Source organism: Pectobacterium odoriferum, from assembly GCF_009931295.1.
Taxonomy (GTDB): Bacteria; Pseudomonadota; Gammaproteobacteria; order Enterobacterales; family Enterobacteriaceae; genus Pectobacterium; species Pectobacterium odoriferum.
Genome location: NZ_CP034938.1, coordinates 2,710,062 through 2,825,404, shown reverse-complemented (window position 1 = coordinate 2,825,404; position 115,343 = coordinate 2,710,062). Strand labels below are relative to the sequence as shown.

Below are 115,343 nucleotides of genomic sequence, written 5' to 3'. Positions count from 1 at the left end.
TGCAAAACAAACTCGATCGCATTGTGAGCTGGGGGCAGCAGACGATAGATTTGTGGATTGGTTACGACCGTCACGTGCATAAGTTTATCCGTACCGCGATTGATATGGATAAAAACCGCGTCTTTGCCCAGCGGTTGCGTCAGTCGGTGCAGAGCTATTTCGATAGTCCTTGGGCGCTGACGTTCGCCAACGCCGATCGTCTGCTGGATATGCGTGACGAAGAACTGACGCTGCGTAGTGAAGAAGTCACCGGTGAACTGCCGCCGGAGCTCGAATATGAAGAGTTTAGTGAAATGCGCGAGCAACTGATCGCGCTGGTCGAGCAGGCGCTGCATAAATATAAAGCGCAACAGATTCCGCTGGATTTGAGTGAAGTCATGCGTGAATACCTCGCGCAGCATCCTCGCTCGCGGCATTTTGATGTTGCCCGAATCGTGGTCGACCAGGCAGTACGTCTGGGCGTAGCCGAAACAGATTTCACCGGATTGCCTGCATTGTGGCAGGCGATCAATGATTACGGAGCCAAGGTGCAGGCCCATGTCATCGACAAATATTGAACAATTTATGCCAGTGAAGCTGGCAACCGCGCTGTCGAATAATCTCTTTCCTGCGCTGGACAGCCAACTGCGCGCCGGGCGCCACGTTGGCATTGAAGAACTGGAAAACCATGTGTTTTTGATGGATTTCCAGGAGGTGCTGGAAGAGTTCTACAGCCGTTACAACGTGGAGCTGATCCGCGCGCCGGAAGGCTTTTTCTATCTGCGTCCGCGCTCCACGACGCTGATCCCTCGCTCGGTACTGTCTGAGCTGGATATGATGGTAGGGAAAATTCTCTGCTATCTCTATCTGAGCCCGGAGCGTTTAGCGCACGAAGGCATTTTCAGCCAGCAGGAGCTGTATGAAGAGCTGCTGAGTCTGGCGGATGAAAGCAAACTGCTGAAGTTGGTTAACCAGCGTTCGACCGGTTCCGATTTGGATCGCCAAAAGTTGCAGGAAAAAGTCAGAACCTCACTTAACCGCTTACGTCGGTTAGGTATGATCTACTTTATGGGCAATGACAGCAGTAAATTCAGAATTACTGAATCGGTGTTCCGCTTCGGGGCTGATGTGCGCAGCGGTGATGATGCCCGCGAAGCACAGCTACGCATGATTCGCGATGGTGAAGCGATGCCTGTTGAAGGTACGTTGTCGCTGAAAGATGACAGCGACGACAATGATCGCACCGATGATACCGCGCCAGAAACGGGCGAGGATGAATAAGTGTTGAGGATGAACAGGAATGATTGAACGCGGTAAATTTCGCTCACTAACGCTGGTCAACTGGAACGGCTTTTTCGCCCGCACCTTCGATCTGGATGAACTGGTTACCACACTATCCGGTGGTAATGGTGCCGGGAAATCCACCACGATGGCCGCCTTTATTACGGCACTAATCCCTGACCTGACGCTGTTGCACTTCAGGAACACCACTGAAGCGGGGGCCACCAGCGGCTCACGCGATAAAGGCCTGCACGGTAAATTGCGCGCGGGTGTCTGCTACTCCACGCTGGATGTCGTTAACTCGCGTCATCAGCGCGTGCTGGTTGGGGTTCGCCTCCAGCAGGTTGCAGGGCGCGACCGTAAAGTTGATATCAAGCCTTTCACCATTCAGGGGTTACCGACGGCAATACAGCCTACGCAAATTCTGACGCAGGTGGTCGGCGATCGTCAGGCGCGCGTGCTCTCATTGCAGGAGTTGAAAGATCGCGTCGAGGAGATGGAAGGCGTTCAGTTCAAGCAGTTTAACTCCATCACTGACTATCACTCGCTAATGTTTGATTTGGGCGTGGTGCCGCGTCGCCTGCGTTCTGCATCCGATCGCAGCAAGTTCTATCGTCTGATCGAAGCGTCGCTGTACGGCGGTATCTCCAGTGCGATTACTCGCTCGCTGCGTGACTACCTGCTGCCGGAAAACAGCGGCGTGCGTAAAGCGTTTCAGGATATGGAAGCCGCACTGCGTGAAAACCGCATGACGCTGGAAGCGATCCGTGTCACCCAGTCCGATCGCGATCTGTTCAAACACCTGATCTCTGAAGCGACCTCTTATGTTGCTGCTGACTACATGCGACACGCCAATGAACGCCGTATTCATCTGGATGGGGCGTTGGAACTGCGTCGTGACCTGTTCTCCAGCCGTAAGCAGCTGTCGACGGAACAATATCGTCACGTAGAAATGGCGCGGGAGCTGGCGGAGCAGAGCGGTGCCGAAGGCGATCTGGAAACAGATTATCAGGCGGCCAGCGATCACCTGAATCTGGTGCAGACCGCCATGCGCCAGCAGGAAAAAATCGAGCGCTATAATGCCGATTTAGAAGAATTGAGCTATCGCCTCGAAGAACAGAATGAGGTGGTGGAAGAAGCACGGGAGCAGCAGGCGGAAAACGAAGAACGTGCCGATGCTGCCGAGTTGGAAGTGGATGAACTGAAAAGCCAGCTTGCCGATTATCAGCAGGCGTTGGACGTGCAGCAAACGCGCGCCATTCAGTACCAGCAGGCGCAACAAGCGCTGGAACGCGCTCGCACGCTGTGCCAATTGCCGGATTTAACGGCAGACAACGCGGATGAGTGGCTGGACAGCTATCAGGCGAAAGAGCAGGAAGCGACAGAAATTCTGCTGATGTTGGAGCAGAAACTGAGCGTGGCCGATGCGGCGCACGGCCAGTTTGAACAAGCTTATCAGCTGGTGAGCAAAATTGCGGGTGCGGTGAATCGCAATGAGGCCTGGCAGGTTGCGCGCGATTTGCTGCGCGACAGCTCTTCACAACGCTATCAGGCGGAGCGAGTACAGCCGCTGCGGATGCGTTTGTCTGAGCTGGAACAGCGCCTGCGTGAGCAGCAAGATGCCGAGCGATTATTGCAGGATTTCAGCAAACGCAACGGTCAGGATTATCAACCGGAAGAGCTGGAATCACTCCAGCAAGAACTTGATGCCCGCATCGAAACGCTGTCATCGCTGGTGGCGGAAGCGGGCGAGCGGCGCATGGCGCTGCGTCAGGAACTGGAGCAAACTCAGCAGCGCATTCAGAAGCTGACGGCGCGTGCGCCAGTCTGGCTGGCCGCACAGGAAATGCTGACGCAGTTAAGTGAGCAGAGCGGCGAAACGTTCGAAGATAGCCGTCAGGTGACGGAATTCATGCAGCAGTTGCTGGAGCGCGAGCGTGAAACCACCGTTGAACGTGATGACATCTCCGCCCGCAAGCGGCAGATCGAAGCGCAGATTGAGCGGCTGAGTCAGCCCGGTGGTTCGGAAGACCCACGCCTTAACGCGCTGGCGGAACGTTTTGGCGGCGTGCTGTTGTCTGAAATTTATGATGACGTGACACTGGATGATGCGCCGTATTTCTCGGCGCTTTATGGCCCCTCCCGCCATGCAATCGTGGTGTCCGATCTCTCGCTGGTGCGCGATCAGCTTGCCGGTCTGGAAGACTGCCCGGAAGATCTGTATCTGATCGAGGGTGACCCGCAGTCGTTTGATGATAGCGTGTTCGCCGTTGAAGAACTGGAACGCGCTGTGGTGGTGAAAGTTGCGGAACGCCAGTGGCGTTATTCTCGCTTCCCGGAAGTGCCGCTGTTTGGCCGCGCCGCGCGGGAAATGCGTCTGGAAAGTCTGCGTGATGAGCGCGAAGCGCTGGCCGAACAGTACGCGACGCTGTCGTTTGACGTGCAGAAAACGCAGCGCCTGCACCAGTCTTTTAGCCGCTTTATCGGTACGCATCTGGCCGTTGTTTTTGATAACGATCCCGAAGCGGAAATTCGTACGCTTAGTTCCCGTCGTGGCGAGCTTGATCGTGCGATGGCCAGCTTTGATGGTGAAAACCAGCAGCAGCGCCAGCAGTATGAGCAGGCGAAAGAAGCCAGCGTACAACTGAATAAACTGATTCCGCGTGTTAGCCTGCTTTGCGATGAGACATTGCAGGATCGTGTGGAAGAGATTCGTGCGGAACTGGACGAAACCGAAGAGTCTGCCCGCTTCATTCAACAGCACGGAGCAACGCTGGCTAAACTGGAACCGTTAGTTTCTGTCCTGCAAAGCGACCCGCAGCAGCATGAGCAGTTGCAGGAGGATTATACTCAGGCGCAGAACGCACAGAGGCAGGCAAAACAGCAGGCGTTTGCACTGACTGAGGTTGTGCAACGTCGTGCGCACTTCAGCTACGCCGATTCTGCTGGCATGCTGGGTGAAAATGCCGGTCTGAATGACAAACTACGCCATCGTTTGGAACAGGCTGAGGCAGAACGGACAAAAGCGCGTGAGCAACTACGCCAGCATCAGGCACAGTTGACGCAGTACAGTCAGGTTCAGGCCTCGCTGAAAAGCTCTTACGATGCTAAACAGGACATGCTGAAGGAACTGACGCAAGAGCTTCAGGATATCGGCGTACGTGCGGACGCGGATGCTGAAGCGCGTGCCCGTCAGCGTCGTGACGAGCTACATGCTGCATTAAGCACCAACCGCTCTCGGCGCAATCAGTTGGAAAAACAGATTACGTTCTGTGAAGCGGAAATGGACAGTTTGCAGAAGAAACTGCGCAAGCTGGAACGTGATTATCACCAGATGCGTGAGCAGGTTGTTACGGCGAAAGCGGGCTGGTGTGCGGTCATGCGTTTGGTGAAAGACAACGGCGTCGAGCGTCGCCTGCACCGTCGTGAACTGGCGTATATGGAAGGCGATGAACTGCGTTCCATGTCGGATAAGGCTCTGGGTGCGCTGCGTCTGGCGGTTGCGGATAACGAACACCTGCGCGATGTACTGCGGCTTTCCGAAGATCCTAAGCGACCCGAGCGCAAAATCCAGTTCTATATCGCCGTTTACCAGCATCTGCGTGAACGTATCCGTCAGGATATTATCCGCACCGATGATCCGGTTGAAGCCATTGAGCAGATGGAGATCGAGCTTAACCGCCTGACTGAAGAGCTGACGGCGCGCGAGCAGATGCTGGCCATCAGTTCTCGCAGCGTGGCAAACATCATTCGTAAAACGATCCAGCGTGAGCAGAACCGTATTCGGATGCTGAATCAGGGGCTGCAAGCGGTCGCGTTTGGTCAGGTGAAAAGTGTTCGCCTCAATGTCAACGTGCGCGAAACGCATACCACGCTGCTCAATGTGTTGTCTGAGCAGCAGGAAATGCATCAGGATCTGTTTAACAGCAACCGTTTGACCTTCTCGGAAGCGTTGGCGAAACTGTATCAGCGCCTGAATCCTGAAATTGATATGGGACAGCGCACGCCGCAAACGATCGGTGAAGAGCTACTGGATTACCGAAACTATCTTGAAATGGAAGTTGAGGTGAATCGTGGCGCGGATGGCTGGTTACGAGCGGAAAGTGGGGCGCTGTCGACTGGGGAAGCCATTGGTACCGGGATGTCGATTCTGGTCATGGTGGTGCAGAGTTGGGAAGAAGAGTCTAAGCGTCTGCGCGGCAAAGATATTATTCCGTGCCGTCTGCTCTTCCTCGATGAGGCGGCGCGTCTGGATGCCAAATCGATCGCGACGCTGTTCGAGCTTTGCGACCGTCTGGAAATGCAGTTGGTCATTGCAGCACCGGAAAATATCAGCCCTGAGAAGGGAACTACCTATAAGCTGGTGCGTAAAGTCTACCAGAACAACGAGCATGTCCATGTGGTCGGGCTGCGTGGTTTTGGAACGGAAGCGGCAGAGACGCAAGAGCAAGTCTCATAATGAAGAGCGGTAAATTTTACCGTTGCAAACCTTGGCGCTATTTTCCTCTATAATGATAAAGCCGCTTTTTTAAGCGGCTTTGTTTTTTCGTAAAGCGTTGCGTAAAGAGAATGCTGACAGCGAATAGCGTCATCAAACGCGTAAGATAATAACCAGAAGAAGAAGCAAAAATATTTTTCTCTTTATATACTGACGATAAAACGATTGCAGGTCGTAGAAGGATTTACGGTTTTATGTTGCAAGGTGGTGTACCGTAATAACGGACGCTATATAAAATGATCATATTTCATTCTTTCTCGTTTTCTACACAAAAAAACCTAAAGAATGTGCTTACGCCAGTGTGACCATATACGAGCGAATTCGGTTTGTTATTTCCATGTTTACCGTGGATTGTCGTGAATGCATAGTGATTAATGAGTACAGAGGATAAACGGATGTTGTTACATAAACGAAAAATGGTCAGGCTGCTGTTGCGCGTGGGTTGTATTTGGGTCGGAAGCCTGTCTCCTTCGTTTTCGGTGCTGGCAGCATCTCCGATGGTGATATCCGGCTTATCGCAAAGCTCGGGCGTGGTGTCTGTAGAAAATAGCCGTGCAGGGCTTTTGGCTGCACTGCCGCACGGTATAACGTTACATTATCTCTCTGATTTATCATCGCTTTATGCTCAACACCAAATGCAACCTATGTGGGCAGATAATCGCGCGGTTCAGCAGTTTCAACAACAGCTGGCCGAATTGGCAATAGCGGGCGTACAGCCGCAGTTCACCACGTGGGTGACCTGGCTAACCGACCCGCAATTGACCGGATTTGCACGTGATGCCGTGCTATCGGATGCGATGCTGGGTTATTTGCAGTTCGTCTCTGGTGTCGAAAGTCGCGGTAACGACTGGCTGTACAGCAGCGTGCCTTACCGTCTGCAATCGCCGGCGCTCAATATCGTTTCGCAATGGCAACATGCCGTGAAATCCGGCACCAGTGCGGCCTATGTCGTTTCGCTGTCACCGCAGCATTCGCAATATACCAAAATGCATGACGCATTGAAGACAATGCTGACGGACAATCGTCCGTGGCCGAGCCTGAATCTGGCGGAATCTCTGCGCCCGGAACAGCAGAGTCGGGAACTGGCGGTACTGCGTGAAATTCTGCAACGTACTGGCATGTTGTCACCAACGGAAAGCATTACGCTGTTTAACGAAAATACCGCTGCGACGACAGTATCGACAGGACAGTCTCCGTTGGTCGATGGCAGCGGGACTATCGACGATCGTTATACTGGCGAACTGGTTGACGCGGTTAAACGCTTCCAGCATTGGCAAGGGTTGGAGGATGATGGCGTTATTGGTAAGCGTACGCGCGATTGGCTCAATGTGTCCCCGCAAATGCGCGCAACACTGCTGGCGTTGAATATCCAACGTCTGCGCCTGTTACCGGACAATGTTCACACTGGTATCATGGTGAACATCCCCAATTATTCACTGATCTATTATCAGGATGGCGCGGAGCGTTTATCGTCGCGCGTCATTGTTGGGCAGCCCAAGCGTAAGACACCGTTGATGAGCAGCTCGCTGTATAACGTCGTGGTCAATCCGCCGTGGAATGTCCCGACGACGCTGACTCGGCAGGACATCATTCCTAAAGTGGTGCGTGACCCCGGTTATCTACAACGTCATGGCTACACGGTGTTGTCCGGTTGGAGTCAGGATGCTGAAGCGATCGATCCTTCGATGATCGATTGGCAGGGCGTGTCAGCAGAGCGTTTCCCATACCGCCTGCGCCAGGCTCCTGGTGCGAACAACTCGTTGGGACGCTATAAGTTCAATATGCCGAATTCGGAAGCGATTTATCTGCACGACACGCCTAATCACAATCTGTTCCAGCGTGATATCCGGGCGCTGAGCTCTGGCTGCGTGCGGGTTAATAAGGCATCGGAGCTGGCTAGCATGCTATTGCAGGATGCGGGATGGAATAATAGTCGTATTTCTTCCACGCTGGATCAGGGGAATACCACCTTTGTGTCAATGAAACATCGGATTCCGGTCAGCCTCTATTATCTGACCGCGTGGGTGGCTGAGGATGGTAGACCACAGTTCCGAACAGATATTTACAATTATGATGACACCGCGCGTGCTGGGACGAAAGTGCTCTCCAGAGCAGGGCTGTTGCTTCAGTAAGTATTGAAAATACGGGCATTAGCGGCATTGGTATTTTATCGTTTTGCGGAGGATCGATGCGATCTTCCGCAAACCCCTTAGCAAAGCGGGTTGACTCACTTTTCTCTGGAAGTTAAGGTTCAAGGCGGTGCGTTTTGCGCCTCCTTTTATACCGTCTTCTAGCCAGGGTACTTGTTCTATGGATCACATTGACAATCATCGCCGTAAGTGGCTTGCACTGGGTGGTGCCGCGTTGGGCATCGCACTGCTTCCCGGTCAGGCATTTGCGACGTTATCGACACCCCGTCCACGAATTTTGACGCTGAATAACCTGAATACCGGAGAGCGGCTGAAAACGGAATTCTTTGATGGCAAACGGTATAACAAATCAGAACTTTCCCGCCTGAATCACTTTTTCCGCGACTATCGCGCCAATAAAGTCAAAACGATTGATCCCCAACTTTTCGATCAGCTCTATCGCTTACAGGTAATGTTGGGCACCAACAAGCCCGTACAGCTGATTTCTGGTTATCGCGCGATAGATACAAATAATGAATTACGTGCGCATAGCAGAGGTGTGGCAAAGCAGAGCTACCACACGAAAGGGCAGGCGATGGATTTCCATATCGAAGGCGTTCAACTCGCTAATATTCGTAAAGCGGCGATGAAAATGCGTGCTGGCGGCGTTGGCTACTACCCACGCAGTGATTTCGTTCACATCGATACCGGCCCCGTCCGCACCTGGTAATTCGCTACCGCAGCGTTAAATTTTTTCTGATACGGTTCGCTAATGCAGAGCGAGCCGCTCAGTTTATTCAACATGGAGTGATATGAAATATCAAATAGTCCCGGTGACGGCATTTAGCCAGAACTGCACGTTGTTATGGTGCGAAAAAACGAATGAAGCGGCGATTGTCGATCCCGGTGGCGATGCAGAAAAAATCAAACGTGCCGTTGCGGATGCAGGGATTGCGGTTAAACAGATTCTGTTAACGCACGGCCATTTGGATCATGTGGGGGCGGCTGCAGGGTTGGCCGAGCACTATCAGGTAGCAATTATTGGCCCGCAGATTGAAGATGCTTTCTGGCTGGAAGGGTTACCGGCACAGAGCCGCATGTTTGGTCTGGAAGAATGCGCGCCGCTGATGCCATCGCGTTGGCTACAGGAAGGTGATGAGGTTAGCGTGGGCGAGACGACGCTGGCGGTTTTCCATTGCCCAGGTCATACACCGGGCCACATTGTTTTCTTTGATGCAGAATCGCGCTTGGCACAGGTCGGCGATGTTATTTTCAACGGCGGTGTAGGGCGTACCGATTTCCCACAGGGCGATCATCAGGCGTTGATCGCGTCTATCAAAAATAAGCTGTTGCCGTTGGGCGATGATGTGACCTTTATTCCAGGACACGGCCCGATGTCAAACTTAGGACATGAACGTAAAACCAATCCTTTCCTGCGTGAAGATGCGGCGATTTGGTAGTTTCTGTGCTTTTTATCAGTAAAGGGCAGAAATTTATCAGTAAAGGACAGAAATGAAAAAGCCGACACAGGGTGTCGGCTTTTTTGATCGTAGAACGATCAGAGTACGGCAACAATCGCTTCGCAAAGTGGCGCCATGTTTTCTGGCGTCATTCCTGCAACGTTGATACGGCCAGAATTCACCGCGTAAACGCCGAATTCATCACGCAGACGCAGAACCTGCTCTTTGGTCAAGCCGCTGAATGAGAACATCCCATTCTGGTCGATGATGAAGGAGAAATCCTGCTGCGCGCCTTTTTCCTGCAAGGTATTCACGAACAGCTGACGCATGCGTTGAATACGCTCGCGCATCGCCGTCAATTCCTGCTCCCAAATGGCCTTCAGTGCATCGTTGCCCAGAATGGTCGCAACAACGGTCGCGCCGTGTGACGGTGGGTTAGAGTAGTTTGCGCGAATAGCGGCTTTCACCTGACTGAATGCTTTGTCTGCCGTGGCGGCATCGGCGGCAACCAGCGTACAGGCACCGACGCGCTCATTGTACAAACCGAAGTTTTTAGAGTACGAGCTGCATACGATCAGTTCATCGTGTTTTGCAGCGAAGAGACGCAGGCCTTCCGCATCTTCTTCTAGCCCACGGGCAAAGCCCTGATAGGCGAAGTCAAACAGCGGCAGCCAGCCTTTTGCTACTGACAGTTCGGCCAGCGTAGCCCACTGCTCAGCGGTAGGATCGATACCAGTTGGGTTGTGGCAACAACCGTGGAACAGCACCACGTCGCCTGCTTGTGCGGCGTTCAGGCTATTCAGCAGGCCATCAAAATCCAGCGCATGGTTCGCTGCATCGTAGTAATCATACTGGCACACTTCCAAACCGACAGCAGAGAAGACGTTATTGTGATTTGGCCAGGTTGGGTTGCTGATCCAAATGCGCTTCGCAGACGTTTGATTTGCAATGAAATCAGCGGCTACGCGCAACGCACCAGTTCCGCCTGGGGTTTGCGCCGTACGGGCGCGTTTGTCGGCAATGATGGCATTCTGCTGGCCAAACAACAGCTCCTGCGTGCACTGACCGAATGCTGGCAGACCGTCAATGCCCAGATAGTTTTTGGTGGTTTCATTTTCCAGCAGATAGTGTTCTGCTTTTTTCACGCTGGTCAGAACCGGGGTTTTACCGGTTTCATCTTTATAGACACCAATACCCAGATTGATTTTATTCGCGCGGTCATCGGCGCGGAAAAGATCGGTCAGCCCGAGAATAGGATCGGCCGGTGCGGCAGAGATATTTTCAAACATTGCCAGAATGTTCCATAACTGAGATGAAATAAGAATTCTCAGAGTACCGTCAGTAAAAGGCTTTGCCAACCGTTGATGTCAAAAAGAAAGGGAAATAACAGGGAGAAGGAGAGAGACGAAATAAAAGACTGGTTAGACGAGAATAATTGGCGCAGCGTGGCGTAAAGCAGAAACCAAAAAACGCGGGGGCGTTTTTCAACGTCGCTGGCGACGGCGCGTAAAGGTGGAATGCTATCCAACTCACAATAAAAAAGACAGAGCCAAGGCTCTGTCTTTTCATGCAATACGAACGATTAACTCGTTACGTTATGCTGCGACAACTTAGAACTGGTAGATTACACCGACGTTCACGATATCGTTGTTTTCAATACCGTAATCGTTGTTTTTGTCCAACAGGCTGATGTCGTATTCAGCGTAAGTAGAGAAGTTTTTGTTGAATGCATAGGTTGCACCAATACTTGCATACTTAACGCCATAGTCGTTTACAACATTGCTGATTTTGTCTTTACGAGAAACGTAAGCAATTGTTGGAGTCAGACCGAAATCAAAGTTGTACTGTGCAACCACTTCGAAGATCTTGCTCTCATCAGCAATAATGCCATCGATTGGTGCATAGAAATTACGAGCTTCGCCGTAAGTGGCTGCAACGTAGATGTTATTTGCATCGTATTTCAGGCCAGTTGACCATACGTCTGCGCGCTCACCACCAGCACTTGATGTGCGTTGAGCAGCGGTACGCTCATAAGAGCCGTAAGAAGCAACCGCACCTACGCCGAAATCAGTATCATAAGACAGAGACGTCGCCCACGCATCGCCGTGATTGCGTTCAATGTTCTTGCCAGTAGTTGCGCTAACGGTAGAAGAAGTATCGTCTTTAGCAACGTATTGCAGACCGAAACCTAAGCCGTCAACCAGACCAAAGAAGTTAGAGGTGTTATAAGTTGCGGCGTTACCGATACGGCCAGTCAGAGTATCAGTAACGCTGCTGTCGCCGCCGTTTTCTGGCAGCACGTCGGTATAAGCCATACCGTTATAAGCTACACCTACGTTACGACCGTAGTCGAAAGAACCGAAATCTCCAAATTTCAGACCAGCAAACGCTTTACGGGTTTTTCCTGCGCTGCCATTGCTATCTTCTGCTTTCTTGGCATCGAATTGGTATTCAAAAGTACCGTAACCAGTCAGATCGCTGGTGATCTGAGTTTGGCCTTTAAAGCCCAGACGTGCATAGGTGTTGTCTTCGTTGTCTGTGTCTTGGTTATTGAAAGTATAACCCGCGTGTACACGACCAGTCAGATCCAGCTTGTTAGCGTCTTTATTATAGATTTCTGCTGCGTTTGCTGCGCCAGCGACTAACAGAGCCGGGATTACTACTGCAAGAATGTTGCGTTTCATCATTATTACCCTCATTGGTGTTATTTGGACACCTGCCACTGCCATAAATAATTCTTTGCGGAACTATTCCTGAAAGTTTGGTGTCTTCCTGTGTCTGAACGCAGTTTTCCATTCACGCGCCCGTTTATCCACCCTAAAGATGCTACAAAGTTCGCAATCAGGTAACAAATGGAAATAATGTGTGTCTAAATGTAAAATTTAGGGAACTTTGTGAGGCATAACAAGAATAAAAAAAAAAGAGCCGGAAAACCCGACTCTTCTTTTCTACATATTTGTTTTACTTATATTAAATTTTTATTTAGAAACTGGCGTTCCGTGGGGTACGCGGGAAAGGAATGACATCGCGCACATTTTGTACACCGGTAACATAGGCAATTAATCGCTCAAAACCTAAACCAAAACCGGAATGTGGAATAGTGCCGTAACGGCGCAAATCACGATACCACCAGTAGTCTTCTTTATTCAGTCCCATCTCTTCCAGACGGCTATCCAGTTGAGCCAGACGCTCTTCACGCTGAGAACCACCGATGATTTCACCGATTCCTGGTGCCAGAACATCCATCGCAGCAACGGTCTTACCGTCTTCATTCATACGCATGTAGAAGGCTTTGATGTCTTTCGGGTAGTTTTTAACGACGACCGGTGCTTTGAAGTGCTGCTCCGCCAGATAACGCTCATGTTCGGAGGAGAGGTCAACGCCCCAGTAAACCGGGTTCTCGAACTGCTTCCCGCAGTTCAGCAGGATCTCGACAGCATCGGTGTAGTCCACCTGTGCGAAATCAGAGCTGACGAATTTTTCCAGTCGAGTGATGGCTTCTTTGTCGACACGTTCGGCAAAGAACGCCATATCATCGGCACGCTCATTCAATACGGCCTGGAAAACATATTTCAGCAGGTTTTCAGCCAGACCGGCAACGTCATCCAACGTAGCGAAAGCGACTTCCGGTTCGATCATCCAAAACTCGGCCAGATGGCGGCTGGTGTTAGAGTTTTCTGCGCGGAAGGTTGGGCCAAAGGTATACACATTGGACAGCGCACAGGCGTAGGTTTCGCCATTCAACTGGCCGGATACGGTCAGGAATGCTTCTTTACCGAAGAAATCTTCGCTGAAATCCACTTTACCTTGTTCGGTACGCGGCAGGTTTTCCAGATCGAGAGTAGAAACGCGGAACATTTCGCCCGCGCCTTCGGTATCGGATGCGGTAATCAGCGGGGTAGAGACCCAGAAGTAGCCATTCTCATGGAAGAAGCGGTGAATCGCCTGTGCCAGCGTATGGCGAACACGCGCCACGGCACCGATCAGATTGGTACGCGGACGCAAATGCGCGACTTCACGCAGGTATTCGATGCTGTGACGCTTCGCCGCCATCGGGTAGGTATCGGGATCGTCAACCCAGCCGACGACGTTAACGTTGGTGGCTTGCAACTCGAAACTCTGGCCTTCACCCGGAGACGCAACGACATTACCAGTGATTTCTACGGAACACCCGGTAGTCAGGCGCAGCACGTCATCCTGATAATTGGAGAGATTATTATTAACGACAGCCTGTAATGGATTAAAGCAGGAGCCGTCATAAACGGCGATAAAGGAGATACCGGCTTTAGAATCTCTCCGGGTACGTACCCAGCCGCGCACGGTGACTTCGCTGTCAACGGCGACACGGCCTTGCAGTACATCGACTACAGGCACTACGCTCATAAAATTCTCTCTTTAATTAATCGTGTTTAAGAAAAATATCGTGGTTAAAACGTAAAATGGCCCAATCCGAGCCATTTGCTATGTTACTTGCGATGCAACAGGACACAAGCAGAAATCACCGGAATGGCGCGAAGTTTTCGCTCATGCTGGTGAATCTGCTGCAAAGTTGGTCAATATCCGTCATAATTCAAGTTGCATATTAGGGGAGGGGGAGACGTTTCAACTGGCCTTTTTCACGCGGGGTAAGTCAAACGCTTTGCGTAACTCACACACGAAGTTCTGATCCTGACAGATGGTTTTACCCGGACTATCGGAGAGCTTTGCCACCGGCTTGCCGTTGCATTCCACCAGCTTGATCACGATATTCAACGGCTTCACGCCGGGGATGTCACACGTCAGGCGGGTGCCCATGCCAAATACCAGATTCACGCGTTGCCAGAAGTGACGATATAGCGCCAGCGCTTTATCCAGATTTAAACTGTCAGAGAAGACCAGCGTTTTGCTCATCGGGTCGATGTTTAAGCGCTGATAATGCGCAATGGCTTTTTCGCCCCAATCGACTGGATCGCCAGAATCGTGACGCAGCCCCTGATAGGATTCGGCGAACGACAAATCGAAATCGCGCAGGAAGGCATCCATAGTGATGCAATCGGTCAACGCAATGCCCAAATGAGTGGGATATTCGCGTAGCCACATTTGCAGTGCGGCACGCTGGCTGTTTGCCAGCGTCGGACTAATCTGCTGATGGGCCTGAAACCACTCGTGCGCCTGCGTACCGACAGGCGTGATATCCAAACGGCGCGCCAGATCGTAATTGCTGGTGCCGATGAGGAAAGGGAAATCGGCTCGCAGCGTCGTAACAATAGTCTGCTGGATATCACGCGAGAAACGCCGGCGCGTGCCGAAATCCATTAGCTTGAATTGGCTGAGATCCACATCCGCGCTGTTCTGGCGGAAGCTCTCCAGTGAGGCAGACAGTTGGGCGAGCGCCTGCTCCGTCGTGACGTCGGGCGAACGATCCCGATGCACAACTTCACTGATCACGGCCAGCAAGGGAACTTCCCACAAAATCACCTCACGCCACGGCCCGGTGATGCGGATATCCAGTTTGCCAGCATGATTCTTGATCGACACCTGCTGCGGATTGAAACGAAAGTCCCGCAGCCAGTGGAGATAGTCCTGTTTAAAGAACGGCAGAGAAGAAAGATAGGTGAACTCGTCGTCACTCAATGACAAGAAACGCATCAGATCGACCTGATGGGCTATCTCATCAGCGTAAACGCCTAATAACTCATCACCGCGACAGCGAAATTCAGCCGCAACGTCGACATCATAATAGTGATGATACACCGCCTGTTGCATGTGCAGCTTGTAGGCGTCGGTATCCAGCAATGAGTGCAGAATCGGGGAAGTGTGCAAAGTCATAATGCGTTACAGCATCCTTGTAAGATGCCTATCCACCATCGGGACAATTAGCAATGTCCGGTCAGTATACCTTGATTATCCGTTTATTACATTACGACAACATAGCGAGACGTGCGGGAATGAACCGCGGTACGACGATTATCCTCATTACTTTGTCGTGGTAACATTAAGATAACAGGCTTAGACTTGATCTTTGATGCTTATGACGAGGTGGAAACTTTATATGAATCAACAGCCGCAAATAAAATATCGCCATGACTACCGTGCACCGGATTACACCATTACCGACATTGCACTGGATTTCGATCTCCATGCTGAAAAAACTCACGTAAAAGCCGTTAGTCAGGTGGTGTTACAGGGGGACGCTGGCGCGCCGTTGAAGCTGAATGGAGAAGGGCTGAAGCTGGTTAGCCTGAGCGTTGATGGCCAGCCGTGGACACATTACCAGCAGCAGGACGATGGCCTGACTCTGACGCAATTACCCGCGCGTTTCACGCTCAGCATCGAAACGGAAATCAATCCTGCCGCCAATAGCGCACTGGAAGGGCTATACCTCTCTGGCGACGCGCTCTGTACACAGTGTGAGGCCGAAGGATTCCGCCACATTACCTATTATCTCGACCGACCGGATGTGCTGGCGAAATTCACGACGCGCATCACAGCGGATAAAGCTCGCTATCCTTATTTACTCTCGAACGGTAATCGTATCGCACAAGGAGAGCTGGAAGGCGGCCGCCACTGGATTGAATGGCAGGATCCGTTCCCGAAACCGGCTTATCTGTTTGCGCTTGTTGCCGGCGATTTTGATGTGCTTCAGGATCGCTTCACGACACGTTCTGGTCGCGATGTGGCGTTGGAGCTGTACGTTGACCGTGGCAACCTCGATCGTGCTGGCTGGGCGATGACCTCGCTGAAGAATTCGATGAAGTGGGACGAAGAGCGTTTCGGTCTGGAATACGACCTCGACATCTATATGATCGTCGCCGTTGATTTCTTCAACATGGGGGCGATGGAAAACAAAGGGCTGAACGTATTCAACTCTAAATACGTGCTGGCCAAGGCAGAAACCGCGACGGATAAAGACTATCTGAATATTGAAGCGGTGATCGGCCATGAATATTTCCACAACTGGACGGGCAACCGCGTCACCTGTCGCGACTGGTTCCAGCTTAGCCTGAAAGAAGGGCTGACGGTGTTCCGCGATCAGGAGTTCAGCTCCGATCTGGGTTCGCGTCCGGTGAATCGTATTGATAACGTGCGTGTGATGCGCGGTGCGCAGTTTGCTGAAGATGCCAGCCCGATGTCGCATCCGATTCGTCCCGATCAGGTGATCGAGATGAATAACTTCTACACGTTGACGGTCTATGAAAAGGGATCGGAAGTGATCCGCATGATGCACACCTTATTAGGTGAGGAAAAATTCCAAGCCGGTATTCGTCTGTATTTTGAGCGTCACGACGGCAGCGCGGCGACCTGTGATGATTTCGTGCTGGCGATGGAAAATGCCTCCGGTGTCGATCTCACACAGTTCCGCCGCTGGTATAGCCAGTCAGGCACGCCGGTGCTGACCGTACGTGATGATTACGATCCGCAGACGCAACAATATCTGCTAAGCGTGAGCCAAAAGACGCCGATCGGTGCCGACAAACAGCCAAAGTTGCCGCTGCATATTCCGTTGGATATCGAACTGTACGACCCACAAGGGCAGGTCATTCCGCTACAGAAAGACGGTCAACTGCTGGCGTCGGTGCTTAATGTGACCGAATCTGAACAGACGTTCATTTTCGATCAGGTGCCTTGCCGCCCGATTCCTTCTTTATTACGTGAGTTCTCTGCGCCGGTAAAACTGAACTATGCATGGAGCGATGAACAGCTGACGTTCCTGATGCGCCACGCGAGCAATGCCTTCTCACGCTGGGATGCGGCACAGAGCCTGCTGGCTAACTATATCCGTCTGAACGTTTCTCGTTATCAGCAGAAACAACCGCTTTCTGTACCGATGCATGTTATCGATGCTTTCCGTGGCGTGTTGCTGGATGAAAAACTGGATCCGATGCTGGCTTCTCAGATTCTGACATTGCCGAGCGAAAATGAGATTGCTGAGCTATTTGATATCATCGATCCTACGGCTATTGCTGCTGTACGTGAAAGCATGACGCGTACGATGGCAAAAGAGATGGCGGATGAGTGGCTGGCGGTATACCACGCGAATCACGCGCCGCAATATCGTATCGAACATGCGGATATGGGCAAACGCGCGCTGCGCAACGTCTGCCTGCATTATTTGGCATTCAGCGATGCGGATCAGGCGGATAAACTGGTGCAGGCGCAGTTCCGTCAGGCGGATAACATGACGGATTCTCTGGCGGCGCTGTCGGCGGCGGTCGAGGCTCAACTGCCCGTGCGTGATGAGCTGCTGACGCAGTTTGATAACCGCTGGCATCAGGATGGTTTGGTCATGGATAAATGGTTTGTGCTGCAAGCCACCAGCCCGGCTGCCGATGTGCTGACCCGCGTACGTGAGCTGCTGCAACACCGATCATTCAGCCTGAACAACCCTAATCGCCTGCGTTCGCTGGTGGGGGCATTTGCCGCGTCAAATCCGTCGGCGTTCCATGCTGAAGACGGGAGCGGCTATCGCTTCCTGACGGAGATTCTGACCGATCTGAATACCCGCAATCCGCAGGTCGCGGCACGAGTGATCGAACCGTTGATCCGCTTGAAACGCTATGATGCTAAACGCCAGTCGCAAATGCGTCAGGCGCTGGAGCAGCTGAAGACATTGGAAAATCTGTCTGGCGATCTGTTCGAGAAGATCAGCAAGGCACTGCAAGACTAATCCTGCCACAGTCATTCTTCTGTCACACGCGGTAGCTTGCCGCGTGTGACATCCTCCCTCGCGCTAATTTCTTACATTCCGCAAACGTTTTACTTTCCGCAGAGATGGCACTACCATCACCGACCGTGAGTTAAACCGTAATCCACTATTGCTTACTTCCAGCGTAGGCAAGATACCTTTGCGATAGGGATCTCAGGAGACAATATGTTCTATCCCGTTATCAAAAAAGCCCTGTTTCAGCTCGATCCAGAGCGTGCACATGAGCTGACCTTCCAACAATTACGCCGTATTACCAACACGCCTTTTGAATTTCTCGTCCGCCAATCTGTTCCTACTAAACCGGTTACCTGCATGGGGTTATCTTTTAAAAACCCACTTGGTCTAGCGGCGGGATTAGATAAAGACGGCGAATGTATCGATGCGTTAGGCGCAATGGGATTTGGTTTTATTGAAGTGGGGACGGTGACGCCGCGTCCACAATCCGGTAATGACAAACCGAGATTATTTCGCGTAGTGGAAGCGGAAGGATTGATCAACCGAATGGGTTTCAATAATAAAGGCGTGGATTATCTGGTCGAGAATGTAAAGAAAACACGCTTTGGCGGTGTATTAGGGATCAACATCGGCAAGAATAAAGATACGCCGGTTGAGCAAGGTAAAGACGACTATTTGATCTGCATGGATAAGGTTTATCCTCATGCAGGCTATATCGCGATCAACATTTCGTCACCCAATACGCCGGGATTACGCAGTCTGCAATATGGTGAAGCGCTGGACGATCTTTTACTGGCGATAAAAAACAAGCAGACGGAATTAAAAGACAAGCATCAGAAATATGTTCCCGTGGCGGTGAAGATCGCGCCGGATCTTTCTGAAGAAGAATTGATCCAAATTGCCGATAGTCTGGTTCGCCATAACATCGACGGTGTGATTGCCACCAATACAACGCTCGACAGAAAACTGATTCAGGGATTAAACCACTGCGGGCAAACCGGAGGATTAAGTGGACGTCCGTTGCAGACAAGCAGCACGGAAATTATCCGCCGTTTGTCACAGGAATTAGCGGGACGTTTGCCAATTATTGGCGTTGGCGGAATTGATTCTTTGGTTGCCGCCCGCGAAAAAATGGCGGCTGGCGCGTCGCTGGTACAGATATATTCAGGCTTTATTTTCCACGGCCCTCGCCTGATTAAAGATATCGTTACACATATTTAATCCGAAATGCCTTTCATTTTTAGCTGGGGGTTTATTTATCCCCCCAGCTAGTCTATATTTTATCCGTTTGCGTAAATAATCTATCAACCGATGTCTGATCGTCTTACCGCAACGTTTATGACGATGAACGATTATTGCAATGTGAGAAAACACAATCAGCCATTTCTGATATTTCTACTGTGAAGGCGAAGGGTAAATAATATGAAGTTAAAACCTGACGATAACTGGCGCTGGTATTTTGATACCGAACACGATCGCCTGATGTTGGATTTGGCTAACGGCATGTTATTCCGTTCTCGTTTTCCATCTAAAATGCTAACGCCGGATGCATTTAATGAATGCGCATTCTGTGTTGACGATGCTGCGCTATTTTTTACCTATAACGACAAATGTCAGAAAGCGGCACTGCACCGTGACCTTCAAGGCGAATTGGTTTTGAATGCGCTGGTCGCAAGCCGATTCTTAAAACCGCTTATGCCAAAAAGCTGGCACTTCATCCAACAGCCGGATGCCGTAACGTATTCGCCGCAGGCGGGTGATGTTGTACAGGTACAGCTCACTGAAACCCATGAAACGGCCTGTTTCCTGGTGGCGGAAGCAGGGGACAAAGCCTGTCTCTGTCTGCTGGCGCAAGAACAGCTATCATTAAGTGGAAAGACTATGGGGCTGGGCGACGCCATAAAAATCATGCACGACAGGCTAATGCCTGCCGTCGTTCAGAATAGAGCTGAGTGGGAAACCGCGTTGGGTGAAGGCACGTCGGCATTTGAGTATGCCAAGGTCGTCTAAACCACTTTGTCATACTTCAAACTGCATGTACGCTATTTTTTCTTTGGCTATTGCAAATGAACGTCACTCTGCGGAATACAGCTACAGCTAAGAATTTCGCCGTTTTCCCTTATGGCACTTTGCTTCAGTGCGGAAACTTCTCCGCTGACCAGCGTCAATTTACAGCAACCGCACAGTCCTGCCCGACAAGAATAGGGGATTCGAATACCCTGTTGCTCCAACTGTGCCAGTAAAATCTGCTGATTGTTTCCTTGTAACGATTGTCCCTGATAGTGGATGGTGACGGCCTGTTCGCTTTTTTCGGGAACGACAAGGCTTTCGACTACCTGGCCGGAGCCATAAGGACGCGGGGGTTTGGTCGCTAAGACTTCCAATGTGTCGCCCACGCGAATGATGCCCGTATTTCTGGCGACCAGATTTTGCCCAAAATCAACGTCGCCGTTCTCGGCAGTACGGAACGATTGCAGCGTTGCCAGCGGTTCTCCTGACGGGTGCTTACGGCCACGTTCGATGCTGACGGTGGTGAAAATGCAGCGGCTACAGGGTTTGACGACGTCAAAAATAACCTCGCCAATCCGAATGGTCTTCCAACTGTCTTCGGCAAAGGCTTCCGCGCCCGTCACGACCAAATTGGGACGGAATTGTTCGATTTTAATGCCGGCGGAACAGCGCTGGCGTAGCGCCTGAAATGAGGCATCATTAATTAACAGAAACGGATAGCCATCGGCAAATGCTAGAGGAACGTCTGGATAATGCTTCACTCGACGCGATGGCTCATTGCCCACCCAACGAAGCTGGACGGTGCGCTGAAAATAGTGGCTTAACCAGACATTGATAGCATCGGGGGCGACGAGTGCAGTGAAGTGCGTCCCCCAGACTTCTGTTGGCTGAGGTGACTCGGTGAAGTCGGCAAAACGAATTGTGGCCGTTTGACCATCCGGCGCGGCAATAAACAGTCCATCGGGTAACAAGGCGGGGGTAAATAACACCATCTGCGGATACTGGCGGGCAGTAATAAATGTGCCATCAGGCTCGGTAATCATGAAGGCACGATCGTTCGCCAAACCGCTGACAGACGCCATTGCGTGGGACAGTTGCAGCCCCCGCATCGATTTTACCGGATGAATATAAAGCCGCGTTACGCCAATCACTGACCTGTTCCTTGCCAAAGTAAAACGGCAACTTTATGACAAGCGTCTCGGATTAGCTATAATGCGCCTCAATTTCTTTTATGAATCTATTTTTTGGTGATAGTGACGACATGAATGCTTTGTTTGCCAGTACGGCGCGGGGATTGGAAGAGTTATTAAAAAGCGAACTCGAATCATTGGGTGCGCAGTCCTGTGCGGTTGTGCAGGGCGGTGTCCATTTTGAGGGTGACAATCGCCTGCTGTACCAGAGCCTGCTGTGGAGCCGTCTGGCATCGCGCATTCTGCTGCCGCTGAATGAATTCAAGGTACACAGCGATCTGGATTTGTATCTGGGCGTGCAGGCAATTGACTGGTCAACGATCTTCAGCATCGATAAAACCTTTGCCGTGCATTTTACCGGTACCAATGAAGATATCCGCAACAGCCAGTACGGTGCGTTAAAAGTCAAAGATGCGATTGTGGATAGCTTCACGCGCAAAACCGGACAGCGTCCAGACGTAGCGAAACAGCAGCCGGATATTCGCGTTAACGTCTTTTTACAGCGTGATATGGCCAGCGTTTCGCTGGATTTAAGCGGTGATGGCTTACATCAGCGTGGTTACCGCGATCTGGCCGGACTGGCGCCGCTAAAAGAGAACTTGGCGGTGGCGATTGTGCTGCGCTCCGGCTGGCAGAGCGGCACGCCGCTGGTCGATCCGATGTGTGGTTCCGGTACCTTGCTGATCGAAGCGGCCATGATTGCATCCGATCGCGCGCCCGGTTTGCATCGTACGCACTGGGGATTTAACGCCTGGTTAAAGCATGATGCCGAACTGTGGCGCGAGGTGACCGCAGAAGCTCAGGTGCGTGCTCGTCAGGGTTTGCAGGCGACAACGTCGCGCTTCTTCGGATCGGATAACGATCGTCGAGTGATCGAGATCGCCAAAGCTAATGCGCGTCGCGCAGGCGTTGCCGAACTGATTTCTTTTGACGTGAGGGATGCCGCACAGCTAAAAAATCCACTGCCGGAAGGCCCGAAAGGTACGGTTGTCAGCAACCCGCCTTACGGTGAGCGTCTGGAAAGTGAACCCGCGTTGATCGCCCTGCATAATATGCTGGGTCGTAAGATGAAAAGCGACTTTGGTGGCTGGCAGCTCTCGCTGTTCAGCGCATCGCCGGAGCTGCTGAGCTGTCTGCAACTGCGTGCCGAGCGCCAATTCAAGGCGAAAAACGGCCCGCTGGACTGCGTACAGAAAAATTATCAACTGGCGGAAACGCAGGGTGAATCTGCGGGTCAAATCGCAGAAGACTTTGCCAACCGTCTGCGCAAGAACCTGCGCAAGCTGGAAAAATGGGCGAAGCAGCAGGGGATTGAGTGCTATCGCATCTATGATGCCGATCTGCCTGAATATAATGTGGCGGTTGACCGCTACGGCAGTTGGGTTGTCGTACAAGAGTATGCGCCGCCAAAAACCATTGATGCGCAAAAGGCGCGTCAGCGCCTGTTTGATGTGATCAACGCGACGTTGAGCGTACTGGAATTACCGTCGAACCGTCTGGTGCTGAAAACGCGCGAACGTCAGAAAGGTAAAAACCAGTATGAGAAACTGGCGCAGAAGGGTGACTTCCTCCTGATGGAAGAGTTTGGCGCCAAGCTGTGGGTCAACCTGACCGACTACCTCGATACTGGTCTATTCCTCGACCACCGCATCGCCCGTAAAATGCTGGGTGAGATGAGCCGCGGCAAAGATTTTCTCAACCTGTTTGCCTACACCGGCACAGCGAGTGTGCACGCTGGATTAGGCGGCGCACGTTCAACGACCACCGTCGATATGTCACGCACCTATCTGGAATGGGCAGAGAAAAACCTGCGGGTGAATGGTCTGACCGGGCGTCAGCACCGTCTGATCCAAGCAGATTGCCTGTCATGGTTACATAACGGGAACGAGCAATTTGATGTGATCTTCATTGACCCGCCGACTTTCTCTAACTCAAAACGGATGGAAGAGTCGTTTGATGTCCAGCGCGATCATTTGGCGCTGATGAAAGATCTCAAACGCCTGTTACGCCGTGGCGGCACCATCATGTTCTCGAATAATAAACGCGGCTTCCAGATGGATATTGCTGGCCTGACCGCGCTGGGGCTGAACGCCAAAGAAATTACCGCGCAGACCCAATCGCAGGATTTTGCCCGTAATCGTCAAATTCATAACTGCTGGCTGCTGACGCATGCCGGTGAGGAAAAGTAACCGATGTCTTTAATCAGTGTTTCAGGTGCGTGGCTGTCGTTCAGCGACGCGCCGCTGTTGGATAACACCGAACTTCATATCGAAGAAAATGAACGCGTGTGTCTGGTTGGCCGCAACGGTGCGGGCAAATCGACCCTGCTGAAAATTCTGGCCAAAGAAATCCCGCTGGATGATGGTCGTATCACTTATGAACAGGATCTGATTGTCGCGCGCCTGCAACAGGATCCCCCGCGTGATGTTGCCGGTAGCGTCTTTGATTTTGTTGCTGAAGGGGTCGCCGCGCAGGCGGATCACCTGAAAAACTATCACGCCATGCTGCGTCTGGTAGAAAGCGACCCGAGCGAAAGGAACCTGAATCAACTGGCTAAGTTGCAGGACGTTCTGGAACATCAGGGGCTGTGGCAACTGGAAAGCCGCATTCACGAAGTGCTGGAACAGCTTGGGCTTGCAGCCGATGCACCGCTGGCTTCACTTTCCGGTGGCTGGCTGCGTAAAGCCGCACTCGGCAGAGCGCTGGTGAGTTCACCGCGTGTGCTGTTGTTGGATGAACCAACCAACCATCTGGATATTGAAACGATTGACTGGCTGGAAACCTTCCTGAAAACGTTCCAGGGCAGCATCATCTTTATCTCCCATGATCGTTCTTTTATTCGTAACATGGCAACCCGCATTGTCGATCTTGACCGCGGCAAGCTGGTTTCCTGGCCGGGTAACTACGATAAGTATCTGGAAGGGAAAGAAGAAGCGCTGCGGGTGGAAGATCTGCAAAATGCGGAATTCGATCGCAAACTGGCACAGGAAGAAGTATGGATCCGTCAGGGCATCAAGGCTCGTCGTACCCGTAACGAAGGCCGCGTGCGGGCGCTGAAGGCCATGCGTCAGGAACGTGCGGAGCGCCGTGAAGTGATGGGCTCGGCGAAAATGCAGGTTGAAGAAGCCGCCCGCTCCGGCAAGATTGTGTTTGAGCTGGAAGACGTGAACTATCATGTTGATCAGGGGTCTCTGGGTGAAAAGAAAGTGCTAACGTGCAATTTCTCCGCTCAGGTACAGCGTGGTGATAAGATTGCGTTAGTAGGGCCGAATGGCTGCGGTAAAACCACGCTGCTAAAATTAATGCTCGGTGGGTTAGAACCGGTCAGCGGACGCGTGCACTGTGGCACGAAGCTGGAAGTTGCCTATTTCGATCAGCACCGTGCTGAACTCGATCCAGAACGTACGGTGATGGACAACCTGGCAGAAGGCAAGCAGGAAGTGATGGTAAACGGCCGTTCACGTCATGTGCTGGGCTATTTGCAGGACTTCCTGTTCCATCCGAAACGCGCCATGACGCCAGTAAAAGCGCTGTCGGGTGGGGAGCGTAACCGCCTACTGCTGGCGCGTTTGTTCCTCAAGCCCAGTAACCTGTTGATTCTCGATGAACCGACCAACGATCTCGACGTGGAAACGCTGGAGTTGCTGGAAGAGTTAATTGAAAGCTATCAGGGAACCGTTCTGCTAGTCAGCCACGATCGTCAGTTCGTTGATAATTCAGTGACCGAATGCTGGATCTTTGAAGGTGAGGGCAAGATTTCTCGCTTCGTCGGCGGGTATTACGATGCGCAACAGCAGCGTGCCACGGCAACGCCACTGCGAACGACAGCCGCTCCGGCAGTCACCACGACAACGGCTGCAACGAGCACCGCCCCGTCCGCTAAACGAAGCGCGGGGAAATTGAGTTATAACCAGCAGCGCGAATTAGAGCAGTTGCCACAGCGCCTTGAGCAACTGGAGCAGGAAATTGCGTCGCTGCAGGTACAAATGAATGATGCTGGTTTCTTTAGCCGCCCACGTGAAGAAACGCAGCAGGTCTTAAGTGCTCTGGCGGAAGCGGAAAGCGCGCTGGAAACCTGCTTTGCCCGCTGGGAAGAGCTGGAAGCACAGAAAAACGGCTAATTCACGTGGTTGTATGACGCCATCAATATGGGGGTAATATCCCGTATTGATGGGGTTTTCAGTCAGAAGCTGACGAATTTTGAAGGAGAGGACGTGTGTGTTCCCATCACGATCGGCATGACTGTAATCTTAAACATGAGCATCGCCATGATGACTATATGCTTTGCCCGCAGTGCGACCTGCTGGTGGAGTTACCTGAGCTGTTACACGGCCAGAAAGCGACCTGCCCACGTTGTAAAACCGCACTAACCAGCCGCCAAACGGAACCACGTAAACGGCCTGTTGGCTACGCGGTGAGTGCACTGTTCATGCTATTGCTGGCAAATCTCTTCCCCTTCGTTTCTATGCGCGTGGCGGGTATCACCAGCGAAATTACCCTGATACAAATACCTAAAGTGATGGTGGCGGAAAACTACGTCAGCGTCGCGACGTTGTTTATGCTTTTTGTCCAACTGGTCCCAGCTTTCAGTATGGCGACCCTCATTCTGCTTTGTCTGCACGCCTCGTTGCCGCTGGCGTTGAAAAAAAGCCTGGGCAAGATGCTGTTTCATCTAAAAAGTTGGGGCATGGCGGAGATTTTTCTGGCTGGCGTGCTGGTCAGCTTTGTCAAACTGATGGCCTATGGTGACATCGGCATCGGCACCAGTTTTATGCCTTTTGTCCTGTTCTGTCTGTTGCAACTGCTGGCTTTCCAAAGTCTCGACCGCCGCTGGCTGTGGAATGACATCGTGCCGCCACCCGCGCTGCTTGCGCCACCGGTTCTGGGGCAAAGCGGGCTATCGCAGGGGCTGCGCTCATGCCCATGCTGTACCGCCATTCTGCCAGCCAACCAGTTAATCTGTCCGCGCTGCCACTCACGCGGACATGCCCGCAAGAAGCACAGTCTGCAATGGACGTTAGCCCTGCTGATTACTTCCATAATGCTCTATATCCCCTCGAATCTGATGCCGATCATGGTGACCGAAGCCTTCGGCGATCGCATGGGGTCGACGATCATGTCGGGTGTCGTCCTGCTGTGGGGGATGGGATCTTACCCCGTTGCGATGGTGATTTTTGTCGCCAGCGTCATGGTACCATCGTTAAAAATGCTGGCGCTAGGCTGGCTTTGCTGGCAAGCCAATGGCAAAACCAAAAAAACGGAAGATAGTGAGCGGATGCATGTCATCTATGAGATGGTTGAGTTTGTTGGACGCTGGTCGATGATTGATGTGTTCGTTATTGCCGTCTTGTCTGCGATGGTGCGCATCGGTCGCCTGATGAGTATTTATCCCGCCATTGGGGCGGTGTTGTTCGCGGCCGTGGTGATTCTGACCATGTTTGCCGCGATGATGTTTGATCCCCGCTTGTTGTGGGATCGTCGCGATGATGTTCTTCATAAGGAGCCTGCCGTTGGCGAAAAATAACCATGCCATTGCGGATGTAGAAACGATTAAACGCTGGTCACCGGTCTGGATTGTGCCGATTGTCACGGTACTGATCGGTGCCTGGATACTGTTTTACCATTTCAGCCATCAGGGGCCGCAAATTACGCTGATTACCAGCAACGCCGAAGGCATTGAAGCGGGAAAAACCACTATCAAAAGCCGTAGCGTGGACGTTGGGATCGTAGAAAGTGTCGTGCTGAGTGACGATCTCCATCGGGTGGAGATTAAAGCGCGTCTACATGACGGTATGGATAAGCTGCTAAAGCAGGATTCCGCTTTCTGGGTGGTGAAGCCGCAAATTGGTCGGGAAGGGGTTTCCGGTCTGGGGACGCTCTTATCCGGTGCTTACATTGAGCTGCAGCCCGGAGCCAGTAAAAATGATAAAAGCGAGTTTACTCTGCTGGATGCGCCGCCGCTGGCCTCGCCGGATGCGGAAGGCATCAGGGTGATACTCGACAGTGAGCAATCTGGGCAGTTGAACGCGGGCGATCCCGTTCTGTTCCGCGGCTATCGAGTGGGGTCGGTGGAGACCAGTGAGTTTGATCCGAAAGCACGCAAGATGCGCTATCAGCTGTTTATCTCCGCGCCGTATGACGGTCTGGTCACGACCAATGTCCGTTTCTGGAAAGACAGCGGCGTTGCGTTCGATATGTCGGCACAGGGCATGCGTGTCGAAATGGGCTCGCTGACCACGCTGTTCAGCGGTGGCGTCAGCTTTGATGTTCCCGCTGGGTGGGAGCTGGGCGATGCAGCCAAGACAATGGCGCAGTATCGACTCTTTGATAGCCAGCGCAGCATTCAGGACTCGCTATACACCGAATATAAAGAGTACCTGCTGTTCTTCAGCGAATCGATCCGTGGTTTACAGGCGGGGGCACCGGTTGAGTTCCGCGGCATTCGATTAGGAACGGTTGCTGAAGCACCGTTTTTCCCGCGCAATATGGAACAGGAACTGGGTGATGACTATCGCATTCCGGTGCTGATCCGTATTGAACCCGATCGGTTCGAGAAGAAGATTGGTGGCTCGTTCGACTTTGAACAGCATCTGAAGCAAGCCCAGCCGATGGGGCTGCGTGCGTCGATGAAGTCGGCTAACCTCCTGACGGGAGCGCTCTATATCGATCTCGATTTTTATCCAAAAGAGAAAGTGGATAAACAACTGTTCGTTCTGGATGGTTACCCGGTTCTGCCTACGATTGACGGTGGCCTGTCACAAATTCAGCAGAAGCTGATGGCGGTGTTGGATAAGGTGAATAACCTGCCGCTGAATCCGATGGTCAATGAAGCAACGAAGACGCTGACGGAAAGTCAGGCAACGCTGCGCGAAATGCAAAAAACGCTGGCGACGCTGAACAAGTTGACATCCAGCAAAGCGATGCAGGATCTGCCGGAAGATATGCAAAAAACCTTGCTTGAGTTGAATCGCAGCATGAAAGGCTTCCAGCCTGGCTCGCCGGCGTACAACAAGATGGTGGCGGATATGCAGCGCTTGGATCAGGTGCTGCGGGAGCTACAGCCTGTGCTGCGCACCCTGAACGAGAAAAGTAATGCGTTGGTGTTTGAGGCGTCGGGTAGTCAGGATCCTCAGCCGAAGAGGGCAAAATAATGATGAAAGCATGGACACTGGTTCTGGCGCTGGTATTGAGCGCGTGCAGCAGCAATATCCAGAAAACGTACTATCAACTACCGACAATCGCGGATACCAATACGACGCAGGCTGCGGCGACACAGGGGCATCCGCTATGGGTTGAACATGTCAGCGTGGCGGATTACCTCGTCAATGCTGGCTTGGTTTATCAGACTAACGATGTGCAGTATGTCATTGCCAGTAATAACCTGTGGGCCAGTCCGTTGGATCAGCAATTACAGCAGGCGCTGGTGGCTAATCTGGGGAATAAACTGCCCAGTTGGGTCGTGACCACGCAGCCACAGGGAAGCGAACAGGCTGTGCTGAACGTGGCTGTCACGGGTTTTCACGGCCGCTATGATGGCAATGTTATCGTCCGTGGTGAATGGATGCTGACCTATCAGGGAAAAGTGACTAAACGCCCCTTTAGCGTGGTACTGCCACAAACGGAAGATGGTTATGACGCGCTGGTAAGAACGCTGGCGCAAGGCTGGCAGCAGGTTTCCCAGTCGATTGCTCAGCAGGCTGGTACGCTGAAATAACGGCTACAGGTGCTCAATCTTATTCGATCGCTGTTTGACACAATCAATGTTCTAAAAAAGCAGGCCTCTAAAGATGTAATGCTATGATTGCATTGCGTTTTTAGAGGTTTTCATTTTTTTTCAATGAGTTAGGTTTCCCCGCTTTTTTAGCGGGGAAAATTCCTATTTTGGATCACAAATATGACACTGGCGTGAATTTTGCGCCTTGACCTTTGGCGATAGAATCGGTATTGATAGTCTGTGGTTGCTTATAAAGTAATCATTGTTTTCTTTCCACCAGATAAATGATGAGGGAAATAAGGCATGAAGAGACAGAAACGCGATCGCCTGGAACGGGCTCATTCACGTGGTTATCAAGCAGGTATTGTCGGTAGACCAAAGGAATTTTGTCCTTATCAATCAATTAATGCTCGGTCTTACTGGTTGGGAGGCTGGCGAAAAGCCATGGAGGACAGGGCTGTTACCGCTTAGCGCGCCTTGTCATTAGAGGGAACGCCTCCGCTTTTGCGGAGGCTTTTGTTTTTTAGGGGCTAAATACCTTGATTCTGCATCTCTCTCTGTTCAATCGACACAGAGATCAACTGACGGAAGCGAACGACAAATACATGAGCCTCGCATGACAAACTGGGGCTTTATTGCTTCTGTAACGTCATTTACGCATTTATTTCGATTTCGATCATTTTTCGCCAATTTCTTAGTCGTTATTGCTCGATTGTGGTTTTAAACTGAGCGAATAAGGTGTTTTTTCATTATTTATTGTTAAAAAATCTATCATTACTACCTGAATGGTATGGCTCAAGGCGCCAATGTAGTGTAATTTTTTTCCTCGGAATTTTCTGAAAAGCAGTTAGAGATTAGAGAGAAGAATATAGTGAAATTACGAACCAGAATTGCACTGCTATGCGGTACGACCTTGTTAGGAATGCTAATTTTATCTGCGGTGGCGCTGAACACACTCTATAACACGATGATGAGTGAACGCACCGGCCAGCTCTCTACGCTGGTTGAACTGGCTCATTCTGCGGCACAGAAAGCGTATGAACTGGAGAAAAGCGGCCAACTGTCGCGTGATGAAGCAGAGAAAGAAGCCAAACGGACGATCGGTAGTTTCCATCAGGGCGATCGCTATTTCTTCGTGCGTGGCTACACCAATGACGTGAACTATGTGCACCCGAATCCTAAGCGTATTGGCATCGTCGATGCGAATGGCGGTAAAGAAGCCGGAGAACGCTACCGTGCTTCGCTTCAAGGTAATACGATTGGTACGGTGATCGCGGAAGGGACGCGTCCAGGGCAGCAGAATAAAGTTGAGAAGCTTTATGCCGTCATTAAATTCGAACCTTGGGACTGGACGATTGGCTACGGTGATTACATTGACGATATTCAGCAGACGTTCTGGCACAATGCACTGATCCTGCTGTCTTTAGGTTTGATTCTGCTGTTAATCATTTCCGCATTTGCATGGAATATGTTGCGTACGCTGATGCGCCAACTTGGCGGGGAGCCGCAATATGCGGTGGATGTCGTGCGTGAAATCGCAGAAGGCAATCTACGCATTGACGTTGAAACGAAGCCGGGCGATCAAACCAGTATTCTCTACGCTATCCGCGCGATGCGCGACAACCTATCGCATCTGGTTAATCAGGTTCGCAGCAGCACAAACTCCATTGCCACGGCTTCGACGCAGATCGCATCGGGTAACGGTGATTTGTCTGCTCGTACCGATTCGCAGGCCAGCGCATTAGAGCAGACGGCAGCGGCAATGGAACAACTGACGGCAACGGTGAAACAGAATGCGGATAATGCGCGCTATGCGAATGAACTCGCGGTGTCGGCATCGGATGTAGCGGTGCGCGGTGGGGATGTTGTCAGCCGGGTCGTGGTGACGATGGACTCCATCAGTACATCATCGCGTAAGATTGTGGATATCATCGGCGTTATTGACAGCATCGCTTTTCAGACGAATATTCTGGCGCTGAATGCCGCGGTAGAAGCGGCACGTGCTGGTGAGCAGGGGCGTGGTTTCGCCGTGGTCGCGAGTGAAGTGCGCACGTTGGCGCAGCGCTCGGCATCCGCAGCCAGAGAAATTAAAAGTTTGATTGATGATTCCGTTGCCAAGGTGGGCGAGGGCACGGATTTCGTGAAGCAGGCTGGTGATACCATGAGTGAAGTGGTTGAAAGCGTACACCGCGTAACGTCGATGATGGGCGAAATCAGCGTCGCGAGTGCAGAACAGCGTTCCGGTATTGAGCAGGTCAATCTCGCGATCTCGCAGATGGATCAGAGTACTGAACAGAATGCGGCGTTGGTTGAAGAAGCGCTGGCTGCTGCAAGATCGCTGAGCGAACAGGCACAAGATCTATCACGCACCGTTGAACAGTTCCGCGTCGATGAATCTGCGGGCAACTATCTGGCGCTGGGTGCAAGGTAAGAGGAACAAAACGGCGGGGTTCAGGCATTAATCGAACGCTGCCGATGCTTCTCGTCCGCTCCAGCACCATAAAAGAAAACGCCCCTGACTTGCGTCAAGGGCGTTTTCTTTTATATGGCGGTGAGGAAGGGATTCGAACCCTTGATACGTTTTCACGTATACACACTTTCCAGGCGTGCTCCTTCAGCCTCTCGGACACCTCACCGTGGTCTCGCTGTATCGCATAGTAGCGGACGGCGCTAATGTAGGGAAATTGCCGAACAGCGTCAACAAACTTCTGCATTCAAGGCGCGCAATTAGCTAAAGTTAACGCAATTTGTTGCTTTGCTCACCGTTTTTCGTTCTTGCCCTGGCGCATTCCCCTGCCATGCGCAAACGTTTATGTTTCATTTGTGTTAATCATACGTTGTGGTTTCGTTTGCAGGCTGCGGAATATCCTTGAAAATGGTATGCTGATTCGCAAACGTTGACCCTGGAGAACCTATGTATCCCGTCGATTTACATATGCACACCGTTGCCAGCACACATGCTTACAGTACCCTGCATGATTACATCGTCGAAGCACAGCAGAAGAATATCCGACTGTTTGCCATTACCGATCATGGCCCGGATATGGCGGATGCGCCGCATTATTGGCACTTCATGAACATGCGCGTTTGGCCGCGTCTGGTTGATGGCGTCGGTATCCTGCGCGGTATCGAAGCGAATATTAAAAACATTGAAGGTGATATCGACTGCACCGGGCCCATGTTGGATCAGGTGGATGTGATTATCGCGGGCTTCCATGAGCCGGTTTTTCCACCGCAGGATAAAGACACGCATACTACGGCAATGATAGCGACCATGGCACGTGGCGACGCGCATATCATTAGCCACCCTGGCAACCCGAAATTTCCCGTCGATATCCGCGCGATTGCGGAAGCCGCGGCGAAATACAACGTGGCATTGGAGCTGAATAACTCTTCTTTTATGCATTCACGCCAAGGCAGTGAACCAAACTGTCGGGCGATTGCGGAAGCCGTGCGTGACGCGGGTGGGTTACTTTCTTTAGGTTCCGATTCCCATATTGCCTTTTCTCTGGGAGACTTTACCCACTGCGAACGCATTTTGCAGGAAGTGAATTTCCCGCAGGATCGGATATTAAACGTAAGCCCTCGGCGCGTGTTGGATTTCCTCGAACAGCGTGGAATGCCGGCTATCGCTGAACTTGCTGATTTGTGACGTTGTCACTTAAAGCAATGTCACTTAAAAATAAACAGGATTATGAATGAACGAGTTTTCTATTGTGTGCCGCCTATTGGGCACACTGTTTTATCGCCAGCCGCAGGATCCTTTGCTGACGCCGCTATTCACGCTGATTAAGGAAGGGAAACTGGCGCAACACTGGCCGTTAGAGCAGGATGCGTTGTTGGAGCGTTTGCAAAAGGGTCTAGATTTGCCCGCAATGGCGGCAGATTATCAGGCGCTGTTCGATAGTGACAATGGCTCAGTGTCACCGCTGCGTTCGTCCTATGAAAGTGATGCTGATGACGCGGAAATTCGTACCTTTTTGCAACAGCGCGGCATGCCGTTAAATGACGGTGGTGTGGTTGGGCATTTTGGTAGCTTGTTGCTTGCCGCATCATGGCTGGAAGATCAGGCACAAGAAGACGAAACGGCGGCACAGATTACCCTGTTTGATGAATATCTCTTACCGTGGAGCGATCGTTTCCTCGGGAAGGTGGAAAGCCACGCCACCACTGCATTTTATCGCACACTGGCGATAGTGTGCCGCGAAGCGCTGGAAGCCATGCGGGATGAGCTGGGCGAAAGCGAAGAAGACGACGACGAGTCTGAAGCAGAAGCGTAATACGGTAGACCGACGATGCCGATAGCAAACATTGAGTATGCTATCGGCGAGTCAGCGTTAGTCAGTAAACAGGATGACGATCTGGCCAGGTTTGATTTCGATGCCTTTTGCCATCTTCTTCGCCATCGACTCCGTTGTGCTCTTATCCGCATTCAGCACGTAAGCTGGCTTTTGGTCAAAATAGCTTTTTAGCGATTGGTTAAGATACGGGCTTAGCGTTTTCATTACCGTCTGCATTTTTTCTGGCTGTACGGTGTAATCAACCAGTTCCATGTCTTTCAGGTAAATCGCGCCCTGCGTTTTATCAAATACCGGCTGTGCTTTCAGCGTAAGCTTCATGTCGGCAGCCTGATTGCCCAACAGGGACGAAATATCGACCTTCGCATTGCCCGTCAGGGTAACTTTCCCCGGTTCTGCCCGACCGATCTGGCTGGATAGCTCAGTCAACACGATATGGGCATCCACCACGCCGGGCACGCCCAACTGTTTCTGATAATCGTTGTGTTTTTGCAGGTACTCATTCACTTCCTGCTCACTGAGCGTGTATTGCGTGAGTTTATTACAGCCGCTGAGTGTAAAAGCAAGCAGCACTGCGGCCGCTGCCATCCATCCTGATTTTTTCATTATTCTGACCTCTTGATGCTATTTACGCGCACAATTCATTCCTACGGTAGTCTATTCACATGAACGATCTCTGTATGTGAACCATCAACACGATTCTGCACGGGCAGCGTGCGCCTGATGCGCAGGGTAAACAATAGGATAGCACTGAAATGGCCGATGATGCCGCTTCAGAATGAAGCGGCGGAGTGAAACTAAACGGTTAGATTGCCAGACTGCTGAGTAGCGTGACCTGAGTCTGTTTCGCCATGTTATCCCGATAGTCCGCAACGCGGGAAGGAGGGGTAACCCCCGCAACGATGGACAGCGAACGTAGCAGCGGGAAGAGGTTGATATCGTCCGTTGATAGCACGCCGTTGCAGGCGTTTGGCTGAACAATCAGCGGATCCAGATCCTGTAAGTCGTTGTTCAATTTCTTAATCAGCCCCTGTGAATGACTCAGATGGTCAGCGAAATTGCCTAGCTGGGCTTCCTTCTTATTGACGAAATAGTGTCGGGCTGAAGCGGATGCAAATTCTTCAAAGGCTGCCTGAGCAAAGCGGGGGATAATTAGACGCGGCGTATACTCGGTGACTTTACGCAACCAGGCGGCGATGGCCGGATTAGTTGAACCAGTCAGCAGCGGTTTGCGGTCGTAATTATCGATGTAATGAACGATGTCCATGCTTTCTGGCATGTAGCTGCCATCGTCTTTTTGCAGAATGGGCACCATTTTCTGGCCGATCAATCTCTCTGGCGTCGCAGCGTCATCATTCGCCAGTATTTGCAGTTCGATAGGGAGATTTTTCAGACCGAAGATCATGCGTGCTTTAACGCAGTAGGGACAGTGATCGTAAATGTAGAGCTTCATACGTCGTCTCCTAATATAACAAGGTATAGACAAAGGCCGTTGTGCGACCCAGCGTGTAACCCATTATCAAACAAGATAAGTCGAGTATGCGAGAAGGCCCACGACGATAACAATTGTTTGAATGTATTAGGAAAGTATAGAAGGGCTTTACCGACGAGATCAAACTCGCCGGTAAAATTCAGATTAATGACCACCCAGCATGGCGGGCTCAATGCGGCGTTGATTGAATTGCCAATAGAGTGCGGCTAACGTCAGGAACCCGATGGTGCCTAGCATGAACCACGGTAGTTCCGGTTGATTCAGCGCGTGTCCGGTATCGAATAACCAGCCGCCGCCGCTGTAACCAATCGCGCCACCGAGCGCTAACCCAAGTCGACTGAAACCCATATAGCTGCCTCTGGCTCTGGAGTCTGCCAGCGAAGCGCTCAAGGTTTCACGCGCAGGTTCGGCAATAATCGAACCTACGTAAAACAGGCTGATCAGCAGCAGCAGGGTTTGCAGTTCTGTTGTCATCCCGATCGGGAACATACTGACGGACATAATGAAAAGCCCCGCCATCAGGCGTTGTTCCAGCTGGAAGCGCTTCTCGCTCCAGCGGGCGATAGGGTACAACAGCGTTAGCGACAGCCCCGCTTCAATGGCATACATCCATTTCACCGCAGATGGCGTTCCGGAGATTTCGTTGACCATAATGGGCAACATCAACAGAACCTGCACGGCTAACATGTAGTAGCCCGTCAGCGTTAACACATACATCAGGAAACGGCGGTCGCGAATAACACGTGTCAGACCTTCCAGTATTGGCGTCTTGACCGTCGAGATGCGATAGGCTGGCAGTAGCCAGGCATTGAGTGCAGCGGCAAGCACAAAGATGACCGCGCCCGCCCAGCAGACGATCTCGAAATCATACTGGAGCAACCAGCTACCGATGAGGGCACCGATAACGGCGCCAGCGCTGTCCTGCATCATCAACAGAGAGTAAAAACGCCCACGCTCCTGCGGACGAACCAGTTTGATGACCAGTGCGGTACGCGGCGGATCGAATAGTGTGCCGCCAAGACCGGATAGCGCACAAGACAACCAGAGCAGCCAAGGTTCATCGGCAATTGCCATGAACACAAAACCGGAGGCGCGTAGCAGCATCCCGGTAATAATCATCGGTTTGGCACCAAAACGGTCAGCAATGGCCCCGCCGAAAATACCGAGCCCTTGCTGAATAAACTGGCGCAATCCCAATGCGATACCGACTAATAATGCGGCCCAGCCGAGATCGTCGACAAAACGAATGGAAATAAGGGGAAAGACAACGAAGAATCCCAAAACCACCAGCATATTATCGAGTAATAAAAAATATTTACCCAAGCTCCGAGCTTGCGACATCAGAGGCATGTTTCACCACAACGAAGAAAAGAGGAAAATAACAGACGTGACTATTTTGTACTCTAATTCGACTTTGGTATAGCCTATTGTTGGATAATATTTTTTTATCGATTTAACGTTATGTGAGTAGCATTTCGGCGAGAAAAAATGGCTTTACTGAATCAACTGCGCAATAACTCGGCGACGGGGATTTTACGTCTCTGAATTTATGTGGTTATAGTAAGGATTATCGGAAATACCGATATATTCTGCTTGTACAGAGTAGTTACTTTTTCAGCGGCGATGAATTTTACTTATCGATAACATGGAGAGGCAGGGGGAAAAATGTTTGGCTACCGTTCAACGCCAGCAAGAGTGCAATTGACAACTGACAGGCTGGTGGTGCGTCTGGCCCATGAACGCGATGCATGGCGTCTGGCCGAATACTATTCTGAAAACCGTGATTTTCTTAAGCCGTGGGAACCCGTAAGAGACGCGAGCCATTGCTATCCATCAGGCTGGCAGGCGCGGCTGAGCGTGATTAACGATATGCATAAACAGGGCAGCGCTTATTACTTCCTCCTGTTGGATCAGAATGAAAACGAAGTGTACGGCGTGGCGAATTTCAGCAACGTACTGCGGGGATCGTTTCACGCGTGCTATCTGGGCTATTCACTCGGCCAAAAATGGCAGGGGCAGGGGCTGATGTATGAAGCGCTGCAACCGGCTGTACGTTATATGCAGCGTCAGCAGCATATGCATCGCATCATGGCTAATTATATGCCGCATAACCAGCGTAGTGGGAATTTACTGGCGCGTTTGGGGTTTGAACGTGAAGGCTATGCGAAGAATTATCTGCTCATTGATGGCAAATGGCAGGATCATGTATTAACCGCGCTGACCAACGCCGAGTGGAAGTCTCCGCGTTAAGGAAAAATGATGAAATACCAATTGGATGCTCGTGAAGCCCGCGTGATTGGTTGCATGCTGGAAAAGCAGATCACTACGCCGGATCAATACCCGATGTCGTTAAACGGCATCACCACGGCCTGTAATCAAAAAACCAACCGAGAGCCCGTGATGGAACTGAGCGACAGCGAGGTTCAGCAAACGCTGGATTTACTCGTGAAGAAGCATTTCCTGCGCACGCTCAGCGGGTTTGGTAATCGAGTGGTGAAGTATGAACATCGTTTTTGCAATTCTGAATTTGGTGACCTGAAACTCTCACCTGCGGAAGTGGCACTGGTGACGACGCTTCTGCTGCGCGGCCCACAGACGCCGGGCGAGTTGCGTACGCGTGCGGCCCGATTGTATGAATTTTCAGATGTTGGTGAAGCCGAGTCTACCCTTGAACAGTTGCAACAGCGTGAGGATGGGCCATTTGTCGTCCGGTTGGCGCGTGAAGCAGGGAAACGAGAAAGCCGCTATCAGCATCTTTTCAGCGGCGAGGTCAGTGAGATTATTGCTCCCGAAGCGGACAGCGCAAGTGACAATTCACCGCTAGCCGAGCGTGTTGAGGCGTTAGAAAAAGAGGTTGCTGAACTCAAACGTCAGCTTGCCGTGCTGTTAGCGCAATGAATCTGTATCAGGGAGAAAATGCGTCATGACCCCCCAGTTTACGTCTGCGGAACGTGTTGCAGAACATAGCATTTCAGAAAATAGTATTTCAGAACCGAGTGTCTCCGCCCGACGTCCCCGTATCGGCGTCGTTGGGCTGGGATCTATCGCGCAGAAAGCCTATTTGCCTATTCTCAGTCAGGCTGAGGGCTGGGAACTGGTCGGCGCGTTTTCTCCCGATCGGCAAAAGACGCAGCGAATTTGTCAGCACTATCGGATGACGAGTTTCTCGGCGCTGGATGAACTGGCAGCACAGTGCGATGCGGTCTTCGTTCATAGCAGTACTGCCAGCCATTTTTCCGTTGTGAGCCAGTTGCTTAACGCGGGTGTCAATGTCTATGTGGATAAACCGCTGGCAGAGACGCTGGAGCAGGCGGAAGCGCTGGTCGAATTGGCGGCGCAACAACAAAAAATTCTGATGGTTGGCTTTAATCGCCGTTTCGCACCGTGCTATCAGCAGCTAAAACAGCGGCTGGATCAGCCGGCCTCTTTGCGTATGGATAAACACCGTATTAATGGCGTGGGGCCGCAGGATGTCCGTTTTACTCTGCTCGACGATTATCTGCACGTGGTGGATACCGCACTCTGGCTGGCGGGCGGCGATGCTCAACTGATTGATGGTGTGTTGCATACGAATGCGGACGGCCAATTGCTGTATGCCGAGCACCATTTCCAGAGCGGCGGCTGTCAGGTGACGACGAGCATGCACCGTCATGCGGGAAGCCAGCGGGAATGGGTTCAGGCCGTCACGCATGGTGGGCTATATCAGGTCGATGAGATGCGTGAATGGCGTGAAGATCGCGAAGGAATAACGGTCCGCCCGGCCGTACCATCCTGGCAAACCACGCTAGAACAACGCGGATTTGTCGGTGCGGTACAGCATTTCATCACAGCCATTGAGCAACGGAAACCAGCGGAAACATCAGGTAACCAGGCATTGCTGTCCCAGCGCATGATTGAACAATTGCTGAGAAAAAGCTGAAAAGTTCGACGGTTATGACAATGTTCGGTAGCTATTACACGCGCAATGCGTAGACTAGTCGCACCTCGCAATCAGGATGCCCTCAACGGGTTAATAATCGGTCCTGAACCGTTCAGAAAATAATCGGATGAATTTACTTAAATCACTGGCTGCCGTCAGTTCTATGACCATGCTATCGCGCGTTTTAGGGTTTGTGCGCGATGCGATCGTCGCTCGTATTTTTGGTGCAGGTATGGCGACGGACGCCTTCTTTGTGGCGTTTAAACTGCCTAACCTGCTCCGACGAATTTTCGCGGAAGGCGCATTTTCACAGGCTTTTGTGCCGATTCTGGCCGAATACAAAAGTCAGCAGGGCGACGAAGCTACGCGAACCTTCCTCGCCTATGTTTCCGGTATGTTGACGCTGATTCTGGCGTTAGTCACCGTGGCGGGGATGGTCGCTGCACCGTGGGTCATCATGGTGACCGCTCCCGGTTTTGCCGCGACGCCAGAGCGCTTTGAACTCACTTCGGATCTATTAAGAGTCACGTTTCCCTACATCCTGCTGATCTCGCTGACCTCTATGGTCGGTTCGGTGCTAAATACCTGGAACCGTTTCTCGGTGCCTGCGTTTGCACCGACATTGCTTAACGTCAGCATGATTGGTTTCTCGCTGTTTGCCGCCCCGTATTTTAATCCACCGGTGATGGCGCTGGCCTGGGCGGTATTGGTTGGCGGTTTACTGCAACTCGGCTATCAGCTACCGCATCTGAAAAAGATTGGCATGCTGGTATTGCCGCGTTTGAAGTGGCGTGACCCGAGCGTCTGGCGCGTCATGAAGCTGATGGGGCCTGCGGTTCTGGGCGTCTCGGTGAGCCAAATTTCGCTCATCATCAACACCATTTTTGCTTCCTTCCTCAGCGAAGGGGCGGTGTCATGGATGTATTACGCCGACCGCCTGATGGAGTTTCCTTCCGGCGTATTGGGCGTGGCGTTAGGGACGATCCTGCTCCCGTCGCTGGCGAAGAGTTTTGCCAGTGGCAATCATGACGAATACTCCCGTCTGATGGATTGGGGGCTCCGCCTGTGTTTCTTGTTGGCGCTGCCGAGCGCCGTGGCATTAGGCATTTTGGCTAAGCCCTTAACCGTATCGCTGTTCCAGTACGGCAAATTTAGCGCCTTTGATGCGCTGATGACCCAGCGTGCGCTGATTGCCTACTCGGTCGGACTGATGGGACTGATTGTTGTCAAAGTACTCGTGCCCGGTTTTTATTCTCGGCAGGATATCAAGACGCCGGTCAAAATAGCGATAGTCACGCTGATCCTGACGCAAGTGATGAACCTGATCTTTATCGGACCGCTGCAACATGCTGGTCTGGCGTTGTCTATCGGTCTAGCCTCCTGCCTGAATGCCGGACTGCTGTATTGGCAACTGCGTAAGCAGGATATTTTCCAGCCGCTGCCGGGGTGGCGGAGTTTTCTGGTTCGCCTGCTTGCTGCCGTTATTGTGATGTCGCTGGTTTTACTGGGCATGCTGTGGTGGATGCCCGCGTGGGATGACGGCAATATGACAATGCGTATTCTGCGCTTGTTGCTGGTCGTGGTCGCAGGGGCGGGTTCCTATTTTGCCACGTTGGCGCTGTTGGGATTCCGTCCTCGGGATTTCGCCCGCCGTAGCGTGTGACAACGCGACGCCATTGCGGAATAAAAAAACGTAGGGAACGTTTTTCAACGTTGCACAGCAACGGCCCTCAGGGTGACGGACAAGGATGTTCGTCATAAAAAAACGCCATTGGTTTGTCACCAATGGCGTTTTTGCTTTCAATCGATAGATAAATAAGTTTTCAGTCGATGGAGAATTACATCTTCTCGACGGTTTCGATGCCCAGTGTATCCAGACCTTGCTTCAACGTTTTCGCAGTCAGCAGTGCCAATCTCAGACGGCTTTGACGAACGTCATCACTTTCGGCATTGAGAATCGGACAGTGCTCGTAGAAACCGGAGAACAGGCCCGCCAGATCGTACAGGTAGCTACACATCACATGCGGTGTGCCTTCGCGGGCGACGGAAGTGATGGTTTCTTCAAATTGCAGCAGACGCGTAGCAAGTGCAAATTCACGCTCATCACTCAGCGTAATCGGCTGCGTTAAGCTGTCTTCTTGTATAGCTGCACGCTTGAAAATAGACGCGACGCGCGTATAGGCGTATTGCATGTAAGGCGCGGTGTTGCCTTCAAACGCCAGCATGTTGTCCCAGTCAAAAACGTAGTCCGTCGTGCGGCTCTTCGACAGGTCGGCGTATTTGATCGCGCCGATAGAAACCACTTTCGCCAGCGCGGTTAACTCATCGCTTTCCATCTGTGGATTTTTCTCTGCGATGAGCTTCAGGGCGCGATCGTAGGCTTCATCCAATAGTTCGGACAGCTTGATCGTTCCGCCTGCGCGCGTTTTGAATGGCTTACCGTCTTTGCCCAGCATCATGCCGAACATGTGGTGTTCGAGGCTGACAGAATCAGGCACATAGCCAGCTTTACGCACGATAGTCCAAGCCTGCATCAAATGCTGATGCTGACGAGAATCGATGTAGTAAAGCACGCGATCGGCGTTCAGGGTTTCATAACGGTATTTGGCGCAGGCGATATCTGTTGTGGTGTAGAGGTAGCCGCCATCCTTTTTCTGGATGATGACGCCCATCGGTTCGCCTTCCTTGTTTTTGTATTCATCAAGGAAAACAACCGTTGCGCCTTCGCTCTCAACCGCCAGACCTTTTGCTTTCAGGTCGGCAACGATGCCCGGCAGCATGCTGTTATACAGGCTTTCACCCATAACATCCTGTTTGGTCAGTGTGACGTTGAGGCGTTCGTAGTTGATCTGGTTCTGCGTCATGGTGATATCGACGAGCTTGCGCCACATCTGACGGCAATACTCATCACCACCCTGCAATTTCACCACGTAAGCGCGCGCGCGTTCGGCGAAATCGGCATCTTCATCGTAGTGTTTCTTCGCTTCACGATAGAACGCTTCAAGATCGGAGAGATCCATCTCGCTGGCGCTTTCGTTTTGCATTTTTTCAAGGTAGGCGATCAGCATGCCGAACTGCGTACCCCAGTCGCCAACGTGGTTCGCACGAATCACGTTGTGGCCTAAAAACTCCAGCGTACGGGCCGATGCATCACCAATGATGGTTGAGCGCAGGTGACCGACGTGCATTTCCTTCGCGACGTTAGGGGCAGAGTAGTCAATTACGATCGTTTGAGGCTCAACTGGGGTTAAACCCAGTTTTGGTGCATTCAGGGCGTTTTCAACCTGGCTCGCAACCCACTGCTTATCGAGAAAAATATTAATAAATCCCGGGCCTGCGATTTCTGTTTTTTCCGCAATGCCCTCCAGCGCCAAAAGTTGGACGACTTTTTCGGCCAATTGTCGCGGCGGCATGCCCAGTTTTTTTGCCACGGCCATGACGCCATTGGCCTGATAATCACCAAACTGTGCTTTTGCCGACTGACGAATCTGAGCTTCGCTGTCTGCTGGCGCGCCCGCGGCGGTTAACGCCTGGCTGACTTTTTCGGAGAGAAGAGCCTGAATATTCACCGGTTTACCTTAAATAAAAAATTAAGCCTTGCTTATACCATATTTGCCTTTCCTCGTCAGCAGACGGGGCGAGGCAACGGGATGTTCAGGTGAAAAAACACCCAGACAGCGGGAGATTAAAGAAGAGGGAACGAGATAAAAAAAAGATAAGGAGAACACGACAAAAAAGAAAAAGTAGTTTTAGGTAGAATAAAAATAAATCAAATCGCGATCTTAACGTTTTTTTGACCGACTATTTGCACCAATTTTATGCGAGTCTCTGGTTTTAAAATGACGAAAAATAGCATATGCCGCAATAGCGATAAGTGCGATGGATATAATGAGTAAAACCATGGTGATATCTCTGCGTTATTATTTGTTTTCTTAATTTATACGTTTTCTTTTCGGCGTTCAATGGGGGCCGCTTTATTTAAGATTCCTCCCAGAATAGATTGCGAGAAGTATCGCAACTTACACTTGGTAAAAAACATTTCCGTTTATTAATCAAACAGCATCGTTACCTTTTCTTTGCATTTAATGCGTTTCACGTAATGAAGGTGTAAATAAATGTACATGGAGAAAAATAGAATTTAATTAGGATGCGTCACGGGTGTGATATTCTCACTATGTAAATGGTTATTGATAATGTGAGATGCCGCGAGGAGTGTTACCCGATATGTTACCCGATGATTTGATAACGGATTTAGCGCGTTTTGAGCAGGAGTTACAGGAATTGGCTGATGTGCTACGGCTGGATTTAGGCGCATTTCATGCGGACCATATTTCGCTGCGCTGTCATCAGAATACGACGGCTGAATCATGGAAAGCGGCGCTGCTAAAGTCTGGCAGTCTGCTGTCTGAAAATCCGATCAATGGCCGCACAATCTGCTTGTTTATTCTGAACAATGCCATTGCGGTCGGCCCCTGGCAGATTACCTGTATCGAGCTACCATGGCCGGGGAAAAAGCATTATCCGCATGAAGGATGGGAGCATGTGGAACTGGTGCTGCCTGGTGAGGCAGAAACGCTGCATCAACGTGCGCTGGCCTGTTTGTCTGATGATGCGCTGCGCACGCCGGGCATCAAGCTTAAATTCAGTTCTCCGCAAGGCGAAAAAGAGCGAATTCCTAATCCGACGCTGGCGGTAACCAACGGGAAAGTGACAATAAAGTTTCATCCATGTGATATACGCGATGTGGTCGCAAGCGAAATGTCGACGCTATAAAAATAACGTATGGCTCGTATGTAGCGTAATCAGAAAGATAACATTGGCGGAACGATAAAATGGTGTGCCACGTTATTGATGCCATTTTCTTTTACTGTATACCCTAAATAATTCGAGTTTCAGGCAGGCGGCAAGCGAGGGCATCCCGATGAGCTTACACAAGTAAGTGATTCGGGTGAGTGAACGTAGCCAACGCACCTGCAATTTGAAGTATGACGGGTATAGAACAGATTAATAAAACTGTGGTTTATGTCATGTTTATTTCGGCACTGTATCGCGTTCATTGTGACTCCTGTCTCCTCACGATATGAATGCGAATGCCATAGTTATTACTTTAATCGGCGTGATGATTCGTCGATTTTTCGATAATTAAGAAAAGTAGTCTGGGAGTTTACATGGAGGAGCAGCGATGACGAAACTGGAAGTATGCTGTTATAGCGTTGATTGCGCGATGACAGCAGCGCAGTCTGGGGCTGACAGGATTGAACTCTGTGCAGGACAGCGAGAAGGCGGGTTAACGCCATCCTATGGTGCGCTGCGTGGCGCGCGTGAAAAGGTCACGATTCCTGTTCACCCGATTGTTCGCCCGCGAGGGGGCGATTTTTGCTACAGCGCGACGGAATTTGCTGCCATCAAATACGACATTGAACAGATTCGTGAGATGGGGTTTCCCGGCGTTGTTGTCGGTGCGCTCAACGAGGAAGGGCACATTGATTTGCCCAAAATGCGCGAAATCATGGCGGCGGCTCAAGGCATGGCGGTGACCTTTCATCGCGCGTTCGATATGTGTCTGAACCCATACATTGCACTGGAACAGCTCACTGAGCTTGGTGTGTCGCGCATATTGACCTCCGGGCAGCAGCAGACGGCGGAAAATGGGTTGCGATTATTACGTGAACTAACACAGGCCAGTCGCGGTCCAATTATTATGGCGGGTTCCGGCGTGCGCTTGACTAACGTGCACAAATTTCAGCAGGCCGGTATCCGGGAACTACACAGTTCCGCAGGCCAGTGGACACCCTCTCCGATGCGCTATCGCAAAATTGGCGTGTCAATGTGCTCTGATACGGAATTAGATGAGTTTAGCCAGTATTGCGTGGATGGTGATGTGGTAGAAGCAATGAAGCGGGTCGTCAGCCCGGACCGTGAAATGCAGTACGTGTCATGACGTAAAGAATTTTACGGTGCGGAGGTAGAGCGACAGCGTTGTTCTCAACACCACATCGTCATTCTTCAATTTTGCCGCGCCGCATACCATCAGGTGTGCATGGCAAGTACCAAGCCCCAGCGTGTTGCTGGGGCTTTTTTTGTCTAGCGCAGTAATTTAGGGCTGGTAGATGCCCGGTTTACGGGCAACCAGTACGGCACGTACTGGTGCGGGGTAACCTTCCACCGTTTTCGTTGGATCCTCAGGATCGAGGAATTCAGCCAGCGACTCCGTGATCATCCAGTCAGTCCGACGCTGTTCCTGCGTTGTCGTGGTGCAGATATCGACGACGCGGACATCAACGAACCCGCATTTCTCAAGCCATGTTGTCAAAGCTGCGGCAGAAGGGATGAAATACACATTGCGCATTTGTGCGTAGCGTTCTCCTGGTACCAGCACCTGATTTTCATCGCCTTCAATGACCAACGTTTCCAGCACCAGTTCGCCACCTTCCACCAACTGATTCTTCAATTGCCACAGGTGATCGAGCGGGGAGCGACGGTGGTACAGCACGCCCATAGAAAACACGGTGTCAAACGCAGCAAGTTCGGGGAGTTGCTCAATGCCGAGCGGCAGAACGTGCGCTCGCTGATCGTTGCCGAGCAGCTTACGCACGGCTTCGAACTGGCATAAGAACAACTGCATGGGATCGATACCGACTGCCATCGTGGCACCTTCACCAACCATCCGCCACAGGTGATAGCCGCTGCCGCAGCCTACATCCAGAATCAGGCGATTTTTCAGCGGGCTGATATGCGGGAGAACGCGCTGCCATTTCCAGTCAGAACGCCATTCTGTGTTGATATCCACGCCGTAAAGCGAAAAAGGGCCTTTACGCCAGGGCATCAGGTTACGCAGCAGCTTTTCAATGCCTTCACGCTGGCCGACGGAAATATCGGGCTCCATGCGTGCCGTGACGCTGTCGTTCAAATCCAGGGACGTTGGCGTTAACGACGGGAGATGTTCCAGCGAGTTAAACCAGAGTTTGAACTTACCGTGCAAAGATTCCTGCTGCCAACTGCTGAGCTGTGAAGGCAGCGTGTTAAGCCAGTGGCTGAGTGGGCCTTTTGCGATTTGCTGGTAAAAATTGCCGAAATCGATCACGCCTTTTCCTCTGCTTTCACGGCTAATAACGAGCCAAAATTAAAACACTGAAACCAAATCTCGCTGTGCTCAAAACCGGCATCTGCCAGTCGAGCCTTATGGGTTTCTACTGAATCGGTCAGCATGACGTTTTCCAGCATGCTGCGCTTCTGGCTGATTTCTAACTCGCTGTAGCCATTTGCCCGTTTGAAATCGAGATGCATGTTGAACAGCAATTCACCGACGTCTTTGTCTGCAAAATTGAATTTCTCTGAGAGCACCAGCACGCCGCCGGGATTGAGTCCCTGATAAATACGCTTGATGAGCACCTGACGCTGGGAAGGTTCCAGAAACTGAAGGGTAAAGTTCAGCACCACCATAGACGCATTTTCGATATCAATGTTCAGGATATCGGCTTCTATAATCTCGACGGGTGTATCGGAACGGAAAGCGTCAATGTGGCTGCGGCAGCGTTTCACCATTGCCGGAGAATTGTCTACCGCGATAATTTTGCAATCTGGGACATGAATATTGCGTCGCATAGACAACGTGGCGGCGCCCAGCGAGCATCCTAGATCGTAAACGTGGCTATCCGGGCGGACGAAGCGTTCTGCCAACATGCCAATCATCGAAATGATGTTGGAATAGCCGGGTACAGAACGTTGGATCATATCGGGGAATACGTCGGCAACGCGTTCGTCGAATGTCCAATCGCCTAAATTGGCAATTGGCACAGAAAAAAGCATATCGCGGTTTGGCATGGCAGAAAGTGCACTGAGAGTAATAAAGAGGCGCGTATTCTAGCAGAATACGCTATACCCGTCATACTTCAAGTTGCATGTGCGTTGGCTTCATTCGGTCACCCGAATCACTTACTTGAGTAAGCTCATCGGGATTTCCTCACTTGCCGCCTTCCTGAAACTCGAATTATTTAGGGTATATGACCTTCATCGTCCACAGGGTGTGGACGCGGTTTTTGATTCCCGGACGCATAAATTCCGCGCGTCCGGGAGAAACTGGTCCCGTCTTGTTTCACGCCATCAATACAGCGTGAAAACCAGATCCCAGGGGAGATAATAGAGGTTTGCTGCAATCATCAGGATGAGCGAGGCATAGGTTGCCGCCATACCTGAACGCCGCCAGCGGAATTCGCGATGCCGAAGGCCGTAGTAGTGAACTAAACGTCCGGTGATCAATAAAATGCCGCAGAAGTGGATCATGATGATAAGGGCACCGTTCATTTCCATCAGCACCAGCAGAATTGCCGCAATCGGAATGTATTCCACCGCATTGCCATGTACCCGGATCGCCGTTTGCAATTCATAAAATCCGCCGTCGCCATAGGCCACGCGATACTGCATTCTGAGTTTAACAACATCAATAGACAGCTTTATCAACAAGATTGCGCCAAGCACGATATAGAGCGCACTTACCATGTTTTACTCCGTAACCTAACCGAAAACGGCTTGCAGAATAATAGCTTTACCTAACGCAACTGTCGCCTGTAAAGGCCGATTTTTTTAGCGGAAATGCGTTGCATCGTAAAATTGTTTATAACCAAACGGGCTAACACATGTCAGTAACGGGTGGATCAAAAGAGTGTCGCCTGCTGTGGCCAATCCGGCAGGGGCGGAAAGGTTGGGTCGATCTCGGCGAGTAAGGGCCAAAGCTGCTGCGCCAGCGGTGGGGCATCACCGATATCCGGTGTGTGGATAAAGAAGAAGGGAGTCGCCTCGCGCCACTGCGGCAGCTTGTTACGCCATGATTCGAACCAGCGAAGATTTTCTTCCAGCGTTTCACTGCCGATAAAGCGAATCAGCGGCTGCGTGGCCGTCAGCACGGCGTGTACCGGTACGCGAGGCTTCTTCCGCTGGGCTTCGCGCATGGCGGCGCTTTCTGGAGCGGCGTGGTGAACCGGACGGCTGTCGAGAATCACGCGATTAATACCGCGCTGCTGTAGCCCCTGATTCAACGCGCGTTCTTCATCGCCTTTAGCAAAAAACAGCGGGTGGCGTACTTCTACACCGTAGCTAAATCCCTGCGGCAAGGCATCAAGAAAGCGCCACAAAACGGGCAACTGCACGGGGCCGAAGGTGGCAGGGAGTTGCAGCCATAATTGTCCGATACGGTGTGCAATCGGTTCAAGGCATTGATAAAAAAGCCCGACATCGCTATCACAGTTCTGCAAGGCGGCTTTATGACTGATCGTTGAAGGAAACTTGAAGCAAAAGCGGAAGCTATCATGTGTCATATTACGCCAGCGTTCGACAACCTCACGTGAAGGTAATGCATAAAAGGTCGTATTACCTTCAACACAGGTAAAATAGCGGCTGTAGTCGGCAAGATCGTTTAACCCCAACCGACTCCAGGCGGGATGCTGCCATTGTGGTAATCCGATATACATCATGTCGTCGCCATCAATAGAATGCCGACGATTATCGCGTAATTGTCCGGGCAGCGCGAGTGAACCGAGAGAAATCGTTCATAAAATCTCATCCGCCCACTGTGTTGCTTCCATGATCATGCTAAAGAAGTTTTCCTCATCAATACCCAACTGGGTTAACAGTTGCTCAAGCTCCTCCCACTCTTGCTGTTCGTATTTAGATATTAACGTCAAATAAACCGCGAGCTCGCCGGTATGATCCAATAAGCTCTGGTTAATTTTTTCCGATAGGGCGATTTGCGAAAGTAGCAGCGGCATCGGGGAATCCAATACGGCATCAAGCAGCGATAATAACCCGCAGAGAAATGCTTCGGTGGTATCGTCCTTTATGTTGAAGGACGCATGCAATAACTCGAAAAACCTGGCGCGAATTAAGCTGGTGCGATAAAGCTCGCTGGGTTTATTCTCATTACTGTTGGTAATGCTAATTAATGAAACAAAACGTTTAAGTTCTCGTTGTCCAAGCAGCATCGCCATGGCGCGGAAAGACATGGTGGTTGCCGTAATACCAAAGCGAGTGTTGTATTTGATATTGGTGATGTGGCGCATCAATTTATAATAAAGCGATAGATCGGCGCAGACCAATTCTTCGATCGTAGCATAGTTGATCTCAGGTTTATTGACTTCTCGCAGCAGCCTGATGGTGTTGCTGGAGTTATTGACCAATTTTTTTGATTTGATCATTTCAGGTCGACTGAAAAAATATCCCTGAAACAGTGAGATGCCCAGTTTCTTACTTTGCAGGTACTGCTCATGTGTCTCTACCTTCTCGGCCAGATAGATTAACTTGCGCTGCATGGTTCTTTTGATGAAATTTTCAATATCATCAAAGGTCGACAGAGTTAAATCGAATTTGATGATATCAACGTAAGGCAAAAACCGATCCCATTCTGAATCCATCGAAAAATCATCAAGTGCAATTTTGAAGCCCTTTCTTTTTAGCTTTTTTACGGCAGAAAAGAGATCATTGTTGGGGATTGAATTTTCAAGGATCTCAATAACGACCTTTTCCTGCGGCAGCACTTCAGCCTGGCCATTGATCAACATCTGATGGGGGAAATTAATGTAGTAAGGCTGTTCAACCACAGATTTTGTCAACGGATTGGTTAAGAACTGATCGGAAATAAGCTGTGCGGTTGCAAATTCAGGGCTGACGTCAGGAAATCTATTGGTGATATCTATGCGAAAAAGTAGCTCGTAAGCAACGGTTTGGAGGTGTTGATTTAAAATAGGTTGACGGGCAACAAATGAATACATAGTTGTTCTCCATGTAAACCATACGCATTTGCCAGCAATGAGAAAGCGCTTTTTATTAAAATTTTTATAAAAATAAGCAGTTACTCAGTAATTTTAGCAGGTTTTATTAAAAGAGAAGGTTAGCTTCCGCAAATCCTCACGCGATGTGTGACGGTGAGTTCTGCCTCTTTGGGCTGATGATTGGGGTTTCCTCAGGCGTTCAGTTTTGCAACAACTCTATGCGGATTAGTGAACATTCCGTTAACCGGAACGGAAATTTCGTAAAAAGAGTAGGCGACAGCGTCGCAGAGCGTTACCTTCATGCTTATCGTTCGGGCGAATATCCTTTATAATAGCCGCCTTTTTTCATCAGACAGTAACCCAGAAAAACCATGCCGTGCAGCGAAAATGCCACTGTTTTTGCACTGTGATCTACCGTGAAAACGTGTGAGCTGGCGGATGAGTAAAAGGACATCGTGATGCGTACTAATTATTGCGGGCAGTTGAATTCGTCCCATGTGGGCCAGGAAGTGACATTGTGCGGTTGGGTTAACCGCCGCCGCGATCTGGGGGGTTGATTTTTATTGATATGCGTGACCGCGAAGGGCTGGTTCAGGTGTTTTTTGACCCAGATCGTCAGGACGCATTTAAACTGGCATCCGAGTTGCGTAACGAGTTCTGCATCCAACTTACCGGTGTCGTACGCGCCCGTCCAGAAAGCCAAATCAACAAAGATATGGCGACGGGTGAAGTCGAGATTTTCGCCAACGCACTGACGATTGTTAACCGTTCTGAAGCGCTGCCGTTGGACTCCAACCAAACCAATACTGAAGAAGCGCGTCTCAAATTCCGCTATCTGGATTTGCGCCGTCCTGAAATGGCGCAGCGTCTGAAAACGCGTGCCCGTATCACCAGTTTTGTGCGTCGTTTTATGGATGAGCACGGCTTCCTGGACATCGAAACCCCGATGTTGACGAAAGCGACGCCGGAAGGCGCGCGTGACTATCTGGTACCGAGCCGCGTACATAAAGGCAAGTTTTATGCGCTGCCGCAGTCTCCACAGCTGTTCAAACAGCTGCTGATGATGTCCGGTTTTGACCGCTACTATCAGATCGTCAAATGCTTCCGTGACGAAGACCTGCGTGCTGACAGACAGCCAGAATTTACCCAGATCGATGTGGAAACTTCTTTCATGACTGCGCCACAGGTGCGTGAGGTGATGGAGAAACTGGTGCGTGAACTGTGGCAGGACGTGAAAGGTGTCGATCTGGGCGATTTCCCGATCATGACGTTTGCAGAAGCCATGCGCCGTTTCGGTTCCGACAAGCCAGATTTGCGTAACCCGCTGGAACTGGTCGATGTTGCCGATCTGGTTAAAGACATTGAATTCAAAGTCTTCTCCGGCCCGGCAAACGATGCCAAAGGCCGCGTTGCCGCTATCCGCGTACCGGGCGGCGCACAGCTGAGCCGTAAGCAGATTGATGAATACGGCAAGTTTATTGAAATCTACGGCGCTAAAGGTCTGGCTTACATCAAAGTCAATGAGCGTGCCAAGGGGCTGGAAGGCGTGCAAAGCCCGGTAGCAAAATTCCTGAGCGAAGACGTTCTGTCTGCCGTGTTGGATCGTACTACTGCACAAGATGGCGACATCCTGTTCTTTGGCGCGGACAGCGCGAAAGTGGTGACCGATGCGCTGGGCGCGCTGCGTCTCAAGCTGGGTCGCGATCTGAGCCTGACGAAAGACAACAGTTGGGAACCGCTGTGGGTTGTCGATTTCCCGATGTTTGAAGAAGATGGCGAAGGTGGTCTTGCCGCGATGCACCATCCGTTTACTGCGCCGCGCGACATGCTGCCTTCTGAATTGGCGGCTAATCCGGTTTCAGCGATCGCCAACGCGTATGACATGGTCATTAACGGTTATGAAGTGGGCGGCGGTTCCGTGCGTATTCACAGTGGTGAAATGCAGCAAACCGTGTTCAGCATTCTGGGTATTACCGAACAAGAACAGCGTGAAAAATTTGGCTTCCTGCTGGACGCACTGAAATATGGTACGCCGCCGCACGCGGGTCTGGCGTTTGGCCTTGACCGCCTGGTGATGTTGCTGACGGGCACCGATAACATTCGTGACGTTATCGCCTTCCCGAAAACGACGGCAGCAGCGTGTCTGATGACGGAAGCGCCAAGTTTTGCCAACCCGGCTTCGCTGGAAGAGCTTGCTATTGCGGTTGTTGTGAAAGGGAAAGCGGCTCAGGATGGAAAATCCGAGAACGAATAAGATGGTATACAAGCGACCCGTTTCGGTTCTGGTGGTGATCTATGCCCGTGACTCCGGGCGGGTGCTGATGTTGCAGCGGCGTGACGATCCTGAATTCTGGCAGTCGGTAACTGGCAGCATAGAAGAAGGGGAAAGCGCGCCGTATGCCGCACAGCGTGAAGTCAAAGAAGAAGTTAACATTGATATATCCGCGGAAGCGTTATCACTCTTTGACTGTCAGCGCTGTATTGAGTTTGAGCTATTTGCTCATTTGAGACGTCGCTATGCGCCGGGGGTCACGCACAATACCGAACACTGGTTTTGTCTGGCGTTACCTGCTGAGCGCGAGGTGCAATTATCCGAGCATCTTGCTTACCAGTGGCTGGATGTGCCCCACGCGGCGCAGTTGACCAAGTCCTGGAGCAACCGGCAGGCGATTGAGGAATTTGTTATTTATCCGGCCTGAACAGGCTTTTTTCGGAGATTTTTATGGCAGGTCATAGCAAGTGGGCTAACACAAAACATCGTAAAGCAGCACAGGACGCCAAACGCGGTAAAATCTTTACCAAGATTATCCGCGAGTTGGTCACCGCAGCCCGTTTGGGCGGTGGCGATCCGGGTTCTAACCCACGTCTGCGCGCCGCGATCGATAAAGCACTGTCCAACAACATGACGCGCGATACGTTGAACCGCGCGATTGCTCGTGGCGTCGGCGGTGATGATGATGCCAACATGGAAACCATCATTTATGAAGGCTACGGCCCGGGCGGCACGGCGGTTATGGTGGAATGCCTGAGTGACAACCGTAACCGTACCGTTTCCGAAGTGCGCCATGCGTTTACGAAAACCGGCGGCAACTTGGGTACCGATGGTTCCGTGTCGTACCTCTTCACCAAGAAAGGCGTCATTTCTTATGCGCCGGGTCTGGATGAAGATGCGGTGATGGATGCCGCGTTGGAAGCCGGCGCCGATGACGTTGTGACGTATGACGACGGTGCGATTGACGTCTTCACGCCGTGGGAAACGTTCGGTGATGTGAAAGATGCGTTGGATGCGGCTGGCCTGAAAGCAGAATCTGCGGAAGTGTCGATGATTCCGTCTACCAAGGCGGATATGGATGCAGAAACAGCACCGAAACTGATGCGTCTGATCGACATGCTGGAAGACTGTGACGATGTGCAGGAGGTTTACCACAACGGTGAGATCTCCGATGAGGTGGCTGAACTGCTGTAATGGCAGGTCGGTAATGCAACGTAGCAACAGCAATCCACACGGGCGAATCGGCGGAGCGGCACGATGACAGTCGTAGCACCATGGCAATCCTAGCACTATGACAATAATAGTAGGCATCGACCCCGGTTCGCGCGTGACGGGCTACGGCATTATCCGTCAGCAGGGGCGTCATCTGACGTACCTCGGCAGTGGCTGTATCCGTACCGTGGTGGATGATATGCCCACGCGGCTTAAGCTGATTTATGCTGGCGTTAGTGAAATCATTACGCAATTTCGCCCAGACTGTATGGCAATTGAGCAGGTTTTCATGGCGAAAAACCCAGATTCAGCCTTGAAGCTGGGGCAGGCGCGCGGCGTGGCTATCGTTGCCGGTGTGAATCAGGATCTGCCCGTGTTTGAATACGCGGCACGGCTGGTGAAACAAACGGTGGTAGGAACGGGCGCGGCGGATAAAAAGCAGGTGCAGCATATGGTTCGCTCACTGCTGAAACTGTCGGCCAGCCCGCAGGCGGATGCCGCCGACGCGCTGGCGATTGCCATTACTCATTGCCACTTTAGCCAAAGCCTGCTGCGAACAGCGGCGGCGAAAGTGAATCCGCTGGCAGGAAGACTGCGCTGAAACAGGAGGCTGGATATTTATCCAGCCTTTTTTATGTTATATACTCGTCATACTTCAAGCCATTCATTCCCTATGTAAAAGGAAGCGCAACGTGATAGGTCGTCTCAGAGGCATTATTCTGGAAAAACAGCCGCCGCAGGTGCTGATAGAAGCTAACGGCGTGGGTTACGAAGTCCATATGCCGATGACGTGCTTTTACGAACTCCCTGAACTCAATCAGGAAGCGGTCATCTTTACCCATTTTGTTGTCCGCGAAGATGCACAGTTGCTGTTCGGCTTTAATGATAAGCAGGAGAGAGCGCTGTTCCGTGAGCTGATCAAAGTGAATGGCGTCGGGCCGAAGCTGGCGCTGGCAATTCTCTCCGGGATGTCCGCGACACAGTTTGTCAGCGCTGTTGAGCGTGAAGAAATTGGTGCGTTGATTAAACTTCCGGGCGTCGGTAAGAAAACGGCGGAAAGACTGGTCGTTGAAATGAAGGATCGCTTCAAGGGCTTGAGCGGCGATCTGTTTAATCCAGTCAGCGATATTCCGCTGGCATCGCCCGCTACCGCAGAAAGTCGCGTTGGCGAACCTGAAGCGGAAGCTGCAGCAGCATTGGTTGCGCTAGGTTACAAACCACAGGAAGCTAGCCGCATGATTTCCAAGATTGCGCGCCCCGATGCTGACTGTGAAACCCTAATCAGGGATGCACTGCGCGCGGCGCTGTGAGGTATTCATGATAGAAGCCGATCGTTTGATCTCCGCTGATGCCGTTCCCGAAGAAGAATTTATCGACCGTGCGATCCGCCCTAAATTGCTCACCGAGTATGTGGGGCAGCCGCAGGTGCGTGAGCAGATGGAAATTTTCATTCAGGCCGCTCGCAAACGTGGGGATGCACTGGATCATCTGCTCATTTTTGGTCCTCCCGGTCTGGGTAAAACGACGCTGGCGAATATTGTTGCTAACGAGATGGGCGTGAATATGCGCACGACGTCAGGTCCGGTACTGGAAAAAGCCGGCGACCTCGCCGCGTTGCTGACTAATCTTGAACCACATGACGTGCTGTTCATCGATGAAATCCACCGTCTGTCGCCCGTTGTGGAAGAAGTGCTGTATCCGGCGATGGAAGATTATCAGTTGGATATCATGATCGGTGAAGGGCCTGCCGCTCGTTCGATCAAACTCGATTTACCGCCTTTCACGCTGATTGGCGCAACGACGCGTGCAGGTTCGTTAACCTCGCCGTTGCGCGATCGTTTCGGCATTGTGCAGCGTCTGGAGTTTTATAAAGTCGCGGACTTGCAGTATATCGTCAGCCGTAGCGCACAGTGTTTAGGGCTGGATCTGACATCTGAGGGTGCGCTTGAAGTGGCGCGGCGCGCGCGGGGTACGCCGCGTATTGCTAACCGATTATTGCGACGGGTGCGTGATTTCTCCGAAGTTAAGTCAGAAGGGGCGATTACCGGTGATGTGGCGACACAGGCACTGGATATGCTGGCGGTGGATACCGAAGGCTTTGACTACATGGACCGTAAGCTGCTATTGGCGATCATCGATAAATTCATGGGCGGCCCCGTCGGGCTGGACAATTTAGCGGCAGCAATTGGTGAAGAACGCGAAACGATTGAAGATGTGCTTGAGCCGTTTCTGATTCAGCAAGGGTTCATTCAGCGTACGCCGCGCGGTCGCATGGCGACGCAGCACGCCTATCGGCATTTTGGCTTAACGCGTGAGGATTTAGGTTAACGTGTGGAAGAACGTATCGCCTAAGAAATGCTTTCCCTATTCAGGGAGACCACGCGGTCTCCCTACGTTTGTGTGATTAGAACCAGGCTTCCCACATTGCCCCAACGTTGAACGAATCGAGCTGCGTGTTGACGCCGGTCGTTGTCCGCGCGGTGTGTTTGTTATCGACTTCCCCGCCGGTGACGTAGAAGCGCAGCATCGGTCTGAACTCCGGTCCCATGGCGATCGAGACATTCTGGGAAAGCGTCAGCTTCCACCCTTTGTTATCACCACCCTGACCGTAGTCTACATGTTGATAGCCCGCTTCAAGCCAAGTGGAATGCACATCATTCCAGAAATACATCGGGCGAACGATGGCATTGTAGTTACGACGATCGTCCTGACTGGCTGAGTCATTCGAGTAGTCATGGTAGGCCAGCAGATATTCAACCTGCGTTTGCGGCGTGAATTTGTATTTACCCTCAAAGCTGGCATAGAAGGTTTTCAGGTTGTCCGTTTTGTTGTAAACGCTGTTATCCGCATTGTCCGAGTAGCGAGTGATAAACTGATTGAGGCTATTTTTTCCTGTGTGGCTCAGGACCGCGCCGCCTTGCCAGGCTTTCAGTCGTGCATCGTTATCCACCGCTTTCGAGTCAAAACCGTAGTTCGCGTACAGCGCAAGATCCAACGGCCCCAGCTTGATGCCATGCACTTTGGACGTTAGTGCATAATTGCCTTTATCTCCCGTGCCGGAACTACCAGTACAGCTGATGCGTGAGGGGTTCGCATTATTCGTGATCACTTCGGGGTTACAGGATTCCACGGCAGCGACGGCCGCCACATCGAATTGAATACCACCGAGATCAAAATTCTTTATCCCCGCGCCCTGGCCGTCGTGGTTCATCCAAAAGTAGTCGTTAATACCTTGTTGTGGGCGCTGGTGGAAATCACGTCCGGCCCAGAGATAGGCATTTGGCTGGGAAGCAAAAAGGTTGGTGACGCCAGCATAGGCTTTTTTCAGGTTAACTTCGTCGCCCCAGTGGTCGATCATCACGACGACATCCCAGATTGCGCCGTTGTTACTTTTGAAAGCCTTGGAAAGCTGGAATTCACCGCCATTGCCTTCGTTGCCCAGACGGCCCAGCGCGGAGGCACCGTTATAGGAGCCGTCAACCGCAACATATTTCTGGTCACCGCTCTGGAATTGCGCACCGTAACGCGCATAGCCAGTAAAGTTGATGCCATAAGGTATCGCCATGTCAGGTGTTTTGGGGGCGTCGGGCGTCGTCAGCGGATCGACCTGTTTACTGGCAATCGCGTCTAATTTGGCCTGACGTTCCGCCAGCGCTTTTTCTACGGCCTGAGCAACGATACGATCTAATTGCTCTTGAGTAATCGTTTCTTGTGCGAATGCGGAACCGGAGCAAAGGGCAGCCAGCACCGCCAGCGTAACGGGCAGTTTTTTGGAATTTTTCATCATCATCTCAATTCGGTAAGTCATTTTCAGACAATAACCATCCCGCTCTGATTGGCGTGAATAATGGCACGGCGCTCAGAACAAGGTGATTGTTATTTTTTAAACGGGTATGGCGTAATTAAATAACTGACGTAATCGACCCTCCCTATAAGGGGATTAAAATGAACTATTGCCGCTGATAGAGATGAATAATCTCTTCTGATAATTCGCGGGCGAGCAGTGATGTCATTAAATGGTCTTGAGCATGAACCATAATTAATGTCATCGGCTGTCTGGCTTCTCCCGCATCTTGTTCGATCAGTTGGGTCTGCATATGGTGGGCTTTGCGCGCGTAACCGTCGGCTTCCTTCAACAGATTTTTGGCTTCATCAATGTTACCTTTACGCGCAGCGTGTAGCGCTTCAAAACACAGACTGCGTGACTGTCCCGCATTGACGATAATTTCCATTACTGCATCTTCTAATGTAATCATCATATGACCTATTTTTATGTGAACGAATATTCGCAGCACATATTTTCTATGCCGCGTTCTTGAATGTCGTCCGGGTCGATGAAGGCGAATAATAAAAATATTCCGACCCTAAACGTTTTATTTTCTTTCTTCTATTTAATATCTATCGCTGTTTTGTATTAATCCCATTAATTACTGCTCACTGTTTTTGTCAGAGAAGTATCGCCCTGTATTTTTTGCTCCTCGGTTTTCATTAATGTGCGTTCATAAGCTCGCAGGAACGGCAAATACATCAGCGCGGAAAACACCATGCACAGCAGGCACATGATTAGCGGGCTGAAACTCCAGTTTGCGGCCCACGATGCACCAATGGGGGCCGGTGTGGTCCACGGTGTTAACGACACTACCTGCGCCAGCCATCCCATCTTGGTTGCGGTGTAAGCCAGCACGGCGTTAACCATCGGTACGAAGACAAAAGGGAGAAATAGCATCGGGTTCATAATGATGGGGGCACCGAACATGATCGGTTCGTTGATGTTAAAGAAGCTGGGTACGACGCCCATTTTGCCGATGGTCCGCAAATGCGTGACCTTGCTGCGTAACAGCAGAAATGCCAACGGTAGCGTTGAGCCGACGCCGCCAATCAACAGATAGTGATCCCAAAAACCCTGTAAATAGATATGTGGCAAGACTTCACCGGCTGCCAGCGCAGCCTGATTTACGGCTAGATTGGTCATCCAGAATGGGTTCATTATGCCCGTGACAATCAGCGAACCGTGGATCCCCGAGAACCAGAAAAGCTGGCACAGCAGCACAGACAGAAGAATGGCAGTCAGCGAGTCTGAGGCGGAAACCAGCGGTGCCAGCAGGTGCATAATCGCTTCGGGAATGATCATGCCTGTTTGCGCTTCAATGAAGAGATTGAGCGGATGCAGTGTTGCGACAATCACCAACACGGGAATGAGGATTTCAAACGAGCGAGCGACCCCCGTCGGGACTTCTTTCGGTAAGCGAATAGTAATGTTGTGTTGTTTCAGCGCCGCATAAACTTGGGTGGCGTAGATGGAGGTCAGTAAAGCGGTGAAGATCCCTTGTCCTGACAGATATTCGGTGGAAATTTTGTCATCGGCGTAAGGCGCGGCGACAAGCAGGAAAGCCATAAACGCCAGCAGGCCGGACATCACGGAATCGAGATTAAGCTGTCTTCCCAGGCTGGCACCCACGCCTACGGAGATGAAAAATGTCATCAAGCCCATGCTGAGCTCGAAAGGCAGCATCAACTGTTCGCGATAGGTAATAGAAAAATCCAGCCAGGTACGGGCAAATCCGACGGTCGTATCGGCGGAAAACGGAGGGAAAATAAACACCAGCATAAACGAGCCGATGATCATAAAAGGTAGCGCGGCGGTAAAACCATCACGGATAGCGATCACATACTTTTGCTGCCCCAAACGCCCTGCAAGCGGGGTAATCGATTGTTCGATAGCGGCAATCATTGATTGATATAAGGAACTCATGTGAACACCTTTTCATGTGTCGCCGTAGCAGCGACAGCTCGTCACCCAGTATGTTATCGCCACGTTGTACGCTGTAACTCGTTGTATCGAAAAATCTTACGGGAATGTCGCGTGTGGCAGCCTTTTATAAATGTGAGCCTATACCTGTTATCTTTCTTCCGCTGCGGACCGCATTTTCCGCCAAGCACAATGTAAAAAGTTATTGCTAAGATGATTGGATATCATATGGAAACCGTTTTCCATCCAAAGAAAAGAGAAGTGTGATGACCGTCAAGATGTGATGATTTCTGGCGGTATTAATTAGATTTGCATCACATCTTATTGGCAGAAATACGCATTGGATGTTAAACGGATAATCGGTTTCCATGCTGAATGGAAACGGTTATACTGCGAAGCAACGCAATGCGCGGTTGGTGTTTAGGGTTTTGAGTCGGATTTAGCGTTTTTCAAGGGCAAAATGATGTCTACAATCAACGATGTATCGCGTTTAGCTGGGGTGTCCAAAGCCACAGTCTCCCGGGTGTTGAGTGGTTCACGCGGCGTAAAGGAAGCTAGCCGTCTTGCGGTGTTAAAAGCAGTTGATGAGCTTAAATACCGACCGAACGTCATCGCCCAGTCTCTGCTGAGTCAGTCAACTGGCTGTATTGGCGTCATTTGCGCTCAGGACAACATCAACCAGACGACCGGCTACCTTTATGCGCTGGAAAAACACTTTAGCCGACATCAAAAGCATCTCTTGTTGCGGTTCGCCAGCAGCAGGGCTGAAGTGATGAATGTGCTTGATGAGCTGACCAGTGGCCTGTGTGATGACATTTTAATCATCGGCGCGCGCTTTCCGCTGAATCTGGCCGATAAGAACATCATTCTGATCGATTGTATGGAAACGGATACCACGAACAGCCTGCAATTCGATCACGCTTTCGCCACGGAAACCGCGTGTAATTATCTGATTCGGCAAGGAAGACGGCAAATTGCGCTGATCAATCCCGCCGCGAGCAGTTCAGCAGAACAGGTGCTGTTAGGGTATAAGCGGGCGCTGGAAAATAACTTCTTACCGTTTAACCGCAACCTGATTTTTATGGATGCGTCTTCATCGTCATCGGTGGCGCTGCAAGTGCTGCTCAATAACAGCACGACGCTGAATTTCAATGCGCTTCTGGTGGCGGATGAGCTGGAAGCCAAACGTGTGATTACGCAGCTTCAGGCGTTTAATAAATCTGTGCCAAAAGACATCATGGTATTCAGTCTGGCAGGGTCTCTCGATATTCCGGGCATCCCAGCGATACCAGCAATTGAATATTCGATGGATGCGGTGGCGGCCAGAATCGTGTCGTGGCTCAATGAGAAAACACAGGACGTGCTGGGTTCGTATGTCTTACGGGGTGATTTAATCATTCCAGATATGGCTAACCGTAAATAAACGCGGCTCGTGCCGTCTTCAAAAGCCCTTCTGAATCACGAATTCGTAAGGGCTTTTTGCTATTGATTTTTTGTACTATTGAGCGATTGATAGGCTAGGCGGGTTGTCGCTTAATCAGGCTGACAATAAACAGCAGCGATGCGCACAGTACCACCGACGGCCCAGCGGGCGTATTGTAGCCAGCTGAGAACGCTAAACCGCCTGTTACGGCAATCATTCCCACAATAATCGCGATGCTTGCCATTTGTTCCGGCGTCCGTGCAAAGCGTCTGGCACTGGCAGCAGGAATAATCAACAGTGACGTAATGATCAGCGCACCCACAAATTTCATGGCGATACCAATCGTTAATGCGGTGGTCAGCATCAGGAGCAGCTTGGTGCGCTGTAGTTTTATGCCATCGACGTGCGCCAGCTCTGGGCTGATCGTCATAGAAAGTAGTGCGCGCCATTGCCAGCACATAATGGCAACAACAACGATGACACCAGCGGCGATAACCCACAGATCCTCTGTTGTGACAGAGAGCAAATCGCCAAACAGATAAGCCATCAAGTCCACGCGCACGTTATTCATCAGGCTGACGACCACCAATCCAAGCGACAGGGCGCTGTGTGCCATGATGCCGAGTAACGTATCGATAGCCAGATAGGGGCGTCGCTCCAGCCAGACAAGCCCCAACGCCAGAATGAGCGTCACGGCAATAACGGCAGCAAACAGGTTGATGTTCAGCAGCAGGCCGAAGGCGACACCGAGTAAAGACGCGTGCGCCAGCGTGTCACCGAAGTAAGACATCCGTCGCCAGACGACGAACGAACCGAGCGGGCCTGCCGCAATTGCCAGCAACATCCCCGCTAGCCAACCGGGAAACAGCAGTTCTATCATGCGTCGTTTCCACCTTGTCTTTTCAGAATGATACGTCCCTGTAGATCGTGACGATGATTATGATGATGTCGGTAAACCGCCAATTGCTCCGCACCGCGGTGGCCGAACATCGCTAAAAATTCGGGATGAAGCGAAACGACCTCAGGCGTGCCGGAGCAGCAAACATGTTGATTAAGGCAGAGAACTTCATCGGTTTTCGCCATCACCAAATGCAGATCGTGCGACACCATCAGCACGCCGCAGTGGAATTCTTGCCGCAATTGGTTAATGAGATCGTACAGCGCCAGTTGCCCATTGACGTCGACACCCTGCGTTGGCTCATCCAGTACCAGCAGTTGGGGCTGGTTGAGCAGCGCGCGTGCCAGCAGGACGCGCTGGGTTTCGCCACCGGAAAGTTTCTGCATCGGCTGTTCCAGCAGATGTGCAGCCTGAACCCGCTTAAGCGCCGGTAAAATATCCTGCTTTTTCACGCCGGGGCGCAGTTGCATAAAGCGGCTGACGGTCAAGGGCAGGGTGGTATCCAGATGCAGCTTCTGCGGAACGTAGCCGATACGCAGCGCAGGATCCCGTACCAGCGAACCGGAGGTAGGGGCAAGGAGCCCCAATACCACGCGCACCAGCGTCGATTTCCCTGCGCCATTCGGCCCGAGCAGCGTCAGAATTCGACCTGCCTGCAAGGTAAGAGAGATATCTGACAGAACCTTGCGGCTGCCAAATGTAACTGAAATATTATTAAGTGATACCAATGTGGACATATAATTTGGTTTGCATAACCCATGTAACGTTATAATATAACAAACAACACAGCAAAAATCGATGGGATCGACTTTCATGCAGCAATCTATTCAACAAAAAAAATCTATTCAGCAAAAAAAATGGTTAAAAAATGTGTTTGTTGCCAGCGCACTACTCGCAAGCGGGATGTCAATCAGCGCGGCATCCGCTGCGGTCATTACGTCAATTCGTCCTTTAGGATTCATTGCATCGGCTATTGCCGATGGCGTGACGCCCACTGAAGTTTTGTTACCTGATGGCGCGTCGCCCCACGATTATGCCCTGCGCCCGTCTGATGTCCAGCGTTTACAGTCCGCAGAACTGGTGATTTGGGTTGGGCCGGAAATGGAAGCCTTTCTCGGGAAGTCGTTAGCGAAAGTCTCACCTGAAAAGCAGATTGCGCTTTCCGTGCTGCCAGAGATTAAATCTGAGCTGGAAAAAGAGGCCGGACACGATCATGAGGATGGTCATGAACAGGCGCATGATGACCATGAAAAAGGCCACGATCATAGCCATGCCGCCCATGATGACGGCGATGATGGTCACCATCATGGTGAGTACAATATGCACATTTGGCTGTCGCCGGAGATGACAAAACAGGCGGCAATAGCCATTCATGCAAAATTATTGGAACTTATGCCTCAGAATAAGGACAAACTAGACGCGAATCTGCTTTATTTCACGGATAAAATCGGGCAAGCAGATGAAAAAATTGTTAAGATGCTAGCGCCTGTGCAGGGTAAAGGGTATTTCGTGTTCCATGATGCCTATGGTTATTTTGAGAAACACTACGGGTTAAGCCCCTTGGGTTACTTCACGGTTAACCCCGAAATCCAACCCGGAGCACAGCGTTTACATCAAATACGAACACAGTTGGTTGAGCACAAAGCCGTATGCGTTTTTGCTGAACCACAATTCAGGCCAGCCGTTATTAATGCTGTTGCCAAGGGAACCGACGTGCGCTCGGGTGTGCTCGATCCATTGGGAAGCAATATTGCACTGGGTAGAGATAGCTATGCCGATTTCTTGTTGCAGCTATCGAACCAGTATGTGAGCTGTCTGGAGGAAAAATCATGAGGATACGAATAAGTGCAGCAGATAGTCCGAACTATCGCTCTGGCGTATAACAGCTTACCTCGGCCCCATCGCGTCATGCTGGGGTCGCTTACCGTTGTAACATTGGCCGTTGCTGTTTGGCGGCCTTTTGTTTATCCCCACGTCGATGATGCCCCCGTCATCGTGAAAGATATCGACCTGGAAACCAGCCAACTGCGAACGTTGACGCCTGAAGCCAGTGAACCGATAGACCAACCTTCGCCAGATGACGAGATTCCACAAGATGAGCTGGATGATAAGGTGGCCGATGAAGGCGGCGTACATGAGTACGTGGTCTCTACGGGCGATACCTTAAGCAGCATTTTGACGCAGTACGGCATTGATATTGCGGATGTCACTCAGCTTGCGGAGCAGAATAAAGATTTGCGGAACCTGAAAATTGGCCAGCAAATTTCATGGGCTCTGGCAGAAAACGGCGACCTGCAAAGTTTGACCTGGCAGGTGTCTCGCCGTGAAACACGTATTTATGAGCGCGTGGGGCCTGATTTCAAAGAGCGTATTGAAACGTTGAAAGGCGAGTGGCGCAACAGCGTCCTGAATGGCCGGGTCAGCGGCAGTTTTGTCAGCAGCGCAAAAAACGCCGGTTTGACCAGCACAGAAGTGCGTGAAGTCATTAAAGCGCTGCAATGGCAGTTGGATTTCCGCAAACTACGCAAAGACGATACCTTCTCTGTTCTGATGTCCCGCGAAATGCTCGATGGTAAAAGTGAGCAGAGTGAGCTGGTCGGTGTTCGTCTGAATACGGGTGGCAAAGACTATTACGCGATTCGTGCAGAAGACGGTAAATTTTACGATCGTGAAGGTTCTGGGTTGACGCGCGGCTTTATGCGTTTCCCAACCATGAAACAATTCCGCATTTCCTCCAACTTTAATCCACGTCGTCTGAATCCTGTGACAGGGCGCGTCGCACCACATAAAGGTGTCGATTTTGCCATGCCGGTCGGTTCACCGGTTCTGGCCGTCGGTGATGGCGAAGTCGTGATCGCGAAACGCAGCGGTGCAGCGGGGAACTATGTTGCTATCCGCCATGGTCGTCAGTACACCACGCGCTACATGCATATGCATCGCATCCTGGTTAAACCGGGACAGAAAGTGAAACGTGGCGATCGTATCGGGTTGTCCGGTAACACAGGCCGCTCCACTGGCCCACATCTGCACTATGAATTCTGGATCAACCAGCAGGCGGTAAACCCGTTAACGGCTAAACTGCCGCGTTCTGAAGGGCTGGCGGGTAAAGAGCGTCGTGATTATCTGGCGCAGGTTAAGGAAGTGGTACCGCAGCTTAAGTTTGATTAATGATATCCGTCATACTTCAAGCTGCTTGTGCGTTGGCCGCCCTTACTCACCCCAGTCACTTACTTGTGTAAGCTCCTGGGGATTCATGCGGTTGCCGCCTTCATGCAACTTGAATTATTTAGGATAGATATTGATTGCATGTTATGCCGGTGGGGCTTGCTGCCGGCATTTTCATTTATAGAACATTTGATAGAACACAGGTTCCTGATTTTTTATTATCGAGCAGACGTGTTTTTGCGTAACTGTCGTCGGTGTTGCTAAACGCCGAGCGGCAATTATGATTATGTTTATTGATTGATCTGAAGAGTTTAGGCATGGAAAAAGAAAAAAAATCGAACGCTGAATTTGTTCCCCAGTTTCAACGCGCCTTTTTTCATCCGCGCTATTGGGGCGTTTGGTTAGGCGTTGGTGTGATGGCGCTCGCTGCCTATGTTCCCGCGCGATTAAGAAATCCGGTGCTGGGTGGACTAGGGCGTTTTGTTGGGAGAATATCAAAAGGCGCCCGCCGCCGTGCTCGCATTAATCTGCTGTATTGCATGCCGGAATTAACGGAAGCACAGCGCGAAGCTATCATCGATGACATGTTTGCGACGGCTCCTCAGTCGATGATCATGATGGTAGAAGTGGGAATTCGTAACCCGAAGAAAATCGAGAAATATGTTCGCTGGCATGGCGAAGACATTCTGGATCGCATTAAGGAACAAGAGAAGAATGTGATTTTTCTGGTTCCGCACGGTTGGGGGGTTGATATCCCTGCGATGCTGCTGACCTCACGCGGCCAGCGTATGGCGGCCATGTTCCACAACCAGAAGAATGCGCTGGTGGACTACTGGTGGAATCGGTTACGCCGTCGTTTTGGTGGCCGCATCCATGCTCGTAACGATGGTATTAAACCGTTTATCAGCTCTGTGCGCTCCGGCTGCTGGGGTTATTACCTGCCCGATCAGGATCACGGCGCTGAGCACAGCGAATTCGTTGACTTTTTTGCGACCTATAAGGCAACGCTGCCTGCCGTCGGACGGCTGATGAAAGTGTGTCGTGCTGATATTGTGCCGCTGTTCCCGGTGTATAACGCTAAAGACGGCTGTCTGGATGTGTTTATTCGCCCGCCGATGGACGATTTAGCGGATGCAGATGACGTATATATTGCGCGGCGCATGAATGAAGAAGTGGAAATTCTGGTCAAACCGAACCCTGAGCAGTACACCTGGATTCTGAAGCTGCTGAAAACCCGCAAACCGGGTGAGATTGAACCGTACTGTCGGGATGATCTATACCGCGACTAGTTTATACCGTAGCTAATTGTGGGCTGACTGGCCGCATAGATAAAAAAGCCGGACGAGAAATCGTCCGGCTTTTTGCTGGTATGAACCGTCCACCACCTCAGCAGCAGAGCGGTTATGGTACCGATTATTCCACGCGCAGGATGCGGATCGTGTTAGTGGTGCCCACGGTACCCATGATGTCACCTTGTGTGACGATGACCAGATCCCCAGACATCAGGAATCCTTTGTCGCGCAGCAGGATCACTGCATCATTGGCGGCAGCAACGCCGTCCGTATAGCTGTCGAAATGCACGGGAGTAACACCACGATACAGCGCGGTCAGGTTCAGCGTGTGCTCATGACGAGACATCGCGAAAATCGGCAGACCGGAACTGATACGGGACATCATCAGGGCAGTACGGCCAGATTCCGTCATGGCGATCAGCGCCGTAACCCCTTTCAGATGGTTGGCGGCGTACATGGAAGACATTGCGATGGATTCTTCCGTGTTATCAAACTGCACGTCAAGGCGGTGCTTGGAGACGTTGATGCTTGGGATTTTCTCCGCGCCTAAACACACTTTCGCCATGGCAGCGACGGTTTCAGCCGGATATTGGCCCGCGGCGGTTTCCGCTGACAGCATCACGGCATCGGTGCCATCCAGCACGGCGTTGGCAACATCCATCACCTCTGCGCGCGTTGGCATCGGGTTGGTGATCATCGATTCCATCATCTGCGTAGCGGTAATGACCGCACGGTTCAACTGGCGAGCACGACGGATCAACTTCTTCTGAATCCCTACCAACTCTGGGTCGCCGATTTCAACGCCCAGATCGCCCCTCGCTACCATCACGACGTCGGAAGCTAGAATAATGTCATCCATGGCGGCATCAGAGCAGACGGCTTCAGCACGTTCAACTTTTGATACGATCTTGGCGTGACAGCCCGCGTCACGCGCGAGTCGGCGTGCGTAGTTGAGGTCTTCACCGGTACGAGGGAAAGAGACCGCCAGATAGTCGACGCCAATTTTTGCGGCGGTAATAATGTCGGCTTTATCTTTTTCCGTCAGCGCTTCGGCAGACAGACCGCCGCCGAGTTTGTTGATGCCTTTGTTGTTAGACAGCGGGCCGCCAACGGTGACTTCGGTATAAACTTTCAGTCCTTCAACCTGAAGGACTTTCAACTGCACTCGGCCGTCATCCAGTAACAGGATATCGCCAGGTACTACGTCACTCGGCAAACCCTTGTAATCGATCCCGACTTTTTCTTTATCGCCTTCGCCTTTCGATAAGTTGGCATCCAGCAAGAACTTGTCGCCGATATTCAGGAAAATTTTACCCTCTTTGAAGGTAGAAACACGAATTTTTGGACCCTGTAGATCGCCAAGAATGGCAACGTGGCGGCCTAATTTAGCCGCAATTTCACGAACTTTGTTGGCACGTAATAGATGATCTTCTGCTGTGCCGTGAGAGAAATTCATTCGTACTACGTTCGCACCCGCACTGATAATCTTTTCGAGATTATTATCACGGTCGGTAGCGGGCCCCAGGGTGGTGACAATCTTGGTTCTTCTGAGCCGTCTGGACATGTATAACTCCGTTCACTTGTGAAGCTGTAGTGTTGCGATTAAGCGTCGAATAACGGTGCAAAATGTCACTTTACAACAAAACCATTTCACCTGCGTTATCCGAACATCGTGTTGAGTCTGATTATCATACTGTACAGGTAATCCCCACCATCTTTCCATGCCTGTCGTCTGTGGCCATATCAAGATGAAACAGGTTGATGATACCGCTCATTTTCCATTACCCGTCATACTTCAAGTTTCATGTGCGTTGACTGCGCTTACTCACCCGAATCACTTACTTGAGTAAGCTCATCGGGACTCCCTCGCTTGCCGCCTGCCTGAAACTCGAATTATTTAGGGTACAAAATATAGCTAAAAAACAAAGCATAACGTAAAACTTATCTATCACCTGAAGGGGTTAATCAATCGCTCGTCTTTATCAAAGCGTGACTCACGCAGGGCCTCTTTGACCCGTTTCAGGTTATCACGAAATTTTTCCCCGCGGCGCAGCGTGAAGCCTGTCGCCAGAACATCGATCAACGTCAACTGAGCGATGCGGGACACCATCGGCATATAAACATCCGTATCTTCAGGCACATCGAGCCGCAAGGCCAGCGACGCCTCACGCGCCAGCGGCGTTCCGTCCGAGGTAATGGCGATAACGGTCGCGTCGTTCTCGCGCGCCAGCTGCGCCATTTCGACCAGACTTTTGGTTCTGCCTGTGTGGGAGATTAATACCACGACGTCGCCGTCGCTGGAATTCATACAGCTCATGCGCTGCATAACGATGTCATCGAAATAGACAACGGGGATATTGAAGCGGAAAAATTTGTTCATTGCATCGTGTGCGACAGCAGCGGAAGCACCCAGACCAAAGAACGAGATTTTCTTCGCCTGCGTCAGCAAATCCACGGCGCGGTTGACGGCGGTGACATCCAGACTGGATTTCACCTGCTCCAGGCCAGCCATGGCGGATTCAAAAATTTTACTGGTATAGGCGTCAACGCTGTCATCTTCTTCAACATTACGGTTCACATACGGTGTACCGTTTGCCAGACTTTGCGCCAGATGTAGTTTAAAATCGGGAAAACCTTTAGTTTCAAGGCGGCGACAGAAACGATTAACCGTTGGCTCGCTGACATCGGCCATTTTGGCTAAGGTCGCGATGCTGGAGTGAATGGCTGTCTGTGGCGTGCTCAGGATCACTTCAGCAACTTTTCTTTCTGATTTGCTCAAGAGTTCCAGGTGACTCTGGATTTTTTCCAGCATATTCATACGACAAGGGCCATGTAAGTTTTTTCCAATTTCAACTAAAGGTACAGCTGGCATGTATTACGTGAAAAAATGTTACGTGAAAAAATGCACGTCGTGAAAATATACTACGACCCTGTAGTGGTTGGCAGAGGGCAACAGGCTAAGTTAGGGCCTTTTTTTGCCAGAACATGACATGTGTCTAACTTTCAGAAAAGTAATCGACTGTCAGAAACGACGAAAAATTTCGTTTTAGGGCGAATGCATAAGTGACTTCAGCCACTCTACAGACCGATTTATGCATGGTTTTCAGTCAATACCGACCATTATTTGGCATTTTTATGATGGGTTTACTGGCTGTAGTCAAAAAGAGTACATTATCGCTGTAATAAAATTACAGCATCCTGCAACGAGGAGATGAACATGGCGGTAACTTCAACAGCCCAAGCGTGCGATCTGGTTATTTTCGGTGCTAAGGGCGATCTGGCACGCCGTAAATTGCTGCCTTCCCTTTACCAGTTGGAAAAAGCAGGTCACATCCATGCGGACACCAGAATTATCGGGGTGGGCCGTGCGGATTGGGATAAAGCGGAGTATACCCGCGTCGTGCGCGAAGCGCTTGACACCTTTATGAAAGAAGCCATCGACGATAAGTTGTGGGAAACGCTAAGCAGTCGGCTGGATTTCTGCAATCTTGATGTGGAAGACACCAAAGCCTTCAACAAACTGGGCAAGATGCTTGACCAGAAAAACCGTACCACCATCAACTATTTTGCGATGCCGCCCAGTACATTCGGTGCGATCTGCAAAGGATTGGGAACCGCAGGGCTGAATAAAGAGCCCGCGCGCGTGGTAATGGAAAAACCGCTGGGGACCGATCTGGCGTCTTCTCGCGTCATTAACGATCAGGTCGCGGAATTCTTTAACGAGTGTCAGGTTTACCGCATCGACCACTATCTGGGTAAAGAGACCGTTCTGAACCTGTTGGCGCTGCGTTTTGCCAACTCGCTGTTCTCCTCAAACTGGGACAACCGGACGATCGATCATGTACAGATCACGGTAGCCGAGGAAGTTGGGATTGAAGGGCGCTGGGGCTATTTTGATAAAGCTGGCCAGATGCGCGATATGATCCAGAACCACCTGTTACAGATTCTGACGATGATTGCGATGTCGCCGCCGTCTGATTTGACGACTGACCGCATCCGTGATGAAAAAGTGAAAGTGCTGCGTTCACTGCGTCGTATCGATCGCTCCAATGTGCATGAAACGACCGTACGCGGCCAATACACGGGTGGTTTTGTTCAGGGGCATAAAGTGCCGGGCTATCTGGAAGAAGAGGGCGCGAACAAAAGCAGTAGCACGGAAACCTTCGTCTCGATTCGCGTTGATATCGATGACTGGCGCTGGTCTGGCGTGCCGTTCTACCTGCGTACCGGTAAACGTCTGCCGACCAAATGTTCAGAAGTCGTCGTGTACTTTAAGAACCCTGCGCTGAACCTGTTCCATGATTCTTACCAGCAGTTGCCGCAGAACAAGCTGATCATTCGCTTGCAACCGGATGAAGGTGTGGAAATCCAGATTCTGAATAAAATTCCGGGATTAGAGCACAAGCACCGCCTGCAAACGGTGAAACTGGATCTGAGCTTCTCGGAAACCTTTAATCAGCAGCATTTAGCGGATGCTTATGAGCGTCTGCTGTTGGAAACCATGCGTGGGATTCAGGCGCTGTTTGTCCGTCGTGATGAAGTTGAAGAAGCCTGGAAATGGGTGGATTCCATCATGGATGCGTGGGCGATGGACAACGATGCACCGAAACCGTATCAGGCTGGAAGTTGGGGGCCGGTGGCATCCGTGGCGATGATTACCCGCGATGGCCGTTCTTGGAATGAGTTTGAATAATTTTTTAATAATACGTCAGTAATGGGGAGGCTGATCGAGGACGGTCGGCATCCCACAGTTTTTAATGTATGGCTCACGGTGCGGTCGGACATCTGCGGCGACGCAGATCCCTGTGGCAGGGGCGCGCTATATAATTAATGGTGCCTTCGGGCATGACTGGAGATAACTTTTGATGAAAAACTGGAAAACGAGCGCGGAACAGATCTTGACAACGGGTCCCGTTGTTCCTGTGATTGTGGTTAACAAACTGGAACACGCGGTGCCGATGGCAAAAGCGTTAGTCGCGGGCGGCGTTCGCGTTCTGGAACTGACATTGCGTACCGACTGCGCCATCGACGCGATTCGCGCGATTGCGAAAGAAGTACCGGAAGCCATCGTGGGTGCGGGTACGGTAACAAACCCTGAGCAACTGGCTGCGGTCGTTGAAGCTGGTGCGCAGTTTGCCATCAGCCCAGGCCTGACTGAGCCGCTGCTGAAAGCGGCGACGGAAGGCAACATCCCGTTGATTCCTGGTATCAGCACCGTGTCTGAACTGATGTTGGGTATGGATTACGGCCTACGTGAGTTCAAATTCTTCCCAGCGGAAGCTAACGGCGGCGTAAAAGCGCTTCAGGCGATCGGGGGTCCGTTTGCTCATATCCGTTTCTGCCCAACCGGTGGCATTACGCCGAATAACTACCGCGACTATCTGGCGCTGAAAAGCGTGCTGTGCGTAGGTGGTTCCTGGCTGGTGCCGAACGACGCGCTGGAAAGCGGTGATTACGCGCGTATTACTGAACTGGCGCGTGAAGCGGTTGCAGGCGCGAAAGCGTAAGTTTGTTCGTTACTGAATGATGAAGGCCACTCACTGCGAGTGGCCTTTTTTATGGTGGGCGTTTTATCTGCCGTCAGTGACGTCTGATGTCACCCGTCAGCAATAGAACGTATCAGCCGCTGATTTTTACCGCTGAGGCAACGCGTTTGGCGATTGCCACTGCATCATCCGTGGTTTCCGCACTGGCTAATGCGACACCCATACGGCGCTTACCGCTGATATCTGGTTTACCAAACAGACGAATTTGCGTATGAGGGAGTAGTGCGCTTTCCAGCCCCTGATAACGCGCGTTGTTGCTATCCAGTTCCGGTAAAATCACGGCGGAAGCTGATGCGCCATACTGACGAACTGCGCCAATGGGTAGCCCCAGAAAAGCACGAACGTGCAGTGCAAACTCTGACAAGTCTTGAGAAATCATCGTCACCATGCCGGTATCGTGCGGGCGAGGGGAGACTTCGCTGAAAATGACCTCATCGCCGCAGACGAACAGCTCAACGCCGAACAGGCCATAACCGCCGAGCGCTTTCACGACATCGCTGGCCATCTTCTGTGCGCGTTCCTGTGCCAGCGCACTCATCTGCTGTGGCTGCCAGGATTCACGATAGTCGCCGTCTTCCTGTCGATGGCCGATTGGCGCACAGAAATGAATGCCGTCAACCGCATGGATGGTTAGCAGAGTGATTTCGAAATCAAAATTAACCAGCCCTTCCACGATGACGCGGCCGCCGCCTGCTCGTCCACCCTGCTGGGCGTAGTGCCACGCTTGATCTAACTGCTCAGCAGAGCGAATTAGGCTTTGCCCTTTGCCAGAAGAACTCATGACTGGTTTAACAATACAGGGATAGCCAATCGCGTCTACAGCCTGACGAAAACTCTCTTCACTGTCGGCAAAACGGTAGGTGGAAGTGGGAATGCCGAGTGTTTCGGCAGCCAGACGACGGATACCTTCACGGTTCATCGTCAGGCGTGTGGCTTCGGCACAAGGAACAACATGGTGACCCTGTTTTTCCAGCGTCACCAGCATGTCGGTAGCGATGGCTTCAATTTCTGGCACGATGTAATCAGGACGCTCGGCTTCAACCAACGCTTTTAATGCATCGCCATCCAACATATTGATGACGTGGCTGCGGTGCGCAACCTGCATGGCGGGAGCATCGGCATAGCGATCGACCGCAATCACTTCGATTCCCAGGCGCTGACACTCAATCGCCACTTCTTTGCCTAATTCACCGGAGCCAAGCAGCATCACTCGTGTGGCATCCGCACGCAGGGCGGTTCCAATCGTTAACATAACCTTATACCTGATCGGGTTGTGAAAAATGGCCGCAGTATAAACGAAAACGTTTGCGTGCGCATTAAAGAGGGCGTGCAGTGGAATGCGGTGCGCAAAAGCGCACCAAGAGACAAGGACGTGGCTTGGCATTGCTGGGCAATCGTGCCACTCTTCTTGCAACGCGAAAATTTTATGTCAAGACAACGAGATCCGACGCCATGAAGACACCGCAAGCTGAAAAAAGACCCCACGCACTAAGTACGCATGGCGATACGCGTATCGACAATTATTACTGGCTGCGCGATGACCAGCGTACCGATCCACTGGTGTTGGACTATCTGACGCAGGAAAATACCTATAGCGAAGCCATCATGGCACCTCATGAAGCACGTAAACGGTCGCTGTATGACGAAATGGTCAAACGAATTCCGTCGACGGATATGTCTGTGCCGTATGTCAGAAAAGGCTATCGCTACCAAAGTCGCTATGAGCAGGGTAAAGAGTACGCCATCTATTTGCGTCAGCCTGAGCAGGCAACAGACGCATGGGAAACGCTGCTGGATGGGAATCAACGTGCGGAAGGGCATGAGTTTTATAGTCTCGGCACGCTTGAGGTTAGCCCTGACAACACGCTGCTGGCGCTCTCGGAGGACTTTTTATCCCGTCGACAGTACACGCTTCGTTTTCGCGATCTGAACAACGGCGAATGGCTACCGGATGTGATAGAAAATGTGACCGCAGGGGCGGAGTGGTCGGCGGATTCGACGGTTCTGTATTACGTGCGCAAACATGAGAAAACGCTGTTGCCGTATCAGGTCTATCGCCACCGTCTGGGGAGCGATCCGGCGTTGGATGAGCTGGTCTATGAAGAGAAAGACGATACCTATTACGTTAGCCTGAGCAAAACGACATCAGAGCACTACATCACCATTTATCTCAGTAGTACTACGACGAGTGAGGTGTTGTTGCTCGACGCTACGTGCCCGGACGCGGTGCCGCAGGTATGCATTCCTCGTCGAAAAGATCATGAATATGGCATCGATCACTATCAGGACTCGTTTTATCTGCGTTCCAATCGCGAAGGTAAAAATTTTGGCCTTTACCGTTCGGATAGGCCCGATGAGCAAGCGCTGGAAACGTTGATTGCGCCACATGAACACCGCGTACTGGAAGGTTTTGAGCTGTTCCGTGACTGGCTGGTGGTTGAAGAACGGGAACGCGGTTTGACCAGCTTGCGCCAGATTCACTGGCATACGCGGGAAGAGAAAGCGATCACCTTTAATGATGCGAGCTATGTGACGTGGCTGTCGTACAACCCTACGCCAGAAACGACACTGATGCGGTATGGTTATTCATCAATGACGACCCCCAGCACGCAGTATGAATTGAATCTGGATACGGGCGAACAGCAGTTGCTTAAACAGGCTGAAGTGAAAGATTTCTCCCCAGACAATTATCGGAGCGAACGCTTGTGGATCAAGGTTCGGGATGGCGTCGACGTTCCCGTTTCCCTCGTTTACCATCGCGATCATTTCAGCACAGGTAAGAACCCGATACTGGTCTACGGCTATGGCGCGTATAGCCATAGCATGGACCCGGATTTTAGCGTTAGCCGTCTGAGCTTGCTGGACAGAGGGTTCGTTTTTGCCTTAACGCACATTCGCGGTGGCGGCGAGCTGGGTCAACAGTGGTACGACGATGGTCGCCTGCTCAATAAAATGCATTCCTTCACTGACTTCATCGATGTGTCTCAGGCATTGATAGAAAAAGGTTATGGCGATAGGAACAATATGTTCGCCATGGGGGGCAGTGCAGGCGGACTATTGATGGGGGCGGTAGTGAACATGGCTCCCGATCTATTTAAGGGCGTTGTTGCTCAGGTTCCATTCGTTGATGTGCTGACGACAATGCTGGATGAGTCTATCCCGTTGACGACCGGAGAGTATGACGAGTGGGGCGATCCGAATGAACAAATCTATTATGACTACATAAAACAATACAGCCCCTATGATGGCATTACCGCGCAACGCTATCCGCATTTACTGGTAACTACTGGGTTACACGACTCTCAGGTTCAGTATTGGGAACCTGCGAAGTGGGTGGCGAAGTTGCGAGAAGTCAAAACGGACGATCGTTTGGTGCTGCTATACACCGATATGGATGCGGGGCACGGCGGAAAATCCGGCCGTTTCAAACGGTACGATGATATTGCGTTGGAATATGCTTTTCTGCTGATGGTACTTGAAATGGCTGGGGACGGTCACGAATAAGGGCTAGCAACTGCGGTTATGAGGGTAAACCCGTTTTCGGGTTTACCCTATCAGCATGGCATATTACTTAGGTAATATCAGTACTCAGGTAATATCAGCCTGTGGTTTCTTCGCCTTTTTATCGGCACGTTTTTCGGCTGCCGTTTTTAGTGGCTTCTTCTTACTGTTTTTTTTGCTATCCAAACCTTTACTCATATCTTGCCTCGCGTGATAAAAGGGTAGGTTGCCGCTTCATTAACCTCTTGTGCGGGCCGATATGCAAGCAGAAAATCGTTTTTGCTGTGTAAGAATGTAAATCGTGGAAGAGATGTTTTCCACGGCAAGGTCGTCGTAGGTTGGAATGAAGGATAAGCCTACTTAGACTTAGGTTCGTAGGGTAAACGAGAGAACTGTAGCGACCGCTGGCGGTAAAACATCACGCGTTCGCGAAAATAGTCACGCAAGTACTCGGGTTGCTCTCTCTCAACGACCTCGGGAATGACCGGCATATTGTAACGTTCTTTGAAGGCAACGCCTGACGCCGCCAAGTCTACGTTAACTTTATCCATCTCTTCTTTGGACAATTCTGCCAGATTGTATCCCATACCGTTTTCTCCTGCCTATTGGCCACAGACTGATGCGTGTCACGGTAAAGTAGTGACAGGAAAATGGCAAGCGTTCACCTTATCATGTGGATGTTTATTATTCTCATTACGAAATGGGAATCATTTTTAATACCAATGCCTCATAAATGATATATCTCGTGGTTGTTATTTTTGATAATAAAAATGATTCGCAATAATATATTTCCTTTAAGGGTTAAGTGATAATAAATATCAATAACATGATTTGTAATTTATTGATTTAATTGTATTTTCTGTTAATTAATTATCAATGTTAATAAAGTGTTTTTTATTTTATTTTTTCAGGCATAATGCCCTAAATAATTTCACCTGCCTGGAAAATAGGGAGTTAGCATGTTAAAAAAAGAAATGATTCAGAAGCTGAATGAGCAACTTAATCTGGAGTTTTATTCCGCGAATTTGTATCTGCAAATGAGCGCATGGTGCGGTGACAAAGGTTTTGAAGGCGCGTCCAGTTTCCTGAAGACGCATTCTCAGGAAGAAATGCAACACATGCAGCGCCTGTTTGACTATCTGGACGACACCGGAAGCTTACCGATATTAGGCGCGATTGCTGCACCGCCGATTGATTTCGATTCACTGGCTGATGTCTTCAAGCTGACTTATGAACACGAACAGCTGATCACTGCAAAAATTAATGAGCTGGCACATGAGGCAATGGCGCTGCAGGATTACTCTACATTTAACTTCCTGCAATGGTACGTTGCTGAGCAGCACGAAGAAGAGAAACTGTTCCGTTCTATCCTGGACAAATTGGCGTTAGTCAAAGCCAGCGAAGGCGGCCTGTTCTTCATCGATCAGGATCTGAAAAAAATGTCTGCGGCGGCACCGTCAGCCTAACGACAAGCGACGCTTTTGTCGGCCAATGATTAGTTGAATGACGCGGGATAATGTTTTTCTTATCCCGCCTTTTTCCCTCCCGAACGCTTCTTCTGCCGTTACTGGCTGCCAATATTATTCCTGAACTCCACACTCGACTTCACCTTCCTCTGTCGCTATGATCGCATCAGTCGTGATATACAACGTTCTGTTTTATAAGGTTTGAGGCTGTCTTTCTCTGATTCGGATAAGGCTGCAAAACTCACACACATCATTGTCTGAATACGCCATGTCGGGAATACCATGATGAAGAAATTTTTGCTATCTATCGTGCTTACCTCACTTTCCGTGAATGCTTTTGCTGCCGCTAAACTGGCAAATATCAGCAGGTTTGAATACGGCGATCGCTGGGCTTTCACGCGTGAAGAAGTTCAACTGATTTGCCGTCCTGGCAATGCGCTGTACGCCTTACATACTGGGACGTTGATGCAATATCCGCTAAACGATGTTGCTATTGTGCAAATGAAGTCTGGACAGGTGAGTGCGCAGCCGATAGACGTCATCTGGCTTGATGACCCTAAGCATCCCGGACAGAAGAAAAGCCTGCAACCATTTATCGAACGTGCAGAGCAACTGTGCCAGCCAGACGCTAAGCCATGAAGTGATTGTTTTACTTATTAATGTTAATCAGTTACTTCTTTACGGTTAAAACAAAGTGTGAAATCTGTTCCATTTGTGATGATTGCGAACAGGTTGATGCTGGAAAACGTGAGGGAGTTGGCTAAGCTTAAGTCTACAGGGCTAGTACAGCTTGTATAAATGCCAACTTTTAGCGCACGGCTCTCCCAAGAGCCATTTCCCTAGACCGAATACAGGAATCGTATTCGGTCTTTTTTTAAGTTATTGTTTTTAAGGGGTTTATTTTCTAGATCCCGAAAAATCCCGAAATTTCCCCGAAAATTGATATACGGTCTTTTATAAATAGACGTAATCTTTCCCTCGCATATCCAGATATTTCTCTGTCATTTTTGCTGATTTGTGACCTAGTAACTTTTGAGCAAATTCCTTTCCGCGCTCCTTTTCATACAACCTGCCCGCGAGACTTCTTATCTCATGAAATGTCGGTGGCCTCTCATTCAGCTCAATCCCTGACGCATTTCTCGCTTTAACAAATCCCTTTGTCAGCCCGTTGACCTCAATTGCTCCATTCGGGCTGTTTTTTCTAATCCCAGAGCTAATCATATAGTCGGTTTTACTGGCTTTGCGACATTGTTCAACAACATCGCACAGACGCAACTCTATGGCATCAATTGCTAGGTTTAGCGGCAGTGCCAATTTACTCCCTGTCTTCCCTTGCTCTATCAGCAGTCGATCACTAACAATATCGCTGAATTTAATTGCGACAATGTCCTCTCTGCGCTGTCCAGTAACGAGCGCTAAATCCATGGACAATTGAAACCACACAGGCTGCTTTTCAGCAGCAACGCGGATGGCTTTATATTGTTCAAGTTCTAACCTCTCGCGTTTTACGTTCGGCTGCGGTGTTCGTGTTGGTAATACCGGATTATTATCGATGTGGCCTTCAACAATAGCCTCGCGAAAAATATCAGATAGAACGGATCGAAAACCTGCGGCCATAGATAATTTCTCTTGCTGCAAATAAACCTCTAAGAACTCAGCAATGTCTTTTGTTGTCACCTCTTTTAGATTTTTATTTCCCAGTGACTGTCGAATTGTCGCGAGTTGACCAGACCGTATTTTGTATGTGTTTTCGGCTAAATCTCGGCGCTTAATAATTACACTGTAACGCTCTAACCACACATCAACAGTAATAAGAGCGTCCGTCTTCGTATTCTTTAGTTTTTCCAGTAAAACTACAGGGGAATAATTCTGTTCAATGTAGTGGTTTGCTTCTATGGTTTGCCCAATCGCATCCTTGCGTGATATTCGTCCTAGCGAGATCTCTTGATTGGTAATTGGGTTACGCCAATAGAACGATTTTTCGCGACGCCTGTACGTTAAATTCTTTGGCAGATTGGTATCATACCTCGCTGGCCTTTTTGCCATCGATAATTTTCCTTACAAGTTCCGAATTAAAACCGTTGCTTTCCGCGATTATCCGACGCGAAAGCTTGTAATCTTTTGGATTGATAAATACGGCATCTTCGCTGACTCGATATTCACGCCCCTGTATTTCTGGAGTCGGATAGATCTTCCCAGCTCTAGCCCAACGCTGAACAGTTTGTATTGTTGGTAAGCTGTCTTTTGAGTAACGGCGCTCGCGCCATTCGTTTAGCGTGATGAGCTTTCCCATATTCACCTCATAACGTTATACATTTAGATTTATCAGAATCAGTTTTAGCGGGGAGGGCGAACCTCCCCAGACTATTTAGCTATTGATATACTCGGGCTTCATATCGCACAGCGTTACAGCGAACTGATCATGCAGCTCGTCGCCGAGCTTCCGTTTTGCCGCTGCCAGTGACTTTTCCAGTGCAGCGAATTTTTCAATTGCGCCAGGTTCGTCAGGCTGCGGGAGGGAATTGATCTCTGCCTCAATTTGATTTCTGGCGTCAACCATGTGAAACCGCCTCACAGCATTGTTTTTCAGCTCAGTAAATAACGCGGTACCGAGAACTGATTTTTTAGATTCAATTTCAGCGCGAATGGCCGTGGCTCTATCAGTGTCATTAGCATTTTCGATCTGATCTCGTAAATCATTAGCCAGCGCATCGATGCTGCTGGTGGACTCCTGCGAAGTGGCTGCGCTTTCCGGCGCATCAGGATCCTGCGCAGCGGTGAAATCTTTCAGGCTAGCGCGTGGCGGAGTGATATCCTTCTCTCTCTGCCAGACCATTTCGGTTCCCTGCTCCAGCATTTCCATGATTTCAGAATTGTTAGGCAGGCGGCGGCATAGTCGATGCGCTGCTGATTTCCTTGCCATAGATTCATACCAGTCAACCCACGGCCCTTTGTCGCTGTTTTTACTGGCGGCACGAACTTTTTCAATGTCGTCAAGGTTGAGCCATTCGAACTGAAATTCTCCTGTCTTCATCCGAGCATATGCGACAGACCCGATCATCTCACCCCGAGATCCCAGCGTTGGTTCGTAGTGGATATGTTCACCGCTGTCATCGAGCCAGACGCGAAATTTATCTTTTTCGTAGACCGCTCGAGCAGCGATGATTGATATCTCTCCCGACTGGCGTGCGCGTTTGAGGACGCCATCTATCATAGGCATGTACTGGGCGATCAACTTCCAGTCGCCGTTTGCCTGTTTTTTCTTATAGACCACCATCGCGGCTTCGCGGTTATCCGGAATGAGTCCGTCTTTTGCGCAGGCTGTTAGAGCATTAATAACGGATTGGTGGTCGGCATTATAAAGATCATTGTTAGAGGCCAGAGCCACAGCTGCGGCGTTGGCAAAACGCTCATATGGGACGTGCGCAGGTAGAATGGAACGCACTGGCACTAACTCGACGTCCAGATTTGCTTTTATATTGATCAGTTCATTGGCAGCCATATTTCCCCCTTATGCCTGTGCGCGCAGCGCTTCAAGGCGGCGCACGTCAAAGTCGTTGAGTTCGTCGGCGTAATCATCAGTGATTGGTGCTGGCCACTCACCTGTATCAAATCCTGTAGCGATGGCGCGCATGGATTTTCTGTATTCGAGCATGCCCAATTCCAGCAGTTCTTCCGAGGCCTCGACTATTGCGATCCAGTGGTAGTTCTCGTCTTTGTTTACGAAAATCCAGAAAAACTGATCGAGCGCCGCTGTTTCGCTATACATTGCCGCACTCAGGTGATAATCGCGGTCTATGATTTCACGGTGAAGCTTTGCCCGCAGGCCATCCTGCTTGACGTTCCACATGCTGATTGTTTTCAGATCACAGCCGATGCGCACACCGTCAAGATCGATTTCAAGGTCAGGCCGCACACGGACTTCGAGCCCTGTTTCGTCGTCAAATCCGAAATAACTCACTTCAACGGCGCGGCTCGGGTGAGTCAGCAACTTCCCAGCGGTCGGGTGATTCAGCAGCGATTTCTGAATAGCTTGGGCTGTTGCCAGCTGCGCGCGGGTGACCAGTATTTTTTCTTCTGGATTCTCGCGCCATGCGTCGAGCAGTTCGTCAGCGAATACCGCATCTGGATTAACCGATTTAACGGACTGAATCAGATCGTACTTGGTACCGGAAACTTTAAGCTGCGCGGGCTTCTGTGCTTCCTGCGCGACCAGGTCGGGATTAGTAAGCGCCAGTTGCTCCAGCAGCGCGTCGCGGCTCCCGCTGGTTTTAACCTGCGGTGTCAGGGTGGCGTTGTACTCTTTGATACAGGCTTTCATTGCGCTAGCAGTCTGCTTCTGGCCGTCTTCAATGCGCTGGAATTCAGCAGGAAGCGCCATGTAGCTTTGTCCGGTTTCCTCCAGCGATGCGCCGAGCGCTACCTGCGGCGTCAGGGTGGCGTTGTACTCGTCCAGTAAGGCTTTGATATCATCAGCAGAAAGCGGCGCTGGCAGAGTGCCGTTGTATTTGTCGATAAACGCTCGTATCGTCGCCGTTGTTGTGAACGCGCCAACTGGAATCTCCGGCTCAACGCTGAATTCAGCCATAAGATTTTCTGGTTGCAGCGCCAGCGCATGCACCAAGTTACCCATATCGAGCACTTTTGAGTTCTCACGCGCGATAGTTTTAGCCACATGACGCGCGTTGAAATACATCAGACTAACCCGCGCGTCTTTCACCTGCGTTGAGCTGACGCCGTTCGCCGCGTGGTAATCGTTATTAGGCACGCCCTCATAACGACCAGGTTCAAAGTATGGCGGTTCGTCCGTGACTGTTGGCTCTGCTGGTTCCGCAGCGGCGGCACCTTCGCCAATCCATTTATTTACAGCTGATTCGAGAGCTGCCTGCGCTTCTTCAATAGAGCCATCATCATTCGCTGGCGTCGGTACCGCCGCACCAGCTTCGATCGATTTGTTGCCAGCCGCTTCCATCTGCACATTACTGGTATCTCCTGCTGAAAATTCATCAGTAACTTCAGGGTTTTTTCTTGCGAAATCTGTTTGTAATTGGAGGAATTCCTCGTGAGAGATTTCCACACAACCTTCGTTAATCAACTGGTTAAATTTTCGCAGTGTAAATAGCTCGCTAAAGCGCCCTGTAGCTGGCTGCTTGATATAGAACGGGCCTTTTCGTTCTTCTTGTGTTGCTGCGCAATCACTCACCAACCCTTCAATAGAGAACTTACCGTCACCAAGGTTTTCAACCTGAGGCTGAGTGACTAATTCTTTGTCTGTTTCGGTGTTCTCTTGCTTAGCGGGATTGGCTGGGGTGTGACGTGCCAGCGCCAATAGTTCCTGCGTTGGAGTCGTGTAATATTCAGCCGTTAGCGTTGAGTTAATGTACCGCTGGAGACTGTCTGGGAAGTGGGTGACATCCTGATTCGCTTTGCGAATTAGAGCGCCTATCCCTGCTTTGAATACGCTCAAAATGCCCGGCATTGCTCGCAAAGTTTGACTCCATGTTTTAAATGGCTGTTCTTTGTTTGCGACGATCTCTTTGGCTCGACGAAATACAGGGCCGGGAACATTGTAGATATCGAAGTCGAATGGCGTTGTGAACAACGCGATTTCAATATCAAGAGTGTCCAGAGTGTGCGTGTATCCGCGATCAGTATTGCTACCATCACCAGCAATAGCGCCAGACTCAGTGCGCTGCACACCGGACTTTTTCGCCCACTTCGTTGTAACTTCTGAACGATACGGACCCGAACGCTCAAGGCCGGAATCTTCGTTACGCGCGTTTAACCACTCTTTAGCGAATGAGACGATATCGCCAACGGTAGGCGCTTTGCCGTCCTGCGGCCACACTGATTTGATGGAACCGATCAGGCCGAAAAGCGTCTCAGGGAAGCAGTGTTGCGCCTGCAACAGTTCTTTAGCGTTATTCAGCGCCAGCAGCAGGTTTTGGAAGTAGGTTGCTTCCATATCGTGCTGCAATGCGCTGATCTCACGTTGCTGAGTAACAGATAGCTCTGTGAATGACTCATACAACCAGCTGCCGCCGATACGTTGAATGAACGAGGCCTGATCGATAGTGATTGTGCCGTCAGTTGCGTGATCATCCTGAATGCTGGTTGACGCTGGTTCTGCTGGCGGATAGCCGGTCTCCCATTCTGCGGTTAACGCATTACGGGCATCTGGTTCGGCGGCGATCCAACTGGTCATGAACTCGGCCAGCAGCACGGGGTCGGGCTCATCAGTCAGCGGGAACACTTCTTTAACTGCCTGCACCAGCTTCCACTCGACGTGCAGCGACAGGTCGGCAAATTCAGCAACGTCACTGGTAGCCAGCAGCAAATTCTGCATATAGGTGTTATCAGTTTCGAGAGCGGATTCACCGGAGGCCAGTTCGCTGGCGGCCAGTTGCTGTTCCTTCGTCACGTGGGTCAGGTATTTGTCGTTCTGCAGGTGGATCGCCATGCGAACGCTCTGAGAGCGTTTTTCTACCGGTACAGTTGCTGCTGCAGGTAGCGTAGCAGTGTTCTCGGCGACAACTTCCGTGTATTGAGGTTCGATAATGCAGATTTTTTTGCATGTAACCCCATCTTCAGCCAGTTCGTAGCGATCGAACCAGGTGTAATCAAGACATCCCTCTTCGGGCAAGTCGTTAAAGACAGGGAAATCAATGCGGATTGGCAGGTTGTAATCACCACCGCGGCCAGTTTGGATTTCGGCATCTTCCAAAACGTTCATGATTTCACGATCTGCGCGTGAGTCTGATTTAGCAGAGAGCCAGCAGAAGAGGCTTTTCTTTTCTGATTTGGCTTTTGCTTTGATTAGAAACGCATACGTATTCATTGCGTTGGGACTCCTTGAGGTTGTAGAATCCCCTGAGCCAGTGATTGCGCCCTTTGGGGAGTGGTTATTGGTCAAAACTCGATTCCGGTAAGCTTTGGTCGGCGAACCGGGTAACGAAGCCCACTCAGGTGGGCTTTTTTACAAGTGTCTAGCGAAGGTGCCGTGATATTTATCTCTTGCCTCACTAGCCACTAATTCAGCGAACTCTATTTCTTTAAACATTCCTAAAACTATTCTCCTGCCACTTACACCTATGGAAACCCTCCATTTATTTTCTCTGTTGTGCCAAGTGACCCCCTTTATGTTGCTTATGTTGTCTGCTCTTATTTTTGTGTTTTGGCAGTTTTCTGAATGAGAGCACATGCGTAGATTTATTAGCCTGTTGTCATGCCGGATCCCGTTTACATGATCAATTTGTAATAATGGCCACTCGCCGTAACTCACTAACCACGCGAGCCTGTGTGCTCGATATGGCCTCCCATTCAAAACAATTCGCACATATCCATTTCTGCTTACAGTTCCTGCCACGCAGCCTGAACTCATTCTTCCTCGGCTTACTTTCCACTTAAACAAACCGGTATTTGGTTCGTAAGTAAGAATCTTATTCACGTCAGTAATTGATGGTGAGTCCATAGTTAACATTACCGTTTTTGCGTTTTAAAAAGCGGCGGATTGGCAAAGAGAAACCGCACTGCCGAAAAACATCACAACAAGACACTTCTAAGCACAGCTATCACGGTCCTAACGTGATTCGGTTGTGGCACCGACGCGCTACCGTCACTTACTTCCCGCCGCTCTGTTTTGGTATTGGTCACCAGTACCTGTGACTCAGCCGATTCTCGGGTCTTTGCGTCGGCCGGCGCTGCATCTCGCTTGAGAACACCACAACGATAAGAACATTCTTCACAGGCCTATGAATTCGCCTCCAAACGCTCTTACCTGTTGTGTGCTGGTCTTTCCCAGCCGTCACCGACCTATCGCCTCGGGGCGCTAGGCGCAGGGTGAAGTCACTCGGTTTCTTTTTTGCCAGTCAACGTTCAACAAATTCAGCGAAGCTCAACACCTCATCACCTTCTTTTAGGCTGTTGAAATATTCTTCGTACGCTTGTTCCATCCTCGCGCCCTCATTCAGTAGAGTTGTGTGCCGGGCGCTACTCCGGCATAAGCGCTTTTCCCCGATGCCAGCAATCCGCTAGCGAAAAGTCATTGGTCAGAACTCGATTACTTTGTTGCGGGCCGTTGGTCGTCAGCCCTGATAATCCCTTCAACTGGCCAGCACTCGCCGTTAACTCGTTGGTCGTACATATCAGCAACACAATCCTGCTTCGTGTCGTAAACCCCCAACACAGCTTCGTGTCGTAAACCCCCAACACAGCTTCGTGACATTCGCCAGTCGTTGTACAGATGACGAGAACCAGCGCGAATAGTGTTTCCATCAATTTCCTCTTCCTGTTGCCCTTGCCATGATGCGATTTGCCGCATCCCATTTTTTACTGTCGTTTTGCGCTCTCGCCTTTTGTGCCAGACGCTGAGCTCTGCGAAATTGCCGAATATTCATCGACACCTCTGCCGTTATCGCTCGGCTGGCGGAACGTTGAAACCTGCTGCGCTATTACTTAAATCTCAGCAACTGCCGTCATGTTCTTTCGCCTCAGGCTGGCTACTTAGCCCTTCCACATCACTGAGTAACTCGTGGTATTGCTCAGTGGGTTATGCGTTGAGGCGTTGCTGCGTTTCGATGGGTTCATTAAACACAATGTTTATTGTTGTGTCAACAAAATGAATAATTAAAGATAAACAGAAAGTTTACCCCTTGAGGAGAGGGCTATCTGGATCGCCATGGTCAGATGTGAATTTCAGGCAAAAAAAATCCCGCCGGAGCGGGATGGTAGAGGTAGGGATAATGTTATTTAATGATATCTTTTAAAAATATTTCTACCGGCTGGTATTTATTGTCAGTAGACTTAAGCCTGTAAGTTATTGTGATATCAGCCCTGATAGCAAATTTTCCTTTAAATTCTTGGGGGTTGATTCCAGGCGCCAAGACGAGTTTTATTCTGCGATCAACAAGTCCCGGGATCACTGCTGCCCAGCCTCTCTCTGGATTATCAAGATCAAGAGCTCTAATCTCTACATCGGTATCAAGATAGTCTTGGGTGTATGTCTCTGGGTCAAAACTTACTTCAGTTGGCGCTTGCTTGATGGTCTCAGATGGAATGATGATAGCGGTACTATCAGAGCCTATCTGCAAGGTTGAATTACCATCCCCTCTTGCCGGAACAAGGGTCTTCACTGCGTTTTTTGCTAATGACTTCTTATTTGTTACCGTGCTTTCTATCACGGAATGTAACCGCTCTGGAGATATGTTAGCCTCTCCAGCTCCAATATTTATAATAGTATTATTGTTGGCTTCAAAGTGAGGAGCAACTGCCGGATTCATTGCCTTGGATGCCAAAAGCAATCCATAGCCAACCAACCCTGCGATAACCGCCGTAATGAGAGTATTTCTCATTTTCCCATTCCCGATTTTGTTATGCACACTTTCAAGGAATTTATCCATCTCCTCTTGAGTGCCAAATAGTAGTTTTACGACGATATCCTCGTAAAGACTACCAGCTTCCAGACGCTGGACATGCACTGAAATATCAAGAATATGAGAGCCGGTTATTTCTCTCAATACACCTTCAGACTGCTTAACAATTGCCTCCCAACCTTGAAGAGAAGCAATAACTTCCTTAATACTAACAGGCTCAGAGGTTGAGTAATAAATATTTTCAGTAAATGACAGTGATAGCTCTTGAGACATAATTATCCTTATTAATTATTCGCCTGGTAATAACACTGCCCGCCGGTCTAATGCCAGCTTAGCCGTTACTGTGTGCAACATTAATTAATTAAAAATAAAAAATCGGCACGTTAGCTGAGGGTTTACTCACTCGTTGGCTTATACCTACCCCTGAGATACTTCTCCACGTACTCATCCAGTTCTTTCAGTCGGAGCTGGAAGAGGTCGATCATTCGTTCGCGCTCGGCCTCGGGGAGTTGTCGATAAAGGTTAAGCATCTTCATTTCATCGCTACTCAACCCTGTTGATTCTTCGACATCCTCGCCAAGCAACCAGGCAACAGATACGCCAAGCTCTTCAGCTAACTTCAGAGCAGAACTTTTCCCCACTGTTCCACGGTTAAACCAGTTGTTAACCGATTGGGGGCTGACGCCAGCTATCCGAGCCATCTCTGCTTTCGAGATACCCTTCAACTCCATCAACTCTGTTAGCCGCCTAACTTGCGGGTGTTCTACTTGGTGTGAGTTCTCTTTCATGCGGTCATTTTAAACCATATGTTTAAGGTCATTAACATTCATATTGTTGATCTTTTATTAAACTTATTGTTTAATGATTCGTGTCGATACACAGGAGAACATATGACTGCCCTTGATAAAGCCATCAACAATGCCGGTAGCGCCACTAAATTGGCTGAATTACTAGGCATTTCATCTATGGCAATAAGCCATTGGAAGCGACGCCATGAGGGAGCGATCCCGTCAAATCATGTCCTCGCCATTTACAACGCAACTGGCGTAACTCCCCACGAACTACGCCCCGATCTTTACCCAAACCCGACAGACGGCTTACCAGCGGAACGGAAATAACTATGCACAGCCAAACTTATCAGGATGATAACTGCGCAAAATCGGGATTGCTGAAATCCAGAAATCAATCTCGTCAGTCTGTGTCGGCACATGCTGCTGTTCGTGATGCGGTGGAAACTTGGCAGAAAACTTTGCCGGGAAGGGCGCAGGAGGCGATCGCGCAGCTGGTTGTTGATGAATGGCGCCGTCGTGGTGGGCGCGGTCTGCAACTTGGCGATTCAGCACGGAATAACCGCCAGAACATTTTCCGCTGGCTGGATAACCCGTTTAACTCACGACGTTATGCGGGATATATCGAGCAGTTGGCGCCGGTAATCGCCGACGTAATGCCGATCGAGATTGCGCGCCAGTACGGATTGAAGAAAGGGAAGACAAAAGCGGAGCTGGTGGCCGCTGCGTCGCGCGAATGCTCTGAAGCAAAACAGTCCGCGCTGCTGGGCGAACCGCTGCGTGAACTTGAGCAAAAGATAAAAGAGGGGGTCATGTCGCTTATTCAGTTGGCGCCGCCCGATCGCTGGGCTGCTGTTCTGGATAGTACCGTGACGATGTTCAACGGGATTTTCTAATCGAGTTTTGACCAATGAACCACTTGGAATTTATCGAAAAGCACGTTCGCGAGGACTTGCTGAAAAAGGGCTACACGCCCGGCATCGCTCAGGGGGGGTAGCCAAGGCGCTGGAGTATTACCGCCGCGTATCCCAATCCAGCGGCAAGGGCAAGATGATTGACGACTGTCTGCGAGAAGGGCGGTTGTGGGCTGAGAAGTACAGCACGAAGCAGCCGAAATCACGAACAACGAAGTAACGAGTTTTGACCAATAACTTACTAAGGAGCCCAGCGATGAAAGAGCGCGGGATAATTTTTAACGGCGACATGGTTCGGGCAACTTTGTCCGGTCAGAAAACGCAGACGCGGCGAATCGTTAAGCCTCAGCCTGATGAAGATGGCTTAGCTCGACTGAGTGGCGGGACGTGGATGGATACCAGTGAGAAGGTTTATCTCTGCCCGTTCGGCAAAGTTGGCGATCGGCTATGGGTGCGGGAGACGTTTAACGGATTCTGGCTTGACGATGATGTGATTCAAGAAATTAAGGACGGCATATCAAAAGCGTCAGAGTTTTGTGATTACCGATCTGATTACCCCGACAGTAGCCAGCCAGTGGGAGGCTGGACGCCGTCGATCCACATGCCGCGATGGGCGTCCCGCATCACGCGGGAAATCATTGGTGTGCGCGTTGAGCGCCTGAACGATATCAGCGAAGAGGATTGCTGGGCAGAAGGCATTGATGCAGTTGATGATCGCTTTGAGAACGCAGAGATCATTGATATGGCGGTGAAAATTGGGTGTTGCATTGAAGATGCGAAACCTATGTTTGCGTTGCTGTGGCAATCCATCTACGGGGCTGAAAGTTGGGACGCTAATCCATGGGTATGGGTTATCGAATTTAAGCATATCAAGGGGGATTGATGGCTGCGCTGCCCTATATGCAACTCTACATTGCTGACTATCTGGCAGACACGATGCATCTGTCTACAGAGGAGCATGGGGCCTATTTGCTGCTGATGTTTAACTACTGGCAGACAGGGAAACCAATACCAAAAAACCGACTCGCAAAGATAGCTCGGATGGGTAACGACCGTTGGATTTCCGTTGAAAGTTCGTTGAAGGAATTTTTCAACGATAACGGAGCCGAATGGGTGCATGAGCGCATTGAGCGTGATTTAGATGCGGTGCGCATGTCGTTAGAGCAGAAGTCTGCGGCAGGAAAAGCCTCTGCCGAGGCAAGAAGGGTTAAAAAAGGAACGAACTACCAACGCGGAGGCAACGCACGTTCAACGGGTGTTAAAAATCCGTTGGAACAGAGTGGTAACGGAAATCCAACTAATAAAGATCCAGATAATAAAGAAGATCTAAAAGATAAAACCCCACACATAGCGCGCGAGGAAAATTTACATCCTGCTGAAAACAACGTGCTACCAGAATACCTGCCGGGCATCGATGAACCGATCGGTAAATTCCCGATGTTTTCCGACTGGAGACCGTCGTTAGATTTTCGACAACGGGCTGCGCTGGCTGGGGTGGTTTTGACAGAGGACTACCAGCCAACTGAGTTAGCGGGGTTTGTCATGTACTGGCAGCCTGAGGGGAAAGCGTTCCACCAACATCAATGGGATCAGAAATTAGCTCGGCACATCCAGCAGGTGCGGAGTTCGGCAGGTAAACAAAAAACCGGAGGTTTAAATGCAGCACCAGAACAGACCACCAACAGTGGTGAATCTCGCGCAATGCAGAAATTCAGGACAGCCCAATCCCAGCGCCACGGAACTGATGTTGGACGGGTTGTGGGAGGCGATGATCGAGATCTACACGGATCGCTGGATTACCAAGAACGGGGCGGAACCTTCTCCGGCGTGGGCAGCGGCGATTGGACATCTGACGAATGACCAGATTTCCAAAGTTATTACTGGTTGCCTAAATCGCTGTGCCGCAGGCAATGCGTGGCCACCAGATTTGGCGGAATTTGTGTCGCTGGTGGCTGAATGCGGCGCGAATCCATTTGGCCTGAACACCGATGATGTTATGGCCGAATACAAGCGCTGGCGCAACGAATCGTATCGCTATTCGAGCAGCACTGAATTCCCATGGCGCCAGCCTGTGCTTTATCACATCTGCATTGAAATGCGGCGCGCTGGCGTAGAAAAACGCATGACGGCGGGAGAGTTGGAGCGGTTGGCAGAACGCCTGCTGGCGAAATGGGTGAAAAACATCAGCCATGGGATGAGCATTCCACCTGTTCGGCGCCATCTTGCAGCACCAAAACACTCTGGCGGGCCAACGCCAGCGGAACTGGCCTACGCGGAATTTAAGCGCCGCAAAGCGGCTGGATTAATTTAACCAAATCGAGATTTGACCAATGAAAACTAAAATGCCCGTTTCGCAGCGCATGCTGCGCCACATTCGCCGCCATGAGGGGATGACCCGACAGGAAATCGCGCGCGCCCTCAACATCTCATCGAAAGAGGCTGGTTCAACGCTAAATACGCTGAGAGAAAATCAGCGAATAGTGGCAGTTGGTATGCCAGGGAAATACACGTATTTCCTATTCCGTGAAACCCAACCAGCATTTGGCGTTCACCCCGTACAGGCTCGTTTCACTCAGTTACTGGCAGGAGTACGCGTATGGAAGAAAGTAAGGAATTACACCGTAGCAGGGAACTAATCTTAGTTAATAATAAAAAAATTAACTAATTTGGTTTACTTTTTTCGGTTTAATGGTAAATTGACTTTATTGGTATTAAGTAACCCGCAGGCTCGCTAACTCCGAGCCTGCCACCTACAGCAAATCGAGGAATTAACTATGGCACTCACTGAATTCGGTAAGGCCGTCAGAAAAGCGAGGATAGATACTGATAGTACATTGCTTTCTATGGCTCAAGAGCTAGGTGTTACATCAGCTTTCCTTAGTGGCTTAGAAACGGGAAGCAAGAAAATCCCCAAAAAATGGGTAAAAGAAATCCAGGTATTTTTTAAAGCAAGAGGATGTGCATTGGAGAATCTGCAGGAACTAGCCGATGTATCCAACCAATTTGTTTCATTGGATGGTTTATCACAGAACCAGCAGATGCTAGTTGCGGGTTTTGCAAAGTCCCCTCTGACCCCCGAACAGTTGAAGCGTATTGCTGAGCTGATGAAAAGCATTAATCATTTTGAGGGATAATAATTGGAACCATCAGCTTATGTGTTACGTGGGAACCGTGTTGCACCAATGAGTATGATTGATATAACCAGTCGGGCGATAAACTACACTGCCATTTTCAATCTTAAATCATTGAAAAAAAAGAAGTGTCTGGATAAGGCATTTGAGGGGTTGAGTGAATACGGCATCACGCTGAATGTTGTTGAAGATCATATTTGGTCAAGAGCGACTTACGATTTAACTTCTGGTCATTATGACCCAGTCACCTTGACTATCAGCGTCCCTAACCAGACGTTTGAGCTAGCATGCCGAGGTGACCGTGAAGCTCTTTTTGTGCTTTTTCACGAACTAGGTCATTTGGTATTAGGGCATCGACCACTGTTGCATAAAGCGAACAAGCCACCAGTACAAATTGAAGATGCTGAGTGGCAAGCGGATTTATTTGCTGATGTGGTCTTACAGGAGTTAGGGTTTGATATGCATCAGCTATCGTTTGAATTTTTATGAAAAGCCCTGTCGTGAGAAACAGGGCTTAGGGGTGGAAAGCGTGAGAACTTTCCAGTGTGTATGGAGGCAACCCTCCGCGACACTTAAACTTGACAAAGTTAGTCTAGCGGAACTCCCAACAATGCGCAATCTGTATGGGTTTACAGGTATGCAGGGATACCTAAGCCATGGCAATGGGAACCTGTCGTAAATGTGGAAATGCTTGCGAGATTATTTTCCGCTACAGTGTGTGTGTAGATGGTGTGATTCGTCACGCAAAAAAGGGGAAGCCTTTTCCTATTCCTCTTTGCAGCTGTTCTGAAAAGTAAGCTGTGTAAGGCTGTTTCATTTAAAAAACTCACCCAGTACTGGGTGAGTTTTTTCGTTCTTACATTACTGATGTTATATAGAGAAAGATAAACAGATAACTTGTCCGATGTATAGATGCTTTACATCCGCGTTTCGCGGAAGCGTTAGTGAGAAAAAGTATGGCAAGTTTGCATTCAGCACATGAGCAAGCGGCTTGATATATTTCCCTTTCAACACGGAGGAGATAATGAAAACCAAGATCGGATTGTTTTTAAGCTTTGCACTACTTTACTCGTCAGCATCCAGTGCTGACGGTGGTGATTTTATTTTCCGAGTGAATGATGAAAGTTACCGCTTTCCCGCTGATTGCGTGGAGTCTTTAGAATTTCATGACAAAGAAGAAGGTTATCCAGAGCGTATAGACATGAGACTAACTGACGAGTGCGGAAGAAGAGTCAGTGACCTGACTACCCAAAATATCGGTAAACAGATGACGATTTATTACGAACACAACCAGTTAATGAGCGCTACTATCGCATCCAGATTAAGGTCCAACATAATGCTCCCAACCACTAAAACCCCTAGAGTGGTATTGATGCAAGTCCTGGTCGACTATGGAGTAAATGCTAGGTCGGTTGGGCGCTGATCTAAAACAGTGGGTAATCGAGCATACAAGATTCGAATAAATACAAAAAGAATACACTGAGCCCCATTCATTGGGGCTTTTTGTTGCATATTGAAATATTTTATATAGTATCATTACTGTATGGATATACAGTTAATTAAGGTGATGGATTGGCAATAAAACTACCAGGTTCGGGCTATGCAGTTGTGCGCTGCCGTGACCATGTCGTTGTAGCGACGTTTAAGGATTTTCCAGAATTTGACCGGGCACTAACGTACCGGCAGGGCGATACGATTTCATTTATGCCGCTCCAGCCAGAGGAAATTGTCGGAACGCCGACACTATTCACGCAAATGTTAGAGCGTGCCGGATATCGAGTAAGCCAAGTTTAAAACTTTGTCATATAATTCCCGCTGATGGCCTGAACAACCATCACTGCTGCGCCAACGGAGATAAACCAATGGCGCAAAAAAACGTATCAAATCCCCAGTCACTGACGTTTAACGACGCCAGCGACTTTCTGTATTCAGCGTTTTATCTCTCAGGAGGTAAAGCGTGAGCATTCAAAAAGATGGCATCCGGCTTCATAAATCAAATTTCTTAGCCATAGGTCAGCAGATTCAATCAATGCTGGAATCTGGTGGTTGCTACCGCTTGATTATCAAACCATGGCGCGATAAGCGAACGATCCCTCAAAACTCGCTGATGTGGATGTGGAACAGCGACGTTGCTGAGGCTGCGAACGCCCATTCAAGCGAAAAGATAACCGACGAAGATCTGCATGAATTCTTCAAGAACCTTTTCTGCCCTGCAAAGAGCGTAACCGTACTCGGTGTTACCCAGTGGGTTAAGTCAACCAAGCTGCTTGATACCGAAGAAATGACCTTCTACCTGAACCGTATTGAGGTCTGGTGTGCTGAGCGCGGCATCAAGCTACGCATTCCCGCTAATTCTGAGTATCACGCAAAAGGGCATGATGAGGGCGGTAGGCATGGCTAAATTACCCCGCCGTAAATGCAAAATCTGTGGCGAGAAATTCACCCCGCAATTTGAAAACGTCCGCTGGTGCTGCCCTGAACACGGTGCGCAGTACGCGATACAGCTCCGTGAAAAAGAAAAGCAGCGCCAGCAGCAGAAAAAACAGAAAGCAGATCAGGCTGCATGGCGTGAGCGCAAGGCGGCAGTCAAACCATTATCACACTGGATCAGCATGACACAGCGCGCTGTGAACGACTGGCGGCGGGAATCTTTACTGGCCGCTGGCGACTGCTGCATATCCTGCGGCACGCGCGAAGCGTTCGCCTGGCACGCCGGACACTACAGAACAACCGCCGCCGCATCACACCTCCGGTTTGAGCCTGACAATCTATGGCTCCAGTGCCACACCTGCAACGTCCATAAATCAGGAAACATCGAGGCATACCGCATTTCGCTTGTGGAACGGATCGGGGAGGTTCGCGTGCAGGAACTGGAGGCTAACAACGACAAACATCGATGGACGCGGGAAGAACTCGACAAAATCCGGGCAACCGCACGGGCTAATTTACGTGAACTGAAAAAGCAGGAGGCAGCGTGAAAGCAGCTAAAGATACATCATGGCAAGCATTGGCACGCGCTCCGCGTCGTTCGTATCTGGGTAAATATCGCAGGCTGACGCCAGAGCAAAATCGGTGGGTTCGTTCTCTACTAAATCACTGGGGGCAGTGTACGGCGGCAGTGGCACTGAACACCTGTCAGCTGGTGGCGGCATGTTTTCCCAAGCGGAAACCGGTTGGAGCTGTGAGCAGCAAGAGCGAATGGCGACAGTGCTCGATGGTCTGAGGGACATGGGCTATAAAGGCGATGATTTGCTCATTATGGCTAAAAAAATTCTATGGCCTAAAAAGTCGCTGGGGGACCTGATCGGTGATGCTGGTGACGAAGAAGAAGCTGCGTTCATGGAGCGTGTCATCCTTAATTCATTCAGCAAAGAAAACCCTGTTTATGAAATTGGGCGCGATTATTACACCTGGAACAAAACCATACTGGACATGGCACGCTGGCTTAATCGTAAGCACGCCCCTTTCTTAACGGAAAAACAGTGTATTGATCGGGTTCGCTGGTGCATAGAATTGTTTAACTCCGCTGTCTATTTCACGTTATTTGATGAGTTACGTCGAGAAAATGCAGAAAAGTGTTGAAAACAGGTTTTGAATCTGCATAATTTAGGTACGCTTCGCAAAGCTGTATCCAAGCGACAGAATCACGGAAACCCGCCATCAGTGCGGGTTTTTTATTTCAAAGGAATTGACGTTAATATGCGAAAAATCATTGTGTTAGTGCTAGCGCTTCCATTGACATCATTTGCTGCTATTAATGATATCAGCAAAGCAGCACATGAAATCTGTATGACTGAGTGGAATATCACAGACAAGGTGGGATCAACTGATAGAGATGTGCTAGCAATCATCAATGAAGAGGTATCCAGCTTCAAAGATCGTGGTTTTAGCCTTTCTGATTTCGGTATTGATGAGTCGGAGTATGTTGCCACATCAGCCAGAATTGCCGAATCATTTCGCAAAGATTATCGCCCTCCCAATCGACAATATGACGGCGATACAAGGGACATGTTCAGAGATCTAATGATCCCTGCTTGCGAGAAAAAAGTAAAAGAGAGTTTAACTAACCACTAAACGATAACGTCTCAAGAATCATGGGCTGCGCTAACGCGTGGCCTTTTTTTCGTCACAGTATTCCAGTTAATGGCTTTCGGCTAAAATTCGACGCATTGCAATATGCAGATGGGGAAGAAATGAAAAATCTACCTGATGACTACTTTTTGGATGCGGATGATGATCTTGTATCCTTTCTGGAGAAACAGGGGGAGGACTGTATTCGGGAAATCCATCAGTCCAACGCGCTGAATAAGGAAAATGGGCAAAAGCTGTTGAGCATACTAATAGCAGGCGTTGGCTCATCTTTTTTGTTTTTAACACAGCGCTCCAGTCTGGATTATTTGACCGCAGGAATAGCCGTATTTTTGGTTTATTGGGCGTTGTGTGCCGTGTACCTCGTCCGTTACGTGCTTTCGGTTAGGCTACGCGCTCTCGCTTCGTCAACGCCTTACGCTTTGTACCATGATGATTATAAGGGGTTCAGCGGGACTGATTATGCCAATTTTGAATCGAAGGGATTCACCGCTGGGCGCTCGACGCTAAATATCCTCAGGCGCTATAGGCTTGCAGATTTAACTAGGATGGCCGAGATGAGTAAAAAGGAGAATGCCAGAATAGGCTGTGAGCTTGAAAGAGTAAGGATCGCCACAATCCTTACTCCTGCTTGTGCACTTATAATTTCAGCGCTTACTTACCTTTTTTTCTAAGGTTTTCAGCAGAATCTGCAACGAAGGTATAGCCTGTTCTCAGGTTCCTTTCGGCTGGCTGTGTCGCTGGCTTGGCGGGCGGTGTTGGTGTTGGTTGTGGTTTCTGCTCCCCAGAAGGTTTATTTGATTCGCTCATTTAATTCCTCGTGTTTGATATGGTTACTTTTGGCGATTTAACGATACCAGACCCGACAATAAGCAGCCAGATGTTAACTCTGGCACACCTATAAGGCTCGCGTTCGCGGCCTTTTTTATTTCCTGTAAATCACACACAGCGCCCCGTAAAACGGAGGTGAGGTTATGATCCGTATGGACAAAGTTACCACTGGTATTTCATACGGGGCGTCCGGTGCCAGTTCTGGATATTGGATGCTCCAGTTACTCGATACAGTTTCTCCCACTCAATGGGCGGCAATCGGCGTTCTCGGTAGCCTCGTTTTCGGTCTGCTGACGTTTCTCGTCAATCTGCATTTCAAAATCAAAGAGGATCGTCGTAAAGCGGTGCGGGAGAGCTAATGAGCAAGCGTAAAATTGCAGCAGGGGTTATTTGTTCCGTCAGCGTCATTATTGGGATTGTGCTGGATAACGGGCAACTCAGAACAAATAAAGCTGGGCTGGAGTTAATCGGTAATGCTGAGTCGTGCCGCCGCGACCCCTATGTGTGTCCAACTGGCGTATTGACTGACGGCATCGGTAATACGCACGGCGTTGTGAGTGGAACGCGAAAAACCGACGCGCAGATCGCGGCCGACTGGGAGAAAAACATTCTGGTCGCTGAGCGTTGCATTAATCGTGAATTTCGTGGGCGTGATATGTCAGATAACACGTTTTCGGCGATGGTTTCCGGCGCGTTTCGTCTGGGTTGTACAGGGCTGAAAACCTATTACAGCAGAGCCAGCGGCAAGCGGGTGCAAACGTCAATTCACAAGTGGGCGCAGGCTGGCAACTGGGCAAACATGTGCAGCCATCTGCCAGATTTTGTGAATGGCGGTGGTCAGCGTCTGCCGGGGCTCGTTATCCGGGCGGCGAAGGAAGAATCACTATGTCTATCAGGGCTACAGTAATAACCGTTCTGCTTGCTCTCATTGCTGCGCTGTCATTCGGCGTCTACTACTATCACGACGCATACAGTGATGAGCAGGGCAAAACAAAAAAGCTGGGGCAAGAGGTTGCAGGCCAAACGGCGATAATCAGCCGCCAGGCTTTCGAGTTTCACCGCTTCAACCAGATATCCCAGCAAGCCAGCCAGTACGCCACCAACATCAAGGACAAATCAGATGAGCGACAAATCATTATTCGGACGGTGGTCAAGAAAGACCCCGCTAGCCGCCAGTGCGTGCCTAATACTGATGGCGTTGTTGACCGGTTGCTCGAATACACGAACAGTCTACGTGCCAGCGCAATGTACACCACTACCGGCAAATCTGACGCAGCCAGTGCTAGCGCCATTGCCACCACCTGCCGACTGACTTACGCGCAGGCGGTCTACTGGATTGATCCGCTACTGACTGTGATTGACCAGGCTAATAGCCAACTGGCAGGAATCAGGGAAATCGAAGAATCACGCACCACTGCCGCAGCAATACGTCAGTGAGCAGTGCTTGAAATAACGAGGCAATAAAATGCAAAAAGACAGCAGCACTTCCACTGTTTATAACGCACAGACCTTTGAAGAGGCAGCGAAACCATTAATTAAATGGTTGAACGAAAACGCCAACCCCCATGCTTATGTGATTGTAGATGTCACAACAGCAACCCTGCTTGCAGCAGAAATCGAGTTCCCAACCCAAGAGTTCCTGAAAGACTGATGCCATTACAGGAGTCCTTGCATCAGGGGCTCCGATAATGTCAAACAGGCAGGTGAACAGAGATGGCAAAACCGGACTGGGGAGCACTGCAACACCAGTTCCTCGCCGATCATGCCAAAACCGGCATTTCCCCCAGAGACTGGTGTGAAGCGCAGGGACTGAATTACGCCAGCGCAAAGCGCTATATCAAGGTTACGAATTACGGTGCGAATTCGCAGAAGGTAGCAGTGAAAAAAACTGCGAATTCGCAAAAGGCAAAGGTCAGCAAAAAAACTGCGAAGCCAGAGCCCAAGGCAGCAACATCAGGTCAGCGCAATACCCGGACAACCCCTCATCATACCCATGAGGATTTTGGACTCTCTGACCAGCAGATGTTGTTTGCTCGTCATGTTGTCGATGGAAAGCCACGCGTCGAAGCGTATCGGGTCGCTGGTTATTCAGACGCTGGTCACGGCGCTTACGCCAACGCCAGTCGTTTGATGAGAAATGATAAGGTTTCACGATACATCAGACACCTTCGCAACGAGCGCCAGACACGCTACGCCGCCGAGATTGATGACGTCATTGCCCAACTCAGCGCAATTGTAAACGCAGACCCTAATGACATCGGCCAATACCGCAGAGTGAATTGCCGCTACTGCTGGGGATTTGGCTATCAGTATCAGTGGCGTGACGCTGTCGAGTTTGAAGAGAAGCGTTTGGATGCTGTTGAGCGCAAAAAACCTGAGCCTCAGGACGTCGGCGGGTACGGCTATGACCAGTCAATGGACCCCAATCCCGAATGCCCTCGATGCAATGGCGAGGGGCGAGGCGAGGCGTTCTTTGCCGACACTCGCGACATAGAGGGTGATGCTCGTTATCTGCTGCATGGCGTGAAGCTGGGCAAGTTCGGCATAGAGATTATGACCGCTGATAAGGACGCCGCCAGAAAAGAACTGGCCCGACTTATTCTCCTGCGAGCCACAAATGATCGCCAGTCGCAACTTGATATCGAGCGCCTTGAATTGCAGAACGAGAAGCTGCGTCACGAAATAGAACTAATGAAGGACGGCGACAAGGACAACGCGATCGTCGTGCACAACACGCTGCCTATACCGGGACGATGATATGGCTGATATTTATCTCCCCACGCTGCACGAGGGGCAATTAACGGTATGGTCTGACGCATGGGAGCACCAACTCAATGCTGTTCGCTGTGGTCGTCGCTGGGGCAAAACATTCATGCTGTCCAGCGCCGCGGTTACCTATTCGACTGCGCCATTTAAGCGTCCTGGAATGGATATCGAACTTGGTGGACGCGTTGGAATCTTCACTGCTGAGTATCGACAGTATCAAGAGATCTACGACAAACTGGAGGAGATGCTCCTCCCACTAAAGAAAAGCTTCAGCCGGTCTGAAAAGCGCCTGCTATTGAAAAATGGCGGCAAGATCGATTTCTGGGTGACGAACGATAACAAACTCGCAGGGCGCGGTCGTGAGTACGAAATAGTGCTCATTGACGAGGCGGCATTTACCAAATCACCGGAGATGCTGAAGGAGATATGGCCCAAGTCGATTAAGCCCACCCTGCTTACAACGAAAGGGCGCGCATACGTCTTTTCCACCCCTGATGGCGTAGATGAGGAAAATTTCTTTTACGCCATCTGCAACAACAAATCGCTGGGATTTATTGAGCACCACGCGCCGACGTCGTCAAACCCCTTCGTTCCTCCTGAGGAGTTGGAGAAAGAGCGCCAGAACAATGACCCACGCGTTTTCCAGCAGGAGTTTTTGGCGCAGTTCGTTGACTGGTCAGCCGCATCTCTCTTCGACATCAAAAAATGGTTTGAGGGTGAGGATCAAGATCAACCTGTCGATTACCCCGATTCCTGCCAGTGTGTGTTTGCGGTGTTGGATACTGCCGTGAAAGGCGGTACCGAGCATGACGGCACGGCGGTTGTCTATTACAGCCTCGACCTGAGGCCGGGTCGTGAACGTCTCACAATTCTTGACTGGGATGTTGTGCAGATCGATGGGGCGCTATTGGAAACGTGGATGCCGTCGGTGTTTCATCGTCTCAATGAGTTATCCGGCGCATGCGTGGCCATCAACGGCAGTCTGGGTGTTTTCATTGAAGACGCCAGCATGGGTAGCATTCTGTTGCAGAAAGGCGAGAGCCTAGGATGGCCGGTCAACAAAATTGAATCCGCGCTGACCAGTAAGGGGAAAGACGAACGCGCAATTATGGCCTCTGGATACCACTATCGCGGACTAGCCAAGATTTCCCGCCATGCCTACGAAAAGACAGCGGTATTTAAAGGCGAGACAGCAAACCACCTGTATAAGCAAGTCTCTCGGTTCCATTTGGGCGACAAAAAAGCTCATGTGCGAGCTGATGACCTGCTCGACGACTACACCTACGGATTAATCATTGCCTTCGGCAGTGGTGACGCACTCTGACGAGAAAAACCAATGAACGATGATGAAATTGAACTTGGCAGTAGCGCACCCGAGCTTATATCCCTACTGGATAGTGATGATATTCAACCAGGCGCATCGATTGGCTATCAGACATGCAAAACAATTTATCTTTTCCACCCACTTGGCGGAAAGATGGTCGATCGCCCGATTAAGATGGCAATGAACGAGCCCCGAACCGTCCATGTTTCAGGTACGTTTGGCCTTGAGAAGCGCCTGAGTGATGCGTTTGAGCGTGAGTGGAAATCTCTCGGAGCTGACCGCCACATTGCCAACGCTGCCCGTCTGGCTCGCATTTACGGGACGTCGGCTATTGCCATGCTGGTGGACAATCAGGAGCCAGCTACGGCACTCGACTACCGCACGCTGTACAAGCACAACATCAGTTTCAATATTCTTGACCCGCTGAACACTGCAGGCAGCATTGTGTTGAATCAGGATCCGAACGCGGTCGACTTTCAGAAAGTTGACGGCATCCGAGTTGCAGGAAAGCCATACCACAAATCACGCTGTGTGGTAGTGCAGAACGAAGACCCGATTTACCTGGCCTATAACCCTGCCGCGTTCGGCTTTACGGGTCGCAGTGTTTACCAGCGCGCTCTGTTCCCCTTGAAATCCTTCATTCAGACCATGCGCACCGATGACATGGTGGCAGTGAAGGGCGGGTTGTTGGTGACGAAAATTAAGGGGCCAAGCTCCATCGTCAACAACATGATGCAGAAGCTCAGTGGCATCAAGCGCATGATGCTGAAGCGCGGGAAAACCGGAGAAGTTCTCCAGATCGGGGATAATGACGTTATTGAGTCCATCGACCTGAACAATTTAGAAAAGCCCCTGGACTCTTCGCGCAATCACATTCTGTCCAACATTGCCGCCGCTGCCGACATGCCCGCCATTCTGCTGAACAGCGAAACGTTCACGAAGGGATTTGGCGAGGGTACTGAGGATGCTAAAGCGGTGGCCGTGTACGTTGATGACCTGCGTGAGTGGCTGGCGACGCTGTATGATTTCTTTATCAGAATTTGTCAGTACCGCGCGTGGAGTATTGAATTCTTTGAGTCGCTTCGTGCCGGCATCCCTGAATTGAAAAATACCTACAGCATCTATTTCTCAAAGTGGATTAATAACTTTGAGTATCGCTGGGCGTCTTCCCTGAAGGAGCCAGAAAGCGAGCGGGTGAAGGTCGACGAGACGCGGTTTAAGTCGATAGTAAGCATGCTGGAAGTGGTTCTCCCGCAACTGGTGGCGGATCCCAATAACAGGGCGACGCTAATCGAATGGGCGTGTGAAAACGCCAACGCCAACGAGAACCTATTCCCTCAGAGGCTTAATCTCGATTACGACTCTCTGAAGGACAATCCTCCACCCGAGCCGCCAAAAGCTGAAGCGCCGGGCGACGGGATGATGCTATGAACACCTTCACTCGTACGGTAAGGGATGCGGTACGGTTCTTCCTGCGACACGGATTCTCGTCTCGCGAGGAATTGGAGCGGTGGCAGTCAGTCATACGCCAGGCGGCTGAGAGTGAAACGTCAGGTGATTATGCAAGCATGGTTTCGAGAAACCTTACGCATGCGTATGACCTTCAAATAAACCGAGCGGGCGCGCTAAAGCGCCACCCAGGAATATCGCGTTTCACTATCAACTACCTAGAGCCAAAACTACGAACGGAGTTGGATCGGCGAATCATGGCCAGCGTGGACCTGATATCACTGAATCGCAAAAAGGCCATCGACACCACGTTATCGCGATTTAGCGGTTGGGCCAGCAGCATCCCATCTGCCGATAGCATTGCGTTGACGGGTATTCAAGGAACTATGCTGGAGACAGCAACGCACATTCAGAAGTCCGCGGAACAGGTGGACTATGAGGCGCGCCGGGTGATGATCGACCAAAACCACAAGCTCATCGCTAACATCGATAACGTGATCGCAACCAGCAACAACGCAATCGCTGCTGAGTGGCATAGCCACTGGCGGCAGCCCAATTACAACTACCGAGAAGACCATAAGGAACGGGATAAGTTGATTTATCTCATTCGCGGGAACTGGGCGCAAAAGAATGGCTACGTTAAACCGGGACCAGCCGGTTATCTCGATGCCATTACCCAGCCAGGCGAAGAGGTGTTCTGTCGCTGTTACGTCACCTACATCTACAACCTCCGCAGCATCCCGGAAGACATGCTCACCCAGAAGGGGCGCAAGTTCATGGAGTCAATGAAGGCAAAATAGGAGCATTGAAACGTGGCTATTTTTGGCAGCGGGATAATGTTTCGTCATGGAAAATTCGTTTTTCTTATCCAGCGATCTGACGACGGCACCTGGTGCCAGCCAGGCGGAACGGTAGAACCTGGCGAGTTGCCTGTCAACGCAGCGCGCCGTGAGGTGCTGGAAGAAACCGGCTATCAGTACGATGGGCCGATGACTCCGCATAGCGTTTACGGTGATTACCTGACGTTCCGCGCTGAAGTGTCGGATAAGTTTGAAGCGAAGATTAACGATGAGTCGCTGGCCGCAGGATGGTTTCATATTGACGATCTGCCCAAGCCTCTCCATCAGCCTTTTGCTGAGATGCTGGCGCAGCAGTCGCTCAATGAAACTGAGGTTGGCGCGCTTATCGCTGACGGGACGTTAAGCAGTCCCCAATACTTTATCAACATGTGGCTGTACGCCATTCGCGTAACCGGAACTGGTGTTACCTGGCGCTCCGCAGATCAAGAGATGGCATTCCGTAATCCGGATGACTATCTCACCCCAGGATTTCTCCAGCGCGTGGCCGGTGTCCCGCTTATCTGGCTGCACCCGGAGAAAAACAAGCTCGACAGCGAAGAATTCGCCAAGCGAGTCATTGGCACCCTGACTAATGCGTGGGTTGCCGATAATGGCGAGGTGTGGGCTATCGCTCGAGTCTATGACGCAGAGGCCGCCGAAATAATGGCGACTACGCGGTTAAGTACCTCACCAACCGTAAGATTTTCTGAAGTAGCCAAATCAATCATTGTCGACGGTCAGCCTCTTTTAATTGAGCCATCCCCGGAGCTGCTCGACCACGTTGCAATTTGTGAACAGGGCGTCTGGGATAAGCTCCTGGACCCCACCGGTGTTAAATCTGATTCCATTCAAAGTGAGGCTGAAAAGATGGACGAGGAAAAGTTTGTAGAGCTATTCAATAAGTGCATGGATGCGCGCATGGCGAAAGCTGATGCAGAGGCGGACGCGAAAGCCAAAGCTGATGCAGAAGAGGCTGATAAAAAGGCCAAAGCGGACGCTGAAGGGAAAGAGGCTGAGGATGCAAAAGCCAAGGCTGATGCCGATGAAAAGGCCGCAAAAGAAAAAGCTGATACTGAGGCTAAAGCCAAGGCTGACGAAAGTGAGCTGAAAAAGCTGGAGAACGAAGCGAAAGGTGAAGATGACAAACTGGAGCGCGAGCGCAAAGAGCGTGAACGCGATAAGGCGGACTCAGAGCTTCGTCGTGAAATCGCCGATCTGAAATCACGCATACCAACCGAGCTGACTGATGAAGAACGCAACGAAGTTGCTGACGCGCAGGTGAAGGCCGACAGCGTGTTCTCCAGCTTCGGTAAACGTGCGCCGATGCCACTCTCTGGTGAAAAGCCAATGGCCTATCGCCGCCGAATGATGATCCAGCTTCAGGAGCATTCGCCGGACTTTAAAGCCGTCGACCTGTCATCCATCGCTGACTCCGCGTTGCTGGGATTTGCTGAGAAGCAAATTTACGCCGATGCGCAGTCAGCGGCCAGTCTGTCTGTTGGCCCTGGTATGCTGCGTGAAATTAAACGCTCCGATGCCACTGGTCGCCAGATCAGCACCTTCGAAGGCGATCCTGAAGCTACCTGGGCACCATTCAAATCAGGCAAGCGTCAAGTAATCGGCTTTAACAAACAGGCTTAACGGGAGCGCTAAAGCATGGCAAGTTTATCTCTTAATCCGATGGCAACCACCAATGCGGCTGGTTCATTCGGCGTTCAATCTGACGGCCTGATTCAGGGCGTGGCGCTGGATGACCCAGCAAACCGTTTTAATCTGGCGTCTGGTACCGTGGCGACCTCTGAAACCGCTCCTATGTGGGGCGGTTTGCCGGTGGCTGAGTTGCTGCCTGGTACCGCATCCAGTCCGCGTGGTTCTAACATCCGTCGTGCGACATCTGTTGCTGAACTGGAAGGATTCACCGTCTTTAATCAGGCACACAACGGCCTGACTACACCACAATCCCCTGTTCCGCAGTATGCATCTGGCATGAGCGTTTCATACTACCGTCTCGGTTCAAACATGCGCGTACCTCTGAAGGCATCTGCCGATGTAGTGGCGCTGGGTACCGCTGGCGCATCAGTTAAAACGCCACTGGCGTGGGACTTTGTTAACAATCAGTTGGTGACTGCAGCCGCAGCGGCATACTCAGGCGGTGGCGTCACTACCATTGAGATGACCGTGGACAATGGCGTTGTGACTGCGGGATTCGCGTCGGCACACGGGATAACTGCTGGTAAATACATTACCATCAGCGGCGCTGCTCCTGCGGCTTACAACGGTACCTACTACGTTAAGTCAGCCCCGACAGCGCTGACGCTGACCTTTGTTCCTGCAGTCGCACCTACTGCCGACGCAACAACTCAGGGATCCGTTTCTGCTCCGAATGCTGCTGCTATTGCTGCATTCACCCTGCCACTGAAGCTGATCTCCATTCAGGCTGGTAATTCCAAAACTGTCTCTTACGACAGCGCTACCGGATTCCTGACCTGGAACAACATCGACAGCTGCGCGCTGGTCTTACTTTAATCGGGAGCTGAATTAAATGGCTGCAATTACCCCCAGCTACACAATCGTCAATCCGTCGTACATCGCGCCGGAGTTGATTCTCAGCCAACAGCAGGCGTCCGGTGCATTCGAGACCATCGCCAGCGGAAATCCTCAGGTTCGCCTGGGTGTTGGCGATCAGTACGTTTACATGCGCCGACTGGATATCCGTACGCAGGTAACATCCAGCCAGTCAGGCAACGGTAACCAGTTGCCAAGCGTGGCGATGGAAGCGCGCATGATTTCCACGCCAACCTATCTGTTCCGCTGTCGTGGTATTTACGACCACCACGACATGGCGGCGGCTGGCAACTGGAACGTCGCACTGCCAGAGGCGCAGCGTCTCGGCATGCGTCAGGGCATCTTCCAACAATTGCGCAACTCCCTGCTTTACGGCATGAATCCGGCTGGTGGCGAGGGTCTGATGAACACAGCTGGCGCAACCACTGAAACCTTGCCGCCTGACTCCGACGGTAACACCACTGTTCTGACCTATGACCACGGACAGATGGCGGTTTACATCCTCGGGCACATTCTGGGCGCAATGACCCGCACTATGCAGCTCGGTAAGCAGCAGCGCGTTGTAATTTGCGGACCTCAGCGCATTCTCGGTGCGTTTGAGATTCAGCAGATCGTTCAACTGACATCGTATCAGCGCCCTGGCGGCGGTACGTCAGCCGTTGGCGGTACAGTAGAAAACGTCTCCAAGGATGCTGGCGTGCAGGTGGACTGGGTATATGACGACACGCTAATCGGGAAGGGGGCCGGTGGTACTGATGCTGTGGTGCTCACTATCCCGGAAGTCGAAACGCCGATGGTAAACCCGACAATTAACACGAACGAATTTGCGAAGCTGGCTCCTAACCTGGCAGCGAACGCATTGATGTTCTGCGACATGGCGGCGCCGCGTGAAATTCCGACCCCAATCCCTGGTGGTGCGGTTGACGTTCTCTCTGAGATGCGTTCGACATCTGGCTGGGCGGTGCGTCCGGAAGCTATCACCATCCTGTCGATGGCCTATAGCGCTTAATAAACTTGAAACACCAGGAGCCTCTGCCGTGAAAGCGTCAGGGGCTTTTTTATGAGGATAAAACTGCATGAAACTTTACGTAGCCAACACCACGAAGCAGCGGCATATCTTCACGTACCGCATGCTGGAGACAGGCCGCCTCCGCCAAATTCCCATTGAGCACGGATCTCAAATGATGGTGCTTGATGGCAACACCGAAGAATTGAATGCTGTCATTCAACACCATCAGGTTTACGGGATGGTTGACGCAACAAAAATAGACCAGGCAGGTGAGTTCGTTGGCATCTGTTACAGCATTGATAAACCGGTCGGCGCAAACGTAATCGAAAAAACCATTCGCGATAACGACGCGCACCTGACCAAAGAATCACATGAAATGCGCCAGGCATCACTTGCCGCTCTGGATAAAACTCTCAGCGATAGCGAGACGGGTTACGGAGGCGAGATGGAGTTCAGTGTTGAGCAGGCCAAAGGACGTGACGAAAGCGACGACGAGCCGACCGTTAATGAAACCATTGTTACCGAAAAATCAGGGAACAAGAAAAAATGACAACCAGTCTGTCGGGATTCATCGCTTTCGTTCGCACCGACATGGGCGTGACAGTTGATCAGGTTCCCGACGACTCGCCGTCACTTTCCCTGGCTTATGGTGGTGCTGTCGAGTGGGTTAATCAAGATATCGCCATGGTGATGCCGACGTTCTATTCTGTTGCCGTGTACAACCTCGCCGCGTCTTTTCTGGTGAACTACGGAACTGAATCGGCGTTCTCTGAACTGAGAGCAAAGCTAAAACTGAACGATCTGCACGTGGGTGTAATTTCATCGGCGTCGGATAATTCAACTGGCGCTACGCGGCTGGTGCCGGATTTTTTCAAAGATCTCTCTCTGGCCGATCTTCAAATGCTGCAAGACCCATGGGGGCGTCGTTACCTGATGATTGCGCAGCAGTTCGGGAGTTTGTGGGGGCTGTCGTGATTACATTGCATCTTGGCGTAATTGATATCCCGTATGAGGGGGAAGGAAAAACGACGGGGGATGTAGCGGAACGACTGGAAGAAAAATACCACATCATGCAGACCTTCTTTGATCGCTACGGAAATGATATTGCCGAGATGATGAGTAATGATCTCGCGGCCAATTTGGAAAACATGCTGGCTGGCGCGCCGCCGTCAAGAGATCCGCTTGCAGAGTCTATGTCGCGGATTCACGACCTGTTTGTGGCCTTCCTTGATAACGAAGAGATGAATGGCAAGCCGGGCGTGCCAACTCGCCGCGCGTTGCTTGGCATCTCGAAGCGTTTCAAAAATAAGAAAAGCAATCCCCGCCCTTCATTTATCGACACCGGAACCTATCAAGCGGCAATGCGCGCTTGGGTAAGCGGGGTGCTAAATGCCTTCCCTGAATGAGTTGCAGCAGACAGCAAAGACAGAGTTAAACGCCACTCTGACACAGGGGCTTGACGACCTTAGCCAGTATCAGGTTGTTACTTTCACTCGGTACATTCGAACGGTTCTTCCGTTAGATGGGTTTGTGTTCTGGATTAAGGCGTCACTGATTGAGCCAGATGACACTGCTGATACTGTCGATGTGAAGGGGTACCTGCATCTGACTACCGACAGTATTCAGGACGATGAGCAGATCTATGATCGCAACGTTGTGACGCTCACCGCTCAGTCTGATATTGACCCGTTTAATGATATTGGCAATAGCGTTCTGTACATTGGTGAGTTCTTCGGCATTCAATTTTCCTTCTCACGCCGTACGGGGCTGAATGAGCCGGCCAATTTGTATCACTATACTGGTGAGGCGATTTTTCCTCACATGCGGTCGCAGATAATTAACTCTGTAGATGATATCGACCTCGACGATGTTGTTGTTTCAAGCTCACTTCCTGTCTGGCTGTCCCTGAACAAATACATGCCAATGTTCCCAGCGATGCTGTCATTACAGAACCTGACGCCTCCATACGCGACTGTAAAATGCAGTAACGTCGCGCCAATAGAGGGTGGTTACTACATTGACGCAGAGTCAAATCAATATCAGCTCGTAACTGAGGATGTGACGATATCGATCACCGGATTGAGGAACGCAGAAACCGCAGATTTCCTCTGGTACGTCCAACAGTACACGTTGCGCGATGATGCAGAGATGGGGGTTATGAATATCCCTGTCGTTCAGGATGAGCGAGTGCGGCAAAACGAACTGAACGTTATCGCTATGCGTAAAACCATTAAATTCAGGGTCAACTATTACCAACAGCGGATGCGCAACGTATCACGCCAGTTAATCACATCAGCAATCCCGTCCATTTACCCGGAGAAATAATTAAATGGCAATTGTTAACATTAACATATCGGTGACTAACCCGCCGAAGCCGTCGCAACTGCTCAAGTCTGGGGCGATGATATCAATGGGCGGAACAACGCTGGGCGCTGGTGAGTACCAAGTGCTGACCAGCAAAGATGACCTGAAAAATATCACGGCTCCCCCGAAAAACATCTCGTCGATCACATGGGCGGCAGGTGTTGCAACGGTAACTCTGTCTGTGGCGCATGGATGGAATACAGGCGACACGATACCAGTAATAATCGCTGATGTAGCTCCCGCGGGATACAATCGCGCTGTTGATGCAACGGTGACTAGTGCTACTCAGTTCACGTATCCACTCGCCAGCGATCCGGGTGCAGTGACGGTTATGGGCACAGTTAATACCGTGGCGGCCAGCGAAATCACTCAGATGAACTCCACATTTTGGGCGCAGGGGGCAACCAGAGCTGTTTATGTTCTGGAGTTGGGTGCTGTTTCTAATTCTGCCGCGATCGCTGCATTGAGTGAGTTCATTGACGAAGACACATCCCTTGGTAACACATACCAGAAAATATTTTCGTATCTGGTTCCGAGAGAATGGGATGAGGAAGCGACATTCCAGGCGTTAACCGGGCAGTACACATCGCCAGAATCGCTGGTGTATTTCTTCGTTACAACCACCATCGCAACGTATCAGGCATGGGCAGCTACGGCTAACAAATCGGTTTTCGCGGGAGTCGAGGCTCCTGCAATCCCTGTAACCGAATTTTCCATGGCATTCCCGTTCCAGTCGGCGCTATCTAATGAGCCCGGATCATCAAACATGGTTCCGCCAATGGCGTACCGATTCGGCTACGGCGTAACAGAGTATCCGATAGCCAAAAATGGAACACTGCTTAAATCCCTGCAAGAAAACAGCATTAACTATATCGGAACAGCTGCAGAAGGGGGGCTGAGCAATAAAATGCTGGTAGCAGGGCATATGCTCGACGGCAACCCGTTTAACTACTGGTATTCCGTTGCTTGGGTTGCAATCAATCTGGAGTTAGACCTAGCCAACGAAGTGATCAATGGTTCAAACACCACGGTTAACCCGCTTTACTACGATCAGTTCGGCATTGACCGGCTGCAAAATCGTGCTCTGAAAACAATGCGGAACGGCATCAGTTACGGACTTATCCTCGGGCAGGTACAGGGCGTGAAGCTCATTCAGGAAGCTTTCAATACCGAGTATGCAAAGGGTGCTTATGCGGGCAATGCGGTTATCAACGCCGTTCCATTCAGCAACTACACCAGCCTGAACCCATCTGATTACCAGGATGGAAAATACAATGGCCTTAGCGCCGTGATGACACCTCGCCGTGGGTTTGAGTCGATCACTTTTAATCTCAACGTAACGAACTTTGTAGGGGCATAAAAATGGCAAACCCTTTAGTAGCGCAGGGATTCCTGAACCGTGTTCGTGGTGCTGTGTCTGTTACTGATAATCCGAGCCTGAGCATTACTGCGGCGTATCTCGGTAAAGAAGGGATCAGCCTCCGCCCTGATAACGCCGCCACCGACATCATCCCCACGATGACAGGCACAGTAGGCAGCCAAGCGCCTTACCAACAGGTGACGTTGACAGTTCACCTACTCAGGACGCAGAGCCTGGGTGCTAGCTATCAGCAGCGATTTGCGTCGGATACGTCGCTGGGTGAGGTGGTTGTTACGCCTGACGCTAACACGTTTGGAAACGTAACAGTACAGAATGCGTACCTCGTTAACTTCAACGAACTGCCGCTTAACGGAACGGATGCCGGCTATGTCGTCACCATCAGCGGCTACGTGACCACTAACGACAACATGTGGGTGTAACTAGTGAAAATCGACAAAAAACTGAACCTGGTAAGCCACATCACACGTGAAAACGGGGATGTCGTGTATCTGCATGTTACGCCTCTGCCGTATGAGGTGGTTGAAGAGAACTGCCTGCTGTTGGGAAACCTGTTTACCAATTTTATTTCTCAGGTCGGAGGTCTGGGTGCTGCCCGCGTGGCCGCCATGATGCTGCGGAAGAAGTTAAAGCAGGAGCAAGAAGCTCGACGGGATGCAGGTCTAGCATCTGGGCCAAGTATTGCAGATGACATTCAGCGCATGACCAATGTTGTCTATTGTGATGCCGGAAAATGGAAAACCATCCCGCTCGATACGGCACTGAAACAAGAGATTGTGACCGCTGATGAGTATCGTGAGGTCGAGGGTGAAGTGGTTTTTTTTATGGTCTCCTCTGCCATTCAGAAATCGGAACTGATAGCCCCAACAGTGGGATCGGTGATCGGTATGTACGGTGGTCAATTGACGCCATCCGGCGTTACGGCGTTCCGCGATTCATTGCTGACATTGAGTCAGGATACCGATACCCCGAACCCGAATCCCCCGCAGGAAACGTCATTCATACCCTCTTAGAATGGGCGTCAAATGAGGGTTTCTATCGTGTGATGCGGGAAATTAGCGGTGAAGAGTTCTCCAGCCCCGCACACTACCGTCAGAGATTCATCATTGCAGCGTTAAAAGAACGAGGGTCTTTCAATGGTGGCTAAATCAATTCTAGAAATCGATGTGAATGACGATAAGTTCACATCGTTTATGGAGAAATTCAGAGAATATCAGGCGGCGCTGGACGAACTGCCAGAGGCGTGGCGCGGTGCCGCTCAGGGCATCGGTGACAGCGCAAAAGAAACAGCGAAAGCAAAAGTTGAGGGGGCAGCTCTAGCAAAGGCGTTCTCTGACGGTGCCGATGCGATCCTCTCCATCAATAGCGGGCTGGATCGGCTGAGCACCTCCATTGAAGAAGCCAATAAAAAGCAGAAGGATTTCAATAAAAACGCCCGATCGTCAGGTGGTTTTCTCAAGACCGCGGCTAAAGACGCTAAATCCATTGCCGGGCATATAAAAAATGCGACAACCAGCCTCCTATCATGGGGGAGCATTGTCGGGGTGTTTACTGGCGTTCTCGGTGCTGGTGGCCTGTTTGGTATTAACCGTCTGGCGGCCACCACCGGCGCTCAGCGCTTTACGTCGCTTGGCCTTGGTACAACCATTGGCGGCATGGACGCCGCCGCTATCAACTACCAAAAAGCCCTCGGCAACCCAACCGCTACACTTGGCGCAATTCGTGACGCCAAAATGGACCTATCAAAGCGCTGGACATTCTCGGCGATGGGCATTAATAACCCAGACCAGGACCCCGCAAAATTGCTACCGCAGATGATTCGCAATGCGCGTGACATCTTCGTTAAGAGTGGCAGCACAGCGCAGGGCGCGAATGCTTACGGCCTGACAAACTTCTTCAGTCTCGATGATCTGAACCGGTTTAAAAACATGACCGATGAAGAAATCGACGCCATGCAGAAAAGGGCAGAGAAAGATTCCCAACTATTGCAGATAACCGACCAGCAAGCGCGGCAGTGGCAGGATTTCAACGTCCAGCTCGACTACAGCAGCCAGAGCATCAGGAACGCATTCGTTCGCGGATTGGGGCCACTAACTCCCGCTCTAACCAAGCTGTCCGAGGCGTTGACATCAGCGATCGATACCGTCCTGATATCTCCAGAACTGGGAAAATGGATCGATGGTCTGGCTAACGGGATTCAGCGGTTTGGTAATTATCTGGCATCCCCTGAATTCACCACGGATGTGAATGATTTTATGTCTGGTATCAAAAAAATGGCTTTAGCTGTCATGGATGCCATTAAGTTGTTTACCGGACAAATGAGCGTCAGTGAGTACGCAAATAAGCACTCAACCATGCTCAGTAACGAGACCGTAAAAGACCCGCAGACTGGCAAGGAATACATACCTGGCACGGATGGAGACCCTCGCGTATCCCCTCTCCTTAAGAGAGCTAGATCCTTTCTTGGTCCCGCGCCAACACAATATGATCAATATTTCGAAGAGGCTGCAAAGGCAAACAATGTTGACGCAAGGTGGCTGAAAGCCATTGCTGGTGCAGAATCTTCGTGGGATCCAAATGCAAAATCATCCGCTGGAGCTCAGGGCCTAATGCAGGTGATGCCATTTAATTTCCAGCCTGGCGAAAAGCCTTTTGATCCGCGCGATAACATTATGGCGGGAGCGAGAGTTCTTGCGTGGGCCATGCAGCAGTCGGGAGGTGATTTTGATGAAGCATTACGCTATTACAACGGAGGCAGTAGGAGGGGGAGCGCTGAAAATATTGCCTACCCCGGAAGAGTAAAGGAGCAGTTCGACGCAATGTATGGCGGTCGAGAAAGCACCATTCCCGGCAACACCCCTGATAACGTGGAATTATCCAAAAGCGCACAGAAAACCAATCAACTATTACAGCAACTCGTTGATCGTGGCGTGGGCGGCAATGGTGGCGGGGTTGCGATCTACAACAACACGGGCGGAAACGCAATTATATCGTCCGCTCAGATGGGAGTGCCTGGTTAATGTCATTCACTCGAGGGATCTACACGCTGGGGTTTGAGATATCGCCGGTTATCCTCTGTGGTGGCGTGGCAGAGAGTATTCCCGGAGGAATGCTGCCTATTGTCGCTATTACGCAAAGTGCCAGCTTTGTTACTGGGTTGCTCAGTGGCTCAATTAATCTTATCGATCTGGATAAATATTTTTGTCACTGGCGGCCAGTTCAGGGCGCGACAATGATTGATTACGATATCGCTCGCTATCCGTTCGCAAATCAGCGCGTGGCTGCGAACGCCCTGCTGGCGCAACCCAATCGGGTTAGCCTGATGATGGATGCTCCGGTCAATGAAAACACTGGGGCGATGACAAAACTGGTGACGTTCAGCGCGCTACAGGCCGTACTTCAGGCGCACGCAAACCTCGGTGGTACGTTCATTGTGGCCACGCCATCGTTAATTTACAGCAACTGCATTCTGCGAACCGTTAAAGACGCGAGCGCTGGCAGTGAAGGGTTACCGCAGCGCTCCTGGTTGTGGGAATTTGAGCAGCCGCTGATTACAGAGAAAGATGCAGAAAGAGCCGAAAACAGTTTCTTCAACAAAATTAATGACGGCGACCAGGTAACCGACAGTGCGTGGACAAACACGGCTAACGCGCTGGGCAATACCGCACTTGGTGGGTCTGTCAGTGATGTCGTATCCGGCCTAATCGGCAAGCTTCAGGGGGCGTTCGGCATATGAGCACTGAATATTATCCCTTCTCTGGTAACGAGCAAAAAAGCCTTGCCTTTGCGCCAGTACTCGACGGCATCGTATATAACGCACAGATAAAATGGAATGTCGCTGCGCAACGATGGTATTTGCTGATTACTGATAATTCAGGGAAATCGCTGTTAAATACAGCAATGGTCGGCTCTACATCGCAGGGCGGGATAAACCTTATTTCCGGCGCGTTTTCTGAAACAACCCTGATATGGCGTGAAAAAGACGCTCAAATAGAGGTAACAAGTTAATGCGCTACTACGAGATAAATATACTGGATAGTGACAATAAGATTATCCGGCAATATTCCAGCCTGAGAAATGGGGTATATAACCCCGGCTGCTTGATGGTTGAATTCGATATCCCGCGATATGGAGAATCAACCCCCGCAGGAGAAGCACATCTCACTATATGGGGTATCGGCCCACGGGAAATGCAGCAAGCCAGACAGGATCTGTATGGGAAAAAAATTCAGATATTTGTCGGAATGTCACCTGGCCTGCCTTTGGCTGGAAGGTGGAACCGCCAACTCGCAATTGAAGGAACAATTTTTCAGGTGTTCGGCAACTGGCAGGGAACCGATCTGAGGCTGGATTTCATTATAGTTCCAGGTCCCATCAACGAAAGTGATCCGCAAAACCTTACCCCGATTCAGGTAACGTTCCCGTGGCCAGCAGACAGATCGCTATCCGTGGCGCTAACTCAATGTCTTATGCGAGTTGGCGGGGGGTATAGCTATAATATTAGCGTCAGTAATCGACTCATTCTTAATTATTACCGCGACATGTTCTGTGGAACCCTTAAAAGCTTAGCGCAAGATTTAAAGGCATTTTCGCTTTCCCGCATAAGAGATCCCGGTTACTCAGGGGTGGAGATAGCGATCGTCAACGGAAAGGAAATCAGGGTGTGGGACAATGATTATGCCAACCATCCCGATTCATCATCGAAAAAGAGCGCGACCGCAAGAAAAAGCAGCCCTATCCAGATTGAGTTTATTGATCTTGTTGGTCAGCCGACATGGATAAATTTTGGTGTTGTTAGCCTGATATGCGTAATGCGTGCCGATATTCAAATTGGTGATCACATCCTTATGCCTAAACGTGCCCGACCGATGATTCAGGCATCATCATATTCTCATTACCGTGATGACTCGGCTTTTACCGGGGAGTTTATTGTCCAATCGGTACGACTACTGGGAAACAGCCGACAGCCTAATGCGGAATCGTGGATCACAATCATCGAGGCGGGGATTTATCAGCCGGTAGGTGGAAAATGAGCATTGAGCAGAAGCTGAGTCTTGCACGGAACATGAACAGGTTCATGGATCAACGGATGGAGGAAGCCTTTCAGAGTGCCGGAAAGGTTTTGCCAGCCAGCATTGTTGGTCGATCTGGAAATATGGTTACCGTTTCGTTTGAGCTTCGCGATACCCCGTACGTTTTCCCACAGGTAACCATCCCCCTGTTTGGTCCCGAATATATCCGCTACCCGATGCAACCCGGCGATAAAGGCATCGTTATTCCGGCAGACACGTATCTCGGCGGGGTGAGCGGACAGGGCGGCGGCGTGGCAGACCTTACACCGCCGGCCAACCTTAGCGCATTGGTTTTTTTGCCTATCAGCAATACCGAGTGGGAGGGGGTCGACGGTCAGGTGCTAACACTGTACGGGGCAGAGGGTGTGACTATTCGTGATGCTGGCAGCAACACCACTTTTCTGCTCACTCCGCAAAGCATAGCCATTGCTACCCCGGATTCCTTTGCGGTGACTGTAGGAGGGACGACCCTTACCCTAACCAAGCAGGGATGGTCTCTCGCTGGACAGAGTGGGAGCTTACAGGACGCCACCGCCAACACCAGCCCGAGGATTATGCATGAGGGGTGGCAGCAGTTGCTTGCGTGGCTGAATTCTCACCAACACAGTAACGGCAATGGCGGGGCAGATACGGGCGGCCCGACCAGCGGCTTTAGCGGGAGCATAACCGGATGAGAACGTACGGTAGAGATTCAAGCGGAAAGTGGGTTCTGGTTCAAACCGATGCTAACGGTTTTAATGATGCGGTTTACCTGACCACGCTGGTACAAAATCTAAAGCTGGCACCTGAGGAATCACCCTTCTACGCGCAGAACGGCATTCCTGCCAACAGTTCTGTTATTCAGCAGGTTCTGCCCACCTATTACGTAAACAGATTGCAGCGGCAATTTAGCCAATACTTTTCTTCGTTGCAGATACTGCCAGCGAGCATCGATCCGCCTGTTTACAACATTTCAGCCATCACGAATTCTGGCTCTAAAATTATTACGACGGTGAACGTATGAGTGACATGTCTGTTAGCTATGACGCGGCGGGGCCAATACCAAAAACGGCAGCCGAGCTGCGCAGTGAACTGGTATCCATTGCTACATCACTTTCGCCAGGGTTAACGACGGATTTACCCGGATCGTTGATAGAGGATATTGCCAGCACCGATGTGGGAGCGCTGCTGGTGTGTGACCAAATCCGCGTTGATCTTATCAACTCCGTAGGGCCACTCAAGGCAAACGTGTTCATGCTGAATTTGCTGGCTCAGCAGGCCGGAATTGCCGCCAGAAAAGAGCAGGGCTCGACGACTGTTGCGGTTCAATTTTCCGGCCCCGCAGGTTTCGTTATTCCGCAGGGGTTTCTGGTATCTGACGGGACCCAAACCTATGCCCTGAGTGATGCTACGATTATTCAGGCGTCAGGCGTCAGTTCTGCTTCGACGTGTGAGGCAACCATATCTGGAACGTGGGCTGTGCCAGCGGGAACAGTAACCCAGATCGTCAGCAGCCTACCGTCAGAAATATCACTATCGTGCACAAATCCAACCGCAGGGATACCCGGCGCGGATG

Annotated in this window: 109 protein-coding genes, 1 tRNA gene and 1 pseudogene (2 of these 111 cut by a window edge); 79 read left to right on the top strand and 32 right to left on the bottom strand. The window is 50.8% G+C overall.

The genetic code is table 11. The features are described 5' to 3' along the window. From mukF to EO763_RS12580, 6 genes are all read left to right on the top strand, one after another. Positions 1–557: the 3' portion of a chromosome partition protein MukF gene (gene mukF / locus EO763_RS12605; RefSeq protein WP_010309619.1), read on the top strand. Its footprint begins 769 nt before the window's first position; only the last 557 of its 1,326 coding nucleotides appear in the window; its start codon lies beyond the left edge, outside the window; its stop codon occupies positions 555–557. Beyond that, positions 538–1,260, top strand: coding sequence for a chromosome partition protein MukE (mukE, locus tag EO763_RS12600; protein WP_010309617.1), 723 nt, complete (start codon positions 538–540; stop codon positions 1,258–1,260). Before mukF ends, mukE begins: the two co-directional genes overlap by 20 nt. A 19-nt stretch (positions 1,261–1,279) precedes the next feature. Further along, entirely contained in the window at positions 1,280–5,719 is a 4,440-nt protein-coding gene (gene mukB / locus EO763_RS12595) for a chromosome partition protein MukB (RefSeq protein WP_161529151.1), read from the top strand. A gap of 434 nt (positions 5,720–6,153) precedes the next feature. Beyond that, positions 6,154–7,890 (top strand): L,D-transpeptidase, encoded by a 1,737-nt coding sequence (gene ldtD / locus EO763_RS12590; RefSeq protein WP_103157234.1) that lies wholly within the window; start codon positions 6,154–6,156, stop codon positions 7,888–7,890. 178 nt (positions 7,891–8,068) lie between these two features. Then, a complete protein-coding gene (gene mepK, locus EO763_RS12585; protein ID WP_010277035.1) occupies positions 8,069–8,617 on the top strand; it encodes a peptidoglycan L,D-endopeptidase MepK in 549 nt (182 codons plus the stop codon). Positions 8,618–8,699: 82 nt separating this feature from the next. Continuing rightward, positions 8,700–9,347, top strand: a complete 648-nt coding sequence (locus EO763_RS12580; RefSeq protein ID WP_161529150.1) for an MBL fold metallo-hydrolase — start codon at positions 8,700–8,702, stop codon at positions 9,345–9,347. Positions 9,348–9,445: 98 nt separating this feature from the next. Here EO763_RS12580 and EO763_RS12575 read toward each other — a convergent pair whose 3' ends face one another. From EO763_RS12575 to pncB, 4 genes are all read right to left on the bottom strand, one after another. After that, positions 9,446–10,636 (bottom strand): amino acid aminotransferase, encoded by a 1,191-nt coding sequence (locus tag EO763_RS12575; protein WP_161529149.1) that lies wholly within the window; start codon positions 10,634–10,636, stop codon positions 9,446–9,448. A gap of 321 nt (positions 10,637–10,957) precedes the next feature. Then, positions 10,958–12,034 carry a porin gene (locus EO763_RS12570; RefSeq protein ID WP_280117239.1) on the bottom strand — a complete coding sequence of 359 codons (1,077 nt, stop codon included), beginning with the start codon at positions 12,032–12,034 and terminating at the stop codon, positions 10,958–10,960. 295 nt (positions 12,035–12,329) lie between these two features. Next, a complete protein-coding gene (gene asnS, locus EO763_RS12565; RefSeq protein WP_010307810.1) occupies positions 12,330–13,730 on the bottom strand; it encodes an asparagine--tRNA ligase in 1,401 nt (466 codons plus the stop codon). Positions 13,731–13,949: 219 nt separating this feature from the next. Continuing rightward, on the bottom strand, positions 13,950–15,155 hold the full coding sequence (pncB, locus tag EO763_RS12560; protein ID WP_161529148.1) for a nicotinate phosphoribosyltransferase: 1,206 nt from the start codon (positions 15,153–15,155) through the stop codon (positions 13,950–13,952). 223 nt (positions 15,156–15,378) lie between these two features. On the opposite strand from pncB, the gene pepN reads away from it, so the two are divergent. The 3 genes from pepN (at position 15,379) to EO763_RS12545 (ending at position 19,998) form a co-directional block, all read left to right on the top strand. Then, the gene (gene pepN / locus EO763_RS12555) at positions 15,379–17,994 is read left to right on the top strand and encodes an aminopeptidase N (RefSeq protein ID WP_161529147.1); all 2,616 of its coding nucleotides are present in this window, start codon (positions 15,379–15,381) and stop codon (positions 17,992–17,994) included. A gap of 204 nt (positions 17,995–18,198) precedes the next feature. Beyond that, positions 18,199–19,209, top strand: a complete 1,011-nt coding sequence (pyrD, locus tag EO763_RS12550; protein WP_010277017.1) for a quinone-dependent dihydroorotate dehydrogenase — start codon at positions 18,199–18,201, stop codon at positions 19,207–19,209. A 201-nt stretch (positions 19,210–19,410) separates the two neighbouring features. Then, complete coding sequence (locus tag EO763_RS12545; protein WP_010308830.1) at positions 19,411–19,998, top strand: cell division protein ZapC; 588 nt, start codon at positions 19,411–19,413, stop codon at positions 19,996–19,998. Between the two features lie 47 nt (positions 19,999–20,045). On the opposite strand, the gene EO763_RS12540 is transcribed toward EO763_RS12545, so the two are convergent. Continuing rightward, positions 20,046–21,149, bottom strand: coding sequence for a YcbX family protein (locus EO763_RS12540; RefSeq protein ID WP_161529146.1), 1,104 nt, complete (start codon positions 21,147–21,149; stop codon positions 20,046–20,048). 110 nt (positions 21,150–21,259) lie between these two features. Between EO763_RS12540 and rlmKL the strand changes: the two genes are divergently transcribed. The 7 genes from rlmKL to EO763_RS12505 all read left to right on the top strand — a co-directional run bounded on the left by rlmKL (position 21,260) and on the right by EO763_RS12505 (position 31,333). Further along, positions 21,260–23,377, top strand: a complete 2,118-nt coding sequence (gene rlmKL / locus EO763_RS12535) for a bifunctional 23S rRNA (guanine(2069)-N(7))-methyltransferase RlmK/23S rRNA (guanine(2445)-N(2))-methyltransferase RlmL (protein ID WP_161529145.1) — start codon at positions 21,260–21,262, stop codon at positions 23,375–23,377. Positions 23,378–23,380: 3 nt separating this feature from the next. Continuing rightward, positions 23,381–25,309 carry an ABC transporter ATP-binding protein gene (locus tag EO763_RS12530; RefSeq protein ID WP_161529144.1) on the top strand — a complete coding sequence of 643 codons (1,929 nt, stop codon included), beginning with the start codon at positions 23,381–23,383 and terminating at the stop codon, positions 25,307–25,309. Positions 25,310–25,467: 158 nt separating this feature from the next. After that, positions 25,468–26,712 carry a membrane integrity-associated transporter subunit PqiA gene (gene pqiA, locus EO763_RS12525; RefSeq protein ID WP_244322094.1) on the top strand — a complete coding sequence of 415 codons (1,245 nt, stop codon included), beginning with the start codon at positions 25,468–25,470 and terminating at the stop codon, positions 26,710–26,712. Further along, positions 26,699–28,339, top strand: a complete 1,641-nt coding sequence (gene pqiB, locus EO763_RS12520; RefSeq protein ID WP_161529142.1) for an intermembrane transport protein PqiB — start codon at positions 26,699–26,701, stop codon at positions 28,337–28,339. The genes pqiA and pqiB overlap by 14 nt, the downstream gene beginning before the upstream one ends. Next, positions 28,339–28,902: a membrane integrity-associated transporter subunit PqiC gene (gene pqiC / locus EO763_RS12515; protein WP_103184230.1), complete on the top strand. Its 564-nt coding sequence runs from the start codon at positions 28,339–28,341 to the stop codon at positions 28,900–28,902. The genes pqiB and pqiC overlap by 1 nt, the downstream gene beginning before the upstream one ends. Positions 28,903–29,205: 303 nt before the next feature. Next, positions 29,206–29,373: a ribosome modulation factor gene (rmf, locus tag EO763_RS12510; RefSeq protein ID WP_010276992.1), complete on the top strand. Its 168-nt coding sequence runs from the start codon at positions 29,206–29,208 to the stop codon at positions 29,371–29,373. 400 nt (positions 29,374–29,773) lie between these two features. Beyond that, positions 29,774–31,333, top strand: a complete 1,560-nt coding sequence (locus EO763_RS12505) for a methyl-accepting chemotaxis protein (protein ID WP_161529141.1) — start codon at positions 29,774–29,776, stop codon at positions 31,331–31,333. 115 nt (positions 31,334–31,448) lie between these two features. On the opposite strand, the gene EO763_RS12500 is transcribed toward EO763_RS12505, so the two are convergent. Continuing rightward, positions 31,449–31,538 (bottom strand) — tRNA-Ser (locus EO763_RS12500). Positions 31,539–31,816: 278 nt separating this feature from the next. Between EO763_RS12500 and EO763_RS12495 the strand changes: the two genes are divergently transcribed. Together EO763_RS12495 and EO763_RS12490 are read left to right on the top strand one after the other, a co-directional pair. Continuing rightward, positions 31,817–32,554, top strand: coding sequence for a phosphatase (locus EO763_RS12495; RefSeq protein WP_039500776.1), 738 nt, complete (start codon positions 31,817–31,819; stop codon positions 32,552–32,554). Positions 32,555–32,600: 46 nt separating this feature from the next. Then, a complete protein-coding gene (locus EO763_RS12490; protein ID WP_161529140.1) occupies positions 32,601–33,182 on the top strand; it encodes a TorD/DmsD family molecular chaperone in 582 nt (193 codons plus the stop codon). Positions 33,183–33,239: 57 nt separating this feature from the next. Here the strand turns inward: EO763_RS12490 and EO763_RS12485 are convergent, their stop codons facing one another. The 3 genes from EO763_RS12485 to mdtH form a co-directional block, all read right to left on the bottom strand. After that, positions 33,240–33,806 carry a lipoprotein gene (locus EO763_RS12485; protein WP_044204882.1) on the bottom strand — a complete coding sequence of 189 codons (567 nt, stop codon included), beginning with the start codon at positions 33,804–33,806 and terminating at the stop codon, positions 33,240–33,242. 199 nt (positions 33,807–34,005) lie between these two features. Next, on the bottom strand, positions 34,006–34,653 hold the full coding sequence (gene grxB / locus EO763_RS12480; RefSeq protein WP_161529139.1) for a glutaredoxin 2: 648 nt from the start codon (positions 34,651–34,653) through the stop codon (positions 34,006–34,008). Between the two features lie 183 nt (positions 34,654–34,836). Next, the gene (mdtH, locus tag EO763_RS12475) at positions 34,837–36,042 is read right to left on the bottom strand and encodes a multidrug efflux MFS transporter MdtH (protein WP_161529138.1); all 1,206 of its coding nucleotides are present in this window, start codon (positions 36,040–36,042) and stop codon (positions 34,837–34,839) included. Between the two features lie 315 nt (positions 36,043–36,357). Here mdtH and rimJ point away from each other — a divergent pair, with 315 nt between their 5' ends. From rimJ to murJ, 4 genes are all read left to right on the top strand, one after another. Further along, positions 36,358–36,942, top strand: a complete 585-nt coding sequence (gene rimJ / locus EO763_RS12470) for a ribosomal protein S5-alanine N-acetyltransferase (RefSeq protein ID WP_010306801.1) — start codon at positions 36,358–36,360, stop codon at positions 36,940–36,942. Between the two features lie 9 nt (positions 36,943–36,951). After that, positions 36,952–37,590: a YceH family protein gene (locus tag EO763_RS12465; RefSeq protein WP_161530385.1), complete on the top strand. Its 639-nt coding sequence runs from the start codon at positions 36,952–36,954 to the stop codon at positions 37,588–37,590. 25 nt (positions 37,591–37,615) lie between these two features. After that, a complete protein-coding gene (locus tag EO763_RS12460) occupies positions 37,616–38,611 on the top strand; it encodes a Gfo/Idh/MocA family protein (protein ID WP_208851952.1) in 996 nt (331 codons plus the stop codon). A gap of 127 nt (positions 38,612–38,738) precedes the next feature. Next, positions 38,739–40,274: a murein biosynthesis integral membrane protein MurJ gene (gene murJ / locus EO763_RS12455; RefSeq protein WP_039505354.1), complete on the top strand. Its 1,536-nt coding sequence runs from the start codon at positions 38,739–38,741 to the stop codon at positions 40,272–40,274. 175 nt (positions 40,275–40,449) lie between these two features. Here the strand turns inward: murJ and argS are convergent, their stop codons facing one another. Next, entirely contained in the window at positions 40,450–42,180 is a 1,731-nt protein-coding gene (gene argS, locus EO763_RS12450) for an arginine--tRNA ligase (protein WP_161509382.1), read from the bottom strand. 655 nt (positions 42,181–42,835) lie between these two features. Between argS and EO763_RS12445 the strand changes: the two genes are divergently transcribed. Both EO763_RS12445 and cutC read left to right on the top strand, forming a co-directional pair. Next, positions 42,836–43,384: a VOC family protein gene (locus tag EO763_RS12445; RefSeq protein ID WP_161529137.1), complete on the top strand. Its 549-nt coding sequence runs from the start codon at positions 42,836–42,838 to the stop codon at positions 43,382–43,384. 409 nt (positions 43,385–43,793) lie between these two features. Next, positions 43,794–44,552, top strand: a complete 759-nt coding sequence (cutC, locus tag EO763_RS12440) for a copper homeostasis protein CutC (protein WP_161529136.1) — start codon at positions 43,794–43,796, stop codon at positions 44,550–44,552. Positions 44,553–44,708: 156 nt separating this feature from the next. Here cutC and cmoB read toward each other — a convergent pair whose 3' ends face one another. The 5 genes from cmoB to EO763_RS12415 all read right to left on the bottom strand — a co-directional run bounded on the left by cmoB (position 44,709) and on the right by EO763_RS12415 (position 49,374). Next, positions 44,709–45,695: a tRNA 5-methoxyuridine(34)/uridine 5-oxyacetic acid(34) synthase CmoB gene (gene cmoB / locus EO763_RS12435; RefSeq protein ID WP_010306768.1), complete on the bottom strand. Its 987-nt coding sequence runs from the start codon at positions 45,693–45,695 to the stop codon at positions 44,709–44,711. Continuing rightward, positions 45,692–46,435, bottom strand: a complete 744-nt coding sequence (gene cmoA, locus EO763_RS12430) for a carboxy-S-adenosyl-L-methionine synthase CmoA (RefSeq protein WP_010306764.1) — start codon at positions 46,433–46,435, stop codon at positions 45,692–45,694. The genes cmoB and cmoA overlap by 4 nt, the downstream gene beginning before the upstream one ends. A 279-nt stretch (positions 46,436–46,714) precedes the next feature. Further along, positions 46,715–47,110: an MAPEG family protein gene (locus EO763_RS12425; RefSeq protein ID WP_014915147.1), complete on the bottom strand. Its 396-nt coding sequence runs from the start codon at positions 47,108–47,110 to the stop codon at positions 46,715–46,717. Positions 47,111–47,265: 155 nt separating this feature from the next. Next, complete coding sequence (locus EO763_RS12420; RefSeq protein ID WP_103182962.1) at positions 47,266–48,078, bottom strand: DUF72 domain-containing protein; 813 nt, start codon at positions 48,076–48,078, stop codon at positions 47,266–47,268. Between the two features lie 78 nt (positions 48,079–48,156). Further along, positions 48,157–49,374: an EAL and HDOD domain-containing protein gene (locus EO763_RS12415; protein WP_103182963.1), complete on the bottom strand. Its 1,218-nt coding sequence runs from the start codon at positions 49,372–49,374 to the stop codon at positions 48,157–48,159. A gap of 458 nt (positions 49,375–49,832) precedes the next feature. Between EO763_RS12415 and aspS the strand changes: the two are divergent. The 6 genes and pseudogenes from aspS (at position 49,833) to ruvB (ending at position 55,186) form a co-directional block, all read left to right on the top strand. Beyond that, positions 49,833–51,628 (top strand): annotated as a pseudogene (gene aspS, locus EO763_RS12410) (aspartate--tRNA ligase). 1 nt (position 51,629) lies between these two features. Further along, positions 51,630–52,073, top strand: a complete 444-nt coding sequence (gene nudB, locus EO763_RS12405; protein WP_039489730.1) for a dihydroneopterin triphosphate diphosphatase — start codon at positions 51,630–51,632, stop codon at positions 52,071–52,073. Positions 52,074–52,096: 23 nt separating this feature from the next. Next, entirely contained in the window at positions 52,097–52,840 is a 744-nt protein-coding gene (locus tag EO763_RS12400) for a YebC/PmpR family DNA-binding transcriptional regulator (RefSeq protein WP_010275900.1), read from the top strand. A gap of 97 nt (positions 52,841–52,937) precedes the next feature. Continuing rightward, positions 52,938–53,459, top strand: a complete 522-nt coding sequence (gene ruvC / locus EO763_RS12395) for a crossover junction endodeoxyribonuclease RuvC (protein ID WP_010307920.1) — start codon at positions 52,938–52,940, stop codon at positions 53,457–53,459. A 91-nt stretch (positions 53,460–53,550) separates the two neighbouring features. Continuing rightward, a complete protein-coding gene (gene ruvA, locus EO763_RS12390; RefSeq protein ID WP_161529135.1) occupies positions 53,551–54,168 on the top strand; it encodes a Holliday junction branch migration protein RuvA in 618 nt (205 codons plus the stop codon). A 7-nt stretch (positions 54,169–54,175) separates the two neighbouring features. Beyond that, positions 54,176–55,186, top strand: coding sequence for a Holliday junction branch migration DNA helicase RuvB (gene ruvB, locus EO763_RS12385; protein ID WP_039489727.1), 1,011 nt, complete (start codon positions 54,176–54,178; stop codon positions 55,184–55,186). A 76-nt stretch (positions 55,187–55,262) separates the two neighbouring features. Here the strand turns inward: ruvB and EO763_RS12380 are convergent, their stop codons facing one another. From EO763_RS12380 to EO763_RS12370, 3 genes are all read right to left on the bottom strand, one after another. Further along, complete coding sequence (locus tag EO763_RS12380) at positions 55,263–56,642, bottom strand: carbohydrate porin (RefSeq protein WP_103860836.1); 1,380 nt, start codon at positions 56,640–56,642, stop codon at positions 55,263–55,265. A 166-nt stretch (positions 56,643–56,808) separates the two neighbouring features. Beyond that, positions 56,809–57,114 carry a PTS lactose/cellobiose transporter subunit IIA gene (locus tag EO763_RS12375; protein WP_005967750.1) on the bottom strand — a complete coding sequence of 102 codons (306 nt, stop codon included), beginning with the start codon at positions 57,112–57,114 and terminating at the stop codon, positions 56,809–56,811. A gap of 167 nt (positions 57,115–57,281) precedes the next feature. Beyond that, positions 57,282–58,610, bottom strand: coding sequence for a PTS sugar transporter subunit IIC (locus EO763_RS12370; protein ID WP_161529134.1), 1,329 nt, complete (start codon positions 58,608–58,610; stop codon positions 57,282–57,284). 460 nt (positions 58,611–59,070) lie between these two features. On the opposite strand from EO763_RS12370, the gene EO763_RS12365 reads away from it, so the two are divergent. Then, on the top strand, positions 59,071–60,030 hold the full coding sequence (locus EO763_RS12365; protein ID WP_039472822.1) for a LacI family DNA-binding transcriptional regulator: 960 nt from the start codon (positions 59,071–59,073) through the stop codon (positions 60,028–60,030). A gap of 94 nt (positions 60,031–60,124) precedes the next feature. Here EO763_RS12365 and znuB read toward each other — a convergent pair whose 3' ends face one another. Then, positions 60,125–60,910: a zinc ABC transporter permease subunit ZnuB gene (gene znuB / locus EO763_RS12360; protein WP_161529133.1), complete on the bottom strand. Its 786-nt coding sequence runs from the start codon at positions 60,908–60,910 to the stop codon at positions 60,125–60,127. After that, positions 60,907–61,665, bottom strand: coding sequence for a zinc ABC transporter ATP-binding protein ZnuC (gene znuC / locus EO763_RS12355; protein ID WP_039472827.1), 759 nt, complete (start codon positions 61,663–61,665; stop codon positions 60,907–60,909). Before znuC ends, znuB begins: the two co-directional genes overlap by 4 nt. 76 nt (positions 61,666–61,741) lie before the next feature. On the opposite strand from znuC, the gene znuA reads away from it, so the two are divergent. The 3 genes from znuA (at position 61,742) to lpxM (ending at position 65,382) form a co-directional block, all read left to right on the top strand. After that, positions 61,742–62,761, top strand: a complete 1,020-nt coding sequence (znuA, locus tag EO763_RS12350; protein ID WP_161529132.1) for a zinc ABC transporter substrate-binding protein ZnuA — start codon at positions 61,742–61,744, stop codon at positions 62,759–62,761. A 12-nt stretch (positions 62,762–62,773) separates the two neighbouring features. After that, the gene (mepM, locus tag EO763_RS12345; RefSeq protein WP_161529131.1) at positions 62,774–64,096 is read left to right on the top strand and encodes a murein DD-endopeptidase MepM; all 1,323 of its coding nucleotides are present in this window, start codon (positions 62,774–62,776) and stop codon (positions 64,094–64,096) included. 314 nt (positions 64,097–64,410) lie between these two features. Continuing rightward, positions 64,411–65,382: a lauroyl-Kdo(2)-lipid IV(A) myristoyltransferase gene (lpxM, locus tag EO763_RS12340; RefSeq protein WP_039496040.1), complete on the top strand. Its 972-nt coding sequence runs from the start codon at positions 64,411–64,413 to the stop codon at positions 65,380–65,382. A gap of 124 nt (positions 65,383–65,506) precedes the next feature. Here the strand turns inward: lpxM and pyk are convergent, their stop codons facing one another. Both pyk and EO763_RS12330 read right to left on the bottom strand, forming a co-directional pair. Beyond that, a complete protein-coding gene (pyk, locus tag EO763_RS12335; RefSeq protein ID WP_161529130.1) occupies positions 65,507–66,949 on the bottom strand; it encodes a pyruvate kinase in 1,443 nt (480 codons plus the stop codon). Between the two features lie 384 nt (positions 66,950–67,333). Continuing rightward, positions 67,334–68,203, bottom strand: a complete 870-nt coding sequence (locus tag EO763_RS12330) for a MurR/RpiR family transcriptional regulator (RefSeq protein ID WP_010275858.1) — start codon at positions 68,201–68,203, stop codon at positions 67,334–67,336. Between the two features lie 399 nt (positions 68,204–68,602). On the opposite strand from EO763_RS12330, the gene zwf reads away from it, so the two are divergent. Both zwf and EO763_RS12320 read left to right on the top strand, forming a co-directional pair. Further along, positions 68,603–70,078, top strand: coding sequence for a glucose-6-phosphate dehydrogenase (gene zwf, locus EO763_RS12325; protein WP_161529129.1), 1,476 nt, complete (start codon positions 68,603–68,605; stop codon positions 70,076–70,078). 172 nt (positions 70,079–70,250) lie between these two features. Further along, a complete protein-coding gene (locus tag EO763_RS12320) occupies positions 70,251–70,892 on the top strand; it encodes a bifunctional 4-hydroxy-2-oxoglutarate aldolase/2-dehydro-3-deoxy-phosphogluconate aldolase (RefSeq protein ID WP_103860831.1) in 642 nt (213 codons plus the stop codon). 112 nt (positions 70,893–71,004) lie between these two features. On the opposite strand, the gene purT is transcribed toward EO763_RS12320, so the two are convergent. Beyond that, positions 71,005–72,183: a formate-dependent phosphoribosylglycinamide formyltransferase gene (gene purT, locus EO763_RS12315; protein ID WP_161529128.1), complete on the bottom strand. Its 1,179-nt coding sequence runs from the start codon at positions 72,181–72,183 to the stop codon at positions 71,005–71,007. Positions 72,184–72,383: 200 nt separating this feature from the next. On the opposite strand from purT, the gene EO763_RS12310 reads away from it, so the two are divergent. Continuing rightward, positions 72,384–74,435, top strand: a complete 2,052-nt coding sequence (locus EO763_RS12310) for a S9 family peptidase (protein ID WP_161529127.1) — start codon at positions 72,384–72,386, stop codon at positions 74,433–74,435. A gap of 353 nt (positions 74,436–74,788) precedes the next feature. On the opposite strand, the gene EO763_RS12305 is transcribed toward EO763_RS12310, so the two are convergent. Next, the gene (locus EO763_RS12305; protein WP_010275841.1) at positions 74,789–75,019 is read right to left on the bottom strand and encodes a DNA polymerase III subunit theta; all 231 of its coding nucleotides are present in this window, start codon (positions 75,017–75,019) and stop codon (positions 74,789–74,791) included. A 372-nt stretch (positions 75,020–75,391) separates the two neighbouring features. Between EO763_RS12305 and ftnA the strand changes: the two genes are divergently transcribed. Continuing rightward, entirely contained in the window at positions 75,392–75,898 is a 507-nt protein-coding gene (gene ftnA, locus EO763_RS12300; RefSeq protein WP_039489705.1) for a non-heme ferritin, read from the top strand. Between the two features lie 282 nt (positions 75,899–76,180). Then, on the top strand, positions 76,181–76,537 hold the full coding sequence (locus EO763_RS12295; RefSeq protein WP_161529126.1) for a YebY family protein: 357 nt from the start codon (positions 76,181–76,183) through the stop codon (positions 76,535–76,537). Between the two features lie 315 nt (positions 76,538–76,852). Here the strand turns inward: EO763_RS12295 and EO763_RS12290 are convergent, their stop codons facing one another. The 8 genes from EO763_RS12290 to EO763_RS12255 form a co-directional block, all read right to left on the bottom strand. Beyond that, positions 76,853–77,944 (bottom strand): tyrosine-type recombinase/integrase, encoded by a 1,092-nt coding sequence (locus EO763_RS12290; RefSeq protein WP_161529125.1) that lies wholly within the window; start codon positions 77,942–77,944, stop codon positions 76,853–76,855. After that, the gene (locus EO763_RS12285) at positions 77,919–78,191 is read right to left on the bottom strand and encodes an excisionase (protein ID WP_161529124.1); all 273 of its coding nucleotides are present in this window, start codon (positions 78,189–78,191) and stop codon (positions 77,919–77,921) included. The genes EO763_RS12290 and EO763_RS12285 overlap by 26 nt, the downstream gene beginning before the upstream one ends. Positions 78,192–78,266: 75 nt before the next feature. Continuing rightward, positions 78,267–79,400, bottom strand: coding sequence for a recombinase RecT (locus tag EO763_RS12280; RefSeq protein WP_161529123.1), 1,134 nt, complete (start codon positions 79,398–79,400; stop codon positions 78,267–78,269). Between the two features lie 9 nt (positions 79,401–79,409). Continuing rightward, on the bottom strand, positions 79,410–82,736 hold the full coding sequence (locus EO763_RS12275) for a RecE family exodeoxyribonuclease (RefSeq protein WP_161529122.1): 3,327 nt from the start codon (positions 82,734–82,736) through the stop codon (positions 79,410–79,412). Between the two features lie 138 nt (positions 82,737–82,874). After that, positions 82,875–83,279, bottom strand: a complete 405-nt coding sequence (locus EO763_RS23935; protein WP_425281364.1) for an HNH endonuclease — start codon at positions 83,277–83,279, stop codon at positions 82,875–82,877. Between the two features lie 678 nt (positions 83,280–83,957). Then, on the bottom strand, positions 83,958–84,041 hold the full coding sequence (locus EO763_RS23820) for a DUF1482 family protein (protein WP_341874934.1): 84 nt from the start codon (positions 84,039–84,041) through the stop codon (positions 83,958–83,960). A 601-nt stretch (positions 84,042–84,642) separates the two neighbouring features. Beyond that, the gene (locus EO763_RS12260; protein WP_102117847.1) at positions 84,643–85,542 is read right to left on the bottom strand and encodes a hypothetical protein; all 900 of its coding nucleotides are present in this window, start codon (positions 85,540–85,542) and stop codon (positions 84,643–84,645) included. A 122-nt stretch (positions 85,543–85,664) separates the two neighbouring features. Then, positions 85,665–86,057 carry a helix-turn-helix domain-containing protein gene (locus tag EO763_RS12255; RefSeq protein WP_161529120.1) on the bottom strand — a complete coding sequence of 131 codons (393 nt, stop codon included), beginning with the start codon at positions 86,055–86,057 and terminating at the stop codon, positions 85,665–85,667. Positions 86,058–86,159: 102 nt separating this feature from the next. Here EO763_RS12255 and EO763_RS12250 point away from each other — a divergent pair, with 102 nt between their 5' ends. The 40 genes from EO763_RS12250 to EO763_RS12055 form a co-directional block, all read left to right on the top strand. Next, positions 86,160–86,387 (top strand): transcriptional regulator, encoded by a 228-nt coding sequence (locus EO763_RS12250; RefSeq protein ID WP_161529119.1) that lies wholly within the window; start codon positions 86,160–86,162, stop codon positions 86,385–86,387. A 2-nt stretch (positions 86,388–86,389) separates the two neighbouring features. Continuing rightward, complete coding sequence (locus EO763_RS12245) at positions 86,390–86,953, top strand: toxin YdaT family protein (protein WP_161529118.1); 564 nt, start codon at positions 86,390–86,392, stop codon at positions 86,951–86,953. Between the two features lie 274 nt (positions 86,954–87,227). Beyond that, on the top strand, positions 87,228–87,854 hold the full coding sequence (locus EO763_RS12240; protein WP_161529117.1) for an ASCH domain-containing protein: 627 nt from the start codon (positions 87,228–87,230) through the stop codon (positions 87,852–87,854). After that, complete coding sequence (locus tag EO763_RS12235; RefSeq protein ID WP_161529116.1) at positions 87,854–88,831, top strand: DUF1376 domain-containing protein; 978 nt, start codon at positions 87,854–87,856, stop codon at positions 88,829–88,831. The genes EO763_RS12240 and EO763_RS12235 overlap by 1 nt, the downstream gene beginning before the upstream one ends. After that, positions 88,740–89,282: a replication protein P gene (locus EO763_RS12230; RefSeq protein ID WP_161529115.1), complete on the top strand. Its 543-nt coding sequence runs from the start codon at positions 88,740–88,742 to the stop codon at positions 89,280–89,282. Before EO763_RS12235 ends, EO763_RS12230 begins: the two co-directional genes overlap by 92 nt. 19 nt (positions 89,283–89,301) lie before the next feature. Beyond that, positions 89,302–89,607 (top strand): helix-turn-helix domain-containing protein, encoded by a 306-nt coding sequence (locus EO763_RS12225; RefSeq protein ID WP_161529114.1) that lies wholly within the window; start codon positions 89,302–89,304, stop codon positions 89,605–89,607. Between the two features lie 138 nt (positions 89,608–89,745). Next, on the top strand, positions 89,746–90,105 hold the full coding sequence (locus EO763_RS12220; protein WP_161529113.1) for a helix-turn-helix domain-containing protein: 360 nt from the start codon (positions 89,746–89,748) through the stop codon (positions 90,103–90,105). 3 nt (positions 90,106–90,108) lie between these two features. Further along, positions 90,109–90,591, top strand: a complete 483-nt coding sequence (locus EO763_RS12215; protein ID WP_244321987.1) for an ImmA/IrrE family metallo-endopeptidase — start codon at positions 90,109–90,111, stop codon at positions 90,589–90,591. Positions 90,592–91,126: 535 nt separating this feature from the next. Continuing rightward, positions 91,127–91,525: a hypothetical protein gene (locus EO763_RS12210; protein WP_044209424.1), complete on the top strand. Its 399-nt coding sequence runs from the start codon at positions 91,127–91,129 to the stop codon at positions 91,523–91,525. Positions 91,526–91,674: 149 nt separating this feature from the next. After that, positions 91,675–91,896, top strand: coding sequence for a hypothetical protein (locus EO763_RS23395; protein ID WP_072014164.1), 222 nt, complete (start codon positions 91,675–91,677; stop codon positions 91,894–91,896). 163 nt (positions 91,897–92,059) lie between these two features. Beyond that, positions 92,060–92,503, top strand: coding sequence for a NinB/YbcN family protein (locus tag EO763_RS12205; RefSeq protein WP_161529112.1), 444 nt, complete (start codon positions 92,060–92,062; stop codon positions 92,501–92,503). Continuing rightward, complete coding sequence (locus tag EO763_RS12200) at positions 92,496–93,080, top strand: recombination protein NinG (RefSeq protein WP_161529111.1); 585 nt, start codon at positions 92,496–92,498, stop codon at positions 93,078–93,080. The genes EO763_RS12205 and EO763_RS12200 overlap by 8 nt, the downstream gene beginning before the upstream one ends. 94 nt (positions 93,081–93,174) lie before the next feature. Continuing rightward, positions 93,175–93,684, top strand: a complete 510-nt coding sequence (locus tag EO763_RS12195) for a hypothetical protein (protein ID WP_244321986.1) — start codon at positions 93,175–93,177, stop codon at positions 93,682–93,684. 117 nt (positions 93,685–93,801) lie between these two features. Further along, positions 93,802–94,176, top strand: coding sequence for a hypothetical protein (locus EO763_RS12190; RefSeq protein ID WP_137742613.1), 375 nt, complete (start codon positions 93,802–93,804; stop codon positions 94,174–94,176). A gap of 119 nt (positions 94,177–94,295) precedes the next feature. Then, complete coding sequence (locus EO763_RS12185) at positions 94,296–94,865, top strand: hypothetical protein (RefSeq protein ID WP_161529110.1); 570 nt, start codon at positions 94,296–94,298, stop codon at positions 94,863–94,865. A gap of 300 nt (positions 94,866–95,165) precedes the next feature. Beyond that, complete coding sequence (locus tag EO763_RS12175; RefSeq protein WP_161529108.1) at positions 95,166–95,381, top strand: class II holin family protein; 216 nt, start codon at positions 95,166–95,168, stop codon at positions 95,379–95,381. Beyond that, positions 95,381–95,929 carry a lysozyme gene (locus EO763_RS12170; RefSeq protein WP_161529107.1) on the top strand — a complete coding sequence of 183 codons (549 nt, stop codon included), beginning with the start codon at positions 95,381–95,383 and terminating at the stop codon, positions 95,927–95,929. Before EO763_RS12175 ends, EO763_RS12170 begins: the two co-directional genes overlap by 1 nt. Next, positions 95,908–96,459 carry a hypothetical protein gene (locus EO763_RS12165; protein WP_161529106.1) on the top strand — a complete coding sequence of 184 codons (552 nt, stop codon included), beginning with the start codon at positions 95,908–95,910 and terminating at the stop codon, positions 96,457–96,459. Before EO763_RS12170 ends, EO763_RS12165 begins: the two co-directional genes overlap by 22 nt. A gap of 28 nt (positions 96,460–96,487) precedes the next feature. Continuing rightward, the gene (locus tag EO763_RS12160; RefSeq protein ID WP_161529105.1) at positions 96,488–96,673 is read left to right on the top strand and encodes a hypothetical protein; all 186 of its coding nucleotides are present in this window, start codon (positions 96,488–96,490) and stop codon (positions 96,671–96,673) included. Between the two features lie 62 nt (positions 96,674–96,735). After that, positions 96,736–97,779, top strand: a complete 1,044-nt coding sequence (locus EO763_RS12155; protein WP_161529104.1) for a terminase small subunit — start codon at positions 96,736–96,738, stop codon at positions 97,777–97,779. Position 97,780: 1 nt separating this feature from the next. Next, positions 97,781–99,112: a terminase large subunit domain-containing protein gene (locus EO763_RS12150; protein ID WP_161529103.1), complete on the top strand. Its 1,332-nt coding sequence runs from the start codon at positions 97,781–97,783 to the stop codon at positions 99,110–99,112. A gap of 12 nt (positions 99,113–99,124) precedes the next feature. After that, on the top strand, positions 99,125–100,543 hold the full coding sequence (locus tag EO763_RS12145; protein ID WP_161529102.1) for an anti-CBASS protein Acb1 family protein: 1,419 nt from the start codon (positions 99,125–99,127) through the stop codon (positions 100,541–100,543). Then, positions 100,540–101,361: a hypothetical protein gene (locus EO763_RS12140; protein ID WP_161529101.1), complete on the top strand. Its 822-nt coding sequence runs from the start codon at positions 100,540–100,542 to the stop codon at positions 101,359–101,361. Before EO763_RS12145 ends, EO763_RS12140 begins: the two co-directional genes overlap by 4 nt. Before the next feature lie 12 nt (positions 101,362–101,373). After that, the gene (locus EO763_RS12135) at positions 101,374–103,041 is read left to right on the top strand and encodes an NUDIX domain-containing protein (RefSeq protein WP_161529100.1); all 1,668 of its coding nucleotides are present in this window, start codon (positions 101,374–101,376) and stop codon (positions 103,039–103,041) included. A 15-nt stretch (positions 103,042–103,056) separates the two neighbouring features. Next, positions 103,057–103,926, top strand: coding sequence for a hypothetical protein (locus EO763_RS12130; RefSeq protein WP_161529099.1), 870 nt, complete (start codon positions 103,057–103,059; stop codon positions 103,924–103,926). A 16-nt stretch (positions 103,927–103,942) separates the two neighbouring features. Continuing rightward, positions 103,943–104,974, top strand: coding sequence for a DUF2184 domain-containing protein (locus tag EO763_RS12125; protein WP_161529098.1), 1,032 nt, complete (start codon positions 103,943–103,945; stop codon positions 104,972–104,974). A 67-nt stretch (positions 104,975–105,041) separates the two neighbouring features. Further along, positions 105,042–105,524 carry a hypothetical protein gene (locus tag EO763_RS12120; protein ID WP_161529097.1) on the top strand — a complete coding sequence of 161 codons (483 nt, stop codon included), beginning with the start codon at positions 105,042–105,044 and terminating at the stop codon, positions 105,522–105,524. Continuing rightward, on the top strand, positions 105,521–105,949 hold the full coding sequence (locus tag EO763_RS12115) for a hypothetical protein (protein WP_161529096.1): 429 nt from the start codon (positions 105,521–105,523) through the stop codon (positions 105,947–105,949). The genes EO763_RS12120 and EO763_RS12115 overlap by 4 nt, the downstream gene beginning before the upstream one ends. After that, positions 105,946–106,380, top strand: coding sequence for a hypothetical protein (locus tag EO763_RS12110; protein ID WP_161529095.1), 435 nt, complete (start codon positions 105,946–105,948; stop codon positions 106,378–106,380). The genes EO763_RS12115 and EO763_RS12110 overlap by 4 nt, the downstream gene beginning before the upstream one ends. Further along, positions 106,364–107,299, top strand: coding sequence for a hypothetical protein (locus tag EO763_RS12105; protein WP_161529094.1), 936 nt, complete (start codon positions 106,364–106,366; stop codon positions 107,297–107,299). The genes EO763_RS12110 and EO763_RS12105 overlap by 17 nt, the downstream gene beginning before the upstream one ends. A gap of 4 nt (positions 107,300–107,303) precedes the next feature. Further along, positions 107,304–108,698: a hypothetical protein gene (locus EO763_RS12100; protein ID WP_161529093.1), complete on the top strand. Its 1,395-nt coding sequence runs from the start codon at positions 107,304–107,306 to the stop codon at positions 108,696–108,698. Positions 108,699–108,700: 2 nt separating this feature from the next. Further along, positions 108,701–109,138, top strand: a complete 438-nt coding sequence (locus EO763_RS12095; protein ID WP_161529092.1) for a hypothetical protein — start codon at positions 108,701–108,703, stop codon at positions 109,136–109,138. 3 nt (positions 109,139–109,141) lie between these two features. Beyond that, the gene (locus tag EO763_RS12090; protein WP_161529091.1) at positions 109,142–109,729 is read left to right on the top strand and encodes a hypothetical protein; all 588 of its coding nucleotides are present in this window, start codon (positions 109,142–109,144) and stop codon (positions 109,727–109,729) included. Positions 109,730–109,852: 123 nt separating this feature from the next. Beyond that, the gene (locus EO763_RS12085; protein WP_161529090.1) at positions 109,853–111,736 is read left to right on the top strand and encodes a lytic transglycosylase domain-containing protein; all 1,884 of its coding nucleotides are present in this window, start codon (positions 109,853–109,855) and stop codon (positions 111,734–111,736) included. Beyond that, entirely contained in the window at positions 111,736–112,452 is a 717-nt protein-coding gene (locus EO763_RS12080) for a hypothetical protein (RefSeq protein ID WP_161529089.1), read from the top strand. Before EO763_RS12085 ends, EO763_RS12080 begins: the two co-directional genes overlap by 1 nt. Further along, the gene (locus EO763_RS12075; protein ID WP_161529088.1) at positions 112,449–112,724 is read left to right on the top strand and encodes a hypothetical protein; all 276 of its coding nucleotides are present in this window, start codon (positions 112,449–112,451) and stop codon (positions 112,722–112,724) included. Before EO763_RS12080 ends, EO763_RS12075 begins: the two co-directional genes overlap by 4 nt. Beyond that, complete coding sequence (locus EO763_RS12070) at positions 112,724–113,749, top strand: hypothetical protein (RefSeq protein WP_161529087.1); 1,026 nt, start codon at positions 112,724–112,726, stop codon at positions 113,747–113,749. Before EO763_RS12075 ends, EO763_RS12070 begins: the two co-directional genes overlap by 1 nt. After that, positions 113,746–114,462: a hypothetical protein gene (locus EO763_RS12065; protein WP_161529086.1), complete on the top strand. Its 717-nt coding sequence runs from the start codon at positions 113,746–113,748 to the stop codon at positions 114,460–114,462. Before EO763_RS12070 ends, EO763_RS12065 begins: the two co-directional genes overlap by 4 nt. Beyond that, positions 114,459–114,791 carry a hypothetical protein gene (locus tag EO763_RS12060; RefSeq protein WP_161529085.1) on the top strand — a complete coding sequence of 111 codons (333 nt, stop codon included), beginning with the start codon at positions 114,459–114,461 and terminating at the stop codon, positions 114,789–114,791. The genes EO763_RS12065 and EO763_RS12060 overlap by 4 nt, the downstream gene beginning before the upstream one ends. Next, positions 114,788–115,343: the start of a ubiquitin-activating E1 FCCH domain-containing protein gene (locus EO763_RS12055; RefSeq protein ID WP_161529084.1), read on the top strand. The gene runs 863 nt beyond the window's last position; 556 of the gene's 1,419 nt are visible here — the first part of the coding sequence; the start codon lies at positions 114,788–114,790; its stop codon lies beyond the right edge, outside the window. Before EO763_RS12060 ends, EO763_RS12055 begins: the two co-directional genes overlap by 4 nt.

Excerpts from the sequence above, each read along its gene's own strand:
- mepK (WP_010277035.1), top strand. The coding sequence starts at position 8,069 with ATGGATCACATTGACAATCATCGCCGTAAGTGGCTTGCACTGGGTGGT.
- EO763_RS12125 (WP_161529098.1), top strand. The coding sequence starts at position 103,943 with ATGGCTGCAATTACCCCCAGCTACACAATCGTCAATCCGTCGTACATC.
- EO763_RS12230 (WP_161529115.1), top strand. The coding sequence starts at position 88,740 with ATGATCGAGATCTACACGGATCGCTGGATTACCAAGAACGGGGCGGAA.
- nudB (WP_039489730.1), top strand. The coding sequence starts at position 51,630 with ATGGTATACAAGCGACCCGTTTCGGTTCTGGTGGTGATCTATGCCCGT.
- cutC (WP_161529136.1), top strand. The coding sequence starts at position 43,794 with ATGACGAAACTGGAAGTATGCTGTTATAGCGTTGATTGCGCGATGACA.
- EO763_RS12575 (WP_161529149.1), bottom strand. The coding sequence starts at position 10,636 with ATGTTTGAAAATATCTCTGCCGCACCGGCCGATCCTATTCTCGGGCTG.
- EO763_RS12060 (WP_161529085.1), top strand. The coding sequence starts at position 114,459 with ATGAGAACGTACGGTAGAGATTCAAGCGGAAAGTGGGTTCTGGTTCAA.
- ftnA (WP_039489705.1), top strand. The coding sequence starts at position 75,392 with ATGTTAAAAAAAGAAATGATTCAGAAGCTGAATGAGCAACTTAATCTG.
- EO763_RS12200 (WP_161529111.1), top strand. The coding sequence starts at position 92,496 with ATGGCTAAATTACCCCGCCGTAAATGCAAAATCTGTGGCGAGAAATTC.
- EO763_RS12420 (WP_103182962.1), bottom strand. The coding sequence starts at position 48,078 with ATGTATATCGGATTACCACAATGGCAGCATCCCGCCTGGAGTCGGTTG.
- EO763_RS12100 (WP_161529093.1), top strand. The coding sequence starts at position 107,304 with ATGGCAATTGTTAACATTAACATATCGGTGACTAACCCGCCGAAGCCG.
- EO763_RS12260 (WP_102117847.1), bottom strand. The coding sequence starts at position 85,542 with ATGTCTCAAGAGCTATCACTGTCATTTACTGAAAATATTTATTACTCA.
- rlmKL (WP_161529145.1), top strand. The coding sequence starts at position 21,260 with ATGAATGCTTTGTTTGCCAGTACGGCGCGGGGATTGGAAGAGTTATTA.
- EO763_RS12165 (WP_161529106.1), top strand. The coding sequence starts at position 95,908 with ATGTCTATCAGGGCTACAGTAATAACCGTTCTGCTTGCTCTCATTGCT.
- EO763_RS12485 (WP_044204882.1), bottom strand. The coding sequence starts at position 33,806 with ATGAAAAAATCAGGATGGATGGCAGCGGCCGCAGTGCTGCTTGCTTTT.
- EO763_RS12380 (WP_103860836.1), bottom strand. The coding sequence starts at position 56,642 with ATGAAAAATTCCAAAAAACTGCCCGTTACGCTGGCGGTGCTGGCTGCC.
- EO763_RS12160 (WP_161529105.1), top strand. The coding sequence starts at position 96,488 with ATGCAAAAAGACAGCAGCACTTCCACTGTTTATAACGCACAGACCTTT.
- EO763_RS12290 (WP_161529125.1), bottom strand. The coding sequence starts at position 77,944 with ATGGCAAAAAGGCCAGCGAGGTATGATACCAATCTGCCAAAGAATTTA.
- EO763_RS12080 (WP_161529089.1), top strand. The coding sequence starts at position 111,736 with ATGTCATTCACTCGAGGGATCTACACGCTGGGGTTTGAGATATCGCCG.
- EO763_RS12370 (WP_161529134.1), bottom strand. The coding sequence starts at position 58,610 with ATGAGTTCCTTATATCAATCAATGATTGCCGCTATCGAACAATCGATT.
- EO763_RS12095 (WP_161529092.1), top strand. The coding sequence starts at position 108,701 with ATGGCAAACCCTTTAGTAGCGCAGGGATTCCTGAACCGTGTTCGTGGT.
- EO763_RS12250 (WP_161529119.1), top strand. The coding sequence starts at position 86,160 with ATGACTGCCCTTGATAAAGCCATCAACAATGCCGGTAGCGCCACTAAA.
- znuA (WP_161529132.1), top strand. The coding sequence starts at position 61,742 with ATGCAGCAATCTATTCAACAAAAAAAATCTATTCAGCAAAAAAAATGG.
- znuC (WP_039472827.1), bottom strand. The coding sequence starts at position 61,665 with ATGTCCACATTGGTATCACTTAATAATATTTCAGTTACATTTGGCAGC.
- zwf (WP_161529129.1), top strand. The coding sequence starts at position 68,603 with ATGGCGGTAACTTCAACAGCCCAAGCGTGCGATCTGGTTATTTTCGGT.
- EO763_RS12225 (WP_161529114.1), top strand. The coding sequence starts at position 89,302 with ATGAAAACTAAAATGCCCGTTTCGCAGCGCATGCTGCGCCACATTCGC.
- EO763_RS12070 (WP_161529087.1), top strand. The coding sequence starts at position 112,724 with ATGCGCTACTACGAGATAAATATACTGGATAGTGACAATAAGATTATC.
- EO763_RS12495 (WP_039500776.1), top strand. The coding sequence starts at position 31,817 with ATGTATCCCGTCGATTTACATATGCACACCGTTGCCAGCACACATGCT.
- EO763_RS12365 (WP_039472822.1), top strand. The coding sequence starts at position 59,071 with ATGTCTACAATCAACGATGTATCGCGTTTAGCTGGGGTGTCCAAAGCC.
- pncB (WP_161529148.1), bottom strand. The coding sequence starts at position 15,155 with ATGACTTTGCACACTTCCCCGATTCTGCACTCATTGCTGGATACCGAC.
- lpxM (WP_039496040.1), top strand. The coding sequence starts at position 64,411 with ATGGAAAAAGAAAAAAAATCGAACGCTGAATTTGTTCCCCAGTTTCAA.
- EO763_RS12240 (WP_161529117.1), top strand. The coding sequence starts at position 87,228 with ATGAAAGAGCGCGGGATAATTTTTAACGGCGACATGGTTCGGGCAACT.
- EO763_RS12275 (WP_161529122.1), bottom strand. The coding sequence starts at position 82,736 with ATGAATACGTATGCGTTTCTAATCAAAGCAAAAGCCAAATCAGAAAAG.
- EO763_RS12545 (WP_010308830.1), top strand. The coding sequence starts at position 19,411 with ATGAAGTTAAAACCTGACGATAACTGGCGCTGGTATTTTGATACCGAA.
- EO763_RS12580 (WP_161529150.1), top strand. The coding sequence starts at position 8,700 with ATGAAATATCAAATAGTCCCGGTGACGGCATTTAGCCAGAACTGCACG.
- purT (WP_161529128.1), bottom strand. The coding sequence starts at position 72,183 with ATGTTAACGATTGGAACCGCCCTGCGTGCGGATGCCACACGAGTGATG.
- rmf (WP_010276992.1), top strand. The coding sequence starts at position 29,206 with ATGAAGAGACAGAAACGCGATCGCCTGGAACGGGCTCATTCACGTGGT.
- pepN (WP_161529147.1), top strand. The coding sequence starts at position 15,379 with ATGAATCAACAGCCGCAAATAAAATATCGCCATGACTACCGTGCACCG.
- EO763_RS12175 (WP_161529108.1), top strand. The coding sequence starts at position 95,166 with ATGATCCGTATGGACAAAGTTACCACTGGTATTTCATACGGGGCGTCC.
- asnS (WP_010307810.1), bottom strand. The coding sequence starts at position 13,730 with ATGAGCGTAGTGCCTGTAGTCGATGTACTGCAAGGCCGTGTCGCCGTT.
- EO763_RS12105 (WP_161529094.1), top strand. The coding sequence starts at position 106,364 with ATGCCTTCCCTGAATGAGTTGCAGCAGACAGCAAAGACAGAGTTAAAC.
- grxB (WP_161529139.1), bottom strand. The coding sequence starts at position 34,653 with ATGAAGCTCTACATTTACGATCACTGTCCCTACTGCGTTAAAGCACGC.
- EO763_RS23935 (WP_425281364.1), bottom strand. The coding sequence starts at position 83,279 with ATGAGTTCAGGCTGCGTGGCAGGAACTGTAAGCAGAAATGGATATGTG.
- EO763_RS12185 (WP_161529110.1), top strand. The coding sequence starts at position 94,296 with ATGAAAAATCTACCTGATGACTACTTTTTGGATGCGGATGATGATCTT.
- EO763_RS12085 (WP_161529090.1), top strand. The coding sequence starts at position 109,853 with ATGGTGGCTAAATCAATTCTAGAAATCGATGTGAATGACGATAAGTTC.
- EO763_RS12170 (WP_161529107.1), top strand. The coding sequence starts at position 95,381 with ATGAGCAAGCGTAAAATTGCAGCAGGGGTTATTTGTTCCGTCAGCGTC.
- EO763_RS12295 (WP_161529126.1), top strand. The coding sequence starts at position 76,181 with ATGATGAAGAAATTTTTGCTATCTATCGTGCTTACCTCACTTTCCGTG.
- EO763_RS12255 (WP_161529120.1), bottom strand. The coding sequence starts at position 86,057 with ATGAAAGAGAACTCACACCAAGTAGAACACCCGCAAGTTAGGCGGCTA.
- EO763_RS12220 (WP_161529113.1), top strand. The coding sequence starts at position 89,746 with ATGGCACTCACTGAATTCGGTAAGGCCGTCAGAAAAGCGAGGATAGAT.
- ruvB (WP_039489727.1), top strand. The coding sequence starts at position 54,176 with ATGATAGAAGCCGATCGTTTGATCTCCGCTGATGCCGTTCCCGAAGAA.
- EO763_RS12490 (WP_161529140.1), top strand. The coding sequence starts at position 32,601 with ATGAACGAGTTTTCTATTGTGTGCCGCCTATTGGGCACACTGTTTTAT.
- murJ (WP_039505354.1), top strand. The coding sequence starts at position 38,739 with ATGAATTTACTTAAATCACTGGCTGCCGTCAGTTCTATGACCATGCTA.
- EO763_RS12150 (WP_161529103.1), top strand. The coding sequence starts at position 97,781 with ATGGCTGATATTTATCTCCCCACGCTGCACGAGGGGCAATTAACGGTA.
- EO763_RS12210 (WP_044209424.1), top strand. The coding sequence starts at position 91,127 with ATGAAAACCAAGATCGGATTGTTTTTAAGCTTTGCACTACTTTACTCG.
- EO763_RS23820 (WP_341874934.1), bottom strand. The coding sequence starts at position 84,041 with ATGTACGACCAACGAGTTAACGGCGAGTGCTGGCCAGTTGAAGGGATT.
- EO763_RS12075 (WP_161529088.1), top strand. The coding sequence starts at position 112,449 with ATGAGCACTGAATATTATCCCTTCTCTGGTAACGAGCAAAAAAGCCTT.
- mdtH (WP_161529138.1), bottom strand. The coding sequence starts at position 36,042 with ATGCCTCTGATGTCGCAAGCTCGGAGCTTGGGTAAATATTTTTTATTA.
- cmoA (WP_010306764.1), bottom strand. The coding sequence starts at position 46,435 with ATGCCAAACCGCGATATGCTTTTTTCTGTGCCAATTGCCAATTTAGGC.
- mukB (WP_161529151.1), top strand. The coding sequence starts at position 1,280 with ATGATTGAACGCGGTAAATTTCGCTCACTAACGCTGGTCAACTGGAAC.
- pqiA (WP_244322094.1), top strand. The coding sequence starts at position 25,468 with ATGCTTTGCCCGCAGTGCGACCTGCTGGTGGAGTTACCTGAGCTGTTA.
- EO763_RS12155 (WP_161529104.1), top strand. The coding sequence starts at position 96,736 with ATGGCAAAACCGGACTGGGGAGCACTGCAACACCAGTTCCTCGCCGAT.
- EO763_RS12465 (WP_161530385.1), top strand. The coding sequence starts at position 36,952 with ATGAAATACCAATTGGATGCTCGTGAAGCCCGCGTGATTGGTTGCATG.
- EO763_RS12120 (WP_161529097.1), top strand. The coding sequence starts at position 105,042 with ATGAAACTTTACGTAGCCAACACCACGAAGCAGCGGCATATCTTCACG.
- EO763_RS12310 (WP_161529127.1), top strand. The coding sequence starts at position 72,384 with ATGAAGACACCGCAAGCTGAAAAAAGACCCCACGCACTAAGTACGCAT.
- EO763_RS12425 (WP_014915147.1), bottom strand. The coding sequence starts at position 47,110 with ATGGTAAGTGCGCTCTATATCGTGCTTGGCGCAATCTTGTTGATAAAG.
- EO763_RS12130 (WP_161529099.1), top strand. The coding sequence starts at position 103,057 with ATGGCAAGTTTATCTCTTAATCCGATGGCAACCACCAATGCGGCTGGT.
- EO763_RS12140 (WP_161529101.1), top strand. The coding sequence starts at position 100,540 with ATGAACACCTTCACTCGTACGGTAAGGGATGCGGTACGGTTCTTCCTG.
- pyk (WP_161529130.1), bottom strand. The coding sequence starts at position 66,949 with ATGTCCAGACGGCTCAGAAGAACCAAGATTGTCACCACCCTGGGGCCC.
- ruvC (WP_010307920.1), top strand. The coding sequence starts at position 52,938 with ATGACAATAATAGTAGGCATCGACCCCGGTTCGCGCGTGACGGGCTAC.
- znuB (WP_161529133.1), bottom strand. The coding sequence starts at position 60,910 with ATGATAGAACTGCTGTTTCCCGGTTGGCTAGCGGGGATGTTGCTGGCA.
- pqiC (WP_103184230.1), top strand. The coding sequence starts at position 28,339 with ATGATGAAAGCATGGACACTGGTTCTGGCGCTGGTATTGAGCGCGTGC.
- EO763_RS12530 (WP_161529144.1), top strand. The coding sequence starts at position 23,381 with ATGTCTTTAATCAGTGTTTCAGGTGCGTGGCTGTCGTTCAGCGACGCG.
- EO763_RS12285 (WP_161529124.1), bottom strand. The coding sequence starts at position 78,191 with ATGGGAAAGCTCATCACGCTAAACGAATGGCGCGAGCGCCGTTACTCA.
- EO763_RS12065 (WP_161529086.1), top strand. The coding sequence starts at position 113,746 with ATGAGCATTGAGCAGAAGCTGAGTCTTGCACGGAACATGAACAGGTTC.
- pyrD (WP_010277017.1), top strand. The coding sequence starts at position 18,199 with ATGTTCTATCCCGTTATCAAAAAAGCCCTGTTTCAGCTCGATCCAGAG.
- EO763_RS12375 (WP_005967750.1), bottom strand. The coding sequence starts at position 57,114 with ATGATTACATTAGAAGATGCAGTAATGGAAATTATCGTCAATGCGGGA.
- EO763_RS12280 (WP_161529123.1), bottom strand. The coding sequence starts at position 79,400 with ATGGCTGCCAATGAACTGATCAATATAAAAGCAAATCTGGACGTCGAG.
- EO763_RS12145 (WP_161529102.1), top strand. The coding sequence starts at position 99,125 with ATGAACGATGATGAAATTGAACTTGGCAGTAGCGCACCCGAGCTTATA.
- EO763_RS12245 (WP_161529118.1), top strand. The coding sequence starts at position 86,390 with ATGCACAGCCAAACTTATCAGGATGATAACTGCGCAAAATCGGGATTG.
- EO763_RS12570 (WP_280117239.1), bottom strand. The coding sequence starts at position 12,034 with ATGATGAAACGCAACATTCTTGCAGTAGTAATCCCGGCTCTGTTAGTC.
- EO763_RS12445 (WP_161529137.1), top strand. The coding sequence starts at position 42,836 with ATGTTACCCGATGATTTGATAACGGATTTAGCGCGTTTTGAGCAGGAG.
- EO763_RS12235 (WP_161529116.1), top strand. The coding sequence starts at position 87,854 with ATGGCTGCGCTGCCCTATATGCAACTCTACATTGCTGACTATCTGGCA.
- EO763_RS12460 (WP_208851952.1), top strand. The coding sequence starts at position 37,616 with ATGACCCCCCAGTTTACGTCTGCGGAACGTGTTGCAGAACATAGCATT.
- rimJ (WP_010306801.1), top strand. The coding sequence starts at position 36,358 with ATGTTTGGCTACCGTTCAACGCCAGCAAGAGTGCAATTGACAACTGAC.
- EO763_RS12305 (WP_010275841.1), bottom strand. The coding sequence starts at position 75,019 with ATGGGATACAATCTGGCAGAATTGTCCAAAGAAGAGATGGATAAAGTT.
- EO763_RS12115 (WP_161529096.1), top strand. The coding sequence starts at position 105,521 with ATGACAACCAGTCTGTCGGGATTCATCGCTTTCGTTCGCACCGACATG.
- mukE (WP_010309617.1), top strand. The coding sequence starts at position 538 with ATGTCATCGACAAATATTGAACAATTTATGCCAGTGAAGCTGGCAACC.
- EO763_RS12190 (WP_137742613.1), top strand. The coding sequence starts at position 93,802 with ATGCGAAAAATCATTGTGTTAGTGCTAGCGCTTCCATTGACATCATTT.
- EO763_RS12400 (WP_010275900.1), top strand. The coding sequence starts at position 52,097 with ATGGCAGGTCATAGCAAGTGGGCTAACACAAAACATCGTAAAGCAGCA.
- ldtD (WP_103157234.1), top strand. The coding sequence starts at position 6,154 with ATGTTGTTACATAAACGAAAAATGGTCAGGCTGCTGTTGCGCGTGGGT.
- EO763_RS12320 (WP_103860831.1), top strand. The coding sequence starts at position 70,251 with ATGAAAAACTGGAAAACGAGCGCGGAACAGATCTTGACAACGGGTCCC.
- EO763_RS12330 (WP_010275858.1), bottom strand. The coding sequence starts at position 68,203 with ATGAATATGCTGGAAAAAATCCAGAGTCACCTGGAACTCTTGAGCAAA.
- EO763_RS12415 (WP_103182963.1), bottom strand. The coding sequence starts at position 49,374 with ATGTATTCATTTGTTGCCCGTCAACCTATTTTAAATCAACACCTCCAA.